At 41.1% G+C, this 100,517-nt stretch carries 81 protein-coding genes and 1 other RNA gene; 35 read left to right on the top strand and 47 right to left on the bottom strand.

What is annotated here, in order from left to right; genetic code table 11:
- Positions 1-239, top strand: a 239-nt coding sequence (locus tag IEY03_RS07440) for a hypothetical protein (protein WP_373290842.1), incomplete at its 5' end; no start/stop codon positions are given.
- A gap of 801 nt (positions 240-1,040) precedes the next feature.
- Here IEY03_RS07440 and fadJ read toward each other — a convergent pair.
- Complete coding sequence (gene fadJ, locus IEY03_RS07435; RefSeq protein WP_188840710.1) at positions 1,041-3,167, bottom strand: fatty acid oxidation complex subunit alpha FadJ; 2,127 nt, start codon at positions 3,165-3,167, stop codon at positions 1,041-1,043.
- A 5-nt stretch (positions 3,168-3,172) separates the two neighbouring features.
- Complete coding sequence (gene fadI, locus IEY03_RS07430; protein ID WP_188840709.1) at positions 3,173-4,483, bottom strand: acetyl-CoA C-acyltransferase FadI; 1,311 nt, start codon at positions 4,481-4,483, stop codon at positions 3,173-3,175.
- A gap of 544 nt (positions 4,484-5,027) precedes the next feature.
- Here fadI and IEY03_RS07425 point away from each other — a divergent pair.
- The 14 genes from IEY03_RS07425 (at position 5,028) to IEY03_RS07360 (ending at position 22,062) form a co-directional block, all read left to right on the top strand.
- Complete coding sequence (locus tag IEY03_RS07425; RefSeq protein ID WP_188840708.1) at positions 5,028-5,984, top strand: AAA family ATPase; 957 nt, start codon at positions 5,028-5,030, stop codon at positions 5,982-5,984.
- 3 nt (positions 5,985-5,987) lie between these two features.
- Complete coding sequence (locus IEY03_RS07420) at positions 5,988-6,923, top strand: DUF58 domain-containing protein (protein WP_188840707.1); 936 nt, start codon at positions 5,988-5,990, stop codon at positions 6,921-6,923.
- Positions 6,924-7,505: a DUF4381 domain-containing protein gene (locus tag IEY03_RS07415; protein ID WP_229778225.1), complete on the top strand. Its 582-nt coding sequence runs from the start codon at positions 6,924-6,926 to the stop codon at positions 7,503-7,505.
- Entirely contained in the window at positions 7,499-8,503 is a 1,005-nt protein-coding gene (locus IEY03_RS07410; RefSeq protein WP_188840706.1) for a vWA domain-containing protein, read from the top strand. The genes IEY03_RS07415 and IEY03_RS07410 overlap by 7 nt, the downstream gene beginning before the upstream one ends.
- Entirely contained in the window at positions 8,500-10,566 is a 2,067-nt protein-coding gene (locus IEY03_RS07405) for a vWA domain-containing protein (protein ID WP_188840705.1), read from the top strand. The genes IEY03_RS07410 and IEY03_RS07405 overlap by 4 nt, the downstream gene beginning before the upstream one ends.
- Positions 10,560-12,179 carry a BatD family protein gene (locus IEY03_RS07400; protein ID WP_188840704.1) on the top strand — a complete coding sequence of 540 codons (1,620 nt, stop codon included), beginning with the start codon at positions 10,560-10,562 and terminating at the stop codon, positions 12,177-12,179. The genes IEY03_RS07405 and IEY03_RS07400 overlap by 7 nt, the downstream gene beginning before the upstream one ends.
- Before the next feature lie 120 nt (positions 12,180-12,299).
- Positions 12,300-12,863 carry a sigma-70 family RNA polymerase sigma factor gene (locus IEY03_RS07395; protein WP_188840703.1) on the top strand — a complete coding sequence of 188 codons (564 nt, stop codon included), beginning with the start codon at positions 12,300-12,302 and terminating at the stop codon, positions 12,861-12,863.
- Complete coding sequence (locus IEY03_RS07390) at positions 12,856-13,563, top strand: DUF3379 domain-containing protein (RefSeq protein WP_188840702.1); 708 nt, start codon at positions 12,856-12,858, stop codon at positions 13,561-13,563. The genes IEY03_RS07395 and IEY03_RS07390 overlap by 8 nt, the downstream gene beginning before the upstream one ends.
- A 148-nt stretch (positions 13,564-13,711) precedes the next feature.
- Complete coding sequence (putP, locus tag IEY03_RS07385) at positions 13,712-15,175, top strand: sodium/proline symporter PutP (protein ID WP_188840701.1); 1,464 nt, start codon at positions 13,712-13,714, stop codon at positions 15,173-15,175.
- Positions 15,176-15,553: 378 nt separating this feature from the next.
- Positions 15,554-16,789 carry an OmpP1/FadL family transporter gene (locus IEY03_RS07380; protein WP_188840700.1) on the top strand — a complete coding sequence of 412 codons (1,236 nt, stop codon included), beginning with the start codon at positions 15,554-15,556 and terminating at the stop codon, positions 16,787-16,789.
- Positions 16,790-17,049: 260 nt separating this feature from the next.
- Positions 17,050-18,126 (top strand): efflux RND transporter periplasmic adaptor subunit, encoded by a 1,077-nt coding sequence (locus tag IEY03_RS07375; RefSeq protein WP_188840699.1) that lies wholly within the window; start codon positions 17,050-17,052, stop codon positions 18,124-18,126.
- Between the two features lie 15 nt (positions 18,127-18,141).
- A complete protein-coding gene (locus IEY03_RS07370) occupies positions 18,142-21,396 on the top strand; it encodes an efflux RND transporter permease subunit (protein ID WP_188840698.1) in 3,255 nt (1,084 codons plus the stop codon).
- Positions 21,397-21,418: 22 nt separating this feature from the next.
- Entirely contained in the window at positions 21,419-21,631 is a 213-nt protein-coding gene (locus IEY03_RS07365) for a YgaP family membrane protein (RefSeq protein WP_188840697.1), read from the top strand.
- A 47-nt stretch (positions 21,632-21,678) separates the two neighbouring features.
- On the top strand, positions 21,679-22,062 hold the full coding sequence (locus IEY03_RS07360; RefSeq protein ID WP_188840696.1) for a rhodanese-like domain-containing protein: 384 nt from the start codon (positions 21,679-21,681) through the stop codon (positions 22,060-22,062).
- Positions 22,063-22,119: 57 nt separating this feature from the next.
- On the opposite strand, the gene IEY03_RS07355 is transcribed toward IEY03_RS07360, so the two are convergent.
- Complete coding sequence (locus tag IEY03_RS07355; protein ID WP_229778224.1) at positions 22,120-22,506, bottom strand: GNAT family N-acetyltransferase; 387 nt, start codon at positions 22,504-22,506, stop codon at positions 22,120-22,122.
- A gap of 462 nt (positions 22,507-22,968) precedes the next feature.
- On the opposite strand from IEY03_RS07355, the gene IEY03_RS07350 reads away from it, so the two are divergent.
- Complete coding sequence (locus IEY03_RS07350) at positions 22,969-25,419, top strand: S8 family serine peptidase (RefSeq protein ID WP_188840695.1); 2,451 nt, start codon at positions 22,969-22,971, stop codon at positions 25,417-25,419.
- A gap of 100 nt (positions 25,420-25,519) precedes the next feature.
- On the opposite strand, the gene IEY03_RS07345 is transcribed toward IEY03_RS07350, so the two are convergent.
- The 9 genes from IEY03_RS07345 to rlmN form a co-directional block, all read right to left on the bottom strand.
- Positions 25,520-26,101, bottom strand: coding sequence for a CBS domain-containing protein (locus IEY03_RS07345; RefSeq protein ID WP_229778223.1), 582 nt, complete (start codon positions 26,099-26,101; stop codon positions 25,520-25,522).
- A 400-nt stretch (positions 26,102-26,501) separates the two neighbouring features.
- Positions 26,502-27,968: a ribosome biogenesis GTPase Der gene (gene der / locus IEY03_RS07340; protein ID WP_188840694.1), complete on the bottom strand. Its 1,467-nt coding sequence runs from the start codon at positions 27,966-27,968 to the stop codon at positions 26,502-26,504.
- A 101-nt stretch (positions 27,969-28,069) separates the two neighbouring features.
- The gene (bamB, locus tag IEY03_RS07335; protein ID WP_188840693.1) at positions 28,070-29,302 is read right to left on the bottom strand and encodes an outer membrane protein assembly factor BamB; all 1,233 of its coding nucleotides are present in this window, start codon (positions 29,300-29,302) and stop codon (positions 28,070-28,072) included.
- Positions 29,303-29,313: 11 nt separating this feature from the next.
- A complete protein-coding gene (locus tag IEY03_RS07330) occupies positions 29,314-29,934 on the bottom strand; it encodes a tetratricopeptide repeat protein (RefSeq protein WP_188840692.1) in 621 nt (206 codons plus the stop codon).
- A gap of 15 nt (positions 29,935-29,949) precedes the next feature.
- Positions 29,950-31,224, bottom strand: a complete 1,275-nt coding sequence (hisS, locus tag IEY03_RS07325) for a histidine--tRNA ligase (RefSeq protein ID WP_188840691.1) — start codon at positions 31,222-31,224, stop codon at positions 29,950-29,952.
- A 113-nt stretch (positions 31,225-31,337) separates the two neighbouring features.
- On the bottom strand, positions 31,338-32,453 hold the full coding sequence (gene ispG / locus IEY03_RS07320) for a flavodoxin-dependent (E)-4-hydroxy-3-methylbut-2-enyl-diphosphate synthase (protein ID WP_188840690.1): 1,116 nt from the start codon (positions 32,451-32,453) through the stop codon (positions 31,338-31,340).
- A gap of 84 nt (positions 32,454-32,537) precedes the next feature.
- Positions 32,538-33,581, bottom strand: coding sequence for a RodZ domain-containing protein (locus tag IEY03_RS07315; protein WP_188840689.1), 1,044 nt, complete (start codon positions 33,579-33,581; stop codon positions 32,538-32,540).
- Positions 33,582-34,367, bottom strand: a complete 786-nt coding sequence (gene pilW, locus IEY03_RS07310; RefSeq protein ID WP_188840688.1) for a type IV pilus biogenesis/stability protein PilW — start codon at positions 34,365-34,367, stop codon at positions 33,582-33,584.
- 31 nt (positions 34,368-34,398) lie between these two features.
- A complete protein-coding gene (gene rlmN / locus IEY03_RS07305) occupies positions 34,399-35,520 on the bottom strand; it encodes a dual-specificity RNA methyltransferase RlmN (RefSeq protein WP_188840687.1) in 1,122 nt (373 codons plus the stop codon).
- Between the two features lie 148 nt (positions 35,521-35,668).
- Here rlmN and IEY03_RS07300 point away from each other — a divergent pair, with 148 nt between their 5' ends.
- The 4 genes from IEY03_RS07300 (at position 35,669) to IEY03_RS07285 (ending at position 39,575) form a co-directional block, all read left to right on the top strand.
- Entirely contained in the window at positions 35,669-36,727 is a 1,059-nt protein-coding gene (locus IEY03_RS07300) for a CNNM domain-containing protein (RefSeq protein WP_188840730.1), read from the top strand.
- A 141-nt stretch (positions 36,728-36,868) separates the two neighbouring features.
- Positions 36,869-38,602, top strand: a complete 1,734-nt coding sequence (locus IEY03_RS07295; protein ID WP_188840686.1) for a bifunctional metallophosphatase/5'-nucleotidase — start codon at positions 36,869-36,871, stop codon at positions 38,600-38,602.
- Between the two features lie 79 nt (positions 38,603-38,681).
- Entirely contained in the window at positions 38,682-38,984 is a 303-nt protein-coding gene (locus IEY03_RS07290) for an NrfJ (protein ID WP_188840685.1), read from the top strand.
- Between the two features lie 105 nt (positions 38,985-39,089).
- Positions 39,090-39,575 carry a GNAT family N-acetyltransferase gene (locus IEY03_RS07285; RefSeq protein WP_188840684.1) on the top strand — a complete coding sequence of 162 codons (486 nt, stop codon included), beginning with the start codon at positions 39,090-39,092 and terminating at the stop codon, positions 39,573-39,575.
- Here IEY03_RS07285 and IEY03_RS07280 read toward each other — a convergent pair.
- Positions 39,554-39,787, bottom strand: coding sequence for a DUF3820 family protein (locus IEY03_RS07280; protein ID WP_188840683.1), 234 nt, complete (start codon positions 39,785-39,787; stop codon positions 39,554-39,556). The two genes, IEY03_RS07285 and IEY03_RS07280, sit on opposite strands and share 22 nt — an antisense overlap.
- 585 nt (positions 39,788-40,372) lie before the next feature.
- Between IEY03_RS07280 and IEY03_RS07275 the strand changes: the two genes are divergently transcribed.
- The 4 genes from IEY03_RS07275 to IEY03_RS07260 all read left to right on the top strand — a co-directional run bounded on the left by IEY03_RS07275 (position 40,373) and on the right by IEY03_RS07260 (position 43,229).
- Positions 40,373-41,119 (top strand): AAA family ATPase, encoded by a 747-nt coding sequence (locus tag IEY03_RS07275; protein WP_188840682.1) that lies wholly within the window; start codon positions 40,373-40,375, stop codon positions 41,117-41,119.
- Entirely contained in the window at positions 41,079-41,495 is a 417-nt protein-coding gene (locus IEY03_RS07270) for a CopG family transcriptional regulator (protein WP_188840681.1), read from the top strand. Before IEY03_RS07275 ends, IEY03_RS07270 begins: the two co-directional genes overlap by 41 nt.
- A 181-nt stretch (positions 41,496-41,676) precedes the next feature.
- Positions 41,677-42,501 (top strand): M90 family metallopeptidase, encoded by an 825-nt coding sequence (locus IEY03_RS07265; RefSeq protein WP_188840680.1) that lies wholly within the window; start codon positions 41,677-41,679, stop codon positions 42,499-42,501.
- A gap of 92 nt (positions 42,502-42,593) precedes the next feature.
- Complete coding sequence (locus IEY03_RS07260) at positions 42,594-43,229, top strand: nuclear transport factor 2 family protein (protein WP_188840679.1); 636 nt, start codon at positions 42,594-42,596, stop codon at positions 43,227-43,229.
- A 61-nt stretch (positions 43,230-43,290) separates the two neighbouring features.
- On the opposite strand, the gene IEY03_RS07255 is transcribed toward IEY03_RS07260, so the two are convergent.
- From IEY03_RS07255 to IEY03_RS07230, 6 genes are all read right to left on the bottom strand, one after another.
- Positions 43,291-44,748, bottom strand: coding sequence for an HDOD domain-containing protein (locus tag IEY03_RS07255; RefSeq protein WP_188840678.1), 1,458 nt, complete (start codon positions 44,746-44,748; stop codon positions 43,291-43,293).
- A gap of 311 nt (positions 44,749-45,059) precedes the next feature.
- Positions 45,060-46,382 (bottom strand): isocitrate lyase, encoded by a 1,323-nt coding sequence (aceA, locus tag IEY03_RS07250; protein ID WP_188840677.1) that lies wholly within the window; start codon positions 46,380-46,382, stop codon positions 45,060-45,062.
- Positions 46,383-46,476: 94 nt separating this feature from the next.
- On the bottom strand, positions 46,477-48,132 hold the full coding sequence (aceB, locus tag IEY03_RS07245; RefSeq protein ID WP_188840676.1) for a malate synthase A: 1,656 nt from the start codon (positions 48,130-48,132) through the stop codon (positions 46,477-46,479).
- A 1,682-nt stretch (positions 48,133-49,814) separates the two neighbouring features.
- Positions 49,815-51,524 (bottom strand): tetratricopeptide repeat-containing diguanylate cyclase, encoded by a 1,710-nt coding sequence (locus IEY03_RS07240; RefSeq protein WP_188840675.1) that lies wholly within the window; start codon positions 51,522-51,524, stop codon positions 49,815-49,817.
- A 36-nt stretch (positions 51,525-51,560) separates the two neighbouring features.
- Positions 51,561-51,776: a hypothetical protein gene (locus IEY03_RS07235; RefSeq protein ID WP_308424617.1), complete on the bottom strand. Its 216-nt coding sequence runs from the start codon at positions 51,774-51,776 to the stop codon at positions 51,561-51,563.
- 26 nt (positions 51,777-51,802) lie between these two features.
- Positions 51,803-52,657 carry an SAM-dependent methyltransferase gene (locus tag IEY03_RS07230; RefSeq protein ID WP_188840674.1) on the bottom strand — a complete coding sequence of 285 codons (855 nt, stop codon included), beginning with the start codon at positions 52,655-52,657 and terminating at the stop codon, positions 51,803-51,805.
- 257 nt (positions 52,658-52,914) lie between these two features.
- Here IEY03_RS07230 and IEY03_RS07225 point away from each other — a divergent pair, with 257 nt between their 5' ends.
- On the top strand, positions 52,915-53,400 hold the full coding sequence (locus tag IEY03_RS07225; RefSeq protein ID WP_188840673.1) for an outer membrane protein assembly factor BamE: 486 nt from the start codon (positions 52,915-52,917) through the stop codon (positions 53,398-53,400).
- A gap of 235 nt (positions 53,401-53,635) precedes the next feature.
- On the opposite strand, the gene IEY03_RS07220 is transcribed toward IEY03_RS07225, so the two are convergent.
- Together IEY03_RS07220 and IEY03_RS07215 are read right to left on the bottom strand one after the other, a co-directional pair.
- The gene (locus tag IEY03_RS07220; protein ID WP_188840672.1) at positions 53,636-53,971 is read right to left on the bottom strand and encodes an RnfH family protein; all 336 of its coding nucleotides are present in this window, start codon (positions 53,969-53,971) and stop codon (positions 53,636-53,638) included.
- Positions 53,961-54,398, bottom strand: a complete 438-nt coding sequence (locus IEY03_RS07215) for an SRPBCC family protein (protein WP_188840671.1) — start codon at positions 54,396-54,398, stop codon at positions 53,961-53,963. The genes IEY03_RS07220 and IEY03_RS07215 overlap by 11 nt, the downstream gene beginning before the upstream one ends.
- Positions 54,399-54,614: 216 nt before the next feature.
- Between IEY03_RS07215 and smpB the strand changes: the two genes are divergently transcribed.
- Positions 54,615-55,112: an SsrA-binding protein SmpB gene (smpB, locus tag IEY03_RS07210; RefSeq protein ID WP_188840670.1), complete on the top strand. Its 498-nt coding sequence runs from the start codon at positions 54,615-54,617 to the stop codon at positions 55,110-55,112.
- A 71-nt stretch (positions 55,113-55,183) separates the two neighbouring features.
- Positions 55,184-55,539: a transfer-messenger RNA gene (gene ssrA, locus IEY03_RS07205) on the top strand.
- A gap of 367 nt (positions 55,540-55,906) precedes the next feature.
- Here ssrA and IEY03_RS07200 read toward each other — a convergent pair.
- The 3 genes from IEY03_RS07200 to IEY03_RS07190 form a co-directional block, all read right to left on the bottom strand.
- Entirely contained in the window at positions 55,907-56,512 is a 606-nt protein-coding gene (locus IEY03_RS07200; protein ID WP_188840669.1) for a substrate-binding periplasmic protein, read from the bottom strand.
- A gap of 378 nt (positions 56,513-56,890) precedes the next feature.
- Entirely contained in the window at positions 56,891-57,235 is a 345-nt protein-coding gene (locus IEY03_RS07195; RefSeq protein ID WP_188840668.1) for a zinc ribbon domain-containing protein YjdM, read from the bottom strand.
- Positions 57,236-57,408: 173 nt separating this feature from the next.
- Positions 57,409-57,600, bottom strand: coding sequence for a ribbon-helix-helix protein (locus IEY03_RS07190; protein ID WP_188840667.1), 192 nt, complete (start codon positions 57,598-57,600; stop codon positions 57,409-57,411).
- A 344-nt stretch (positions 57,601-57,944) separates the two neighbouring features.
- On the opposite strand from IEY03_RS07190, the gene IEY03_RS07185 reads away from it, so the two are divergent.
- Positions 57,945-60,692 (top strand): EAL domain-containing protein, encoded by a 2,748-nt coding sequence (locus tag IEY03_RS07185; protein WP_188840666.1) that lies wholly within the window; start codon positions 57,945-57,947, stop codon positions 60,690-60,692.
- Here IEY03_RS07185 and IEY03_RS07180 read toward each other — a convergent pair.
- Both IEY03_RS07180 and IEY03_RS07175 read right to left on the bottom strand, forming a co-directional pair.
- A complete protein-coding gene (locus IEY03_RS07180; protein ID WP_188840665.1) occupies positions 60,683-62,023 on the bottom strand; it encodes a leucine-rich repeat-containing protein kinase family protein in 1,341 nt (446 codons plus the stop codon). The two genes, IEY03_RS07185 and IEY03_RS07180, sit on opposite strands and share 10 nt — an antisense overlap.
- A gap of 276 nt (positions 62,024-62,299) precedes the next feature.
- Positions 62,300-63,343: an alkene reductase gene (locus IEY03_RS07175; protein ID WP_188840664.1), complete on the bottom strand. Its 1,044-nt coding sequence runs from the start codon at positions 63,341-63,343 to the stop codon at positions 62,300-62,302.
- 148 nt (positions 63,344-63,491) lie between these two features.
- Between IEY03_RS07175 and IEY03_RS07170 the strand changes: the two genes are divergently transcribed.
- The gene (locus IEY03_RS07170; RefSeq protein ID WP_188840663.1) at positions 63,492-64,073 is read left to right on the top strand and encodes a TetR/AcrR family transcriptional regulator; all 582 of its coding nucleotides are present in this window, start codon (positions 63,492-63,494) and stop codon (positions 64,071-64,073) included.
- Between the two features lie 120 nt (positions 64,074-64,193).
- Here the strand turns inward: IEY03_RS07170 and IEY03_RS07165 are convergent, their stop codons facing one another.
- Positions 64,194-64,442: a TIGR02922 family protein gene (locus IEY03_RS07165; protein ID WP_188840662.1), complete on the bottom strand. Its 249-nt coding sequence runs from the start codon at positions 64,440-64,442 to the stop codon at positions 64,194-64,196.
- Positions 64,443-65,047: 605 nt separating this feature from the next.
- Between IEY03_RS07165 and IEY03_RS07160 the strand changes: the two genes are divergently transcribed.
- Positions 65,048-65,767, top strand: a complete 720-nt coding sequence (locus tag IEY03_RS07160; RefSeq protein ID WP_188840661.1) for a YebC/PmpR family DNA-binding transcriptional regulator — start codon at positions 65,048-65,050, stop codon at positions 65,765-65,767.
- 74 nt (positions 65,768-65,841) lie between these two features.
- Here IEY03_RS07160 and hpf read toward each other — a convergent pair whose 3' ends face one another.
- Positions 65,842-66,198, bottom strand: coding sequence for a ribosome hibernation-promoting factor, HPF/YfiA family (hpf, locus tag IEY03_RS07155; protein WP_188840660.1), 357 nt, complete (start codon positions 66,196-66,198; stop codon positions 65,842-65,844).
- A 394-nt stretch (positions 66,199-66,592) separates the two neighbouring features.
- On the opposite strand from hpf, the gene IEY03_RS07150 reads away from it, so the two are divergent.
- Positions 66,593-67,234 (top strand): DsbA family oxidoreductase, encoded by a 642-nt coding sequence (locus tag IEY03_RS07150; protein WP_188840659.1) that lies wholly within the window; start codon positions 66,593-66,595, stop codon positions 67,232-67,234.
- Positions 67,235-67,367: 133 nt separating this feature from the next.
- Here the strand turns inward: IEY03_RS07150 and pulA are convergent, their stop codons facing one another.
- The gene (pulA, locus tag IEY03_RS07145) at positions 67,368-71,702 is read right to left on the bottom strand and encodes a pullulanase-type alpha-1,6-glucosidase (RefSeq protein WP_188840658.1); all 4,335 of its coding nucleotides are present in this window, start codon (positions 71,700-71,702) and stop codon (positions 67,368-67,370) included.
- A gap of 87 nt (positions 71,703-71,789) precedes the next feature.
- Positions 71,790-74,750, bottom strand: coding sequence for a TonB-dependent receptor (locus tag IEY03_RS07140; RefSeq protein WP_188840657.1), 2,961 nt, complete (start codon positions 74,748-74,750; stop codon positions 71,790-71,792).
- 386 nt (positions 74,751-75,136) lie between these two features.
- Here IEY03_RS07140 and IEY03_RS07135 point away from each other — a divergent pair, with 386 nt between their 5' ends.
- Positions 75,137-75,574 (top strand): OsmC family protein, encoded by a 438-nt coding sequence (locus IEY03_RS07135; RefSeq protein ID WP_188840656.1) that lies wholly within the window; start codon positions 75,137-75,139, stop codon positions 75,572-75,574.
- Positions 75,575-75,638: 64 nt separating this feature from the next.
- Here IEY03_RS07135 and IEY03_RS07130 read toward each other — a convergent pair whose 3' ends face one another.
- Positions 75,639-76,220 carry a lipid-binding SYLF domain-containing protein gene (locus tag IEY03_RS07130; protein WP_188840655.1) on the bottom strand — a complete coding sequence of 194 codons (582 nt, stop codon included), beginning with the start codon at positions 76,218-76,220 and terminating at the stop codon, positions 75,639-75,641.
- Positions 76,221-76,466: 246 nt separating this feature from the next.
- On the opposite strand from IEY03_RS07130, the gene IEY03_RS07125 reads away from it, so the two are divergent.
- The gene (locus tag IEY03_RS07125; RefSeq protein WP_188840654.1) at positions 76,467-77,300 is read left to right on the top strand and encodes a M14 family metallopeptidase; all 834 of its coding nucleotides are present in this window, start codon (positions 76,467-76,469) and stop codon (positions 77,298-77,300) included.
- Between the two features lie 886 nt (positions 77,301-78,186).
- Here the strand turns inward: IEY03_RS07125 and IEY03_RS07120 are convergent.
- From IEY03_RS07120 to IEY03_RS07075, 10 genes are all read right to left on the bottom strand, one after another.
- The gene (locus tag IEY03_RS07120) at positions 78,187-79,791 is read right to left on the bottom strand and encodes a DUF2326 domain-containing protein (RefSeq protein WP_188840653.1); all 1,605 of its coding nucleotides are present in this window, start codon (positions 79,789-79,791) and stop codon (positions 78,187-78,189) included.
- Positions 79,784-80,005, bottom strand: a complete 222-nt coding sequence (locus IEY03_RS07115; RefSeq protein ID WP_188840652.1) for an ABC-three component system middle component 7 — start codon at positions 80,003-80,005, stop codon at positions 79,784-79,786. The genes IEY03_RS07120 and IEY03_RS07115 overlap by 8 nt, the downstream gene beginning before the upstream one ends.
- Positions 79,989-80,780 (bottom strand): ABC-three component system protein, encoded by a 792-nt coding sequence (locus tag IEY03_RS07110; RefSeq protein WP_188840651.1) that lies wholly within the window; start codon positions 80,778-80,780, stop codon positions 79,989-79,991. The genes IEY03_RS07115 and IEY03_RS07110 overlap by 17 nt, the downstream gene beginning before the upstream one ends.
- A 452-nt stretch (positions 80,781-81,232) precedes the next feature.
- Positions 81,233-81,604: a hypothetical protein gene (locus tag IEY03_RS07105; protein WP_188840650.1), complete on the bottom strand. Its 372-nt coding sequence runs from the start codon at positions 81,602-81,604 to the stop codon at positions 81,233-81,235.
- Positions 81,605-81,940: 336 nt separating this feature from the next.
- A complete protein-coding gene (locus IEY03_RS07100) occupies positions 81,941-85,204 on the bottom strand; it encodes a S41 family peptidase (RefSeq protein ID WP_188840649.1) in 3,264 nt (1,087 codons plus the stop codon).
- 191 nt (positions 85,205-85,395) lie between these two features.
- Entirely contained in the window at positions 85,396-86,196 is an 801-nt protein-coding gene (locus tag IEY03_RS07095) for a hypothetical protein (RefSeq protein WP_188840648.1), read from the bottom strand.
- A 2-nt stretch (positions 86,197-86,198) separates the two neighbouring features.
- Entirely contained in the window at positions 86,199-86,765 is a 567-nt protein-coding gene (locus IEY03_RS07090; protein WP_188840728.1) for a sigma-70 family RNA polymerase sigma factor, read from the bottom strand.
- A 94-nt stretch (positions 86,766-86,859) separates the two neighbouring features.
- The gene (locus IEY03_RS07085) at positions 86,860-88,710 is read right to left on the bottom strand and encodes a vWA domain-containing protein (RefSeq protein WP_188840647.1); all 1,851 of its coding nucleotides are present in this window, start codon (positions 88,708-88,710) and stop codon (positions 86,860-86,862) included.
- Positions 88,711-88,771: 61 nt separating this feature from the next.
- Positions 88,772-89,680 carry a hypothetical protein gene (locus IEY03_RS07080; RefSeq protein WP_188840646.1) on the bottom strand — a complete coding sequence of 303 codons (909 nt, stop codon included), beginning with the start codon at positions 89,678-89,680 and terminating at the stop codon, positions 88,772-88,774.
- A gap of 85 nt (positions 89,681-89,765) precedes the next feature.
- Positions 89,766-90,599 carry a hypothetical protein gene (locus IEY03_RS07075; protein WP_188840645.1) on the bottom strand — a complete coding sequence of 278 codons (834 nt, stop codon included), beginning with the start codon at positions 90,597-90,599 and terminating at the stop codon, positions 89,766-89,768.
- 402 nt (positions 90,600-91,001) lie between these two features.
- On the opposite strand from IEY03_RS07075, the gene purE reads away from it, so the two are divergent.
- Together purE and purK are read left to right on the top strand one after the other, a co-directional pair.
- Positions 91,002-91,493: a 5-(carboxyamino)imidazole ribonucleotide mutase gene (gene purE, locus IEY03_RS07070; RefSeq protein ID WP_188840644.1), complete on the top strand. Its 492-nt coding sequence runs from the start codon at positions 91,002-91,004 to the stop codon at positions 91,491-91,493.
- Complete coding sequence (purK, locus tag IEY03_RS07065; protein ID WP_188840643.1) at positions 91,493-92,575, top strand: 5-(carboxyamino)imidazole ribonucleotide synthase; 1,083 nt, start codon at positions 91,493-91,495, stop codon at positions 92,573-92,575. The genes purE and purK overlap by 1 nt, the downstream gene beginning before the upstream one ends.
- 100 nt (positions 92,576-92,675) lie before the next feature.
- Here purK and IEY03_RS07060 read toward each other — a convergent pair whose 3' ends face one another.
- The 6 genes from IEY03_RS07060 to IEY03_RS07035 form a co-directional block, all read right to left on the bottom strand.
- Entirely contained in the window at positions 92,676-93,854 is a 1,179-nt protein-coding gene (locus tag IEY03_RS07060) for a methyl-accepting chemotaxis protein (RefSeq protein WP_188840642.1), read from the bottom strand.
- A gap of 174 nt (positions 93,855-94,028) precedes the next feature.
- Positions 94,029-94,646: a transglycosylase SLT domain-containing protein gene (locus IEY03_RS07055; protein ID WP_188840641.1), complete on the bottom strand. Its 618-nt coding sequence runs from the start codon at positions 94,644-94,646 to the stop codon at positions 94,029-94,031.
- 62 nt (positions 94,647-94,708) lie between these two features.
- Positions 94,709-95,164, bottom strand: coding sequence for a hypothetical protein (locus IEY03_RS07050; protein ID WP_188840640.1), 456 nt, complete (start codon positions 95,162-95,164; stop codon positions 94,709-94,711).
- Positions 95,165-95,182: 18 nt separating this feature from the next.
- A complete protein-coding gene (gshA, locus tag IEY03_RS07045; protein ID WP_188840639.1) occupies positions 95,183-96,808 on the bottom strand; it encodes a glutamate--cysteine ligase in 1,626 nt (541 codons plus the stop codon).
- 186 nt (positions 96,809-96,994) lie between these two features.
- Positions 96,995-99,853 (bottom strand): M16 family metallopeptidase, encoded by a 2,859-nt coding sequence (locus IEY03_RS07040; RefSeq protein WP_188840638.1) that lies wholly within the window; start codon positions 99,851-99,853, stop codon positions 96,995-96,997.
- Between the two features lie 38 nt (positions 99,854-99,891).
- Positions 99,892-100,314 (bottom strand): YqaA family protein, encoded by a 423-nt coding sequence (locus tag IEY03_RS07035; RefSeq protein ID WP_188840637.1) that lies wholly within the window; start codon positions 100,312-100,314, stop codon positions 99,892-99,894.
- Positions 100,315-100,517 lie beyond the last annotated feature (203 nt).

Below are 100,517 nucleotides of genomic sequence, written 5' to 3'. Positions count from 1 at the left end.
CTGGCTTACCTGTTATTAAAGTTCTAGACACACAAACGGCTGGCTTACCTGTTATTAAAGTTCTAGATACACAAACGGCTGGCTTACCTGTTATTAAGGTTCTAGACGCACAAACGGCTGGCTTACCTGTTATTAAGGTTCTAGACACACAAACGGCTGGCTTACCTGTTATTAAGGTTCTAGACACACAAACGGCTGGCTTACCTGTTATTAAAGTCCTAGATACGCAAGTTGCTTAAGGAGTTAGACTATGTTTACTTCATTGAAAATTGCATTAGGTTTAGCCAAACCAGCACGTAAAAAAGTCAAGTTACCTGCAGGGTTAGAGCATTTAGAAGTCATTCAAGCTAAAGCTTGGTGGAAGTAACACTGCGATTCAAACAAAAAAGGAGCTAATAGCTCCTTTTTTGTTTGTTGAAATCTTGGGTTTTAAAGCCGTTAACGAAATTCACAGGTTAGTATGCAAATTTTGGTCGGTTTAAACTTTATTCACTATGTTAGTTCAAGACAGATCACAGACTTAATCGATGCGATTGAGCGCCCTCGACTTTGCGGTGGGCTAGATGTTTATGTGTTGTGAATAACGGATAGGCTATAGGCCCTAATAATGCGCCAACAAAGGCCCATCGCTTAACGGCTAGCCCAGCATGATATGCTGAAAATCCTAAAAACAATCCACTCACCAACAGCACTAATGATAATAAAAACCACTCGAATTGAAATATCACTGAAACCTCATCTTACACTCAGTTAACTACATTCCATGATGACAAATACTGATCATGCCGTTTGGCACTCCATTTCAGCACGAATAGTTGCCATAATTAAACCGTAACTCATTAACAATCGAAATTAAGGTTCAAGCATTATGCACTGTGGGACAATCCACTTAATACGAAACAACTAAAAATCGCTCGCATTATACCCTAAAGAGCGCTAATTTCGATTAAAAATAAGGCAAAAGTTTTCCGTAGCGGCAATAAAAAACGGCAATCAGTTGCCGTTTTTTTAATCTACTTTAGTTGACTAAGCCAAACTAACTAGTTTGTATGAAAGCTATCGCCTTCTGTTGCCATGCTTTTAAGCATTTCACAAGGAGCAAAACGATCACCATATAACTTTTGATAACGCGTTAACGTATCAACTAAGTTTTTAGCCCCTAGAGTATCTATGTATCTGAACGGTCCACCTAGGAATGGTGGGAAACCAATACCAAAAATAGCCCCGATATCACCATCTCTGGCATTTGCAATAATGCCCTCTTCTAAACAACGTACCGCTTCATTAAGCATTTGAATGGTACAACGCTCAGCAATCTCTTTTGCTTCTTTATCTGAAGCAGCTTTAATCCCTAACACGCCATATACGGATTCATCAACCAATTTAGCTTTCTTGGCTTTAGGGCCGTATTGATAAAAACCTTTACCGTTTTTACGACCTTTACGATCATCGGCAAGTAATTTGTCAAAAGCTGCAGGTGCAGAAAAACGGTCGCCAAGTTCTTTTTCTAAAATGGGTGAAATTTTGGCTCCCACATCAATGCCCACTTCATCAAGTAAAGTCATAGGGCCAACAGGGAAGCCAAACTTAACCAAGGCATTATCTAAATGTTCAACACGCTGACCTTCAAGTAATAATTGCGCCGCTTCATTCATATACAGTGCAAGAATTCGGTTTACATAGAATCCTGCGCCATCTTGAACAACAATCGGTGTTTTACCTTGCTTACGCGCAAAGGCTACTGTGGTTGCAATCGTTTCAGCTGAGGTGGTCTTATGGGCAATAACTTCAACTAACGGCATTTTTTCAACTGGTGAAAAATAATGCAGACCAATTACATTTTCAGGGCGTGTTGCTGCCTGTGCGATTTGACCAATTGGTAATGAAGAGGTATTGGATGCAAAGATAGTGTGTTCACCACATTCACGTTCAACATCCTTGACCATTTGATGCTTCAAAGCTAAATCTTCAAACACTGCCTCAACGACGATATCAGCATCTTTAATGCCTTTATAATCTGTTGTGGTCGTCATCAAAGACATGATGTTGTCACGAACAGCCGGTGTCATGTGACGACGTTTCACGCCTTTGTCTAACAATTTGTACGCATACGCTAAGGCGTTACTTAGCCCTTGCTCAGAAATATCTTTTACTCGTACGGGAATTTTGGCTTTAGTTGTCGTTACCGAAGCGATACCACCACCCATTAAACCACCACCTAACACCATGGCTTTTTTAACTTTACGAGGCTCAGCGCCAGCGGCGCCAGTTTCTTTTTTCATTTCGGTCGTAGCAAAGAAAATACTGCGTAAAGCCGCTGATTCTTTAGACATAACTAAATTGCTAAAATGAGTCGCCTCAACCTCTAGCCCTTTAACCATACCTTTATTCAGGCCCTGACGAACACAGTCGATAATCTTAGTTGGAGCAGGATAATTACCCGCTGTTTTCTTTTCTACTTGTTTACGCGCTTGATCGAACATGATGTCACGGGTAAATGAAGTTGACTCTAAAAACTGATTTAATCTCGATTTTTTAACCGGTTTAGCAGCATTTTTGCCTTTTTTAGCAAGCTCAATTGCAGTAGCAAGCAAAATAGAGTTGGGCACAACATCATTCACTAAACCCATTTTTAATGCTTGTTTCGGGCGCACTTGCTTACCGGTAAGCATTAAGTCTAAGGCTGTTGCCACCCCCACTAAACGCGGCAAACGCTGGGTTCCACCGCCACCTGGTAATAACCCTAACTGCACTTCAGGTACACCAAGTACTGTTTTATTGTCATCACTGCATACACGTAAGTGACATGCTAGAGCAAACTCTAATCCACCCCCTAAGCAAGCACCATTGATAGCTGCAACAACGGGAATATCCATACTTTCAAGTGCATTAAATACAACATGACCCTGCTGCGATAAATCTTTAGCATGTTGCTCGCTGGTACAAGCAGCTAACATACTGATATCTGCGCCTGCGATAAATGAGTCTTTTTTCCCTGAGACAACAACTAAGCCTTTAATGCTAGTGTCACCTTTTACTTCAGCGATGATTTGCGACACCTCAGGACCAAATTCAGACTTTAAGGTGTTCATGGTCTCACCAGGCACATCCATAGTCAGGATTGCTATGCCGTCTTCGCGACGTTGTAAGTTAAAAGTCTTTTCCATTGTAATTACTCCACTTCCACGATCATTGCTGCACCTAAACCACCTGCGGCACATGCTGTTGCTAAACCAGTACCACCGCCACGACGTTTAAGTTCTTGACACACTTGAGTAATTAAACGCGTACCTGTAGCAGCAAATGGATGACCATAGGCTAATGAGCCACCTAAAACGTTAAACTTACTCATGTCGATTTCACCAATAGCACGATTACGGCCTAGCTTTTCTTGTGCAAACTTTTTCGATCCAAACATTTGCATGTTAGCTAAGGTTTGTGCCGCAAATGCTTCATGCATTTCTACTAAGGTAAGATCTTCTAATTCCATACCAGCACGCTTCAGTGCCAATGGTGTGGCATAGGATGGGCCCATTAACATGTCTTGCCATACGTCAATCGCCGTAAAGGCGTAACTCTTAATGTAACCAATAGGCTGATAACCTAGTGCTTTCGCACGACCTTCACTCATTAAAATAATGGCCGATGCACCATCGGTTAAGGGTGTGCTGTTTGCAGCGGTTACCGTACCATGCTTGCGATCAAAAGCAGGGCGTAACTTGGCATAAGACTCTAGAACGGAATTTTCACGAATGTTGTTATCACGGTCGATAAACTGCTTATAGGGAGGAATGTGTGCCGCCATCACTTCTTGCTGTAACACACCTGAATTCCAGGTTTGGGTTGCAAGCGTGTGTGAACGATGCGCTAATGCATCCTGATCGGCACGGCTAATACCGTAGGTTTTAGCCATTTGTTCAGCGGTTTGCCCCATAGATAACCCCGTTGAATACTCAGCAACAGCTGGCGGAACAGGCATAAGGTCTTTTAAACCTAAACGACGCATAATCGCAAATTTCTGCTGGAATGTACGGGCTTTATTTAAATCAACCAATGCATGAGCTAGTTTTTTAGATACACCGATAGGTAATACCGATGAAGAGTCTGCACCACCAGCAATACCAATTTCAACATTGCCTGTCATGATTGATTCAGCAACGTTCACCGCTGATTGGAAAGATGTCGCACAAGCACGTGTCACACTGTAGGCATCGGTAGACACATCCATACCCGTCCCTAACACGATTTCACGGGCAATGTTCGGTGCCGCAGGCATCTGTACAACCTGTCCATAGACCAATTGTTCGATGGTTTTAGGGTCTAATTCTGAACGAGACAACAACTCATTCACCACCATTTTGCCCATATCTAGCGCTGATACGCCATGGAATGCTGTAGCCTGCTTTGCAAAAGGCGTTCTTAAACCTGCGACGATAGCTATACGCTCACCGCGGGCATTTGTTACTTGTTGTCTATCACTCATTTTTCACCCTCTTCTTATCGTTAACCTGGCGATACAAGCTCAAGTTGTAAATATCCGTTTCTGTCTAACTAGTGGTCAGACCATCAAAATGTGATCTGATTCTAACTTTTTATTTGCAGGTTTTAAACACCTGTTTAGATATATCTTTAAATGTGCCAATCAAGTGCTAAAACCTCTTAATAAAAGTACCTATAAATCAATCAGTTTAAGCGTATTTTTCAAAATATTAAATAGTGGGTATGCGAATACGCTTGTTAAAAAGAGAGACCCATAAATGAATCCAAAGCTGTTAATTTATTCCATTATACGGTCATAGGATAACCTGATAATTAAATCCATAATGGCCAATAATCTCTGGGTATTGTGAAAAAACTGAGCAAATTAGCTCATAAACTAGCATGACTGGATCTGCTAACGTATCCATAAAAAAGTTAATAGTTTCATTGAGGGTTAAAATCTGTTAATCCTACTAGCCAAATCCATAGAGAATTCATAACATAAGCGCCATTATGTTTATGTTATTAGCAAATTATTGAGTAACCGTATGCCTTTAAGCCGATTTCATTCTTTAAGAACTTATCTCGACACAGTCATTTTAGGCCAACCCGTATTGACTGAAAATCTATTAATTGCATTGGTCGCTGATGGTCACTTACTCGTTGAAGGACCACCAGGTTTAGCTAAAACTCGTGCTGTAAAAGCCTTATGTGATGGTGTTGAAGGTGAGTTTCATCGTATTCAATTTACCCCAGACTTGCTGCCAGCGGATTTAACTGGCACAGATATTTATCGTCAGCAAACGGGAACATTTGAATTTGAAGCTGGGCCAATATTTCATAATTTAATCTTAGCAGATGAGATTAACCGAGCTCCGGCCAAAGTGCAGTCAGCATTGCTAGAAGCCATGGCCGAAGGACAAGTCACAGTGGGTAAAACCAGTTACCCGCTACCGAAACTGTTTTTAGTCATGGCGACGCAAAACCCGTTAGAAAACGAAGGGACTTACCCGTTACCTGAAGCACAGTTAGACCGTTTTTTAATGCACTTGAATCTCGATTATCCAAGTGCTGAAACCGAATGCCTTATTTTGCGTCAGTCACGTAAAGAAGCGATTAGCCATCAATTACCGACGATTGAACCTGTTGCCCAATCAGATGTGTTTGCTGCTCGTGATGAGGCATTAGAAATTTATCTTGCTGAACCACTTGAGCAATATATTGTTGAAATCGTCATGGCAACGCGTCAACCCCAGCGTTACAGCCCAGAATTAGCCAAATGGCTAGAATATGGTGTCAGTCCCCGCGCAACAATTTCGTTGGAACGATGCGCACGAGCAAGAGCCTGGCTACAAGGCCGTGATTTTGTTTCTCCGGAAGATATTCAAGCTGTCGCGCCAAATGTGTTACGTCATCGATTGTTATTGAGTTACCAAGCACAGGCTGAAGGCGTTACAGCAGATCGCGTTATTAGCAGTATCTTATCCCAAGTCGCAGTACCTTAAACTATGAGCTTAGCAGCATTATCACTGCCATTATTTAGCGATGGCATGAACTTGAATGAGCAGGAGTTAATTGCCTGCCAAAGCTTGTCTCATGTTATTGCAGATAGAAAAACGCGAGCAAAAGCATCGATGTCCGGTCACAGGGCGAGCTTAGTGAAAGGCCGAGGTATGGAGTTTGCTGAAGTACGTCATTATCAAAATGGTGATGATGTGCGTTCTATTGACTGGCGAGTGACCGCAAGAACAGGTGTTGCCCACACCAAATTGTTTATCGAGGAACGCGAACGCCCTATTCTGCTATTAGTGGATTTGAGCCATAGTTTGTATTTTGGGTCGCAACTGTTATTACAAGCAGTGCAAGCCGCGCATGTTTGTGCCACCCTTGCCTGGAGCGCCGTGCAACATGGTGATAAAGTCGGGGCATTAATTGCAAGTGAAACTAATCACTTAGAATTAAAACCACGCAGTCGTAGACAAGGTATGCTGCAATTATCCTCAGGACTGATTGATGTTCATCAAAAACAACTAAATCAATTTGATAATCTCCCTCAAGATCCAGACCATATTTTCAAAGCCTGTCAGCGACTGCAGCGCATTGCTAAGCCAGGTTCATTGGTGTGGATCATTACCGATGGGCATCATTTTAATCCGCGTTGCTTAGCACCGTTAACCCAACTAAAACGCCATTGCGATATTGGCGCATTTGTTATCACAGATCCACTTAGACAGGGTACCTTAGCTTTGCCTAAGCAATTTACTTTTCCGGTAAGAGATGGCAAACAACAGCTGACATTAACCCGTGATAGTTACCAAAAATGGTTGGATGAACAACAGGCCTCACAAAATGAATTTAACCAATTAATGAAACAACTTAACGTACAGCCCAAATTCATTGATGCGGGTAAGCCTCTGTGTGATCAATTGGAATTATTACGCTAAATGTTATCTCTTTTACTTAACTCATTAATGGCATCAGCAACCTCAAGTGTGCCACTTCCAGAAGTTAATCAGGCTTCATCGCCTTTAGCACAAATGCATGACATCGCATTGCCAGAAAAAGTGTCATCTTTACCCATTGCACCAGGTTACTGGATTTTATTGCTGCTGCTAATATTATCGCTAAGCTGGATGGTAAAAACACTACTTAAAAAATACCGTTATCATGCACCGCGTAGAACCGCACTCGCCATGCTTAACGCCATGGACAGCAATGCAAATACCTTCGCATCGCAGGTGAATAGTCTATTAAAACGCACTGCCATGACATATTTACCAAGACAATCATTAGCCCATTTAAATGGTCAACCTTGGTTTGATTGGTTAGATAAACGGCTGCCAGCTAATCATCAGCGCAAGATAGGCACATTACTATTTAAACGCCATCAACAACAAGGCCTCACCATCGAAGATAATCAACAATTGCTTATCTTAGCGAAGCTGTGGCTTGCTAATTCGGCCCCTTTTGAGCAAGTGAATATTTCAAATACTGATCCACAAAATATATTGGAGGCGCAATGTTAAGCTTAACTTGGCCTTTAGTATTCGTTTTACTGCCGTTGCCACTCTTTTTTAGACAAACTAAAAATGTCGACCAAGGTGGCCATCTGCAGCTACCAGGTGTCAGTCATGCCATCAAAAATCAAACTCGACAAAACGTTAAACACTCCCGTAAATTATACTGGCTAATGTGGCTGTTTTTATTATGTGCCGTTGCCAGACCCCAATGGCTAGGTGAGCCTATTGAGTTACCGTCAAAAGGACGTGACTTAATGATGGCGGTAGACTTATCCGGCAGTATGCAAATTGAAGACATGGTGGTTGAAGGTAGAACCGTTGACCGGTTTACTCTGATCCAGCATGTGTTAGCTAATTTTATTGAACGTCGAAATGGCGATCGACTCGGATTAATTTTATTTGCCGATCATGCCTATTTACAAGCTCCGCTCACTCAAGATAGGCGCTCTGTTGCCAAGTTTTTGACCGATGCACAAATCGGCTTAGTGGGCAAACAAACAGCCATTGGTGAAGCCATTGCCCTAGCTGTAAAACGTTTTGACATGGTTGAAGAAAGTAACCGTGTACTGGTATTGCTGACCGATGGTTCGAATAACGCTGGTACTATTGAGCCTGAAACCGCTGCTGAAATTGCCGCAAAACGTAACATCACTATTTATACCGTGGGCGTTGGTGCTGAGCTACTCGAACGTCGCACCATTTTTGGTAAAGAGCGTATCAATCCATCGATGGATTTAGATGAAACACAATTACAAAAATTAGCCGATATGACCCATGGTCAATACTTTCGGGCTCGCAGTAGTGAAGACCTTGAACAAATTTATCAGACCATAGATAAATTAGAGCCAGTAACTCGCGATCAATTAAGCTATCGCCCTAAAAAAGAATTGTTTTATTGGCCTTTATTGATGTCTTTATTATTGAGCATGTTAATTAGCTGTAGACAACATTTTCAAGCTGGAATGGTGTTACCTTCATTCAAACGTGGAGCTAAAACACTATGATCCATTTTATTCGCCCAGAGTGGTTGTTAGGCTTGCTACCACTGATCCTATTAAGTGCCTTGTTTTGGCGTCGCCATCAGCAACAATCGGCCTGGAAACAATATATCGCGCCCCATTTAAGTCCCATGTTGATAAGTGACAGCGTAGAGCAAGGGCGTAAACCGAAATGGATGCTAGCATTTTGCTGGCTAATTGCCGTATTGGCGTTATCAGGACCTGCGATAACCAAGCAAAACCTGCCCGTTTTTGCCACTGAACAAGGACGTGTACTGGTGATGGATATGTCTTATTCCATGTACGCAACCGACCTTAGCCCTAACCGTTTATCACACGCGCGTTTTCGCGCAACTGACTTACTATCAGAAATTAAAGAAGGTGAAACAGGCCTTATCGCCTATGCTGGTGATGCATTTACCATCAGTCCCCTTACCCGTGATAACGCCACATTATTAAACTTATTACCTACATTAACCCCTGATATTATGCCATCAAGAGGCTCTAACTTATCCGCGGCAATCACCCTTGCAGAGCAGTTATTAGCCCAAGGAGGACATATAACAGGTGATATCATTTTAATGACAGATGGCGTTTCAGATGATCAATTTAATCAGGTGTATAGCCAACTTAAAAATAGCCGTTATCGATTATCCATTTTAGCGTTTGGGAGCCAAAATGGTGCCCCCATTAAGTTAGCCGACGGCCAGCTGATGCGTGACAGCAGCAATGAGGTAGTTGTCGCTAAAACAGATATTCGCTTATTGCAAAAACTTGCCAAACGTGGAGCGGGAATCGTTATTCCCACTCAGGCAGATGGCAGCGATATAAAGCAATTAAGCCAATGGCTAGCTGAGGATGGTCAAGCCAAAGCCACTGAACTTGAGGGGGAATCTTGGCAGGATTTAGGACCTTACTTAGCAATACTGTTGCTTTTACCTATGCTATTGAGCTTTAAACATGGAATATTGCCTAACATTGTATTGCCCACTGCATGGCTACCTTTGGCGGGATTGATTGGCTTACTCACTGTAGGCAGTGCTTACAGCCCCAGTGTTAGCGCCAGCGTATGGGATGATTTATGGCTGACCAAAGATCAGCAAGCTCAGCAAGCTTTTGAGCAAGGTGATTACCAACAGGCAGCTAAAAAGTTTAGTGCTTCAAATTGGCAAGCATCAGCCCATTATAAAGCGCAGGAATATCAAAAAGCCCTTGAAGGTTTTGAACTAGATGACACAGCTCAAGGACTATACAATCAAGCCAATAGTCTGATGCAACTCTCTAATTTACCTGAAGCGATAAAGCGGTATCAAAATGCCTTATCGTTGCAACCTGACTTTACTGAGGCTCAGGAAAACTTGGCGCTGGCTGAAGAGTTACTCAAACAACAGGCGCAAAATGATCAACAAAATGGTCAGCAAGGTGATCCGCAAAGTAATGAACAAAACAGCGAAGACCAACAAGCTCAGCAGCAGGATCAGCAACAATCCGGCTCAAATACTGATCCCAATGGCCAGCAAAGCAAGGATGAACAACAGCAAAGCCAGCAACAGAATGAACAATCACCTGAAAACGCTGAGCCAAATCAAAATCCTCAAACAGATGAACAGCAGCAAGGTGCTGATACCAACAAACAATCAGCCAATGATCAGCCATCATCTCAAGATGAACAAGATGGACAATCTCAACAACAATCAGATAAACAACAATCTGATGCCAGCTCTTCAGGTGACGCCAAAGATTTAGAGGAACAATCACCAGAGAATGAAGCTAGCATGCAAGCTAATACAGAATCGCAACAGCAAGAGGCTAGCGATAGCGAAAAGCAGCAAAACGTAGCGTCGCCAGCTTCTGAACCCACAGATAAACCAACGGAAGATCAAAATAAGCCAGTTGAACAAGCGATTAGTCCTACCAGCTTAGGTCAAGAACCATTGCCTGAAAATATGGAGCGAGCATTGCGCGCAATAAGTGAAGATCCACAGGTACTGATCCGCAATAAAATGCAATTGGAATACCAAAAACGACGTCAACAAAATCAACAGGTCAAGGAAACAGAGCAGTGGTAATTCGAATTTTATTAAGCCTTGTGCTGCTTATTATTGCCCCTTCGGTTATGGCGCTTAGCCAAGTTGAAGCCAGTATTGAAAAAAACCCCGTAATTGCGGGTGAATACTTTGTATTGAATATCACGGCCAATGATGATCTTAATACCGCAGCATTAGACACCTCAGCATTATTGGACAATTTTATTGTGGGTAGAACCAGTGTGGGCAGAAGCACTCAAATGGTCAACTTCAACACCACCAAAGAAACACGTTGGCAAATACTGTTAGCCGCAAAATCCAGTGGCAGTATTACGATTCCGCCCTTCACGATTGAGGGCATCAGTTCATCGCCAATTATTCTGCAAGTAGCCCCCAAAGGAAGTCAGCCACAAGAAGCGCAGAATTTATACATAGAGGCTAGCACCAATGTTGATGAAGCTTATGTTGGGCAATTGATTAACTATAAAGTTAAATTATATCTAGCCGTTGAGCTACAACGTGGTGTCCTCAGCGCACCTGTAGTGAAAGGCGCACAAATCAAACAAATTGGTGAAGACACCGACAGCACTGAAATCGTTAACGGCCGTCGTTTTCGAGTTATTGAGCGTAACTACGGTATTGTTGCGGGTTTACCAGGTGAAATCATCATCGACGGCGCCAATTTTTCAGGCGATGTGTTAGTTGAAGCGCAACGTCGCGGCGGTATGTTTGGCTTTAATGAAAGTATCCCTATGCAAACCGAAGCCGACCGTAAAGTAATTCAAATCAATAGCTACCCTCCTAGTTACCAAGGGGAATGGCTGGTCAGCGATTTAGTATCATTACGTGAAGTATGGCCCGATACTCAAACCACTTTTGAAGCGGGCAGCCCTATCACCCGAACCATTAGTTTAATCGCCATGAATGTGGATGAAAATAGTCTGCCAGAATTGACTATGCCGACGACCGAAGGCCTAAGAGTTTATCCAGAAAAACCACTGCGTCAAACCGGTATTCGTGATGGTCAGGTAATATCGCAATACAGTTTAACCGCCGCCATAGTACCTACCAAACCTGGCACCTATACTCTGCCGGAATTAAAAGTACCTTGGTGGAACACCCAATTAAAGCAGCAGGAATATGCCATTTTACCGGCTAAAACAATCACAGTTGTTCCTGGTCAAATGGGCGATAATGCATTAACTATCACGCCACAACAACCTGCCTATCAGTATGCGAGGTACTGGCCTTGGTTAACGGGTTTGTTTGCAACATTATGGTTAATAACACTGATATTATGGCGCAAAGCGGTTTCACAACAAAACCTTAATATTACAAGGAAAACCATTCAACGTCCTGTTGCGGATGTGGCCAGCCTAGCTACGATTACCGAAGCATGTGATCGTAATAATGTCAGCGATGTGATCAGTGGATTACAAAGATACTTTTCGGCAATATTACAGCGTCAAGTTACGTTAACTGAGATCAGTCAGTTGTCTGAGCCACTTAACCAAGCATTAAGCGATTTACAACAATCCCGTTATAGCAAGCACTCCACGACTATTAACAAATCGCAATTAATAAATGCGCTGAAGTCCTACCATCACAGCAAAAATACACCATCAGACTCTGTCATTGCCAAATTAAATCCCTAGTCTAGTTTTTGCTTCCTCCAGACGCTCACCTAACAAGCGTCTGGAGAACTGCACACTTTTGTGTTGCGGTATTCTCTTGAACAAGTAAGCTGTTGCTAACAATTCTAAGAAATTTTTAAAATGTTTGAAATTCTGCGAAAGAAAAAGACTGACACCACGGTCTTATCTGACATGGTAAATAAACAACGACGTTACGATAGCCTTGTCAGGGCACTTCATACCGACATTTTCCGCTATGCCTTTTGGTTATGCGGTGATAAACATGTGGCTGAAGATATCACTCAAGAAACCTTTTTACGGGCATGGCGGGCATTGGATTCTTTAAATGATGACAAAGCGGCTAAAGCATGGTTAATCACTATTTTGCGTAGAGAAAATGCACGCCGATTTGAGCGCAAGCAATTTGATTACAGTGATGTTGAGCAAGAACAACTTGAAGATGTGTTCTCAAGTAGCACTGAAGATGAAACCGAGCATTATTGGTTACGCAGGCAAATTGGTAAGCTTGATCTTGAGTACCGTGAACCTTTATTGCTCCAACTTATTGGTGGATTCAGCGGCGATGAAATTGCAGACATGTTGGACTTAAATAGAAACACGGTAATGACAAGATTATTTCGCGCCAGAAACCAGCTTAAAGACGCATTAGACATACCAGAAGTAAGAGGTCAATCAAATGGATGATCTACAATTTCGTCGCCAAGCCTATGGCGATCCCCATAATCAGTCAGATGACTTTTTGCAGCACATAGCAAGCCATCCTGATGATGCAAAATTGGTGAAAGATTTAAAGGCACTTGATAACCAATTAACTCAAGCGCTTAATATTTCGGTGCCAAACGATTTGGCGGAAAAGTTACTGTTACGCCAGCAATTGAGTCAGCACCAACAAACACAAAAACGTACACGCTATTTAATGGCAATGGCTGCTTCTATCGCTTTTATCGTAGGTGTCAGCTTCAGCATGTTGCGTTTTACCCCAATTGATTTATCTGAGCATGCATTGGCGCACGTTTACCATGAAACAAAAGCCCTTCAAATTGAGCAAGATATTGGTTTCAATGATGTAAACTTTAAGCTTGCCAGTATGTCAGGGTTACAACAATCTAAATTTATTCAACAACCTGGTCGGGTATTTTATACCGCCTTCTGTGATTTTCAGGGAGTGAAGTCGCTTCACCTGGTGATGCAAGATGAAAATGGCCAGAAAGTGACGCTGTTTATTGTGCCAGCCGAAGAGCGTTTAAAATTAGAAACCGCTTTTGCAGATGCAAAATATAAGGGCAAGGGTTTTCAATCTGCAGATGCTTATATGTTACTTGTCGGTGAACAAAACTCTGATCTTAATTACGTTAAACGCGAAATTGAGCAAACTTTTATTTAGACCTTCCCTACCGAGTTAACAACTGTTAATAACCAGCCATACTTTACAGTGTGGCTGAGTTTTTTTTAACCAAGCTCCCCTGCTAAAGTGTGAACCACCTCAAACTTCTGCTAGCATTGTCCCAGAATTATAATTAGACGGGATATTCATGGAAATTCAAGCACCAATTTTAATCACTTTTATTGGCTATCTGGCCGTAATGATGGGCATAGGTTTTTGGGCATATAAAAAGACCGACTCTGTTGATGATTATATTCTCGGCGGACGTAAAATGGGCCCTGCGGTTACCGCGCTCAGTGTTGGCGCATCCGACATGTCTGGATGGTTATTACTCGGTCTTCCAGGCGCTGTCTACTTAGGCGGGTTAGGTGAAGCTTGGATTGGCTTCGGACTCCTTTTTGGCGCCTGGCTTAATTGGCTTTTTGTTGCCAAGCGTTTACGTATTTATACTGAAATGGCTGATAACTCGCTGACACTACCTGACTTTTTTGAGCATAGATTTAATGATAATCATGGCTTATTAAAATTAGTTTCTGCCGTGACTATTTTGGTCTTTTTTACCTTCTATGCTTCATCAGGCATGGTGGGTGGCGCGATTCTGTTTGAAAAAGTTTTCGGCCTTGATTACACCTTAGCCTTGGTCATTGGCTCGGTGATTATTGTGTCTTATACCTTCGTTGGCGGCTTTTTTGCCGTAAGCTGGACAGACTTTTTTCAAGGCTGTTTAATGTTAATCGCCTTAATTATTGTACCGATTGCCATTTTTTATGACGCAGAAACACAGGCGAACATCAATACCCTAGATCCTGCCATGCTGACATTTATCGGCGAGAACACCACTGTAATAGGTTTGGTATCTCTGCTTGCATGGGGATTAGGTTATTTTGGTCAACCGCACATTTTGTCGCGCTTTATGGCCATAGGTAGCGCAAAAGACTTACGCTTATCACGTCGTATTGCTATGAGTTGGATGGTATTAGCATTAATTGGTGCATTAGCCACAGGTATTGCTGGCACCTTATATTTTGCTAAGGCGCCACTTGATAATCCTGAAACAGTATTTATTCACCTAGCCCATGCTGCGTTTAACCCTTGGGTAGGTGGTTTACTGATTGCCGCTATTTTATCAGCCATTATGAGTACCATTGATTCACAACTATTAGTGTGTTCCAGCGTGATTACCGAAGACTTCTATCGTAAATGGTTACGTCCTAAAGCAAGTAGCAAGGAGTTAATGCTTGTGGGTCGGATCGGCGTGATTGCCATTGCACTCATTGCTGGTGTGATTGCGCTTAATCCGCAAAGTAGCGTACTTGGTTTAGTCAGTTATGCATGGGCTGGATTTGGTGCTGCATTCGGCCCTGTGGTTATTTTATCTCTTTTTTGGCGTGGATATAGTCGCAATGGCGCAATCGCTACGATTGTTATTGGGGCTGTCACGGTTGTGGTATGGAAACAATTAAACGGCGGTCTATTTGATCTATATGAAATAGTACCAGGCTTCTTGTTTGCCACAATCGTTGGTGTAGTTTTCAGTAAGATATCCCCCCCAAGAACAGAAGTTAAAATGCAATTTAATGCGTTTGAACAAAACCTATTGAGCCAAAAATAATCACTCAATAAGTTAACCGTTCAACAACCAAAGTAGCGTAAAAAATCTACTTCAACAGCAAAAAGCGTACAAGTGTACGCTTTTTTACATTTTAAAATTCAAAAGCCCACCGTTTGAATACAACATCACATTAACAACGCGTCAACTCAAAAACCGCCTTAACCTCATAGTAAATAAGCATTTTTATAAAAAAACTTGTTTAACTCATCATAATGTAAAAAAACAGCCTTTTGAATTAACCCAATGTTAACAACAACTAACAGGTGGTCGGAGTTGTTGCATTCGCTCGGCTTACCTAAGATGCCTGCAAATTTAAAGCTGGAACAATGCCACGCTATTTTCGGCATTACAAAATAACAGCACATAATAGGCAAAAATATGATCCAATTTAACAAGACTCTTCTCGCTATCGCTGTCACCTTGGCAAGCACTCAAGCATCCGCTGCGGGTTTTCAACTTAATAGCCAATCAGCAACAGGCCTTGGCCGCGCAATGGCGGGTGATGCAATCATCGCTGACAATGCATCAGTATTAGCTCGTAACCCAGCAGCTATGGCATTGTTTGATGAAAAAACTTTATCCGCAAATATGACATATGCCGCGATTGATGTATCAATTGATGATGTGAGTGCTAACACCATTTTTGGCAAGCAAGACTTTGGCGGTTTAGACAGCGCAGCTGATGATAAAATTATTCCAAGCTTTTTTTATATCAACCCGGTCAATGATAAAATAGCCTTCGGTTTCGGTGCTTTTAGCAATTATGGTACAGGTACCGATCTAACTGAAATCGCTGAGAGAAGCCCATTAGCTCCGGTTGATTTACTGGGTAATACCGAAGTGACCACGGTTAACTTGAATGCCAGCATGTCATATCGTGTAAATGATGAATTTAGCTTCGGTGTCGGTATCGATGCCATTTATGGTTCAGGCTCATTAAGTCGTCATTCAAAAACGTTCGGCAACTTAGTCGATGTTGAAGCAGATGGTTGGGCTGTAGGCGCGATTGTTGGTTTTGCCTATGAAGTGAATGAAAATCATCGTTTCGGTTTAAGCTACCGCGCAAGTCCTGACATCACAGCTAAAGGTGATATTGCTTATCTTGGTCAAGACTATCAAGAACTGGCAGTGCCAATCGCTGATATCGCTCAATTTGCCGGTTTCCATCAATTAACGGATAAGTTTGCTGTTCACTACACCATCCAATGGACTGAGTGGAGCAGCTTTGACAAGTTAAAACTCAAAGATGGTAGCGTATCACCGCAAGCAACATTGAAAGAATATCACTGGAGTAATTCGTGGTTTACCAGTCTTGGCGCAACCTATAACGTTAATGAGTCATGGATTGTTCGTGCTGGTGTGGCAAGCGATCAGGGTGTAGTTGATGAAATATCATCATTATCTATCCCAGACTCAGACCGTATGTGGTATTCCGCTGGCTTTAGTTACATTCTGTCGCCTAAATCAACCATTGATTTTGGTGTAACCGCTGTAAGAGGTGAAGAAGTGCACGTGCTAGAGAAATCAGCACTGCCAATTTACACTAATGATATTTCAGCTTATACCCATTCAAACGCAATGTACTACTCGCTGCAATATAACTACACATTCTAATAGATTGTTTCAATAGTGTAATGATCCCTTAATCAAGCCATGCTTTTCATAGCATGGCTTTTTTGTGTCCGTCTAAATAAACCTATTGTGATCAAAAGAAAATTTCACTTTTGTGGATAAAACTTATACTCTTAAATCGCCTTTTCTTACTTTATATTCACGTTAAAAGCTCAAATACATTATATTTTTCTAATGAATTGATTGCAGTTTACACCCACATCCATTAGAATTTTCTTATGAACTTTATACAGGTGTATTATATGTATCCGACTCGTCAATTTGTTCTGGCCTCATTGAGCCCCAAAATCATTCTATTAACCACCTATTTAGTATCCGGTTTTTCGGTAGCAGCCAATATTCCCCTTGAGTTGATAACCGCGAAAAGCAGTTCTCAAACACTGTACTTGCAGCTTGACGCCAAAGTTGAGCCGATAAAGTCGGCAACAGTTGCAGCTCAAACTTCAGGCCGGGTATTAGCCATTCATTATGATGTAAATGATATGGTGCCAGAAGGTGCCCCTTTGCTAGAGATCACCAGCAAGGAACAAGGCGCGGGGCTTGCGGGCGCGGAAGCCGAACTGGCTAAAGCACAAGCTCAAAACATCGAAGCTCAAGCCCAATTTGAACGCTATAAAGCCTTATTCCCCCAAGGGGCGATATCTAAAGGTGCTATGGACGAGGCAACCTCTTACGCAAAATCAAGTAAACAGGCTGTCAGCGCAGCTAAAGCAAAACTCATCAGCGCAAAAGAAAATGTCAATTACACTATTGTGAGTGCGCCATTTACCGGCAGGGTTACGGGGAAATGGGTTGAGCAAGGTGAAACCATCAGTTATGGACAAGCCTTATTATCAGGCTATGACACTGATAAATTACGCGCCGTATTTTATGTACCGCAACAATATCGTCAACAGTTGGCCAGCCTTACCAGTATTACTTTGTCCGATGATGTCTCTACGTACCAAAGTGATGCCATTAATAAATTCAATTTCAGCACCCAAGCCGATCAAAGTATTGAAGTGCGTGTGCAACTGGATAATCAGCAACAAACATTACAAGCCGGTCAGTGGCTTAAAGCCGCACTTCCTTTGGCTAAGGTTGATGCAATTTATCTGCCTAAATCGGCTATTTTTCAAGTCGGCGAGCTGACAGCGGTTTATCGTAAGCAAGGTGACAAGTACCTGCAAACTCAAGTGCGTTTAGGTAAACACATTACTTCAGGTGCAATAACTCAAGTCGAGGTGTTATCAGGGGTTATGGATGGCGACAATATAGTCAATGATGCAGCCAATTATGTGTTGCTCCTTAATCAGACTCAAACTGGCAACTCAAAATAATAGGAGAGCAGTAAGATGAATAACTCACACTCTCCAGAATTAGGTTTATCTGGCAGAATTGCAAAAACCTTTCAGGCTAGCGCTATCACCCCTCTTCTTGCGCTTGTTGGTCTATTATTGGGTATTTTTGCGGTAATCATTACGCCAAAAGAAGAAGATCCACAAATAGATGTTACGTTTGCTGATGTATTTATTCCTTTTCCAGGAGCAACGCCAAGTGAAGTACAAAACTTAGTGACGCTTCCTGCCGAACAAATTATTTCTGAAATCAAAGGGGTTGACACTTTATATTCATTTTCTCAGCCTGATGGCGCATTGATCATCACCATTTTTGAGGTCGGTGTTCCCCGCGATGAAGCCGTAGTCAATATTTACAATCAACTGTTCTCTAACCGCGACAAATTCAATCAAGCGGCAGGCATTGGTGAGCCATTAATAAAACCAAGGGGCATCGACGATGTCCCTATTGTCAGCCTAACCTTATATTCTAAGTCAAACGAGACTGGCGCAGAAGAATTAACCCATGTTGCTGCCAATTTAGAAACTGAATTAAAGCGTATTCCTGGAACCAGAGAAATTTACACCCAAGGTCGTCATGACATGGTGCTAAATATAAGATTAGACAGCGCTAAAATGAATGCGTTTGGCGTTACGGTTGATCAAATAGAGCAGCGTTTACAGGATAATAACCAAGTCTCTATGCTGAATTCATGGGTACAGAACAACCAACAAATTAAAGTGCGTGCAGGACAATTTATCAATTCAATTGATGATGTAAAATCATTATTGATTAAGGTCATTCCTGCTCAATCGCAACCACAGCATAATATTATCCCTTTAGCCAAAGCGGTTTACCTGGCTGATGTTGCAGAAATTACCCTTAAAAGTGATATTCCCAATCAGCATGTACGCCATGTTGATCAAAATGGTGATTATCCAGCAGTGACAATCGCTATTGGCAAACAAGCTGGACAAAATGCGGTTGTTATCGCCGACAAAATTTTGAACCGCATAAATGAAGTCCAAAACGTATTGATCCCAGATAGTGTTAAAGTTGCGGTCTCACGTAATTATGGACAAACTGCGGGAGATAAAGCCAACACGTTAATATTTAAATTAATATTTGCTACCTCCGCTGTGGTTTTATTGGTGTTTTTCACCATGGGATTACGTGAATCTGCCGTAGTGGGTATTGCCATCATTATCACCTTGGCCATGACTCTGTTTGCTTCTTGGGCATGGGGATTTAGTCTAAATCGTATTTCATTATTTGCGCTTATCTTTTCCATCGGAATTTTAGTCGATGATGCCATTGTGGTAGTTGAGAACATCCATCGTCATATGGCATTAAGCAATAAACCTTTACTGGAGATTATTCCTATTGCCGTTGATGAAGTTGGCGGCCCCACCATTTTGGCAACATTTACTGTGATAGCGGCCCTCTTACCAATGGCATTTGTATCAGGGCTAATGGGACCTTATATGAGCCCAATCCCAATTAATGCCAGCATGGGAATGCTTTTATCGTTAGTGATTGCCTTTATGATGACCCCTTGGCTGTCAAATAAACTATTGCATCGTCATGTAAGTAAAAACGCTAACACTGGATCTCATTCCATTAATGACGATAACTCAAATGACAAGTTGAGTATTTTTTTCAATCACTTAATGACGCCATTTCTCATTGGAAATAAGGCAGGAAAAGCACGCAAAGGTTTAGCTGTCGGCATTGTAGGGCTGATTTTAATCGCGGTTGCTTTACCAGCAATGCAGGCGGTGGTACTGAAAATGCTCCCATTTGATAACAAATCTGAATTTCAGGTGATGGTTGACTTACCTGAAGGAACCCCAGTAGAGCAAACACAAAGAGTGTTACAGGAAATGAGCCAATACCTTGCTACTGTTGAAGAAATTGATCATCAACAATGGTATGCAGGAACGCATTCACCAATGAACTTTAACGGTTTAGTCCGCCATTATTTTTTACGTAGCAGTCAGGAACTGGGCGACATTCAGGTCAATCTTGTTGATAAATCTCATCGTCATCGCGATAGTCACGCCATTGCGTTAGCCGTTCGTGGCCCACTCAATGATATCGCTAAGCCCTATAACGCAAAGGTAAAAGTTGTTGAAGTACCGCCTGGACCACCGGTTTGGTCGCCCATAGTGGCGGAAGTATATGGTCCGACAACAGCACTAAGAGAACAAGCTGCGTTAGACCTTGAAACGCGCTTTAACCAAACTGAACATGTTGTAGATGTAGATATCTTTTTACCTCAATCTCAACAGCAATGGCAAGTCAGTATTGATCGCTCCAAAGCAAGCTTATTAGGCTTATCCTATGGCCAAATCATCAATACTATTTCCACTGCTGTGGGTGGTAAAGATATCAGCTATTTACATCTTGACTCAAACAAACAACCTACGCCAATACGTTTACAGGTTAATGAAGGTGAAAAGGTCAATTTAGCTCAAATTCTTAATCTTAAATTGACCAATAATCTTGGTGAACAAATCAGCCTAGCTGCAGTAACAAGCATAAAACAAGGTCATATCAATGCGTCCATAGTCCATAAAAATATGATCCCAATGATCATGGTTGTGGCTGATATGGCAGGTCCTACCGATAGTCCCTTATATGGTATGTTCGATATTGCCAGCCAACTAAATGATGCCAATATCAATAAGCAATTTCCCATTGCACAGCATTACGTTGAGCAACCTGATGGAATATCTGAAGTTGCCATACTTTGGGACGGTGAATGGAAAATCACCTATGAAACCTTTCGAGATATGGGTATTGCTTATGCGATTGGAATGATAGCCATCTATCTATTAGTGGTTGGTCAGTTTAAGTCTTATCTTGTGCCGTTAGTCATCATGGCACCCATACCGTTAACTGTTATTGGTGTCATGCCTGGGCATGCTATTTTAGGTGCACAATTTACCGCGACCTCAATGATCGGCATGATTGCCTTAGCAGGGATCATCGTCCGTAACTCAATACTACTCGTAGACTTTATTAATCAGCTTTTGGCTAGCGGTATGCCATTAGAAAAAGCAGTAATTAAATCGGCCGCAGTGCGCGCTAAACCTATTATGTTGACAGCGTTAGCTGCAATGATTGGTGCACTATTTATTATCGATGACCCGATTTTTAATGGCTTAGCAATCAGCTTAATTTTCGGTATTTTTATCTCAACCATTTTAACCCTACTTGTCATCCCTGTACTGTATTTCTCAGTGATGAAGAACCGACAAATAATTTAATCTCTTATTAAGGAGCTCCACTATGTCTATTGAACGTACAATTATGGCTTTTGCTGGTTTTATGGTGTTGTTATCTTTAGTTCTAACGGCAACAGTTAGCCATCATTTTATCTGGCTGACTGTGTTTGTTGGTGCTAATCTATTTCAAAGCGCCTTTACTGGTTTTTGTCCCGCTGCAATGGTGATGAAAAAACTAGGCTTAAAGTCAGAGGCTGAAATAGCCAAAGCTAAATAAGCCTTAAGTTTTGGTTAAAAAAATAATGATAAGGAATATAACGGTTTATGAAATCTTTAAAACGTACCATTAAACAACTTAGCTTGCTCAGTATTCTAGCGGCAAGCTTGATGTTGTTTAATCAGGTGAGTGTTGCCAAAGATGTTTCCACACAGCAAGCCTTGGAGATAATAGAGGCTGGCACCACTATTATTGATGTTCGCACCGCTGAAGAATTTGCCGCCGGTCATATTGCAGGGGCAATTAATATTCCGTTCGAGCAAATTGTAGCTGGCGTTGAAAAGATCGGTCTAAAAAATGATGCGAGTGTAGTGTTATATTGTCGCAGTGGACGTAGAAGTGGTATTGCCGACGAGGCCTTAACACAAGCTGGTTTTACACATTCAGTGAATGCCGGCGGCTATGATGCCCTTGCAGGATCAAAACCTTAATCATTCTGCGTTATCTACTCAGTAAAGTGCCTTTGTTCAATATTAACAAAGGCATTTTTATACCAGCTTTTTGGACATGATAATACAATCTAAATTAAACCCTCTTGGCGATTGGTAGACACTTATTTCATCTCCAATAAAGCCACATTTGCGGTAAAACTCAGCCGCATTTAAGGTAGACTCTAGTGTAAGCAAAGATAAACCAGCCTCTACAGCAAGTCGCTCAAGATAAGCTAACATCTCTTTCCCCATACCTAATCCCATGTGTTGCGGATTAACAAAAATAGCATCGATAAATCCATTACTTAAATCAATCATTCCTGTGGCGATTATCTGCCGATACTTTTTACCGTTCAGGTAAATATTAACTTCAGACACATAACCGTCTTTTGCCAACTTATCTATAAAGGACGCTGGCATCTCGCCATCAGTCCACTTAGACATGGCATCAATACCATAAAATTCAATACATTGCGCTAATATCGCTTGATTGCGAATATTAAAAGCACCTTGGGCATCTTGGCTAACCGCCCGTCTAATTGTAAATTTAATTATATGTTATTCCTTTTATGAATATGCGACTAAAGGCTTATACCCATCACAATGGATTTGCATAAAAAGTCAAAACCAGTGAATTTTAATTAACACAGAAAACCAAAAAAACTAATAAACCAATGACAAATATAAACATATCATCATAAAAGCCCCCTTATACACAGACAATCAATGTGAATATAAATTCAAAAAAACCATCCGCGAACAAATATTATACCAAACAGCCTGCGGTAACACCTTATTTACAAATGTAACTACGATGTTACATTTCGTGAAGTTAGACGTGTTTCACCCTTGAGTTTTCAGTGAGTCTGACACCTAAAAATAATATCAATAACATGGAAGATAAACATGCAAAATAAACGACCTTTAGTTTTATTAAGCCTCTCGGGTATTGCTTTAGCTGTATCATCAAGTTTATATGCTGCTCCACAAGCGTTAAATTTAACTGCACAAAACGGTATTTCTGCTGCAAGCCTAAATTCGGCTTCGCCTTTACCAAAACGCTATATTGTTAAATTTAGAAATGCTGCTGCACAATCTAATTTACAACAGTTCGATAATCAACAAGCGACTCAATCTGATTCAACAATGGATTATCAGCCACGTTCGCATGAAATTTTTTCGCATTTTAGAGCTTTAAACGGTGTTCAAGCGAAAGAAATGAAACGTATTGCTCGTGGTAACAGTTACTCGGTAAAGCTAGATCAACAATCATTAAAATCACTTCGCTTACGTGCTGATGTTGAATATGTTGAAGAAGATTTACCAAGAAAACTCATGGCAGAAACAACGCCATGGGGACAAACTTATGTTGGCGCCACCTCTTTAAGTGATAGTCAAACAGGTAACCGAACTATTTGTATTATTGACTCAGGTTACGACCGCAGTCACAACGATTTAAGTGGCAATAATGTCACAGGCACGAATAACTCAGGTACAGGTAACTGGTATCAACCAGGCAATAATAATGCCCATGGTACCCATGTAGCTGGCACAATTGCTGCCATTGCCAATAATGAAGGTGTAGTTGGTGTAATGCCAAACCAAAATGCCAACATTCATGTAGTTAAAGTATTTAATGAAGCTGGTTGGGGATATTCATCATCACTCGTTTCTGCCATTGACACCTGTGTGAGTAACGGCGCTAACGTAGTGACCATGAGCCTAGGTGGTAGCGGTTCAAGCACAACAGAACGCAACGCAATGACCGCACATCAAAATAATGGCATCTTATTAATTGCTGCTGCGGGTAATGCTGGCGATAGCACATACAGCTACCCAGCATCCTATGATGCGGTAATGTCTGTTGCTGCGGTTGATAGTAATCGTGATCATGCAGCATTCTCACAATATACTGATCAAGTTGAGATCTCAGGTCCTGGTGAAGCAATTTTATCAACTGTCACAGTTGGTGAAGGACGCCTTGCAGATATCACAATTAATGGCCAATCGTATTTTAACAATGGTGTTGTGCCACACAATCGTTTAACACCTTCTGGCACTAGTTATGCAGCTAACCCTATCAATGGGCAAACAACTGCAGTATTAGCTGAGTGTACCGTCAGTGGTACCAGCTTTAACTGTGGCAACATGAGCAACAAGGTATGTTTAGTTGAACGTGTTGGAAACCAAGGTTCTGGCTATCCTGAAATCAATGCAGTTAAAGCCTGTAAAACAGCTGGCGCAGTAGCGGCAATTGTTTACAGTAATACCGCATTACCAGGTTTACAAAATCCATTTTTAGTCGATGCTAATAGCGATATAACCATTCCATCAGTCTCTGTTGATAGAGCCACTGGTTTAGCTTTACGCAATCAACTAGGTGCTAGCACTACGGTTGCCAATCAAGGCAATAAAGATTACGCCTATTACAATGGCACTTCGATGGCTACACCGCATGTATCTGGCGTTGCAACCTTGGTGTGGAGTTACCACCCACAATGTACCGCAAATCAAATTCGCGCAGCATTAAATGCTACCGCAGATGATTTGAATGTCGCAGGGCGCGATAACAAGACAGGTTTTGGCATGATTAACGCAACAGCTGCCAAAGCTTATTTAGATGCATCATGTAATGGTCCAACTGATCCTGGTACCGGCACTGGAACTGGCGATTTAGTGCTGGTAAATGGGGTGGCTAAAACGGGTCTTGCAGGTGCAAAAAGCGATGAGCTTCATTTCTCACTAGACGTACCAGCGGGAGCGAAAGACTTAAGCTTCACTATGAGTGGCGGTACTGGCGATGCTGATCTATATGTTCAATATGGCGCAGCTCCATCTACATCAAGCTATGATTGTCGTCCATGGAAAGGCGGTAACAGCGAATCATGTGCTATTACTAATATCCAATCTGGTACTTACTACGTAATGCTTCAGGGTTATAGCGCATTTAGTGGTGTTAATCTGGTTGCTAACTTCACTGCAGGCAGTACTGGTGGTGGTAATACTGGCGGTCCAGCAAGTTACACTAATACAACTAACTTCAACATCCCTGATAACAACACCACTGGGATCACAAGCCCAATCAATGTGACTCGTACTGGCGATTCAGGCACAGTGTCAGTTAACCTAGGTGTTATCCACACTTACATTGGTGATTTAAAAGTTGAACTTATTAGCCCAACAGGCCAAAAAGTAACATTACACAACAACTCTGGTGGTGGTACAGACAATATCAACCAAACCTATAGTGCAAACTTTACAGGTGTTGAGTCTAGCGGTACTTGGTTACTAAAAGCTGTTGATAACGCACGACGTGATACAGGCTATATCGATACTTGGACATTAAGCTTTCAATAATTAGAAATGCTAAATAGCTAACGTAAAAGCCTCGCAACCCATTGACGGATTGCGAGGCTTTTTTATTCAGCAGATTAAGTCACTTTTTTAAATACACATATTAAGCAACTATTGAATGCGTCACTTTCGAGATAACTTCAAATATACTTGCAAAACTTGTGGGTGTGCTGACATCGATATCTAATTTTAAGCGTTTTGCGATATCGTTTGCCGATAACACCCCGCGTATAGTGTGATGCTCACGATCAACGACCAAACAGTGCTGCTGGCCGGCAGCTTTTAATGTCTCAATGATATCGCCTATTTTGGCATGTACAATATCAGCATAATCAATCGCTTTTAATTGCGATTTAGGGATCATAAAGTCACTGATTAACAGGTTATCTCGATGATGTCCATCAGCCTGTTTTTTGACAATCTCTTGATGGTTTAATGAATCAAAGCTAATCAAGCCAAGAAACTTTTCATGCTTATCTATAACTAGCTTTAGACGAACATGTGCTTTCTTCATTAAAAATTCAACGTCAGTGGCTTTGGTATTCGATTCAATAACCAGCGGCATAATATTTTTGAAATCAGTAAAAACATGTAACGCAGGTGAACGAAGTGTAAATTCTTGATAGTTTGCGGGCCAAGCCAATTCATCAATAGCTTCAACGGCATGTAGAGTTAATTTTTTCACAACAATATCCTTAGCTAATGAAAACCTAACACACTGATTTTCAAATACATATAAAAGAATAACAACGTAAAAACTAATTATGATTATCAATCTAAGGTTAGATTTACACAATATAGGTTTGAATTAAATTTCGTTCACCTTGGTAATTTTAAGGTTCAATTCATTATTAATGCTTGCTAGGAACATACTTAAACTTGTTGGGCTATGACTCAATATCAAAAACAAAATGACTGATACAAATCAGTTATTGGCTAACAGCACAAGAATTGAGTGTGGTTATCGGAGGAGTAAAATATTGTTGGGCAGGTAAAGTTTGTAATCACGCATAAAAAATGCCAGTAAACCTCATTTACTGGCATTTTTGCTTATTACTTAGAGCACATAGCTAATTAAGCAAAGTTTATTTCTTACGGTCACGTATATGGCTTGTTGCACGTTTGCGGCGACGCTCTTGGCTGAGGGTTAACTTCTCGCCGCGGCCTTCAAACGGGTTAGCACCTTCATGGAAACGTAATTGAATAGGCGTGCCTACTACATTTAATGAACGACGGAAGTAGTTCATCATATAACGTTTGTATGAATCAGGTAGCTTGGTTACCTGGTTACCATGTACAACCACGATTGGCGGATTATAACCACCGGCATGAGCATACTTAAGCTTAACGCGACGACCGTTTACCAATGGAGGCTGATGATCGTCTTGAGACATTTGCATAATTCGAGTCAGCATTGAGGTACTAACACGACGCGTAGCACTGTCGTAAGCTTCTTCGATTGATTCATACAAATGACCAACACCTGTACCGTGTAGTGCCGAAATAAAATGAATTCGAGCAAAATCGATAAAACCTAGACGGCGATCTAACTCACTCTTAACGCGGTCTTTGATATTTTGGTCTATACCGTCCCACTTGTTAACAGCAATCACTAATGCACGGCCAGCATTCAATGCAAAGCCCAATAAACCTAAATCTTGTTCAGCAATACCTTCTCGGGCATCAATAATCAACAAAACCACGTTCGAATCTTCAACCGCTTTAAGGGTTTTGATCACCGAAAACTTTTCAATCACTTCATGCACTTTGCTGCGACGACGAACCCCAGCGGTATCAATCAGAATATACTCACGACCTTCTCGTTCCATTGGAATATAAATGCTGTCGCGTGTTGTTCCAGGCTCGTCATAAACCACAACCCTTTCTTCACCTAAAATACGATTAGTCAGGGTTGATTTACCCACATTGGGTTTTCCAATAATCGCTAATTTAATTGGCAAGCTTTGTAAGCGAGCTTGTTCAGCTTCAGCTTCTTCTTCGGTATATTCGCGCTCGACTACATCGCCCTGTTCTTCTTCGTCACGCACAATCCCCATGGCTTCTGCGTAAGGCGTTAAAGCGTAATCGATCATGTTGGTTACGCCACGACCTTGAGCCGCTGCCATTTGATAGACTTCGCCCAAACCCAGTGACCAAAATTCAGCACATGCAGAATCAGCATCAATACCATCGACTTTGTTAGCAACAACAAAGGTGACTTTATCACGACTACGCAGATGCTGTGCTATCGCCAAATCAGCGGCAGTCAAACCAGCTCGGGCATCAGTTAAAAATAGCACCACATCTGCTTCTTCAATCGCAGCCAAAGACTGCTCAGCCATCTTGGTTTCGATCCCTTCTTCAGTGCCATCAATACCGCCAGTATCAACCACAATAAATTCATAGCCAGCCAGATAAGCGCGGCCATATTTACGGTCACGGGTCAATCCAGGAAAGTCAGCGACTAATGCATCACGGGTACGTGTTAGACGATTAAATAATGTCGATTTTCCGACATTGGGTCGCCCAACAAGGGCCACTACAGGGATCATGATTTTGCCTCTAAAATACGTCTCAATAAAAAGCCCCCGGAAAGCTTCCAGGGGCTCTAATAAGGTACATTATACCCTATTTGTTAGAAATTGCTTTGCTGTTATTCGTCAGCGGCGACTTCTTCGTTTGTTGCTACGCTACCATCACCATTTAGGGTAACAATAGCAAGCTTACCGCTTCGACCTTGAAGGTAAATTTTATCATCTACCACTAAAGGTTGGCCATATAAGCCATCACTATCAACTTCAACACGTCCAACAACAACGCCATCGTCGCGGTTTAACACATGTAAATAACCTTCAAAATCACCGACAACCAAATAGTCACCGATAGTAGCAGGAGAAGTTAAATCACGATTTTTAAGCGTGCTATTTGACCATAGCTCTAAGCCATTACGGCGATCAACCGAATAAATACGGCTGCGGTCATCAACTAAATATAAACTTAATCCCGCTGCGGCTAACTCATTAAAGCTAGAGTATTTACGCGACCAGACGATTCTGCCACTGCGAAGTTCCATTGATACTAAGTTACCATTGTAACTTGCCACAAATAGATTATCGCCCAGTATTAATGGGGTCATGTCTACATCGGCCATACGGGTAAACTCATTTCCCCCTGTAGGAGTATAGATGGATTGTTCCCATGCGACTTGACCGTTGTTTTTCACAACCACAGCAACTTTACCGTCAGCCGTACCTAAAAAGAAACCACCCGCTTCATAAGCTGCAGAACCTGTACCGCGAAGGGTCAAGTTGGGTAGTTGCATTTCATAGGTCCATAACTTTTTACCGTCATCAATATCGAAAGCTTCAAACAAACCTTTACTGGAATTAACCGTAACCACATCTTCAGCAACCGATGGTGCAGATAATAATTCGCCATTGCCTTGTGCTGACCAAAGTACATCACCTGTTGCTTCATCTAAGGCAGCCAACAAACCGGTTTCGCCACCTACAAACACTTTATTACGAGCCGCTGTGACACCTGCCGCTAGGCGAATACCTTTGGTTTTGATGTTCAGTTGTTCGCTAAACTCTTCATTAAAGTCTTTGCTCCATAGAAGCTCAAGCGTTTGCTGATCATAAGCTCGAACTTCACCGTCACGATCGGCAACAAAAATTTTACCGTAGCGCACAGTAGGACGTAATTGTGAATAATAATCACCTACGCCATTACCTATGCTTTTGCTCCAGCTGACCTCAGGAAATACCGAAGCTTGAATTTCAACTAATTCACTCACTGGCTCTTCTTCGACATCACTTGAAGAACAACCAGAAATAAGGGCCATACCTAAACCAGCCGCAAGTAGATTTTTATACCATAACTTCATTGGCTAATTCCTTATGCCTTGTTTAGGTTATCTAACTTTATCGTTAATGCTGGATTAGTTAATGCACCGCCATTATCAATTGCTGTTTGGTAGGCTTGCTTCGCAGAAACAAGATCACCTTGGCGAACTAAAAAGTCGCCTTTTAATTCTTCGCGTTGCGAAACAAATGCCGTATCAGTTACTGATTCTAATGTTTGCAGTGCAGTCCCCACGTTACCTTGCTCAGCTTGTAAACGCGCTAAACGAATAGTGGCTACCATATCGATACTCGCGCCAGGCTTAGCAACAATAATACGCTTATAGGCATCTTCAGCTTTAGTTAAATCACCTGCATCAACAGCGGCTTTAGCCGTCATCAACTCAAGCAATGCCTGATAGCCTTTTTGATCATGCTCTTTAACAAAATTACCCGCGCCTTCAATAAATACCGCTGGGTTAGTTGCATTATTTGCTAACTGTTCAAAAGACTCAGAAGCTTGTTCAGCAGACTTCACTTTCATGTCAGAATAAGTATTCCAACCAAATAAACCACCTAAACCTACTACAGCACCAATGGCAATTGATGATCCGTAATCTTTCCAGAACTGCTTGATAGCATCTACTTGTTGTTCTTCTGTGCTATAAATTTCCACGCGCACTTCCCCTTTCTAAATCAGTTCTGCAAGTTTAGCTACCAGCTCACTGCGGGTAACTAATTGTTGTTCGTTGTTATTTCTTAGTGGCTTGATGGCAACTTGATCATTAGCAATTTCGTTTTCACCAATAATTAAAGCAAACTGTGCACCGCTTTTGTCGGCACGCTTCATCTGCTTTTTAAAGTTTCCACCACCACAATGACTCATGACTTTAAGCGTTGGCAGTTGTTGACGCAACTCTTGTGCAACTTTAATTGCTTCAACCACACAGTTATCACCCATAGCAGTAACGTAAACGTCCACTTCTGAGGCGATATCATTATTAAGCTCTAAGGTTTCAAGTAGCAGTACAATACGCTCTAGTCCCATAGCAAAGCCAACTGCTGGGGTATCTTTACCACCAAGTTGACCAACTAGACCATCATAACGACCACCAGCAAGTACTGTTCCTTGGGATCCAAGGCTACTTGTCACCCACTCAAAAACAGTGCGATTGTAATAGTCTAATCCACGAACTAAACGAGGATTAATGGTGTATTGGATGCCAACCGCGTCTAAGAGTTCACACAAGGTTGAAAAATGTGTTTTCGACTCTTCGCCTAAATAGTCATTCAATGCTGGAGCATCAGTTAATAATGTCTGTACATTTTGATCTTTCGAGTCCAAAACACGCAAAGGATTACTATACATGCGACGCTTACTGTCTTCATCTAACTTATCTTTGTGTTGCTCTAAAAATGCAATTAAAGCCTCACGATAAGCTGCACGTTCAGCAGGATCGCCTAAGGTGTTCAACTCTAAAGAAACATGTTCTTCAATGCCGAGTTGTTGCCATAGACGTGCTGATAGCATTAATACTTCAGCATCAATATCTGCACTGCCAATACCATAAATTTCCACACCAAATTGGTGGAATTGACGGTAGCGACCTTTTTGAGGACGCTCATGACGGAACATAGGCCCCATGTACCATAAACGCTGCTCTTGATTGTATAGCAAACCATGTTCATTCCCCGCTCGAACAGTCGAAGCGGTTCCTTCTGGTCGCAGTGTTAAACTGTCGCCATTACGGTCTTCAAAGGTATACATTTCTTTTTCAACGATATCGGTGACTTCACCAATTGAACGTTTAAAAAGATCGGTACTCTCCACAATAGGAGTACGAATTTCGCTATAACCAAAAGCACTGACAGATGAGCGAATAATCGACTCTACCTTTTGCCATACTGGGCTTTGAGTTGGCAGAAGATCATTCATGCCGCGAATAGCTTGGATTTGTTTTGCCACAGATAACTCGTCCGTTAAATTGCTAGGCTAAACCAACAACCTTGGTTAACCAATAAACACATCGCCCATGCTTTTAGACCAGGTAATACCTGATAGATGGCACAGGCACAAAATTATTCAGTTGTATCGCTGATCTCAATGCGGTTTGCCATCATACTGGCTTTAGCGCGAATTTTTGCCTCTAGAGAATCCACGATATTGTCATTATCAAAACGTTCTTTTTGACGTTCACCATCATCGTAGTAACCACTTTTCCGGTGACCACCCGTCAGGCCAATATGGGAAACTAATGCTTCACCTGGACCATTAACAACACAGCCAATAATGGAAACATCCATTGCTGTAGTGACATCCTCAAGACGACGTTCTAACTCATTTACTGTTGAAATAACATCAAACTCTTGACGCGAGCATGATGGACAAGCAATAAAATTAATCCCGCGACTACGTATGCGTAGCGATTTTAAAATATCAAAACCGACTTTAATTTCTTCAACAGGATCCGCCGCCAACGAAATACGTAACGTATCACCAATACCTTCAGCCAATAACATACCGAGTCCCACAGCAGACTTTACTGAACCAGAACGCATACCGCCCGCTTCTGTAATGCCTAAATGCAATGGTTGTCTAATTTGTTTTGCCAGCAGACGATAAGACTCTACCGCCAAGAAAACATCAGAAGCTTTGACACTGACTTTAAACTGGTCAAAATTCAATCTATCTAATATATCCACATGACGCATTGCTGACTCAAGCAACGCCTCTGGAGTTGGCTCACGGTACTTGTCCATTAAATCTTTTTCTAATGAACCACCATTCACCCCTATTCGTATGGGGATATTTTTATCTCTAGCACATTCAACAACACTGCGAATACGTTCTTCATTGCCGATATTTCCAGGATTAATTCGTAAGCAGTCTGCGCCGTACTCAGCCACTTTTAATGCAATACGATAATCAAAATGTATATCTGCGACTAAAGGCACATTCACTTGTTGTTTAATTAATTTAAACGCTTCAGCAGCATCCATTGTAGGAACAGATACGCGGACAATATCGGCACCAACTTTTTCAAGTGCACGAATTTGAGCGACCGTAGCGGCAACATCATCCGTTTTGGTGTTGGTCATCGACTGCACGGCAATCGGCGCCCCGTCACCAATCGGAACGTTTCCAACATAAATGCGTGTCGAAGGTCGGCGGATAATTGGAGATTCGTTATACATGCAATGTTGCTCTACTAAAATTTATTAAAGTGGCGATTAAAACCATACCAATGAATTCGATAATAAACCTAAAAGTCTATATTTTTAATTAGGTTGGGTTAATGTGATACGAGCCACACGGCCATTATCATATTCCGATAAATCAACCTTATTACCATTAAGTGTTAACGACACAGCTTGGGGTGCGCCTAGAATCAATTTAAACGGAGCTTTACCAGACACATTCACTTCATGACCTGCTGTCTTGACGCCATCGACTAAGACTTTACCATTTACATCAACCAAATTAATCCAACAATCAGCAGATAACGACATTGCAACTACGGATAAACCATTGGCTGCTGCATCACTATTGTTGATTTCAGATTGGCTTGATGCAACGATTTGCGGTGTCGCTGGGGATACAGCGTCATTAGAAACCGCTGAACTATTGTTAGTTAAACCACTTGCGCTCACCTGGTTGCTGTTGGTTGCTACTTCTTCGGTATTAACAACATCAACAGGGACGATTGCTTGTTGTGAACCAATTGATGGTTGAGTTGCGGTATTAGCATCACTCAAAGCTGGGTCAACAAACTCAACGTCTGCACTGTTTGGTCTTTCTATTGGCGCCAATAAGTTAGCATAATTATCATCAAGCGTTACTGTCTCGGCTTGCATTTCCTCTACCGTGGGTAAAGCAAAGTTTGATTGGGTAATTAAATCTGACTTTTGTACCCACCATAAAACCAACATCGCAAGTAAAATAAACGCGATAGCATAAGTCACTAGATTTAAACGGCTATCTCTTGCTTCTCGGGATGTTTTTCGCGAAAAGCTTTGCATCGTGGGAGGAACATGCTCAGGTATCTGTTGATTCAAGCATGATTTGATAGCCTCAATATCGGCTTCGATAAAGCGGGCATAATTTTTGATATAACCACGAGCATAGGTATTGGAGGCAATATTATCAAAATTATCGGCTTCAATATCCATCAAAATGCGCGGGCGTAAATGCAATTGTAATGCAGCAGCCTCAATGGTAATGCCTTTGTTTTCACGTGCAGTTTTAAGAATTGCCCCGACGGTGGCAATGTCATTCACGGTTTCAACTGCTTCTGTGGTCTCGTCTAATTTTTCTATTGTCATTTAATGCAAGTTAGCTCTATATTCTTGTGCTTGAGGAGATGCAGGGAATTTAGCTATCAATAAGATGCCAAAACGCTTCATGGCGTTGATATCGCCAAGCCCTTGCTCTATTTTAATCCCTAACGCTAAACTTTCCGCAGTTTCATTCGCAACTTGGTGATATCGAGCCAAAGTGTCGCGAGCACTTGCATAGTCGGATGCTTCCATGTCCAACTCTGTTAATCCGATTAATGTGTTTCCACGGCGCGGATCATACTTTAATGCCATCATAAAATATTCACGCGCTTTGGTTAGCTTACCATCACTTCGGCTGCAAACACCTAAGTTTTCATAGCTTGATGCTGTTCGAGTATATTTAGGCGTTTCAATCGCCTCTAGAAACATTGTCTCTGCCCGGGCGTATTTTTTTTGCTGGCATAAGAATACCCCAAAGTTATTTTTTGCATCACCCGATGCATCACTCGCTTCGATAGCATCATTATAAGCACTTTCAGTGCGTGCTAAATCGCCAACGGTTTGATAGTAATATGCCATTGCAACATGCACTTCACTCATTTTCGGTGCAAATTCAACGGCTCTATCTAAATTATATTTTGCTTGCTCGCTATTTCCACGACGTAAATAGGTGAGTCCTAATTGCATCCGTTCGCGCGCTGCTGCCACTTTATCGATATCACGTTCAGCGACGGGAATATCTGTTCCACTGTAGGTTCGCTCGGTCACACATCCACCAAGGGACAAACCGAATAAACCTACTAACACTATTTTTTGCATTCTGAGCTTCATTGATAAGCCTATTTATTTTGCAAACAAAGAGTTAATCCATTGTGACTGAAATCTGGTTTTGTTGCATTTGTTTTTTTGCTAAACGTTTAGTGCGATCACGAATATCACCTGCAAGTTGTCCGCAAGCGGCATCAATATCATCCCCGCGAGTTTTACGTACTATAACAGTTAATCCATATTCCATAAGTACTTTAGAGAAACGGTCAATTCTTGAATTAGAAGAACGCCCGTATGGAGACCCTGGATAAGGGTTAAATGGAATTAAATTAATCTTACATGGCGTGTCTTTTATCACTTTAGCCAATTCATGCGCTTGGTCTGTACTGTCGTTAATATGGTCCAGCATAACGTATTCAACTGTAACTCGACCACGGTTTGCATTTGACTTGGCTAAATAACGACGAATACCCGCTAAAAACTCTTCGAGTGGATATTTTTTGTTGACTGGCACTAATACATCGCGAAGCTCATCGTTTGGTGCATGAATACTCACAGCTAGCGCAACATCAATAGCATCACCTAATTTATCAAGAGCAGGAACAATGCCTGATGTAGATAAAGTCACTCGGCGTTTTGATAAACTAAAACCAAAATCATCCAACATAATATCCATTGCGGGTATCACGTTGGCTAAATTGAGAAGTGGTTCACCCATGCCCATCATAACGACGTTAGAAATAGGACGATCGCCGGTATCTTTATGAAAACCTAAAAATTGCGATACCCGCCAAACTTGACCAACAATTTCTGAAACCGTTAAATTGCGATTAAAACCCTGCTGACCGGTTGAACAGAAGGTACATTCAAGTGCACAACCAACTTGAGATGACACGCACAAGGTTGCACGGTCTTCTTCTGGAATATACACAGTTTCAACTTCTTGGCCTTGTCCTACATCGATGGCAAACTTAATTGTGCCATCATTAGATTTTTGATAACTGGCAATTTCAGGTGCAACAATTTCACATTTAGCAGCAAGCTTAGCCCGCAATGCTTTGTTTATATTGTTCATTTCTTCGAAGTCGCTGACGCCAAAGTGATAAATCCACTTCATTAATTGATCGGCACGGAACGGTTTTTCACCCATTTCGCTGAACAACGCTCGCAGTCCTTTACGATCAAGATTTAATAAATTGATTTTCTTTTCACTCATTTGCCTAACCTCAAACACCTAAAACCTGTAACAGGGCGGCGAATTATACAGGCCATATCACGTTTTAGCCAGTATATCCGAGTTTGATAATATGATAATATCCTCGCGGGCAATAATGCCTGATACGAGGAAGTTTTTACTTACATTTATGTTAACTTTGTTTGTTATTGTGTTTGTTGCTATTGCAGTTTCTTTTTTGTGTAGCGTTTTTGAAGCTGTACTTTTATCGGTCACGCCAAGCTATATTGCCAACTTAAGAGAGTCCAATCCCCAAATTGCTGCCTTGCTGAATAAGCAAAAGCAAAATGTTGAATCGCCTTTAGTGTCTATTTTAACCCTAAACACGATTTCCCACACGGTCGGGGCTGCGGTAGCAGGCGCTCAAGCGGCGGTGGTTTTTGGCAGTGAAATGTTAGGTTTATTCTCAGCAGTACTGACATTCTTAATTTTATTCCTCTCAGAAATCATTCCTAAAACCTTAGGTGCTAATCACTGGCGAAAACTCGCGCCTACAGTTGCAATATGTTTGTTCTGGATGGAGAAGTTAACCGCACCGCTAATATGGATGTCGCAAAAGGTGACGAATCTACTGGGCAAAGGTGAAGAAGGTCAATACATTCGCCAGGAATTAAGTGCCATGACAAAAATGGGGAAAGACAGTGGCGAATTGGGTGAGCAAGAATCACAAATTTTGACTCAAATCTTATCTGTTAAAGACATGGTGGTAACCGACATAATGACCCCTAGAACGGTCATATTTAAATTGCCAACCGATATTAGCCACAATGATTTTATCGACAAACATTTATCAAGCCCGTTTACCCGAGTGCCAGTATATGAAGGTGAACGTGACAATGTAATTGGTTATGTCAATCGTAATGACATTCTATTGAATGTCCGTCAAACACCCGATGCGCAAATCAGTGATCATTTGAAAAGTTTATTTGTTATTCCATCATCGGTTAAAGTGTTGCCGCTTTTTCAAATGATGATTAAACGTAATGCGAAAATGGCATTGGTTGTAGATGAATATGGTTCAAGCGAGGGCATTGTCACTATTGAGGATATTATTGAAACATTAATTGGCTTAGAAATTGTTGACTCAAAAGATCTAGCGCCTGACATGCAAGCGCTTGCGAGAAAATTATGGCAACGCCGTGTAAAAAATAAAGGCCTAGTTTTATCTGACGATGGTGAAACCCATTAAGCTGTATTCTAGTAATACTCGCTCTAGTTTCTAATTCACTATGCTCAACTTGTATTGAACTTTGATACAAGTTGAGTCGTATAAATTAGTATATGCTTATTTTTAAATGCTAAGATAAATGGCATTCAGTTGAGGGAAAACATGCCTAATATTTATCGCCTATCTATTGCTCACATCAATGACACCCATTCTAACTTTGAACCTAGCCAGGTTAAATTTACCTTACAGCATCAGCAACAAAGCTACAGTTTAGCTGTCGATACGGGTGGCTATGCTCGCTTGGGATATCACATTCAACAAGCCCGCCAACGAGCCGAAGCTAACAAGCAGCCATTTTTGTTTTTGCATGGAGGAGATAGCTTTCAGGGAACATTGTATTTTCGTGAGTTTCAAGGTGCAGCTAATGCGCATCTTTTAAATTTGCTTAAACCTGATGCAATGGTGTTAGGCAATCATGAAATTGATGCAGGTAACAGCCCTGTTCAAGCGTTTTTAAATCGAATTGAATTTCCGCTAATGGCCGGCAATATGGATCTCAGCCAAGAAGATATCCATAAAGCAGGTAAACTGCGTGATCACCCACAATTATTAGATTATGACGTCAGCAAAGGTATCGCCAAGGTTTTGCTCAAACCATTTTATGATACTCACATTGCGATAGTCGGTATTACGCTAGATCAAATGCCGCTGATTGCTCGCCCAGATCCCGACACTCTGTTTGTTAACGCCATCGACACCACCAGACGCACAATTGAGGCTCTGCAGCAACAAAATATTAACCATGTGGTAATTTTAAGCCACCTTGGTATAGATCAAGACCGCGAACTGGCAAAACAAGTCAGTGGGATCAGCTTAATAATTGGTGGTCATTCTCATACGCTTCAGGGTGATTTCAGCAGCGTTGGCATGGCTAATATGCCTTATGGGGAAATCGTTAATCAAACCCCGATTTTCCATGCAGGAAAATATGCCGAAACCTTAGGCTTAGTTGATCTTTGTTTTGATGCTAGTGGTAAGGTCTGCCAGTTTGAAGGCGATAATTTCTTTATGCTTGGCAATGACATCGACATTAGTCAGAGCTCTGAACACCCCATTCCTGAGGATGTCCAACACTTATTAATCCAGCAATTACGTCAACATCCTAATATGCTTAATGGGGCGCAGGATGATCAAATTGATAATGTCATTCAAACACAATATCGCCCTGCACTTGCTGCCCTCGAGCAACAAATTCTCGCCCATATTCCGAAAGATTTTATTCATACTCGGTTACCCAGTAAGCACTTCCCCAATGGCAGTGAAATAGCGCCTTGGGTAAGCCGTAGCATGTTTAAAGCAACCCAATTAGTTGAGCCAAAGTTAGATTTTGCATTACACAATGCTGGCGGTGTTAGGCAATCGCTCAGTAAAGGACAACTTTCTGTAGCCGATGTATTCGGGCGCATCCTGCCCTTCGAGTTGCCTTTAGTCACATACCAAATTAAAGGCCAATACATCATTGAGGTGTTAGAGTCGACCATTAATGCCGCCACTAATAACGGCATAATCGGCACGGGTGCAGGTAGTTTTCCTTACCCATACGGCATTCGCTATAGTTATGATGGTAAAAAACCCTCTGGCGAACGTATAACATCCGTTGAAGTGTACCGTGATGAATTATGGCAACCTTTACTTAATGAAGCTTTGTATATCGGCGTATCTAGCTCATATACAGCATCAGGACGCGAAGGTTATGGCGCTATCCTTAAAGCGTTATGGCAACAGCCCGTAGACAATAAAACGCTTCCGGAAGCATTTATTGACTTCGTTTGCCAATATGGATACAAAATAGGCCAACAACAAATTGTAAATATAAATTACATTAGCCATCGATGATTTTAGGCGTTGATCACAGACGGCAACTGAGTTGCATGTTTTAATGACGCCATTACTGAGTAAAATCAAGGAAACATTAATGAAAACAAAACTAATAAAAATTCTTGCCGCGGCAACGCTTGCTTTGGGTGTTTCTTCAGCTTGGGCTCAAGGTGTTATCCATCAAGGTGAAGTTATTGACACCATGAATGGTGGTGGTTACACATATGTGCAAGTAAAAGAAGCAGACAAAACTTACTGGGCTGCAGGACCTCAAGTTGAAGTCGTTAAAGGCGATAATGTTGAAATGTCTGAGCAAATGTGGATGACTGATTTTAAAAGCTCTAGCTTAGATCGTACATTTGATGAAATTATGTTTGTTGGTCATATTATCAAAAAATAATACGCTAAAATTTGACCTACTAATATCGGTTAATCTCTACAGGTTTTAATGTCCTGATGGAGTTAGCCGATTTTTTCACCCCGCGTTGCTCAACAGATAAAACCTATGACTGCTTTTACTATCGTTGATTTTAATCCTTGTCATGCCGCAGCAATTAGCCTGTTGTATCATCAAGCCATACATGCAATTCAGCATCCAAGATACAATTCAGCCAAAAAGCTCGCATGGTCTCAGGCGCCGCGTTCGGCAAAACATTGGCAACTTAGGTATAAACGCAATAAAGCTTGGATAATACAAAATGCCCAACAACAAATTGTTGGTTTTATTGGTATTGAAACCCAGTTCCATCAACGCGGATACATTGATTGTCTCTATGTAGATCCACAATTTCAACAGCAAGGCATAGCCAGCCTATTAATTGAACATCTACAATGCTGGGCTAAGTCGCAACATTTCCATCAATTATCTGTTGATGCGTCCTACCTGTCTAAACCTCTATTTGAGCGGCACAAGTTTACACTCATCAAATCTAATTTAAGAGTCAAAAACAACCAAACATTGGCGGCCTTTTACTTAGAAAAAGTATTATGATTTGGTTTAACTAAGGGTTGAAGCATTTCTTCTAAGCCGTTCAGTTTCACTTCATACATCAGTGCCAGTTGCTGACCTAATTTCCCCTCAGGAAAGCCTTTAGCGTGAAACCACACCAAGTAAGGCTCAGGCAGATGTAACAACTTACGCCCAGCATATTTACCAAAAGGCATGGTTTGGTTAATCGCCTCTAATAAAGCTTGTTCATTCATTTAGCTTGTACTCATTTTTATTCAACCGCTAACGGCATCGAATGTATCCACTAACACAGCTGTTCACTTTGTTATAAGTTACCTGGGCATTAAAGCGTGCTTTGCCACAGGATGTCGACCATCGCTTTAGTATGACAACAAGGCCGATAGTTAATCGTGGCGTGATTCTACATAAAAAATTGATAGCAGAGTAAAAATAGATAACAAAAAATATGGCGTAGAGTTAGAAACGATGCATCCCCTCTCAGAGCAGCAATAGCATAGCAAAATCGCATATACCATTTAAGAATATAAAAGCAACAATAATGCAATAATGGTTATACAAAAACGAAATATTGATCGATGTGATTTTCATAACAACACCTAAAAATGCCTCATAATGCTGCCAAGTGATTCATTAAATTAACCTTTTATCAACATCCGCTTATCAATGATTAATCGTCAATTTTTTGCCGAATTTAATAATAGCGTCAACAAAAAAACACCGTGACAATATATAAAAAACGTCAAAAATCAGCTAATTGACTAAGTATTAACATCCAGACTACATTACAGCTATATCACTCAATAATGAGGTGTAGATAAATGATTATTTTAGTTGGTGGCGAAAAAGGCGGTAGTGGCAAAAGCTGTCTTGCACAAAATATCGCGGTGTTTCTAACAAAAGAAACTAAAGCCAGTGTCATCATGGTGGATTGCGACCCCCAAAGAACCACATCCGATTGGATCCAGGCGCGTAACAATAACCCGGACTTACCTGCGATCAATTGTGTGCAACTTTACGGCAAAATTCGCAATGATTTACTCAGTTTAGAGCAGCACTATGACTATGTTATCGTCGATTGTGGTGGCCAAGACAACCTTGCTCTGCGTGCAACCATGTCAGTTGCATCACATGTATTGATGCCGCTAAGGCCTAAACGTCGCGATCTTAAAACCGTTAGCCACATGGATGATATTGTGGCGACCTGTATGATGATTAACCCCAAAATGCGCGCCTCATTTGTTATTACCCAATGTCCTAACTTGCCCAATCAAGCTGGCAGAATATTGGAAGCAAAAGATGTTTGTCGCACCTACGATATTAATGTGCTGGATGCGGTGAATTTCAGTCGTAATATTTATGATGACAGTGAAGAGTCAGGCTTGTCGGTTATTGAAATCGAGCCAAATGGCAAAGCAGCTGACGAAATGCGTGCTATTGCGTGTGAATTACTGCAAGCAGAAAATGCTAAACAAATCATGGAGCAGCGTTTATCGCCGCGTAATGTCACCACACTAAGGGAAAATTATGGGACTGGCCGATCTCAAGAAAAACGCCTCGTCATGTAACGCTGCGTTTTCAAAAAAAATGTCGATTGAAGAGTTCATCGATAACGCAAGTCTCTATGCGTTAGGTAAAACTCATGAATTTGCTCAACACACGAATGTGGTTGATTTTTTACCGCGCCGAGACAATAAGCATGTAACCCAATCACTCAAGCTGGTAAACCAAACGCCCAAGGTCGAAAAACCTTTTCGACGCGCGACCTTTACGTTAAGTGAGCAAGCAATTAGTGATTTAACGGCGTTAAGTCAAGCCAGTAAAATGGCTAAGTCGAAATTAATTCGCCACTTAATTACAGAACATACCTCGTTATCTGAAGACGAAAAACAAGCTTTGTATGCAAAATTTGAACATGAAACTCAGCTGAAATCGATACCTTAAAAATAATAATTACCCAAGAAATTTATGTGTTAATTGCTCTCTTACACACGAATTTATTGGTTTAGTTTTTCTCCCCGCACTCTTTATCTGGCATCATTTATTGTTGCCAGTTTTTTTATCTGCTTGAAAAGTCACCATTCTTACCCCATATCTTCAGGACCTACTTTATTAGAGCCTGTTTATGATAGCTATTATAATTGTGTGCATTATCGCCATCTCAGCCATCTTTTGGATTGCCAGCGCTCAATTGAGACGTGAACATCATCGCCAACAAGTATGTTTGCAGGCTTTCCCTAAAACATGGCGCAGCATACTGCGACAACGTTTTCCCTATTTTCAAAGTATGCCAACCGACCTACAATTGCAGTTAAAAAAGCACATTCAAATATTCATTGATGAAAAGCAATTCGTTGGCTGTGATGGACTGGCTATCACTGATGAAATAAAGGTCACAGTTGCTGCTCAAGCCTGTTTGCTGCTGTTAAACCGTAAAACAGACTATTACCCTAATTTAAAACAGATCCTTATTTACCCACATGCATTTATCGTTGAGCAGCAGAAAGTCGACTTTGCGGGAGTTACATCGCATCATAGAAGTGTCTTATTAGGAGAATCTTGGGGGAATGGCAAAGTCATTTTGTCTTGGCAAAATACATTACATGGTGCAGCAGACCCCTTCGACGGCCAAAATGTGGTGATACATGAGTTTGCTCATCAATTAGATCAAGAGAATGGCCCAGCAAACGGTGCCCCAACGTTAAGACAAATTAAAGATTATGCCGATTGGTCATCGACCTTAGGTAAAGAATTTAAACAGTTACAGTATTGCGCATCTCAACAAATACCGTCATTATTCAACTATTACGGTGCCACTAATCCTGCGGAATTTTTTGCCGTAATAAGTGAAACATTTTTTGAAAAACCTAAGGCTTTTTCTCAACAGCATCCTGAGTTATATGATGAGTTAAGCCAATTTTATCAATTGAACCCAATACATTGGCATTAATCATAAAATCGCAAACAGATATCATCTTCAGTGCCAATACATTTCCACACAAAATAGTTGTCTTATTAAGTGCCAGCCAGCAAGGAAAAATTATGCAATCCATTATTCATCGATTAGGATTTATCGCAGTACTAATCACAACGGTTACTGCCTTTGAAATCAATGCTAACCCTTTACAGCATTTTGATAATGAAACCGCAGTGGCTGAACAAGCTGAAGAGAGCGCCAAGGCAGCCGTTGATAAGCAAGTGATTAGTAGCCAACAAAGTAGTGCTGAATCTGAAGCTGTGATCACTAATATTAATCAGACAGAACACACGATAGACAGTCAAGGATTAACTGAAGAAGATAGCCATCAAGTCAATGGCTTATTGAATCAGCTGCATGAAAGTGCTATTTCAGCTGACTGGGAAACATATTTTAATTTATATCACCAGGATGCGATTTTTATTGGTACTGATGCTACCGAGCGATGGAACATGGTGCAGTTTAGAGCCTATGCAAGCCCAACTAAAGGCTGGCGCTATGATCTACAAGCTCGTCATTTACTGCAAATTGGCGACATCATTGTATTTGATGAACAATTATTCAGTCCCGCCTATGGTATCAGCCGTGGAACTGGGGCGTTAATTCATACAGAACAAGGCTGGAAAATAGCGCAGTACCATTTAAGCTTCCCGATCCCAAATGATAAAGCAAAACGTATTACCACTTTGATCATGCAATAAACATTTAGCGAATTAACTAAATAAAAACGCCCTTAATATTGAACATATTGAGGGCGTTTTGCTATTTCATCGCGACACTAAAACAGACATTTGCAAGCTGTGAAAAATGCGTAAATGCATCAAAATCAGTCTGATCGAATCGTCTTAATGATGCATGCCTGTCGGCATAAAACACCCCTAATACTTTCGTATTTACCATTAATGGTGCAATTAAAAAACCTTCACGTGACAGATGATCTGCTGAGTTGGTTATTTTTGAGGATTCAAGGGTTTGAGCTTGTTGCACCCATTGTGGTTGTTTCAGCTCAATACATTGAGCAAAAATAGATTGGTGGTCGGTAAGTTCAATCACAAAAGTGGTTTTCATGGTTTCTGCATCATCGCCCATAACTACTCGAGGTTGGAGCATTTTTCGATTAGGTGTCAGTAATAATACGCCACATCTATCTACCCCTACGCCACTGAAAATCCCTTCCAAAGCCGTTTGCATTACCTGATTAAAATCCGTTTTATTGATCGCAAACCCAGTTAACTCACGCAGCTTGGTTAACTGGACACTTAAATTAGCTTCACGTAATAAGGTTTCAGGCTGTGGCGCGTCCAATTTTTCAAATACCTTTTCAGTATTTGGAATATAATCAACCAAAGCCTTAGCGCCATAATCAATCGCCAACTGATGGGTCACTTTATTACAACGGATTAAACGCTGATTAAATTCTTCAACCTTAATGCCAAGCATATCGGCACCTTGTTGTAAGCGCTTTTGAAAACCTTGCGGATCGAGTTGTGGTTGGGCTATCGATTCAGCCAATTTATCGGCTAAAAAAATACAGCGTATTTCTGGCATGCGCTCATCTGGATTATTGAGTGCTTTAAGCAAGGTATCACCTAAGCCCCAACTTCTGGCAATACCTTGGGTTAACTGATTAAAGGATGTGCCAAGTTCAGAACGAATTAGGTTTAATTGATCTACGCTGTTTTCAGTATTTAACAACTTTGCATCTAATGCATCGGCTAAATCCCCTCCCATGCTCCAAAAGGCACTTTCACCGATGCGATATAGTAAGGTGGCAATAAAAACTTCTTCGCGCAGGCTTTCATCACGGTCATTCAACATCATACGCGCAATCATGGCGGCATGAAACGATTGCCCCATAAGCTTAAGAAGACGCTGAAAGACGCTGTCAGATAGATTATGATTTTCAAGTAAACTGGATAATAAGCGCGCAGTAAGACAAATATTTCTAATCGTATCAAACCCAAGCACAACGGCCGCTCGGCTCACAGTAGAAACTTGATTAATGCCTTTATTATAAATAGCACTATTAGCTACCCGTAAGATACGTGACGTTAATGCATTGTCGTGCATCACACTGCGACCGAGTAACGATAAAGAGGACACGTCATCCTTGGCCAGCCTCTCTAGATCTCTCACAGTGGAACATAAGGCTGGCATTTCTTGATCACTAATGCGTTTGGTCCAGTATTCAACACCTTTATGAGATGGATTAGCTGTCATATTTGTTCTTTTTATTAAATTAATTTTGAATATTCACTAACAAGTATACCCAAGATGGCTAGTTCAGCGAGATATTATTGCGCTATGAAAAGACTATAGATAAAAAAATCGGCCCATAAAGGGCCGCAACACAAGCGAGTTGGTTAAAAACTTACGGGTAGGAAGTGCATCCAATGATAAGAATCAACATCAAAGCTTTGTCGGCTTTTGACCCATCAAATTGGATAAAAGTCCCGTGCGGCCTGTAGGAGAACCGCACGGGGTTACAACAGTCGCAATGCGACTAAACTGTAAAACGGTAAATCTAAATCTTAAAACTGTTCTTCTTCAGTAGAGCCGGTTAGGGCTGTAACTGAAGACTTACCACCTTGAATGCAGGTTGTCACTTGGTCAAAGTAACCTGTACCTACTTCTTGCTGGTGAGATACGAACGTATAACCTTTCTCAGCTGCAGCAAATTCAACTTCTTGAACTTTCTCAACATAGTGCTTCATACCTTCACCACGAGCATAGTCATAGGCTAAATCAAACATGTTGTACCACATGTTATGAATGCCCGCTAAAGTGATGAATTGGTACTTGTAACCCATGTTAGAAAGCTCTTGTTGGAATTTAGCAATCGTTGCATCGTCCAAGTTTTTCTTCCAGTTGAAAGAAGGTGAACAGTTATAGGCAAGCAACTGATCTGGGTATTGAGCATGAATTGCATCAGCAAATTTCTTCGCTTCTTCCAAACAAGGTTTAGCCGTTTCACACCAAATTAAATCAGCATATGGCGCATAAGCTAAGCCACGAGAAATAGCCTGATCAAGACCCGCTTTAACACGGTAGAAACCTTCGCTAGTACGCTCCCCTGTAACAAAGTCACGGTCGTAAGCATCACAATCTGATGTCATTAAATCTGCAGCGTTGGCATCTGTACGGGCAATCACTAATGTTTCAACACCGCTAACGTCTGCTGCTAAACGTGCTGCAACAAGTTTTTGAACTGCTTCTTGAGTTGGAACAAGAACTTTACCGCCCATGTGACCACATTTTTTAACTGACGCTAATTGGTCTTCAAAGTGAACACCAGCAGCACCGGCATCAATCATCGACTTCATTAATTCGAATGCGTTTAGTACGCCACCAAAGCCCGCTTCAGCATCGGCAACAATCGGTAAATAGTAGTCAGTGTAATTTTTGTCACCAGGATTAACTTCTTTGCTCCACTGAATTTGATCTGCGCGGCGGAAAGAGTTGTTAATACGGCTAACAACTGCCGGTACAGAGTTCGCAGGATAAAGTGATTGGTCCGGATACATAGTGCCCGCTAAGTTAGCGTCTGCAGCAACCTGCCAACCAGACAGATAAATGGCTTCGATACCTGCTTTAGCTTGTTGAACAGCTTGGCCACCTGTAAGTGCACCAAGTGAGTTAACATAACCCTTTTTAGCGCCGCCATTAACAAGATCCCATAATTTTGCAGCACCCAATTTAGCAATAGTATTTTCAGGAACGACTGAACCACGCAAGGCGACTACTTCTTCTGCTGTAAATGGACGTTTAACCCCTTTCCAACGTGGATTTTCAGCCCAATCTTTTTTGATTGCATCGATTTGTTGTTGACGAGTTAGTTGTGTTGCCTTAGTCATAATGTGACTCCTTCCTGTTTGACTGCTAGTCAGTTAACACGGCTGCACAATACAGCACGTGAGATTCTAATAATGAATAAAATAGTGTTTGCTATTAAGCGGTTAAAAGCTCGTAGCCAGGTAGTGTTAAAAAATCTACCAATTCATCTGATGTGGTAATTTGTTCAAGTAACTCTGCCGCTTTAGCAAACTGACCTGATTCGTAACGCACATCGCCTAACTCTTGCTGCACATTAATTAACTCTTCTGCCAGCATGGTTCTGAACAAATCCTTAGTGACTAATTTGTCGTTCGATAAGGTTTTACCGTGTTGGATCCACTGCCAGATTGAAGTACGCGATATTTCAGCTGTCGCGGCATCTTCCATTAGGCCGTAAATCGGCACACAACCGTTACCCTGGATCCACGCTTCAATGTATTGAACCGCAATGCGAATATTCAAACGCATACCAGATTCTGTTCGCTCACCATCGCATGGCATAAGCAGCTCTGAAGCTAAAATGGGCGCATCAACGTCGCGAGTGATATGCAATTGGTTGGTTCGATCACCGCCAATATAATCGTTGAAAATAGCCATTGCGGTATCCGCAAGCCCTGGATGAGCAACCCAAGTGCCGTCGTGGCCATTTCGTGCTTCAAGTTCTTTATCACCGCGAACCTTGGTTAACACTTGTAAATTAGTTGCTTCGTCTTTAGCCGGAATGAATGCCGCCATTCCTCCCATAGCTAATGCACCGCGCTTGTGACAGGTTTTAATTAATAAACGTGAGTAAGCACTTAAAAACTTAGTGTCCATTGTTACCGCTTGACGATCCGGTAATACTCTATCAGCATGGCGTTTAAGCGTTTTGATATAACTGAAAATGTAATCCCAACGTCCGCAATTCAGTGCCACGATATTTGAACGTAGCTCATATAAAATTTCGTCCATTTCAAATACGGCAGGCAATGTCTCAATTAAACAAGTACATTTAATCGTGCCAGGCTTTAAGCAAAAACGTTCTTCAACAAAAGCAAAAACCTTTGCCCACCAACGTGCTTCAATATGACTTTCAAGTTTAGGAATATAAAAATATGGGCCTGAATTTTTAGCCAATAACTGGTGGTAGTTATGGTAAAAATACAGCGCGAAATCCATCAAACCACCTGGGATAGCCTGGCCTCTGTATTCAACGTGCTTTTCTTTTAAATGCAGACCACGAACGCGAGCAATTAACACAGCAGGATCAGGATTCAACTTATACTGCTTGCCCGTTTCTGGCGCTGTGAACTCAATATCACCACGAACCGCATCACGTAAGTTGATTTGACCCTCAACCACTTTTTGCCAGCTTGGAGCCAATGAATCTTCAAAATCTGCCATAAACACTTTAACGTTGGCATTTAACGCGTTAATGATCATCTTGCGATCAACTGGACCGGTAATTTCAACACGACGATCAGTTAAATCTTGGGGTATGCCGCGAATAGACCAATCACCGTCACGAATAGCACGGGTTTCGGGTAAAAAGTCTGGTAATTCGCCACCATCAATACGAGCTTGTTTTTGCTTACGTTTTTCAAGTAACTGTGGTACTTCTGCGGCAAAACGGCTACATAAACTGTCAAGTAATGCTATCGCGCCAGAATTAAACACTTCGTCTTGTCCTGCTATTGCAGGGCCTACAATGACTAAATCTGAAGTGCTTACAGAAGTTGACTGTTCAGATGTTGTCTTACTGTACTGTGCTACTAATTGCTCTGCCGTCATAACCTGACTCCCTTGGTGCGACCTTCATTGTTTATGCATTGTGTTGATCATATTCACTCGTAAGCGTTTAAAAACGAAAGTTAAGCATTACAGATAAAAGACTCAGAATATTTAAAGTTGCTTGCTTAACATACTGCAAATGAATCCAAGCTATCTATCTAACCACTTCTACTTAACTCTCACGCTTGATCAAACATCAAATGTTCGTTTCGCATTAAAAACTACGCAAAAACAGTTGTATTTGCAACAGTCCAAAACTTACCAATCAGGTCAAAATACGCTTAAAAACACCCTTTAAAAATGGTAATACCAAGGCAATAAAATATACATAAACAATTAATATAAAACACAATTTAAAAACTTAACCTTGTGAAATTCACATTGTAAAATTAAAAGGTCTTACCTTATTACCACGCAAAACCAATGAAACTAACAAACGTAATTTAATTACAATTCGAAAACTTAACATTACACAACTTTAGTCGAGTTTCATATTTATGATGAATTAATCCTGTTTTGAACTCCCCTTGAGGTAATGTATTATTTCTCTTTAAATACAATAAATTAACAATTTTAAAACAAAACCCAACTTCAAACGACCGTTTTAACTTGACGTTTACGTAAAGGTAGCATTTAGCATTGATAGTTTGAGTTAAATTCAGATGCGCGTTATCAGATCATCAATCTAATTAAGAGTGGTATTTATGAAAAAAAAATTAATTTATTTGCATTTTTAATGATTTATTTGCATTTGGCGGGTAAAAAAGGCTTAAACAATCATTTATTGCACATTGAAGCCGTAGTTATCTAAATTAGGAACGATTTAAAATCAGGCTTTAACGCAACTTTTTACATTTTTATATCCACCTAAAAGCTCAGTGATATACATCAAACAACGCAAAAAGCTATTCGCCAATCATAAATACTACACAGCGAATTGCATGTTGGAGGTAACTATCCATTACACGGGATAATCTATGCGGCTCAAAAACGTTACCGTTACACTAACAGTATTCAACCTGATTACGGCTCAACGGCTATTGCCATGCAAATGCGTCTTGTCATCTGTGATGTATTCAAGTTTACCAATGACGGCCGTTATGTATGCCGTTGCAAGATGATTGATCCATAAACTAAGCAGACTTAAAATGACCTCTTAGTGATTATTATTAACAATAAAACCCGAATTCAGATAATCACTGCGACACTCTTAATTGAAGCATAGAAGAAGCCAACTGCTGAAAGTGGTAGGCTTTATCTCGCCAAAGAAAAAGAATATCACTATGAGTTATCAGCAATTGACTGAGGGAAGAACTAAATCGAACTGGAGTTGAACAACTTCAAATCGAAATAAAAAATGCCTAACAAGGCCACTTGGCAACGCTAGTGGTGTTTTGCCTTACACAAAATGGCTTACATTAAACGTGAAATGGAAAAGCCAACTCGCCTTATTATCAAAAAAGCCAGAATTCAACATTAAGCAATTGAATTTAAAATATAAATACCACTTATCCATTTGGTAACCTAAGTTAAATTTTAGATATACAAATAAAGGGAAGGTAGAGATTTGGGAAACATCAAGTGACAGCATTTGCCATCAATGACGGGTAAATCTCAGGTATTTGAATGAAGTGGATAAAGCAGTAGAAGTAATGTCATACATTTTCAAAACGAAACCGGGCTTATGCAAAGGCAGGTTGATAAATAAGGACTTTATTTCGACCTTGACGTTTACTCTCATATAACGCGATATCCGCGCGACTTAAAAGTGGATCAAGACTTAAATCATCTTCATCAAGTGAGCTGATACCAATACTAATGCTAATTGAAAAATTATGTCCCGAGTACTTGGTGTTAATGCTCTCTATTTCAGAACGAATACTTTCTGCCAATACAGATGCAGTCTGCTCATCGGTATTGGGTAGATACAACACAAACTCTTCGCCACCCATTCGACAAAAAATATCCGTTGGTCGAATAATATCTTGTATAACATGGGTTACTTTTTTCAGTGTCCAATCCCCTGTTGCATGGCCAAAACGATCATTAATTGATTTAAATAAGTCTAAATCTAAAATCATCACTGAGAACTGGTTGTGATTAGCCTGAACTTGTACAAGCTCATCTTCAGCTAAATCTTGACCTGTTTGGCGGTTATAAATCCCCGTTAACCCATCTCGCTGAGCTTGTCGCCTAAATTGGTTTCGCTGTAACCAAGCGGTTAATAGTAACAACAACAAACCAACACACACGCCAAAAAGCAATGTTGAAAACATCATTGATGAGCTTTTCTCTTTTAGCATAAGGTCTTTTTGCTGCATCATTAACATTCGCTCTTGCTGCAGACTTTTATTTTCTCTGTTGGCTTCAGCATTATTAAAGCGTGCCATCTGGTAAGCGTTTTGTTTGTTGGTTTTATCGTTTAAGTCTTGCAAATCTAACGTATGAGCTATCTGTTGATACTGATAGGCTTTTGCATAATCCCCATCTTTGTTCGCCAACATGGCTAAAACCTCATTAGCTCGCTTCTTTACATGCTGGTTTACTTTGTCTTCATTCAGTTTGCTGAGTTCATCCGCATATTCAGCGGCTTTGGCGTAATCCTGTTGATAAAAATAAATTTTACTCAAATAGGATTTCACATCATTGATTTCAGGTTGAAAACGAAATTTTTGATAACCTGTTAATGCAGTTTCAAACATAGGTTTGGCAATGGCTAATTGACCTAATTCGAAATAACTCTCTGCCTGGCCCTTAATTGACATAGTGCCGATCAAGGGCTGTTCATTAGTTTCACAATAAATTTGTGACTCTTTAAACAAATTGTTTGCTTGTTGATATTGCGCTAGCCTCAAAGTGGCCACAGCCAAATATAATTTTGCGTAACATTCATCCTTAGTGTTTTTACCTTGATTGAGATTAAGCACTAAACTGGCAGTATCTCGCATTTCGTCATATGCATTTAAATCTAAAAAAATATTCAGCAAACGAACATAAGAAGCCACTTTTAAACTGGTATCCTGATAGTTTTTTATTCTAGACAAGTTTATCTCTAGCATAGAAAAAGCCGCTTGATAGTTTCGTTGCATTAAATATATGGTGACTTTATAAAGATATATACGCGTCAATAACTCTTCAGAAGGATCAAATGACAAAGCTAGCTCAAGTGAGCTATTCGCTTTATCTAACTCGGATAAATATAAGTATTTGATACTGTATAAAGTATGGTACGTAGCTAATTGTGAACTAGTAAGTTGAGGTAATGAATGTTCTAACTCTGCAAACATTATTTCTGCTTGAGGTAAATCCGTTTGTAATAATTTATCGACTTTAGCCAAGTCTTCATCAAAATTTTGAGACGCGAAAACACCACTGGCAAAAACCAATTGCATCAAAAAACAGTAAATAAACCTTTTGAAGATCATTTATTACTCTGTAGGCGTCGCAATAACGATATAAGCCTGCATTAAGCTGTCACCTAATAGTGCTTTTAAGCCATCAATATCACCCGATAAAACCAATTCAATTTCTTGGTTAGTTAACCCATTTGCAAGCATAACCCCTTTAGGATCAGCTTTATAAGCTTCTAATAATGCGGCATCAGTTGAGAGCAATTGAGCAAAATGTTGTAATTGTGACATCATGTTATCCTATAAATTAAGGCTTACTACTAACCTATATTAGCCTCAGTAATCCCTAATTGTGCCAGTATTTGATGATTCAATGATAATGCCTCAGCTGGCGGTATCATCAAGGTGCTAATGGCATTAAGCTGTATATAAGGTAATTGAGCTAAGGTAATCGATTCTATTCTTGGTTGCTGAAAAGGCAAAGTCGCCGCTTCATACACAATTACAGAGTGCTCTAAGGAATACCATTGATTTAAATGCGCTACAAGTATCTCAAGCTTTTCTTGGGTAGTCGATAAATGGGTTAACGTATGCTCACCCGCTAAGGCAATCTGCCATAATAGTAAATGAGAGCGAGTATTAGGGAAATGGTTATAAAGCAAAAACTGCGTTGCCTCAAAACTCTGATGCCCCACACTTGCGGGATCTATCCCTAAATCGGCCCATAAACTCGCTTCAGCTGAAATACCAGGTAACATCTTGGTTTCAAACCCCTCATCACGGGCCAATTTTATCGCGCGATGCCCAACACTGGCAAATACTCCCGGATGCCCATAAAAGGCACACACAACTAATTTTCCATGACGAACTTGAGTTAAAATTTCATCAACCATCTGTTTATAAGTTTCACGACGATTTTTAAGCTCACCGACTTTTGCATAAAATGGTTGCAAAGACTGCACGTTGTCATTAAGTGAGGCTAGCCATCTCTGTGCAAAACCATCAGTGACTAAAGAAAACACCACATCAGCGATTTCAATATAGCTCTGACTTAAAACGCTTATTTGCCCCAACTGGATACCTGTACCCACACAAATTAAACGTCCTGGGAGTTTAACCGAAGTACTATCCTGCTCTGATGGGAAAACATCTTTTATCTTTGTGGCATTTTGCATTGAACAACTCATTTCTGTTTTTATAATTAACAATACCGTTGCATAGAACCCAATAACATTTACTTTACATTGTATTGAATGACAAATTAAATGTTATTCAGCAATTATTGCAATGCTTTTATGACTAAACCCCTATTAAAAGCTATGAACTTATATCCATAAAATGAATCAAATGACCTGCAAATCATATCCCCCCTTGTCAGGATAGGGCTTGCTTGGGTATGATGGCCGACAGAATTTGGGAAGTAGCACAGACAATGATTAACAAAAAACAAAGTCTTACTCTGTTAAGCGCAGTAGCATTATCTATCTCTTTAAGTGGTTGTGGTGTATTCGATTGGCTAATTTATAAGCCTGATGTTCCACAAGGCAACTATATGGAGTCACAGCAGGTCGATAAATTACGTGTCGATATGACCAAAGAACAAGCTGAATATATTTTAGGTCGTCCCGTTTTACGTGATAGCTTTGCCGATGATACTTGGTATTACGTGTATCATTTTAAAAGTGGCCGTGATGCAAGCATCATCCACAAAGAGTTAGTGATCCACTTTATTGATGGCAAAATTAGCCGTGTTGAAGGAGATTATGACCTCAGTGCTGATTTTAATACGCCATTGAATGAAAGTAAGTTGCCATCGATTAATGAGCCAGAAAATGAACCTCTCATTCCTGAATCTCGTCCTGATTCAAAGCCACTTGTTGAAGAGAAGCGTGGATTAAACACCTCTAACGTTGATTAGCCTAATAGTTAACTTAACTCTGCAGCCAATAAAAAAGCAGAGCGATACGCTCTGCTTTTTTAGAAGTAGAAAATGCGAATACCTAACCCATCTTGCTTACTAGTTACACAAGCTGTACAAAACAGATTCGGTGACAACATACGATAAAGCGCAAATAACCATTACTAAAATAAAAAATGGTTTTACTGAAACAGCAATTACCATTAAAAATAAAACTTAACCCAATTAAGCTACATTAACTAAGTTTTGCCCCAGTAATTTTATTAATTCGCCCTTCATCCTTAGCTTTTTCAGCTCGTTTACGGCGCACATCTTTAGGATCGGCGATCAGCGGGCGATAAATTTCGACTCTTTGTCCAGGCACGAGCACTTCATCGTGCTTAGCTTGTCGGCTGAATACACCCAGCTTAACCGTTGCTAAATCAATCTGTGGAAAAAAAGCACATATATCACTTTGCTTAACCGCTTCAATAAAGGTACAACCTGGCTTGACCATCACGGTAATTATTTTTTGCTGCTTAGGTAAAGCATAAATAACATCAACGGCAAAAGGCTCTTGTTCAATTGTCATGATAAATCACCTTTGCTCGATCTGTGAATGCCGTCACCATAGACGACATCAATTGTTTAAATACGCGCCCAAAAGCCAAATCAGAAAGTGGGTTAGAAAACTCAAAATCTAAATCAAACTCAACTTTACAGGCATCATCTGTCAATTCGGTAAATACCCATAAACCATTCAAACGTTTAAAAGGCCCATTTTCTAATGCTAAAGCAATACGTTTACCCACTTCTACTTGATTACGCGTGGTAAAAGTCTTTTTGATGCCAGCCTTGCTAACATCAACCGATGCAACCATGGTTTTTCCATCAAATTCAAGAACTTTCCCACCTACGCACCCAGGTAGGAAGGCGTGATAAGATTCTACATCGTTAACTAATTCATACATTTGCATGGCACTAAAGCGTACCAATACACTTTTGGAAATTTTAGGCATTCGTACTCACTTTTACGACATAATGATTGGATTTTATCACGATAAATAAAAAAGGCATCTGTTGCGGCACAACATAGACGTACACAAACCAATAAATTAGGTATAATCGTTGAATTATTAATACTCTCCCCCATATCTGTTAAAGGTAAGCCCTATAAACAGCGCTTTTCAAATGGGCAAATTGCAGGCGATATAACGCCTAGATGGTAAAAAAGCATGGTAAAAAAGAATTCAAAATCGGGAAAAAATCCCTCAGCAACCATCGCACGTAATAAACGTGCCACTTTTGAATACCGTATTGAAGACAAAATCGAAGCGGGTTTAGAGTTAATGGGATGGGAAGTTAAATCCATCCGTATGGGTAAAGTTAACTTATCGGATTGTTATGTTTATATCAAAAACGATGAAGCATTTATGCACGGTTGTACTATTCAGCCATTAAACACTGCTTCAACACATGTGGTATGTGACCCAATCAGAACCAAAAAGTTACTTCTAAAGCGAAGCGAAATCGATAAGCTTGCAGGACTCATTGAACGCCAAGGATATACCTTAATCCCACTTTCTATGTACTGGCGCAAAGGTGCGTGGGTAAAAGTAGAAATTGGTTTAGGTAAGGGTAAGAAAGATCACGATAAACGTGAAGACACTAAAGAAAGAGAATGGAAAGTTGAGCAGTCTCGGGTGATGAAAAAAGGCAGACTGAACGGATAATAACCAAACAATGATATTTTGTTAATCCTTGCTAGGTATTCACCAAACAACACGTTACACTATTACTAATTGGGGGCGATTCTGGATTCGACAGGATTCACGAAACCCAAGGAGCATGTCGAGGGGCGGTTGGCCTCGTAAAAAGCCGCACCGTTATAGTTGCAAACGACTCTAACTACTCTCTAGCAGCTTAGGCTAGCTAGCCATCAACCACACGTTTCGCACGTGGGCAGTGGATTTTGATGGTCATATTACAGTGTGCTAGCGAGGGAACTCCGTCCGGGGGTGAACCGCGAAACAGTACCGGACTCACCAAGTAGCATCCTGTCTTTCGGAGACTAATTGGTTAAATAAAAGAGAGACTAAACATGTAGTGCCGAGGATGTAGGCTTTCTGGACGCGGGTTCAAGTCCCGCCGCCTCCACCAATTTATAGAAGGGCTTAGCAGCAATGCTAAGCCCTTTTTGTTTGTCAAATGACGACAATAAAAGTTTATCTCGCATAAAAACAGCCCCAATATAGTGTATCGGTCAAATAAGACGTTGCGGATGGAGCTATTCTCTTGAAAAATCGACCTTTAGTCGCTACTTGCTCCATAATACCGCTCATAAAGCGCATTAAATTCCCCATTAGTTATCATTATTTGCAACGCTTGCTCTAGCTTCTTAGCATTGCTTGAGGAGTCAAGGTTCTCGGGATAATTAACGATAGATAAGGGCTGTTCTGGCAAGAAATCTGGATTGTGATTTAGTCTTATATGCGGGGATAGTTTTGAAAAACCCAAGTACATGTGGCTAGGTGTACCACAACATGGGCGCATAGCGATATCTACGGGATGTTTTTTTCAAGAAATACCTAATAGATTCAGTATTATAAATAAAGTAGTCACCTCTGCCTTTTTGCAGTAATTTGATAGCTCGAGCAATATCAAGGCCCTCAACTTCTCTGATAATTGCGCCATAATTATCAGCATTATGCAAAGGTCCGCCATGATGCAAAAGTAACACTTTATCCTTCAATACGGACATGTCATTCATTGGAGGGGTTGTAGGAGCTGACAGAGCAGTATAACTATCTGATAATCCGTTTTTAATAAAATACATATAGCTAGCCCGCTCTGTTGTAAAGGTAGAGCCGGGATAAAAATCAATGTATCCAGACTTTAGTTTATGCAGCAGACGTTGTTTGGGTTCACGTATTACTTTTAACGTACAGTTTATTTTTTCTAGGGCTTGTGTGTATAAATCGAAATATAGTCCTGAATTATCAGGATATTCCCCAATAAGCGGAGGCCTGTCATTTAAGCGATAGCCCATCGTCATTTCGCATGCATTAACAAATGATGAATATATAAGAATAATGAAAGGCGCTATCATGCAAAAACAGATTTTTTTCATCATCAAACTTTACTCACAATCCAGCGCTGAAAGCAATAATGTTAATATTCACATTATAGTCCAAAACTCATTATGTACTAAAATAGGCAATAAAAAATTGCATCTTAAGCCTCGTGACAACGAACAACTTATATAATTGAAAATAAAAGATTTTTATTAAGTTCCTTGTAAATTTAATCATATCAATGAATAGATTTCATTAGCGAAGTTCATTATTGGGAGTAACGCTTTAATATTAACCAGCACTATGATGAAAATACCCAATTAAAGTGTTGCCTTAATAGAGCTACGGCCATAAAAAAGCCCGATGAGATAAGTCTCTTCGGGCAATTTCATTTGGCATAGCCAGATAAATTTTCACTTTTGAATGCTGAATTGTGTCTAGTTTTGTTTTTTCACAAACTTCGATTTCAGCATCATTTGACCGTTACCATCCACTTTACAATCGATATCATGATCGCCAGCGACAAAACGATTAATCACAGCTTTGGTGCCTACTTTTAACACCAAAGAAGACCCTTTTACTTTGAGATCTTTAATTAAAGTAACTTTGTCACCTTCAGCAAGCAAATTGCCTACAGCATCGTTAAGAATGATGGCATCGGGATCAACAACCACTTCATTTGGGTTCCATTCATTCGCACACTCGGGGCAAATTAACAGGGTACCATCTGAATAGGCATAAGGTGACTCACATTTTGGACAGGGTGGAATAGTATCGCTCATCACAAATTCTCTTTAATTAACAAACTGTAACAGCCAGAACCTAAAATGCGATGAATACTCAATATCGAGATTAATGCGTGTAAGCGTGATTCTGACAAAAATGATAATAGTATTATAATAAAATTATCATACTTGAGCTAGAGAACATTGCTAGCATTAGGGTAAAAACCAGCTTAACTGTTAACTTTTGGGTTATTAGTCGGCTTTTGTTCACCATATGTCACATCATGCTGCTCAAGGTAACCTCGGATTAATTGACGAACAACTTGTGATGGAGTTAAGTCTTGGGAGGCGCAAAGTTGCTCAAAAGCCTGCTTCTTACTTGGGTCTAATAACACGGTAAAACGTGCTGTTTTGTTTTCCATTGTGATCACTCATCTAAATATTATCATTTGATTATAATACTTAAACTAACCCTATCTCTACATACATTTATCACTAAGATTTTATTATTACTTTTCTGTAGTATTTCTCATGCAACAGTCACTAAATGACCAATAGTATTGAAAATATGGTTTACCTAGTATGCGACTCTGATTAAATCGCTATTCAACTTACACGCGCCTTGACCTCATTTGATTTGCACCGCATATTATCTATAACAATTCACTAACACATTGGCGCATTTAATGTGTTGGACACCATCGGCATAAGGCTATTATGTGTTGATACGTAAATCACAACATCATTATAAAAGTGTATTCATGGCATGAGCTTAATTGCCCATTATCTGCATAAATGGAAATTCAGATTAGCCATTCTAATTGGCTTATTTTTGTTGTGGCCACTTCAAAGCCTAGTCATCCAGACATTAAAAGCCGATGCATTAGAACCTTATCTCATCAAATTACCCTTGAATTTAAATACTGAAATTCGAAGCCAATGGGAAATAAACTCTGATGCAGTTATCGAAAAAGTATTTGTTACTGGCGGCTTTAGTGACTGGCATATTGATGATCCTTATTACCAACTTAAGCCGCAGAAAGATGAATATGTTTATGAATTACCCGTCTATCCGGGTGATTTAGAATATAAATTAGTGCTTTTTATTAAAGATAAACTTGAACCTGTATGGATTTTAGACCCCAATAACCCCCAAACTTCAGCAAATCCATGGGGAGGAACAAACTCGATTCTACGTATCGCGGATTGGCCCAAAATAACCTTAATTAGTCAAATATTGACCCTTGCATTAATTGGCACATTTTTATTGTTTTGTATTCTAGAGCCTTTGCTGTATTGGCTTTTGCATCAAAAAATGCCTTTCCACCGTAAATTAGTGCTGAGTAATATTCTTATTTTGGTATGTGCTCAAGCACTGTTTTTAAGCTATCAGCTGCATTTAAATCGACAATTAATGAAGCAAGGTTTAATTGAGATAGTCCATGGTATGCACTTAGTCTTAAATGGTGAAGGTACCAATTTTGAACAACTTAACCTGCAAAAAAGATTAATTGATGATGCGCTAACAAAGTTTTTTTTACCCGCAACCACAAGGGTTGATAAAACCCAAAGTAGCCTGTTTCAAATAACCTTATCTGACTTTGCCGTATTAGATAAAAACGGACAATTAATTACTCTACGCCACCGAGCGCAAAATTTAGCGATTCAGCAATCACGCGCAACACAACTTGGGTTCGATAGTACAGCGGATTACTTTATTAATGGCATGTGGGTAAATCTAATTCCTCAAGCCCTTACACAGGCCAAACAGGGGCAAATAATAACCGCATCACGGCCATCAAAAGTAAAATGGGTTGAAACCCCAAGAACCCGTACAGCTGAGTTTTTACTTGGTTACAGCCAGTTTGTGCAACCTATTGTTTACCGTGGTCAAATAAAAGGGTTTTATGCGGGCTCAATTCAAGTAAAACTTTATGGTGATGAATTACTGAGAATGTTGTTATTTCAGGTGCTTCTGCTTGGTGGTGTGGTGTTATTATCAAGCTGGCTATTTACCCGTGTGGGTAAATTGGTGACTGAAGATATTTTAAAACTCACCAAGTGGACACAAAACATTGTAAAGGGCAATTTATCTCAGGTATTAACCATTAATAGCCAAGATGAAATTCAGCAATTAGCTGAAAACTTTAATCAAATGCGTCAATCATTACAAAACAGCTTTAATCACATCGAAATACAAAATAGTAAGTTATATCAAGAAGCTTATTTTAATTCCTTAACCTCATTGCCTAACCGTAAAAAGCTATATAGTGATTTAGCAGAGCAAACAATCACCGCCTTATTGGTAATTAACATCAATGATTTTGGCGAGTTTAATGATTTTTATGGTATTGATGTTGGAGACGCTGCACTGCTAGAAGTCGCACAACGTTTGTCGCCTAAAAGCCCGCATATCAACCTGTATAAGACAGGGCCAGATGAATTCGTTATCGCATTATCTAAACCAGAATCTCCGCTAGTGACTGACTCAACCCTTTCAGAATTGGCCCATTCTGTCTACAAGGATATCTGCCAAGCCCCATTGCTGATAGAGAATAGTGAATACTCTATTTCTGTCAGTATAGGAGGGGCAATACTTGCCAGCTGTGCCCATCAACCGCCTGATACAGGTGCAGAAAAACAGCTAACTTCATCGGCAAGCCAACTTCATCGTCAAGCTGATTTAGCAAGACGATTTGCCAAAAAACAACATATTGAATATTGCTGCTTTAATGTCGACATGGCTGATTCGGAAGCTTTTGAAGAAAACATGCGTCAAAGCCGAATGTTGGCAATGGCGGCACAAGAGCAGTGGGTAGTGCCTTATATCCAATTGATCCAACCTTTGATTGATGCGCCAGTAAAATTTGAATGTTTGATGCGAATTAAATTACCTACTGGTGAGATACTTGCCCCCTACCAGTTTATGCCAGCGGCAAGAAAATCACGGCTTTACCCTCAATTAATGCGTTGTATGCTGACAAAATCCATGGCGTTATTTAGAGATCAGCCATATGAGTTTTCAGTCAATATCACCTTAGACGATATTGCCATTCCCCAAAACCTAGAAGCGATTTTGGCATTACTTCACAACCAAGCTGATGCCTGCAAAAGATTAACGTTTGAATTATTAGAAAGCGAAGAAATTACGAATTATGAAGCAGTTGAGCATTTTATAAAATTAGTCAAACCGCTTGGCTGTAAAATTGCCATTGATGATTTTGGCGCGGGGTATTCCAATTTTGTCCACTTACTGAGTTTGGACATAGATATTATTAAAATTGATGGCTCATTAATTCGATATTTAGATACCGATCCTAAAGCGCAGTTATTAGTTGAAACCATCGCGACTTTTGCCCATAAAATGGGCACAAAAACCGTTGCGGAATTTGTCGAAAATCAACAGATTTTAGCCCTATTACATCAATATCATATTGATTATGCCCAGGGCTATTTACTGGGAAAACCTGCTGCGACTATCGAACATGCCTTAGCCATTTTTAATCAATCATAAACAGGTAATATGGTGTTTAATTGTTTAAGTAGGCAACTAAAGTCTGGGCGAGAAGCTGAGCTGTCTTGCATGCACTCAAATGCAAGTGCAGTTAATTGCTGATATTTTTCTGAGTGATACTCAGGATTTTCTGGCAGAATTAATCCAAGTAAATCCTCTAATAAACATCCTAATGCTCGTACTTCAATGCGATGCATTTTTTGACTTTGAGAGTTAGGTAAATTACTCAAATTGGATGCCGCGCCAAAATCCCCAAATAACACCTTAAAAGTATCATCTATCATAATATTATGGGCATAAATATCGCCATGACTGATCTGCTGTTGATGCATATGCTTTAAGGTATCAGCCATCTGCTTGGCAATATGTGTTATTGCATCAAGGGTAAACAAAGTCCCCGCGGCAAAAGTATCTCTGGTACAGGTGACTAGCGATGGAGGTAAACCTAGGTTTTGATAGCCACAAGGAATAAGCGACATCACCAACCCTAGTGTTTCACCATGATGTATTTGGCCTATCGCAGGAATCAAACTTTTATGCTTGCCCGTCGTTAAACAACAATCCAGTTCGTCTGCTGGATATCCATCACTGGTAATTGCCCCTTTAAATATTTTAACCGCCACGTCATCGGGTAAGTGTTGGTACAGCTGCGGTTTATTAACCCAATGAGCTTTATAAATAATCCCCGACGCTCCTTGGCCAAGTTGCTCGTTCAATTGCAAATTATCAGGGTGGATCATTGGCACACTGTCGTTCAAACATTCTTCTACATGACTAAAAGGATTCCCCGCAAACGCTAACCAACTCAACCGAGGTAAATCTAACAGCCATTCTGGAATATGGCGCAATTGATTGGCGGAAAGTCTGACTAACTCTAATGCCTGACAATGCGCCATCGACTCAGGTAAATCAACGAGTTGATTTCCTGCCAAAGCCAGCTTTCTAAGTTGCGTTAAGCGGCCAAATGATTCAGGTAAATGGCTTAGTTGGTTATCGGTTAAAATTAACCAACGGGTGTGATCAGGTAAAGCATCTTCTGCAATATAGCTAATTTGATTGGCTTTGAAACCGATCATCTCCAGTTTAGGACACTTGCCTAATATTGCTGGAATTTCAGTGAACTTATTTTGTGAAAGAAATAGAATTCGTAACTGGCTGAGTTGGTCAAAGTCATCCGGTAAACTCGATAATTGATTATCAGATAAATCGAGGATCTCCAAACTGTCAGCTAACGAAAAAATCGCCCGCGGAAACTCAGTTAACTCGGCAACAATTTGCAAGCGTGTTATGCCCTTTAGTTCACCCGACTCTAGTTGCTTTAACGTATACATTGTTCGACCCGCCAATGAGTAACCCAATAAAATGAACGCGGATTGTAAAGAAGCAAAAGCCTGATAGCAAATATCAGCAAAGTGGTTTGCAAATAAGTAGTAGGGCAAATAAAAAATTGGCTAAAAGTAAAATGATGGCAGCGATGACAGTAACAAAAAAAGACCACTGCATCTGCAGTGGCCAAATGGATACTAAAATGTCAATTTGGGGTTGATACTATTTAGTTTCGCAGCCTTTATTCAGGCTGCGATATCCAGTAAAAATCAAACAAAAACTTAAATTAACTCAGCCAACATCGCATCGTTGTACTCAACGACTGCTTCTCCTTGGCGCACTTTGGCAACATAATCAGGATTGGCAATAAAGGGACGTCCAATAGCCAGCAAATCGAACTTGTTCGCAGCAATAGCTTGTGCACCCGTTTGTGCTGTATAGCTTCCCACGCCGACTAATGTGCCGGTGTAGACTTGACGTAAGTAACTTGATACTCGACCGTCTAAATAATCAAATTCCATCGCATCATCAAATATTCCAGCATGCACGAATGCAATATCACGCTTTGCCACTTCAGGCAGTAAGTAATCAAATACTGCACGATCTCGTTTATCTGCTGCCATATTGAAGTAAGCACCTGGCGATAAACGCAATCCAGTGCGTTCGGCACCAATACGCGCCACAATCGCATCAAGTACTTCTAATGCAAAACGCGACATATTTTCAGGGGATTGGCCATATTCATCTTCACGGCGGTTACTGTCATGATGTAAAAACTGATCAATTAAATAGCCGTTTGCCCCATGAATTTCAACGCCATCAAAACCAGCATCAATCGCATTCGCAGCAGCTTGTGCATAATCTTTTACTAATTGCTCAATGTCTGCCTTGGTGGCCGCTTTAGGCGTTTGATAAGTGAGTTCACGCATTCTAGGCACACTGCCCTCTACCGCAATGGCGGATGCTGATAACACATCACCACCACCAAAAAAGTGTGGATGCGCTACGCGACCAGTATGCCATAACTGCGCAAATATCTTGCCGCCATTAGCATGAACGGCATCAGTGACAACTTTCCAACCTTGAATTTGTTCAGGGCTAAATAAACCTGGAGTATTAGGATAGCCTTGCCCATCAGGACGAATAATCGTGGCTTCACTGATAATTAATCCAGCTTCAGCACGACGTGCATAATAGTCAGCAATTTGTTGAGTGGGTACTAAGTTAGCATCGGCCATACAGCGCGTAAGTGGCGCCATTAAAATTTTGTTGGCTAACGTTAAGGTATTATTTAATGCATAAGGTTGAAATAAGTTGGCTGACATGTACGGCTCCTTTCTTGAATACGCATTCAAGATAATCTTATTTGAACGATCATTCAACTAGTTTTTGAATAAACATTCAAAATTAGTTAGAATCAGCAAACGTCACCAATAATCGATCACTAATAGCTCATAGCTAAAGAGAGCCAGTATGAGAAACGCAGAGTTTGATCGCCAAGCCGTACTTCGCGCGGCTATGCGAGCATTTTTGGTAAAAGGTTATGCCAAAACTAGCATGGCAGATTTAACCAAGGCAACGGGATTGCACCCAGGGTCAATTTATTGCGCTTTTGAAAACAAAAAAGGCCTGCTTTTAGCTGCAATTAGTCAGTATCATGATGATCGTAGTGTTCAATTCCAACATTTCTTCACTAACAGCAATAACCCATTGCATAATTTAAAAGCTTATTTGGATAACATAGTACAGGAGTGTTTAAGCTGTGATGCGACTCAAGCTTGCTTGTTAACAAAGGCGTTAAGTGAGGTGGGCGAACAGGATGAAGATATTCATCAGCTGATCCATCGTAACCTTCATGCGTGGCAAAAAGGAATTGAGCAAGTACTTGAAATGGCAAAATCACAGGGATTGATAGCTTCAGAGACTAGCAGCCAAGTGCAGGCACAATTTTTAATGATGGGAATATACGGCCTGCGTACTTTTGGCCACACAGAACCTAGTGCAGCCGTGTTACAACCTCTTGCGGATAAATTATTTACCAGCTTATTAAACTAATATTACCCAAAGTAAAAATGACGTAAATTGCGTCATTTAAGTGAATTTCATCATACAATATCAGTTCAGCAGTGGTTGGTATCAAGCCAGATTTAAATGCCTAAAACCTTTCTCCAAGTGCTATCCAAGTACCTTTTGCGAATAAACTCGCTCGCCTAATGAATTCAAAATTGTGCATTCACCTTCTAATACCGCAATGATTGATTTACCACGACGAAAGCTACTTGGGATCATAACACGACCAGTTTCACTAACCTCCAAGCCAGTTAATACAGCATTGTGCATCTCTAAGCCGACAGGTGCTTCGTAATACAACACGGTTACTGTTGCTGATTCACTTTTTGTATCTTGCTTCGTTTCAGATTTCATTTTCGACTCTCATACCAGCATGATTGTGGTTAAGTGAAAGATTAATTAGCCAACATTCCTTATCTAGTCTATCAATCATTGTTAAGTTAATTCACTATAGTCTGCAGTTCTCTCAAGAGAACACTGTTACATAAGATAATATGCTCTTTTATGTACGAATCCTATAGCAAATCGGTTTATTATCTCGAATTTGATATAATCCACCAGGGTAAAAATCCCTATACATCATCTATACCCAAACAACTTGAAGATTCGTGTTTCAGAGTTTCACCGTGTTTTCAATACTAGGCGCGTTAATGCGGTAATGTAGGTACCTTATAAATTAGCGCAACAACGTAGTGGGAACACGGTGAAACTCCCTGAGGGCAAGTTTTACACGCGTTTATGCTGCGTTATTGATTTTGAAAAGGGAATAACCATTACCCGCAATCAATGCCTTGCCTAAACGCGTGTAAATTCTTGCTGAAATCGAGCATCTTCAGGTTGTTTGGGTATAAATATAGATTATCTACACGTTTTTTAATAGCACACCTAAACAGCTTGGCAGATTCCTGCTAGAATCGGGAAAAATTTATAGTCTTATCATTTAAAAAAACGAGATTAAGATGGGCAGAGCATACCAAAACAAAAAAGAGTCCATGGCGAAAACCGCTGGCCAAAAGACACGTATTTACTCACGTTACGGTAAAGAAATTTACATTTGTGCCAAAGGTGGTGTTGACCCGGATGGCAACTTAGCACTGCGTAGCCTAATTGCCCGCGCAAAAAAGGATCAAGTACCAGCACATGTGATAGAACGTGCTATTGAGAAAGCCCGTGGCGGTGGTGGTGAAGATTATGATACTGCCCGTTATGAAGGTTTTGGCCCAGGTGGCTGTATGGTAATTGTCGATTGCTTGACGGATAACGGCAACCGTACTTTTACTCAAGTTCGCCAAGCGTTTGTTAAAAATGATGCCAAGCTAGGTAGTCCTGGTACTGTTGGGCATATGTTTGAACATCAAGCTGTATTTGTGTTTGATGGTGATGACGATGAAGCAATTTTAGAACTGTTAATGATGGCTGACGTTGATGTTACCGATGTAGAGCTAGAAGATGGCATTATCAGTGTATTTACACCAGTGTCTGAATTTAACAATGCTCGCACTGCGCTAACAGAAGCCTTCCCAGAAATTGACTTTAAAGTGGAAAATTTGGCTTTCGTGCCACAAACCATGACTGAAATCAGCGGCGAAGATATTGAAAGCTTTGATAAGTTTTTAGCGGCATTAGATGACTGTGATGACGTACAAAACGTATATCACAACGCTGAAATTAACGAATAAACTCATTATTGAGTCCATAAACAAAAACGCAGCCTAGGCTGCGTTTTTTATTAGTACTGAATTTATTAATTCAATTAACGTAAATCCATCTCTTGTACTTTTTCATAAGCAATTTCTGGTGCGGTAACTTCAGGTTTAGCATGCTTATCAGCTTTTAAATGACCTTTGCGATGCTTAAGAGCGGCATCTAACTTTTTAGCAGCACTGGCAATGGCTGGATACATAACGCCATCTACACCTTTGGCTGCAATACGTGAACCTTCATAATTAGTGCTAACTTCTACGTCGTATTCGCCATGTTCTTTAGCGATGATTACGTCTAATGAAATAAGAGTGGGGAAATGGCTCGCAAGCTTGCTGAATTTTTCTTCTACATGTTGTTTGACAGTGTCGGTAACATCTACATGGTGACCAGAAAGATTTATTTTCATAGAGTGTCCTTAACGTAATAACGTCTATTTTAATGCTAATTTAATTGCTGACTTAAAATAGAACTTGGGGCATGTACTGTGGATCTCAAGAGATTAAATCAACAATGTGTCAAAATGAGATTCAAGTCACATCTGTAATTTAATTCTGTATTGTTTGTTTAGGCGATGCATCACTAAAAGTCATGACACCAAATAAATCCGAACAACCTTGTTCTCAAAATTATTTAACACCACAATACACACTTAGTATAGACATAAACAAGTTACTTTGTTTACTACTTTAGTGGCCTTTACAAACCTTGCTCACAAAGCAGGCGAATAAGTGATATTTTCAGTTAAATTTTAATCACTTAATCCGAATAAATGAAAATTAATTAATTTAGAGGTTGATAACATGGCAGCTAAAACACTGCAAATAGACATAGTTTCAGATGTAATGTGCCCATGGTGCATCGTTGGCTACCAACGTTTGCAACAGGCTTTAGCCTCTTTTTCAAATATTGATGCACAAATTACCTGGCATCCCTTTGAGCTTAATCCTCAAATGGCTAAAGAAGGCCAACATCTTGGCGAACATTTAGCTGAAAAGTACGGTTCAACTCCACAGCAAAGCCAGCAAAACAGAGCGAATTTAATTGCCATAGGCAAAACCCTCGACATTGAATTTAACTTCACTGATCAATCGCGTATTTACAATACGTTCAACGCCCACCAGCTATTGCAATGGGCCAAATCATTTAACCAGCAAACCGCACTTAAATTGGCCTTATTTGAGGCTTACTTCAAACAACAGCAAAATATTGCTGATAACAATGTGCTATTAAATGTGGTTGAAGCGGTTGGATTAGATCGCCAGCAGGCTGAAATAGTTTTGGCATCGCAGCAATATGCTGACAGTGTCAGAGCCGAGCAAGCCCTGTGGCAAAGTCGCGGGATAAGCGCGGTACCCGCTATCGTATTTAACCAACAATATTTAATCTCGGGAGCCCAAAGTGCAGAGTACTTAGCTGAAGCGATAAAACAGCTGCAAGCATAAAGCGCTTTCCCCCTAGCTCATTCATTAATTTTGCTATTTTTTATCTGCCCCCATAAAAAAACCAGCTTACGCTGGTTTTTTAGGGGTTAAAGAACCCAATGACTTTGTATTGATTACGCTAACACTAAAAGTGTTAATTCAGCTTCATCACTTTTAATGTCGGTGAATCACTGCTTGGGCCAGTAACCGTAAATCGATAAGTGGCATTCGCAGTAACCGACAGCTTCATATTCGCCCCTTTCTTAGCAAGGGTTTTATTGCTGCCCTCTAGCACGACTTCATCGCCCGCGATGGCACCAAAGTCGACGGTAGACCAATCACCCGTTGCGATTTTAAACTCATACTCGCCTGTCGCTATGGTGATATCCGCGGTATAAACCGATGCCCCTTGGTAGGTAAAGGCATCAACTTCACCCCAACCATTCATGCCGCCACGAACATAGACTGTATTACCCGCAAACATCTCGGTTTTATTGACCGTTAATGTCGGCTCGTTACGATTGCTCATATCGAAGGTAAAGGTGTATTCGCTATCACTATCAAATGTCACCCTTAAGTTACTGCCTTTGACCGCCAGTAATTTCGGCTCAGCCAGTGTGACTAAAGTGTCAGTTTCACCACTACCGTAATCAACCGTAGACCAGTCTGCTGACGCTACTTTGAACTCATGGGTGCCAGCACTGACCATAATTTGAGTTTGATAAACACTGTCACCTAAGTAAACCAGTTCGTTCGCTTCCCCCCAACCATTCATGCCTCCGCGCACAAATACCGATGTACCAGCGAATGGCTCTTGGTTATAAACGGTTAACACTGGATTGGCTTTATCTGATGCGTCAAATGAGAACACATAGGTCGCGTCAGCGGTGGCACTGAATAGCATATTGGCGCCTTTGGCGGCCAATTGTTCAGCAACATCTTCATCAACAGCAGCGACATCACTTGATAGCGCACCAAAATCAACCGTGCTCCAATCAGCTGAGGCGATTTTAAACTCATAATCTCCAGCGGCAAGCGTAATGGCTACCCGGTATTCACCTGCACCAACATAAGTAAATGCATCAACTTCACCCCAGCCGTTCATGCCGCCACGAACAAATACCTGCGTGCTACCAAATGGCATAACATCTGGCGCTCCTGCAGTCGCATTCGCACTTAAGCCCATGCCCTGCGTGTCGCCTTGAACTTTAACAAACACCGCAGTGGTATAGGCGGGGACGTTAAAGGTTCCTTCACCCTCACCTTGATTGAAACTAGCACCTTGAACGGTTGCATCAATTGAGTTAACTAACGTTGGATGTAGGCTAAATCCGCTTGCTGTAGGTACGGTGTGCGACTGCGCTGAAGCGCTGCCATTAATCATTACCACCATGGCATCAACCATAGGATCAATATCCGCTAAATCGCTGCCATCATCTACGCTCATGACAATCACGCCTTGGGTTTGGCGTTTACCGATATTATGAAATCCTACGCGCTCGATAATATCTTGCTCAGTGGTTAAACGTAATAATGGGCTCGCTTTGCGAATAGCTAAAAACTCATTAAATACGTTTGAAGCAAACTCTATTTCAGACATTGATGCCGCTGAGTTTGGGTTACCCGATCTTTTGATAATTTGCGCCATCTTGGCAGCATTATCTTGCTTTAAGGGCAAGCCCACATTCCAGTTGTTGCTGTTTTTGGTAAAGTCGACCCAGTTGAACCAATCGCCGGAATCATAGGTATTTCGATCCATAGATTTTGAACGCAGCATGTCTCCGCCCATTTGCAAAAATGGAATCCCCTGACTCATTAACGGAATAGTTGCTGCGATATTTTGCACACGTACCCTTGATGCTAATGACAAGGTTTCATCATTTGAATACTGCAAGATATCCCAAAGGGTCTCGTTATCATGTTTTGAAACATAGTTAATGCTATCAGCTGGGTCTAACGCATAAGCCGTTGGCTGGCTATTCCAGCTAAAGCTACTGCCTTTGGCTGAATTACCGTTAAAGTCTTGTAGCACGTAGTTTTGTAAGTTACCTGCCATCGATAACCTTAGCGTGTCTTGATCACGTAAATAATCATCTTTTTGCTCAGAAGCAAACAAAGCGCCACCACGAACCGCTTCTCTAATACGGTCGTTAAAAGTTCCGACTTCGCTGCCCGCCATATTGGCTTGCACAGCTTGTTCAAACAAACGGTTATCGGCTACCTCACCAAAGTTCCAGCCTTCACCATAAAAGTAGTTGTCTGCATCAACGGCTTGCACCGCTGCACGCGCAGCTAAAATACTGCTTTTAGGCATATGCCCCATCACATCGAAGCGGAAGCTATCAAATCCGTACTCTTTGGCTAAAATAACCATCGAGTCAGTGACAAACTTATCCATCATCCTGTGCTCTGTTGCCGTGTTATCGCAACAGGTTGAGGATTCAATTTTACCGCTGATTTCGTTATATCTGTGGTAATAACCTGGCACCACTTTATCTAGCACTGAGTTATCCCATAGGCCTGAAGCACTGGTATGGTTATAGACCACATCAAGTACAACTCTAAGCCCTAGCTCATGCAAAGCTTGATTCATGGCGCGTAATTCAACAATACGCGCCACGCCATCAGCATCACTGGCATAACTGCCTTCTGGGGCGATAAAGTGCTGAGGATCGTATCCCCAGTTAAAGCTGTCATAACCGCGCATAGCATTCACTAAGTCTTGGCTGTCGAACGATCCCACGGCATTGTCCGCTAAAATTGATTCAATAGTGGCTGACTTATCTTGGGTTTTACATGCTGCTGCGCTGTTATCTATTTTGTTACACAAGGCACCTAAGGTATCAGTGATATCAATACGCTCGGCAGGATTTTCATTAATAGTGGCAATGTCATTTACCGGTAATAAGTGAAAATGAGTGACGCCTTTTTCCGCCAGTGTACGCAAATGCTCAACGGGTGCAGTGCCATCTTCAGTAAAGGCTAAATACTTACCTCTGTTTGCTGCTGAAGTGCTTTCATCACGGGCACTGAAATCCCGCACATGACCTTCATAAATCACTGCATCTTCTGGATTGGCGATAGTTGGGATAGCATGTCCATCCCACCCTTGTGGCTTTAAGTCATCATCAGTTAAATTAACAAACTGACTGAAACGGCCATTGGTTGACACGTTTAATGAGTAAGGATCTGTGGTCTCTAAAGTTTCGATTTTCTTCGATACGGGATGGTACACAGTTAATTCATAACGGTAATACTGGCGGTCAAGACTGTTATCCCCTGTAAATGACCAAATACCGGTTGCTGTATCTAAGCGCATCGCCTCGGTTTTCGTCAGCGTTTTAGCGCTGTCATAAACCTTTAAATTGACGCTTTGTGCGGTTGGTGCCCAAACTTTAGCGCTAATACCATTGTCATACTGTATGCCCAATGTCGCTTCATCGGCATCATTATCTCCAGCGGTATAAAGTGCATCTAACACCTTTGCGACTTGCACATGGGTCGCGGCTATTGGCTTGTTGTCACTATCATATGCCACCAGCACCAACTGCTCTTTTGCCATACTCTTAGCTTCATCAGCACTAAAGTTCGCTTCATATGCCGGCCAGCTGGCTAAATGCGGTACCAAAGCTTTGTGTGCATCACTTAATGCAGCTTCAGTTAACTCGACTTGCCCGCCACTAATGTTACCGTCGTTATCAGCCTCAATACCTGCAGTAGGCGAATGATGTAACACAAATTTAGCCACACCATCAGGGGATTCATTCCACACAAACGTGTTTTGATCTAGCCAATGGGCACTTGCCCCATCAATTGAAAATCCAACATCTAAAATAGGGTAATCATATACATCAGATTCGCCATGAATGGTAAAGTTAGCGCGATTAAACTGCGCCTCTGGGGCGGCATCATCCTCAAACGATTTAAGGTTCATCACCAAATCACTGTCACCTAATGCTTTTCCTGAGCCTTCGGTGCCGATGTGAATGATAAAGTTAGCGCAATCACTGTGGCCCTCTTTTAAATTAATTAGCCAGTAAGCCCCATAGTTAGGGTCAATACCATCAAATGAGTGGCCATTCGCCCAATCAGTTGAATCAAATGGCGGAGCATAGGCATCGCAGGTATCGTTATTCCAAGAATGAAGTTTGTAACCAGGATAATTAGGGTTAGCGTTTGAATTATCTTTGTCTTTAATTCGATTGTAATACAGCACCGCCTGATTAGGCCCTGCTAATACAGAAGGCAAAGGTAAATCGGGGTTATAACCGACAATACAGCTCTCATTTTTTGCATCCGGAAACTTAGGCGCAGGGCAGCTTAATGGCGGTGGCGGCACACAGTCGGTGCCCGCTGCATTGGGCACGTTAGGTACATTACAGGTTAATAACACTTTTCCAGGCTCGGCAGAATCACCACCACAGCCAATTAATGCTGTCATACTCAGTGCAAATACACTGAAGGTTGTTATTGTTGACTTGGTCATCATGACTGACTTCTCCCCATCACTTTTTGCAGTAACGCAATCTTGTGTTGTGTTTTGATTGTTATCTGACTATTTATTTTTGACTGCTGATTACATCGCATAAGTGAACCCCAAATAGAATTCGCGACCAAAGTATTGCAAGGTGCCGGTTTTGTTTTGTGTACCGAAGTAACTCTTGGTTGGCTCATCGGTAAGGTTATTCACCTGAAACAACACCCCAAGGCCATCGGTCACTTGATATGAAGCTTGATAATCGATAACGGTTTCAGCATCAAAGTTAACCACCTGCTCGTTAATCGCGACTTGCTCAGACACAAACTCATCGCGATAACGTGCACTCACCCGAGTTTCAAAGCCTTCGTAGGCGTAAAACAAGGTGGCACTGACCACGTTATTCGATAAACCAGGTAGATCCTGAGTTGTGGTGTCGCCACCAAGATTGGTAATTGATTGGACTTCTGATTCGGTATACGAATAGCTAGCATTAAACCCTAATCCAGACCAAGCATCTGGAAGCGAAGCAAACACCTGAGTATAGGCAAGCTCGAGTCCACGAATATATCCGCCTTCGGCGTTATTCACCGCTGTGGTATAGGTGCCATTGGTTGTGGCAATTTGCTCGCCGCTGATTTCATCAGTGATGTATTCAGGCACGTTAAAGCCGTTGCCTTTAAAATCGAAGTTACTGATGGCGATGGTATCGATAAATGAATCAATGTTTTTATAGAAAATCGCCGCGACAAAGGCGCCTTCATCAAAATATTGCTCAAAAGACAGATCATATTGATCCGCATAAAACGGCATCAAAAAAGGATTGTTAGTACTTGAGCCATTGATTTCACCGTCATCTGAAACCGAGGCACTGATGTCCCCCGCCAAACGGTTAATCGGTGGACGAGACATCACTTTGGCCGCGGCCACACGGATTTGAGAATCATCAGCCACTTTGAAATTCAAGTTAATAGAGGGGAGATAATCGGTGTAAGTGACGCCTTGAACAGTTTGCACGTAATTTTGATTCACTATGCCAATGCTGTCAGTAATGTTTTGAGCACCAAGGTCTACATTACCCTCAACATTTTGCAACATGGTTGCTGCTTGGTCGGTATCAACCATACGTAAACCAAAGTTACCCGTCACTGGAATACCGGCTATTTCTGAGTCGATATTAGCCATGACATAGGCCGCTAACACTTCTTCATAAACTTCACCGCTTTGCAGCATGGTCCATGAGTAGTTAGTGGTATAACCTTTAGGATCAATCACCCCACCCGCGTTACCCCAAGTTTGTACGGGTTGTGGCACGCCATTTGGGAACCAGGCATTTAATGCCGAGTCTAAATCTATGGCTAAATAAGAAGGGAAATAACTAAAATCCCCTTGCCAATCGACGACGGTTGTCATGTCGTCAGTTAATTTCAACGGCGGTTCTGATTTTGAAAATGCACCGTCATTACCATACTCAAATACCGAACGATCATTTGAATAGGTTCTATCTGAATAACGTGCGCCAAATTCAATGCTGCTAATCACATCGGTTTCTAGATCGTATTTAAAATCGACCCGGTAAGCTTTAACTTCATCTTCGTTTTCAAATGGGTAAATACCATATTTACTGACCATGACCCGATCAATATCAGAAAATGCTTGTGCTTGATTAAAACCCACATCAGGCAAGTCTAAGCCATTAAGTAGGTAGCTAATTGACACATTTTCATCAAAGATGGGCGTTTCAGCATTGGCATCTTCGGCCACATTTGACCATAACAAGCCATTGCGAAAATCACTTTTTGCCGATGATAATGACACATCGACATTCACATTTAATTTTTCGGTGACTTGCCAGTCCGCATTAATGCCATAGCTGTTTACTTCATCAAAATCTTGGTTATCATCATTGACAATTTCAACGCGGGTATAACTTTTAGATGTGCGGTTAAAGGTGCCACCTATCACGCTATTGCCATCAAATGTTGGATTAGCAACACTGGCATTGCGGCCACCTAATTTGACACGATAACCCCGAGCAAAGGCCTCACTGTCAAAGCGTGACATAAATGCATCACCCTTGAGCACAAAATTATCGACAGGTGCCCATTCGATGGCGCCCATATAGCCATTACGGGTTTCAACGCCGCCTAAATGTTGAATTTCAAATCCTTCACTGATGTATTCATAACTGGGATTATCTATTGGCCCATTAACATCGTTTGCTAACCCATCTAACTCTTTCGAATCGTTATAAGCTAAACCAATAAACTGGGTGGCTACACTGGGTTGTTCTAAACGTGCGTACCCCACAGCAACGCCTAATGTGTCTTCTAAAAACTTGCCTTGGTATGAAAAGCTTAATCGGCTGCCATACTCTTCTGCCCCATACACTTCACTGGCGCGATCGTTATGCATGCCTCGGGCATTAACCACAAAACTATGGTCTTTATCTGTACTTAAAGGGCTAATGGTTTGCAGCTCAACCGTGCCCGCGACTCCGCCTTCAATAAGCGATGCTTTAGGCGATTTATACACTGCAGCGGAACTAATTAACTCTGAAGGATACTGGTCAAATTCAATGCTGCGTGAGCCACTGGTAGAAACTTGTTCACGGCCATTTAAGGTTGAAAAAACAAAGCCGCCAGACATACCGCGAATGTTAATTTCAGCAGCCTGACCACCAGTACGTACAGCTGAAATACCCGGTAAGCGCGTTAATGCATCCGCCATCGACACATCGGGTAAAGCGCCTAGGTCATCGGCTGATAATTGCTCCGATACGGTATCGCTGTAACGTTTTGAGTTAAGTGAATCAATTAAACTGCGGCTATAGCCTTTAACTGAAATACGTTCGATAGGTTCATCGTTGTCAGTCAACAGGTCACGGCTCACATCTGTCTTGGCCGTGTCAGTTTCCTCTTTTGTAACAACTTCTGCCGACGATACCGGCTGTTCAACTGAAGTGACTTCATCAGCGGCCAATGCAGCATAAGGCATGAACATCACACTCATTCCTGCTGCAATAGCTAGCGATAGCACACTGGGTTTACTTTTGAGCATTGGTTTTCCCCTTCACCTTAAAGGTTTTATTGCGCCCAACACTCAGATAAACCACTTACACTATCTCGAATATCGAACAATTATTATGCCGATATACTAGGCTTTGCCCCCTTTTATAAACAACAGACTGCATACGTATTCATAACAATTGCGCAACATTTTTAAGCTAACCAAGCTGAGGTATTCTGGCAACGCGAATTTTTAGGTATAAAAAAGAATGTGTTATTAACACTTTGCATTTTTGTATTCATGCTGATAAAAAATTCATTTTTATGATGTGATCCAATGCATACAAAAAGCATGGACATTAACCGCAAGTTAGTGTTGAATCGTCATCGAATTACGCATTGCAGTAACAATGTGATCGCTCAAATTAGGAGTAGTAGATGGGTTTTAAAGTAACTGTTGATTGGCACACTTCACCAGCAGCAGAAGGCGAATTTAATCGCGATCATCAAGTCAAATATGGCAGTGGTCAATCGATTGAAGCTTCATCAGCACCTGAATACAAAGGCAACGAAGACAAAGTTAACCCTGAAGAAAACCTTTTAGCCGCGCTTTCTTCGTGTCACATGCTGACTTTTTTAGCGATAGCACACCTTAAACGTTTACCTGTTAGCACATACAGCGATAACGCTATTGCCGATTTAGGTAAAAATGATGCGGGTAAAATTGCTGTCGTGAAAATGACCTTAAATCCAGAGGTCGTTTTTGCTGAGGGTGTTGAAGTAAGCGATGAAACACTCGCCAAAATTCATGAAAAAGCACACGCTAATTGTTTTATTGCCAACTCATTAGCATGTGAAGTTGAAATTAAGCACTAAATCATGGGTTAGATAATAAAAAAGCCGCTACATGCGGCTTTTTTTATGGCTATTGAACAGCATATTACTCAGACTTTTGCATAAAATCTTCACTAAAATCTGTTTGCCAATATTTGTAACCTTGAACAGTGGCCTGAGCGGCTGCGCCCATTAAGTTGACTTGATAGGTTTTCACTCCATCAATATCAACCGACTGATTAGCCGAAGCTTGTTCGCCATTCTCTTCATATTTAGCACTGGCTTCTGCCTGAGCTTGGCCTTCATAGCCCGATTCTTTAAAACGGGTCAGTGCATCACGTTTAGTAAATGCCTGCACATAAGCCATTTGTTTCCAGCCTATCCCAGCGCCAACACCGCCAGTGGCAAAACGATAATAAGACGTTTGCCCGCCCTCTGTTAATACACATATTCCGCCGCCAGTTGAAAGCGCAAAGAGGTAACTATTACTACCGCTACACACAACATAACCCACAGACTGACCCACTGCAGTTCTTGCCGCGGGATGTTGTTTATAAATTTCCGTTAAGGCCTGTTGCGTTTCTTTACGAGCATTGGCTTTTTTGGCTTCAGGCGTGTTACCCGTGGCACAGGCTGATAAACCTAAAATGGCAGATAGTAAAACAATAAGTAATAAAGGCTTGGTCATATTTACTCCTAATTCTTCAGTTGTGAAGATAAGCACCTAGGCTGAAGATGCAAAGTAAATATCATTAAAAAAGGTAACTTTGCTTTAGATAACCAACCTCAAATGCACAAAAAATCAACATCATTTACTTTGCGTCAGCAGTTTTAGCAATTTTTTACACTCACACTATGTGAAGTAATAAGTTTTGATAGTTATTTTTTTCGCCGCTGCTTACTATATGAAAATGGTTCATTAACATTGATATGTATGACACAGTTATTTAAAAACTATCTCTGGCACAGTGAATTATTTAACTGCCAAAGTAATGATTTAACGCAATTTGAGCAGTATTTATCCGCTCAAGTTACCCGCCTCAATATGCAAGTGAAGCCGTTAGGTTTTATTGATGACCACCAGCAATATCCGCTGTCGCTATACCAAACCGTGCACGTCAATCCCGATAATCCATCAATTTTAGTCTGTGCCGGATTTCATGGCGAAGAATCGGCTGGGCCGTGGGGATTGATCAGCGCCTTAACGCAACTTGACCCACGTATTCTTGAAAAAATTAATTTGAGTATTTTGCCTTTGGTCAACCCAAGTGGATTTAGTATTGGCAACCGATTAAATCTGTTTCAGCAAAATCCCAATCGGGGTTTTGTATATCAATCGGGTCAAGTGGTATCAAACTCTCACACATCGGTTGAAGGGCTTATTTTACAGCAATCCATGGCTAGGTTACTGACAGCCTCTGAGCATGGCATATTAACCTGCCATGAAGATGTATTGCTGCATGACACTTATTTGTACGCATTAGAATCTCATGCGTTACCTAGCCCGCTAAGTTACCAGCTACGCGATAGTTTAGGACGCTATTTCCCTATTGCTGACGATGGTGAGATTGATGAATGCCCTGTTAAAGAGGGGATTATTTTTAATCATTTTGATAGTTCATTTGAAAGTGCCTTATTTCAAAGTGGTAGCCAAATTGCTATCTGCACTGAAACACCCGGTCAGCAAGCGTTTGATCAACGCGTGCTTGCCAATAGAGATGCGATTAGCTTGTTTATCAACCACTTTGTTAATAATCATCGTCAATAACCCCTTCTTGTGAGTATAAATGCTTATCAAGGACTAACACTTTTTTGCCGCCCAAATTAGATTAGCAATATGGAGCTTGGCGCATAGCAAAGAATGTATCTTGAGGTGTACTTTATAGGTTCAGCATGGCATTTTGCCCAAGAACAAGTTTCCCAAACTCCGTTTGGATTAACATCGCAGGATTCCATCCTGCACCGGCCAAAAGGGTATCAACAGCAATACCCTCTTGGATCACCCTGCCGCCCCTAACGAAAAATGCTGAAAAGCGCATATTTTCGATGGGGATCGATCCAGCTTTAAACCTCATTTGCTGCCCGCTTCGGCCATTGTCAAAAAGCTCTAACGCTTCCGATAGGCCATCCTTGGCCTAACGAAAGCTAGCTTGGCATCCATGCCAAGCTCACGGCCTTTTCTCGATGACCTCAATTCATATTGAATCTGAAAGTTTTAACTTGTAGCGTGTCACGCTCATACTTGCACATAGGCCTGCGGCAGGTAATTGATTAGATTGAAGTCAAGGACTCACTTAACCTACCCAGTATAACTTTCATTAAAACATTGAATTAAAGCTATAAAGTAGATTAAAGTATGTAAAATTAAGGACAAAGTTGGGTAACCTCGAATGTATTCATCGAGTGCGCCATTTAGGGAAGAAAAATCCATTCAATAACATGTGCCTATCAACTTTTTATAAAGTTTACTCTGACCCCACTAAATTCCTGGACCTTACGAAAGTCCTCGGTAGCAAGTCCTGCGGATTAGTCATGCCCCATTGTGAGTTGACCAAAATGAAAGAGCAGATCTCAATGTGAGACTTTCGCAATACTTAAATTAATGGGAAGACAAAAATAAGACCCGACCCATTTGTTCTCATTTAAACGCCGATTTAACTATCAGATTCGGTTTTCCATTTCTCACCAAAAGCGACTCGATCTTTATTTAGTTCAATGAACTTAGATTTTTTGATCAGCGCTTTAGTAGCATCCTTGTATTTAGATACCTCATCTATAGATATGAAAATCTGTTTATCAAAACTTGCATAAGTTGAGATGAGATTTTCAACTGATGTCACATCCATGTTTTTAAACAATAGGCTGTCATGGATAATGTTAGGTAAACAAGTTTTCTCCAATAGCGTAAGGTCTAGTGAAATCATGTTTGCAAACCCCTTACCTGTGCCTCTATCATCACCTCTATCAAATTTATAGTCGTTATCTAACATGTGAAGCTCAGGGCAGATTGGTTTACCTAAGTAAATCTTACTGATGTACTCGCCCAACCCTTGATTGATTGACTTTTGAATAGTATCAATAGAGCCTACAAGCGTATCCTTGATTTTAGCTTTGATATCTTTGATTTTTTGTGTAACTTGCACTTCTTTCTCACAAAAATCATTTTGCTGGAATAGTTGCTTTTCAAGGCGATCTAGCTCAATCAGCTTTTCAAGCAGATACACAGACTCTTCTTTTGAGTTTACGATTTTTAGGAGCTCATTATCTATTTTCTCAATCTCAGTATCTAGTTCGCTGATATCTTGAGTTAATGCAAGCTTCTCCTCATTTAGCTGCCCCCTCATTATTTTGCTGATACCACAGTGAAAGGCATCAACTTGAGAAAGTCTCTCTTTGTTAATGTCAGGAAAAAACTCGACTAACTCGTTAAAGCTTCGGCTATTTTTGAGCTTTGTTTTTGAAAGACTGTCTTCTATTCTATTGAGGCTAGTTTCTAACTTGAACTTTAGATTAATTAGCGAATCTTTGTTGCGTTTTAGCTCTGCATTTTCACTACTGATTATTGACTTTATATCAGTGACATTAGTTTCCAATGCGGATTTTATGGAAGATATCTGCTCACGAATAACTTGAAGTTCATTTTCGTTCTTTTTAAAGGTTGTTTTATTTATTTTGGTTATAACACCAGTATTGAAAGCGCCTTTGATGTCATTCTTATTGTCAGTTTCAGTCTTTTTTTCTTGTTCTAATTTTGCGATGGCACCGTATTCATCAAATAACTTTAAAACTCTTTTTCGAATAGACGTCCAAGGCTCTTTGGGGAAGTTATCTAGAGGTCGGTTATCTTTATAGTTATCTCTCTGATAGATTCTGTAAAAAGCACTAACACATTCGCGAAAACTCAGATCAAACTTGTCGACACCGTACATTTTTCTCAGGAAATCACGATAATCCTCAACAGTTAAAACCTCTTTATTTTCAATGTAGTATATGCTATCGCTTGTACTGGTATTACGGACGAAGGAGTATATTTTATCAAATTCAAAGGTCACAGCTAAGTCAAAATCTTCAACGTTTTTAATTACATCATCACATTTGTTAGGGAAATCATCCCCTCCAAAAGCAAAATCAATCAACATCAAAATAGATGACTTACCAATTGAGTTGTGAGCGTCATCAGCACCTACAACAGAGTTTAAGCCACTTTGAAAAATTAATGTTGTCTCTACGAGCTTTTCGCAACTTATTGTTTTAAGCAACTTTTATTACTCCGTTGTTTATATTTAGTTCTATTTTATTTAGTGCAAATAAAACATCTAGCGCTTCAATAAACTCAGGTATATCTACAAATAGTCTTTTGTTTTTTGAATACAATGTTGTAACTTGAGTAATACCATCGATCTTAGGCAGAATTTTTGCTGCTTTATAAATAACACTTTCATCAATTGATATGATTTTATTCGGTACTATCATCTGAGAATATCTCGCAGTGTTGAATGAAGTAGGAAACTAATACTTCAGCCTTTGTTCTTTCGTTAATGCCAGTGTTTACCATGAACCAATTACACATTTGCTCAAAAATGTCGCTTTGATTGAAGCCTTGGTATAACAACATGCTGTAGTAGCTTCTTACTTGATTGCATATAACTAAAGAACTGGCTTTTCTTTCCATTTCAAGTCTTTTGAGCGATTCTTTAATGTTGGTAAAGTAATTAATAACAAACATGCTTACTTTCATTTCATTTAATTGACCAAAAGTATCGTCAGTTTTATCGGATACTTTTAGAGCATCATATGAGAGTTTACTATTTTGTAGTTTTTTGGCATCGAATTGGTCAATACGCTCTGCGACTAAAGCAATGTCCCCATGGAGTGTTTGATTATCCCAAGTTTCGGTTAGTGCTCTTATCTTGTTGATAGTCTTTTTTACTTCAACAAGTAGCCGATACTCCTCAACAGTTTTTTGAGTGTCGTACATCTTGTGACACTCTTTACACAGAGTGATGAAGTTCCCTTCAGAGTCTATGTCATCGCATAGTATTTCTTCATCTTCCAGCAACTCTAACTCTCGCTCGGTAGCATTGAGTGGGTATATGTGTGCCACATCAAACACCCGAACAGGAACGTTGTTTGATACTTTTCTCTTGATAAGATTTTTCCGGCATAGGGGACACTTCCCCTGAACTTCTGCAAGTAGGCTCATTTTAACGGTGTCGGTAACCTGTGCACGCCTTAACTTTTCTGCCAATCTAGTAACACTCCCCAGAGATATTTGATAGGTTGCAGCATGGATAGAATAACATGAGTAATACTCCATATTTCTGTATTTTACCTTACATCAAAAAAACATACAAAACAATATGTTATAGAGTATGCATATTTAGAGTTGATGACTCTGACACTGCCTAAATCCGTTCCATTCTGACAACTGAAACGTTGGCAATTCCAGGCTCTGTTAATCAACGAAATTGATGGGTTTGTAGCGGCATAGTGAATTTGGCCATTTGATTCGAGGTTTGCAATACCTGAAGTTATTCGTTTAATACTAATTTAGAGAACTAGCTGACACGTTTATGTCCAAAAGTGAGTTAACACCAGATCTGATTTAGCTTTTGCTACAGCCACCAATGACGCTTAATCGAAGAAACAAACATTCAGGTGCTGATGAGCCAGCGAGTATCCAAAACATGGATGTTTTGGTTAAGCCCACACGGAGGTGCTTGCGGCGTCTCGCTGGATCATTTGCACTTGAAGCCAATTGTAATCAATTTGACGTCTTTGAATATTTAATTGGGTCTGCTTATTCTTTGATAAAAAGACACATTCTGAGCCAATTTTGTCCAGTTCCGAGTTAGCTCTTGTGTTGTTACAGCCACCAATGAAGCTTAATCGAAGAAGCAAAAATTCAGGTACAGATGAGCCAGCAAGTATCCAAAACAGGGATGTTTTGGTTAAGCCCACACGGAGGTGCTTGCGGCGTCTCGCGGGATCATTTGCACTTGAAGTCACCTTTCTACCAAATACTGTCCAAAAATCAGTTAACTCTTGTTCTGATTTATTAGCTTTTACCACAGCCCTCAATGAAGCTTAATCGAAGAAACATAAATTCAGGTGCTGATGAACCAGCGAGTATCCCAAACAGGGCGAAGTTTCAATCAGTGAAACATTTTTGAGCGAGAGGCATGGATGCCGAGCTGGCTGTTTAACAAGGAGGTTATTGGTTTGAGCTAATCCCACATGGATGCTGACTTTAAAACTCAGAGTCGGCGCCTCGCTGGATCATTTGCACTTGAAATCTATCTAACACCAATGAAAATTTAATTGAGTTTAGGTTAAATAAAAAAGCCCCATCATTAATGGGGCTGTAATTGATTAAATCTACATTAACTGACTGTGTAAATAGGCAGATTAATTAGCGTGAATATCATCGGCCTTACCTGTTTTAGGTAATGGCAGCGCTTTTAATGGTTGATAAGGGCTTTGCACTAGCTGTTCTTTTAAATAGCTGATGGCTTTTTCTAATTGGGCATCCTTACCTTGATAAGTGGCATGGGGCAAGTTACTTACCTCGATGTCAGGCTCAACACCATGTCCTTCAAGCACCCAGCGGCCATCCATCGCATATTGTGGATATTCCGCCACACGGGCCATGCCGTTGTCGGTGACACTGTTACGCCCCGATAACCACACCCCTGCCCCAGCCGTTTGTTTACCAATTAATGGCGCAATACCTAGGGCTTTAATCCCTGCCGAGAAAGTCTCGCCGTCGGAGTAAGTCATTTGATCGGCTAAGACCACCAGTTTGCCGCGGAAGGTTTGCTGCATATTGGTATTGGCACTGCCATGGGTTGGTTGCCAAAATGCCCACGCTTTGCGCAACAGCTTTTCAATAATCCAGCTATCAATGTTGCCACCGCGATTACGTCTTACATCAATAATCAATCCTGGCTTGTCATAGTTGGTGTAAAACTCACGGGCAAAGCTTTCAATATCGCCTGCGCCCATGGCATACAAATGCAAATAGCCAAATTCACCTTTTGACGCCTGACTCACCTTGGCTTGATTATGTTGTACCCAGTCTAAATAACGTAACTTGGCATCGGTTGCGGTGTCGGTTGGCAATACCACGGTTTGATGCTGTTCACGGCCACGTTCTAAGGTTAACAACACCTGCTTATTAGCTTGATTACGCAATAGCTGAGTCACATCTCCCAAATGGCTAACCGGTTTACCATTAATTGCTTTGATAATGTCTCCGACGTTGACATCTGCATCGATACGCGCCAGCGGTGATGCTTGACTGGGTAACTCAGGGTCGTTTTGATAAATATGGGCGATTTCCACCCCTTTTGCTGTCAGGTTCAAGCGCCCACCTAATGAAGCGGACTTAGCCGCATCGGCATCCTGTGGTATATCGCCACCCCGTACTTGCGAATGAAGCGAGTCGAGCTCGCCCATCATTTGCTCAAAAATGTCGTTGAGTTCATTTCTATCGGTTAAGCGTTGCAGCAAGGGTTGATACTTAGCTTTGGTTGCTTGCCAATCAAGTCCGCGCATTTGGGTATCAAAAAATTGACCTCGGTGCATTAACCAAGCATCTTCAAAAATTTGCTGCCACTCTTGCATTGGGGATATCTGCAGTTGCCATTGCTCGGTTTTCACTTTCGCTTGGCTAACATCCGCAGGAATTTTATCTCCCGCAGCCACTATCAATAATTCTTTAGGGTTGCTTTGCTTACGCAGCATGATGGTGGCGTTATCATTTGCAAGGGTAAAATCTGCAATATCATCAGCAAAAACATCGACTTTAGGGGCGACGTTATCAAATTTAATCCATTTTAATGCGCTTTTATCATTCACGCTGTCAACCACATACAAGCCAGTGGGAGATTGTTGCAAGCGATTATAATTGCCGGCTTCAACAGGCACTTGCCATAAACGTTGCGCTAAACCTTGCCAATCGAGCTTGGTTTTGGCTTTTTCTACCTTGTCGTCTGGGTTGGCTACAGCGGTTAATTCTGTGGTTTTAGCAAACGGAAATTGTGCTTTGCTATTGAGTGCTAACGCAAAAATCTGCGTGCGTTTATCAAATACTGGCCCCATATTTCGGTCGCCCCAAGGCGAACTTGGAGTGGCTTTAAAGTCGCGGTTCGATAAGAAGTATAACCAATCACCATCGTGGCTGAAGCTGGGCGAAAATGACTCATATTTATCTGAAGTTAAGGTTTGCGCTTTTGCCTGCGTCACTGAATACAACACAATTTGCGGACGCTGCTTACCAATTTCGGCTTTGGTTAGGGCAATAAATTTGCTGTCTGGAGACCAAACGATATCCTGATACGGGCCTAATCCCTCGCCATCGGCGGCTATTTTGAGATTTTTATTGGTGGTTAAATCAAGCAGCCACACATTCCCCATATAATCGTCATGCGCTAAATAGCGACCATTAGGTGACTGACTTAAACTGGTGCGCAGTGTTTTACCGTCTTTGGTCAGCTGTTTAGCGCCTTCGGTACCGTCGGCTGGAAATTGCCAAATCTCCTGCTCTCCCGATGCATCACTAATACCATACACCCACTGACCATCAGTGCTTAATATGGCATCACGCACACGCGTTTCTGCGGCCGAAGCGATTTGAATCAAACGGCGATCATCTTTATTGGCAATGGCAACATGGCTGCGCGCGGTGATCACCACTTGATCGCCTTTTGGACTTAAGCGCGTTGAGGTGGCAAACGCCATCGGGTCGTTAACCCAATGTTCACGGCGATGCGGAAAATCACTACTTAAATCAACATCAACAACTGACTCTTGATTGCTAGCAAGGTCGAACAGTTTGATATCTGCCCCTTGCTGAAATACCACTTTACCTTGATGTAATTTAGCATCTCTAATTTGCCAATCGGTATATTGACTGTGCTGCTTAATATCTTCGCCGGTTAATGACATCGACCAGATGTTGTCATTGCCTGAGGCATCACTGATAAAAAACACCCTTTGTTGCCATAGCATTGGCTGACGTACTGAGCCAGGATGTTGCAAGGTTAACTGTTCGGCTTCTTTATCGCTGCCTAGTTGATAACGCCAAATTTCACCTTTGGCGCCGCCACGATACACTTTGGCATTGTCGCCACTGGCTTGAAGACCAAATTGGGTAAAGTAAACATATTCACCTTTGGCATCAATGCTGCCCTCTATCGCGTCGGCAAGGGGTAAATCGGTTACGACTAATGTGTCTGGGTTAATGGTTTTAAGTACCCAATAATTAGCAGGACCAAACGCATTATCGGTGGAGTAAAGGATGTCTCCCGTTGCCGTCCAGCCCTGTAAACGCACGCGGGAGTTTTCAAAACTAACTCGTTTAGCCACCCCGCCCGCCATAGGCATAACATAGACTTCTGTCGCGCCTTCATAATTGGCGGTATAAGCGAGGCGCTGACCATCGTGCGAAATACTCGCCTCGATTTCTTCTGCCGCTTGGGTTGTTAAACGGCTAGCCACTTTGCTGTTAAGCTGCGTTTTCCACAAATCCCCTTCAGCGGTAAACACTAACGTGTTGTCATGTAATGCTGGAGCGCGGTAATAACCATTACTGGCGTAGGTAGCCGTTGAAAATGCACTAACACAACCCAGTGCAACCATGTAGCTTAATACTGAACGACGAAGTTTCATAACGAGCCATTTTCCCTTTTATGTTGTTATTGGCAGTCAAGTTACCAGAATGGGATATTTTTGAAAGCGCCAAAGTGTAACCAATAACAACGATTATGTTGCTCTTCTTGATATTATGACGGCGACAACCCGTTAACTGCCAAGTAAAAGACCAAGCCGAGGCTTGGTCTTTTTAAAACGCAAATCATGATTTAACGTGCAGTAAGTTGCTGTTTAATTGACTGGTAATCGATATGTAACGGGTGTTTGGGGCTATTAAGCTCGGGAAACCTTTGCTCCATCGTTAACAGATAACGCTCGGCTTGTGGCCATTGCTGCGTGGCGACTAACTGCTTGAGTGTTTCCATGGCTTTTTCTGCCGTATCAAGGGTTATCAATTCGACTTGCTTTGAAAAGTGTTGTTCCGACTCAAAGGCCATGTTGTCACGGCTTGATGGTTTCAAATCTGACAGCAAAGATGTTGACTTTGCATTATCACTTGATGGCTTTTGCTGCTCCACCTCAAGCGCGGCATTGCTTTGAACACTTTGCACTGACATTGCAACGCCTTGTATCTCAGACTGATTTATAGCCTTAGCTGCGCCATGCTGAACATCGGCCTGAATGACGTCATCATCGCTAACCTCGCTTGCTGCAGGCAATGGCGCTTGCATCAAAGACATAGGCGCATGCTCTGCATCGGGTATGCCCATTTGCGCTGGGTCAGAATTTTGCTGCATTGGCATCATCATAAATAAACCGGCCACGATAACAACGGATGCCGCCGTTGATAATTGCCAGCGATACCGCTGCCAAGTTTTAAGTTCTACCACCTTATTGCTATCAGTATCAGCTTGGGTATTTTCCATTTTTCCGCGTTGCAGTTCAGCTTGTGCCATGGCTAAAACAGCCTCATCTAATTGTGCCGATGGTTGCTCTTTAACACCATGATGGTAGAGGCTGGCTATCTCATCCTGCAGGGCTAAAAAAGTGTCATCATTATCTTTAACCATCTTTATGCCCCTTGAGTTTTTTGAGTGACACATAACTTAATGCTTTGGTAGGCATATCGAATACGACTTTTTGTCGCTTCTAATGTCACGTTGGCAATATCACTAATGACTGCTGCGGTTAAGCCTAACTCGACATTCAGCAAAAAAGCTTCTTTTTGTACCGCGGGTAATAAATCAATACATCCTTGCAGCAGCTTGGCTTGTTGCTGTTGCTGCAACTGCTGTTCAGGCTCAACGTCAATGACGGCATTAAAGCTGTCCATGGTTTGATCTTCACCTAAAGCTTGAGTGTCATCTAATGGCTTTACCGCGCGAATATGATCTATGATCAGGTTATGGGCAATTTTGTATAACCAGGTGGTGAATTTTGCACTCACTTGATAACTTGCCACCGCCTTAATCACTTTGCCCCAAACCTCTTGGTATAAGTCTTCTGCTAATGTGTTGTCTCGCAATTGGCGAACAAAGTAGCGATATAACGGGCCTTTGTGCTTTTTGTATAACTGTTCAAAAGCACTGATATTACCCGCTTGATAAGCCAACATTAACTGCTCATCGGTTACCGACATACTTTGATCTATTTCAGTTTCAGCCGCGGCACTTGTATTCGGTTGTCGTGTCATGCACTTTCCCTTTAAATCAGTGTATTGAATTAGGTGGCAATCATTGCCGCTCGCCAGGCGTTAGCGGTTTCGGCATAGGATAAGCTTCTGTAGTCGCGTTGCGGGGATATTGAGGCTCATCTACATCATCATAAAATCCACCACTTGGTACGGCTCCTTGTGCAACTAATAATTGAGTCGTGCGCATTAATTGTAAAAATTCATGCCGATATCCAAAAGGATCGTTTGCCATTGCCCCCGCCGCTAAGCTAATTAACTTATCATAATCAATATCATGTACATAATGATTATGATTAACTAGTTGACCAAAACCTGCTACTGCTGCGGCAAATCGAAAATCATCACTTGTCTGCTGTAAATTTTTATACTCAGTATTGGCTAAAATCATCTGGCTGATGAGCAGGCTTTTCGAGGCGGCTAATTGCCCACCATGAAAAGGCTTGTAGCGAAGAGACAGTAAAGCTACTTCATCGCCATCAAACTGCTGACGATGAGATAAAGCCCCTGGCTGTTTGCCAACGCCACTCGATTTATCGCCAGATGGCGAGTTCATTAATTGAGTGCTTTGGTTATACCGCAGTTCATATAACGCCGTCACACTTTGACCGGCGCCAATTTCTGCCGCATCAACCTTGTCATTGTGAAAATCTTGGCGATGTAGTTGACGACTTTCATATCCAATTAAGCGATATTCCGACACAATAGCAGGATTAAATTCGATTTGAATTTTTACATCGGCGGCAATGATATCCAAAGTTTGCGACAATTGATCATGAAGTACTTTTCGGGCTTCGTTAAGCGTATCAATATAGGCATACTGGCCGTTGGCTTTGGCTGCAAGTTGTTCAAGTAAGCCATCATTAAATTGTGCCGTTGCAGCCCCTAGCCCAAAACCGAGTGTGGTTAACCCAACACCACTTAGCCTTTGCTGAACCACATAATCGACCAATTCAGTTTGATTACTCATGCCAAGGTTAAAATCACCATCGGTTGCCAACAACACCTGATTAACGCCATGCTCAATAAAATGTTTTTGGGCTAACTCATAGGCTAACGCAAGCCCTTTACCACCATCGGTTCCGCCACCAGCTTCAAGACTATTTAATCCTTGCTTTATTTGCTGCAAGGCATTGCCGTTCACCCCGTCTAATACTTGGCGTAAACCATCGGCATAAACCACTATCGATACTTTATCTTGGGCATTTAATCCTGAACTCAGCAGCATTAGCGCTTGTTTTAAGAGCGGTAATTTGTCGGCAGATGACATAGAGCCAGACACATCAATCAAAAACACCAAATTTCGGGCTTTGATTTGCTCAGGCATTAACTTATAGCCTTGCACACCGATACGAAGCAGTTTTGTATCTTGATTATAGGGTGATGGCGCTAACTCAGTGTGAATACTAAAGGGCGCGTCATTGATGTTCGGTAGCGGGTAATCGTAATCGAAGTAGTTCACTAACTCTTCTACGCGAAGACTATTTTTCTGCGGTAAAAGACCCAGGTTGATTTGCTGCCTAAGCGTGACATAACTTGCTGTATCCACATCAATAGAAAAAGTAGATACCGGGGTTTCAGCCGTAACCATATTGCCATTTTGGACATAAGGGATAAATCGTCCAGGGCTTTGAGCCCTAGCATAGGTTGTTATCATCGCGTGAGTTAAGCCATGTTTTGATAATGGCTGTGCTAATAAAGCGGCCGCATCAACTTGAAAATCTGCTGGCGGGAGGCTTTCAACGGTTTCACTGGCAGATAAACGTGTATTGTCAGCATCTTCTGTGCTGGTGTGATGATTACACGCTGCCACAACCAAAGCGATAAAAACCAACCCGAGACGGCGATTGACATTTACCATCACCGCTTGCGTTAAAGCATGAAAGTCATCCATATATAACCCTTAAATTGAATGCGTTTTAGCTTACAAACGATTTCAATTTTAAAAAGGGTTATTACTGTGGCAATGAGGGTTCTGATTTAAGTAATTTATCAAATTCAGGTTTAATTAACGCCTTTTCATCCTCATCAAAATTACGATTATGCTCGTCGATAAAAGCCTGAATAAAGCTAGGTTGACTCATAACGGTATCAATACTGTCCACTAATTGCCTACCCATTGGCGTTTTAGAGCACGCAATATAACCATAATTAGGTTGTAGTACGCCTTTAATTGGAATGGCGTAATGCTCGAATGCCATACCTATTTTGTGTTTAATAAACCCGACTTCAGCTGAATACTCCAAAATACCTACAACCCTTTCTTTGGCTAACATCTCCAACAGTTTATTGGTTGAGTTCATCCCACTACGAAAGTAAAAATACTCAGGATGCTCGGCAATAATAGGATTTAGATTGTCACCATATGAGCGAGCGGTTACTACACCAACATTGCCTTTCATACTTGGAGGAAGATTTTTAAAATCAATGATATCTGGGAATAAATGGAGGTTTTTCTTTAAAATGATAAACCTTAATGGCGGGTACACGGTAATAGGTTTTTGGCTAAAGTATGACACTTGCTCACGTTCTGCGGATTTGAACTTGTTATACATACAAGCATTGCCTAGCTTGTTTAAATCACTCCATGAACGGCTATAGCTAGCCTGTTGCTGAGTAAAGTTGAAGCGCTCTTCTCTATGATCTAGCAGTACTGCAAACATACCTAACGGCTGTGCTTTAGTTAAATCACTTTGATTGCTATCGGTCTCAGCCAATAGAATTCCCTCTAAGGGAGCTGATTTTACAGGTAAAGATAGAATAAAAAATGCCAGTAAGACTGAAGGAAAAGTGCGTGTTACTAGATGTAATTTTATCACCTTTAAACCTGAAATAATGGCTATTTTAGCCTCAGAATAGATCACAGAATACCTCTACTTAAAACAGTAATACCTATCCTTTTATTTAATCAATTATTCCGTTAAATGAAGCCATACATTTAAATTTAGCTTAGTTTGCTTCCTCAAAAATCTGAATTAACTCATCCCCTAATAATGATTTGTCTTCCACTGACGCAAATTCTTGATGGATGCTGATCAATGCCTGTTGAAAAGACTTTTTACTCATTGCTTTATCGATGGCGTTGATCAATTTCTGACCGTAGTCAGTTTTTGAACAAACAATATAGCCGGGTGAGGGTTTGCTAACCCCTTTAATCGGAACACTGCTAACGTTTAAACCGGCTTTATGTTCAAGGATGTAAGCATTCACTGTATCGGCATATTCAATGAAGCCATCTATTCGATTCAGTGAAAGCATTTCGAGCAATTTTTCAATCGAATTAGGGCCATCACGGAAAAACAGCCATTGCTTTTTATGTTCAATTTGCGCGTCAAGCACTCCATAGGAGCGATTTTTAGCGAGTGCATAGCGCATTTGCTGTGAGGCTTGAATGGAAGAAACATCAAACTCACTCAAATAAAGGCTTTCATCCTCACTGCGAACAATTAATCTTAATGGAGGGTATAAGGTAATAGGATATTGACTGAAATACCCCACCTTTTGCCGCTCAGGGGTTTTGACCTTGTTATACATACATGCGTTTTCAAGCTTTGGCATTTCCATCCAACCACGGGTCATGCTCATCTCTTGAAAGGTAAAGGTTAGGTCTTGCTGACTATTTTGCGCTAACAGGTCAAGTACAGCCATCGGCTTCATTTGGGTGACATCAATCGCGTTGTTCGTGAATTCACCTAATAATACAGCCTCAAGATCTGCGCAATTTGCCATAACGGGCAAAATTGACAACATTCCTCCAATAATAAGACTGTTTAATTTGGTCATTTTTACTAAGCCTTTATCTACACATTCATTTTTAGTTAGTTATGCATTTAATCATAGTCTATTCACTCAAATCGCACACATAATTGCACCAGTGAATAAAGCTTTCAGAATAACGTACCGTTAACAAGGTGATAATGCACTAATTTTATATCTTATAACTAAATAAAAGCACAATTGGTTAACAATATGGTGGTAAGTGGTTAATTATCAGCCAATTCAGTATCCGAATTTCTAAACTAAGTGTTAGCCTCACAAAACACTAAAGCGCAGCGTAACCCCCTCCAACATGATATTATCTGTCACCTTTTTATCGCCTTATTATTGATGCTATTTCCCCTGTGCCATGTTGCATAGAAAATAGGCTAAATATACGAATTGAATAAGTACATTAAGGAGTAAACCATGCAAGCTCTTGTTGCTGTTGTTATGGGTTCTAAAAGTGATTGGCCAACAATGGAAGCCGCGGCAGAAATTATGGACAAACTGCAAGTGCCTTATCACGTTGAAGTGGTTTCAGCTCATCGCACTCCAGATAAACTAATGGACTTTGCTAGCACCGCTGCCGACAAAGGCTATAAAGTGATTATTGGTGGCGCGGGTGGCGCAGCTCATTTGCCTGGCATGATAGCTTCTAAAACACGCTTACCTGTTTTAGGTGTCCCAGTGCAAAGCAAAGCGTTATCAGGCATGGATAGCTTATTGTCGATAGTTCAAATGCCTAAAGGTATTGCTGTTGGGACTTTGGCTATTGGTACTGCAGGTGCATTTAACGCCGGTTTACTTGCAAGTCAGATTTTAGCAACAACAGATACTCAATTAGCGGCTCGAATTGACGCTTTTCGTGACGAGCAAACTCGTTCAATTTTAGATAATCCAGATCCGAGAGAAGACTAATGAGCCAGCAACATACGGTTTGGGTATTGGGTAATGGTCAATTAGGTGCCATGCTCAGCCACGCAGGGCAACCTTTAGCCATTGATGTCCGTCCTGTCGATATCATGAACCCAAACGGCGATATTTTACCGATTGAAAGTTCACATGTGATCACCGCCGAACGTGAACAGTGGCCAGAATCCAGCACTAGCTTACAACTTAGCCAGCATCCTCACTTTATTAATGGCCCAGTATTTGGTCGCCTAGCCGATCGCTTCACTCAAAAAAGCCTACTCGATGAATTGTCGGTTGCGACAGCGCCTTGGCAATTAGTCACTGAGTCTGTTAGCACTGATGAACTCCATCAAGCGTATGGTGAACGCGTATTGCTAAAACGCCGCACCGGTGGTTATGACGGTAAAGGCCAGCATTGGCTAAAACAAGCGCAATCGACCTGTATTCCAAATGATTGGCGTAACGAGGCCATTGCTGAGCAAGCCATAAATTTTGATGAAGAAGTCTCATTGGTGGGAGTGCGGACCCTAGATGGTCGCTGTTTATTCTACCCTTTGACGCTTAACTTACATCAAGATGGCATTTTAATGGCTTCTATTGCGCCATTAAGCCGCTTAAGCCATCTTCAAGCTGAAGCAGAAGCCATGCTTGCGACCATTATGAATGGTCTTGAATATGTTGGTGTAATGGCAATGGAATGTTTCCGCGTTGGCGAACATCTTTTGGTCAATGAACTCGCCCCGCGCGTTCATAACTCTGGCCATTGGACCCAAGCCGGATGTCATATTAATCAGTTTGAATTACATTTACGCGCGTTATGTAATCTGCCAATTCACACACCACAAGTGAACTTTCAATGTGTTATGGTGAACTTAATTGGTGTAGAAAAAGATGACCGTTGGTTAAGCCTGCAAAATGCGGAATTGTTTTGGTATAACAAAGAAGTGCTCCCAGGCCGTAAAGTGGGTCATTTAAATCTATCGGTACAGGATACAGACGCATTAAATGCCACCATCAAACAATTAAAACCTTGGATGCCAATTCAATACCAAGCTCCGCTTGATTGGATTTTAGCTGAGTTTGCTTAAATATTTCAGCTAACACCTCTGGTGTCGCAATCTATAAAAAAGGAGCCTTAGGCTCCTTTTTTATAGATGCAAAACTCATCGAATCAAATGCTTGATTTCACTAAACACAAATTCGTCCAAGTACACGTTCGAGTTTATCAGAGGTTTTACTTTGCTCATTTGCACCTTGGGCTGCCACTTTCAAGCCATGGGAAACATCTTGGCTTAAACGAGAGATTTCATTCGCTCTATGATTAATGCTTTCTGTCGATGCTTGTTGTCCCTGAATGCTGAGAGTCATATTACTGGCAACATTGTCGAGTAAACTGTATGCCTCTTCAATATCTTTAAATGCCTTAGTGACCCGTTGACATTGCTCAACACTTTGCTGACTAATGCGTTGACTCTCACCAATCCCTGTCACTGCATTTTGGGCTTTATTTTGCAGTTGTTGAACAATGTTTTGGATCTCTACCGTAGATTCTTGGGTACGATGTGCCAGCGCTCTGACTTCATCGGCAACCACCGCAAAACCTCTGCCTTGCTCCCCTGCACGCGCCGCTTCAATCGCAGCGTTAAGGGCGAGTAAATTAGTTTGCTCGGCAATACTTTTAATCACGTCCAACACATTACCAATTTTTAAACTGTCATTGTTAAGCAGGCTTAAATCATTAACCATGCTTTCTATTCCGTTAGCAAAATCTGTCATAGCGGTTTGATTATCGATAGCATCTTTATTACCAATTTTAAGTAATTGATGCACTTCCGCCGAGGTAGATTTTAACTCGTCGGCATTACTGGATAACTCATATGCAGTATGGGTAATTTCTTGCAACGACAAGGTAATGTGCCCATTTTCTTGGACACTTTTATCAACTGATATTTCAGCATGATGCATTTGCTCTGTTAATACCTTCGCTTCTTGTTTAAAGGTTTTTGCATCGAGACGGATTTCATCAAGGATGACTTTCAACCCTTCAATAAACTGACTTAATTCGTTGGTAATTGTGGCAAGTTCATCGGTTTGATGATCTTTGAGCGGCGATTCTGGGGCTTTTTCGGTATTAACAACCAACTGCAAATATTGATGTAATCTAGCTAGGCGAGACTGTAAATAATGTTGGATACTCCACAAGCCCAACAACCACTGACAAATAGCTAGGCCGATGATTAATCCAATCACAGTGGTTTTACTGATATTGGCATCCAACAAACTAATTAATATTAGCAAGGGGATAAATATAATTAAAATAGGGGCTAATAATTTACGGTGAATCGATTTTTCGAAAGAAGTTTGCATAATAATTTCCGATCATTTTTTTATTATTGTTGAATTCGAAATGCATTGAAAAACATTTTACAAATTAGTTACATTGTATCGGCAAAATACTGATAATTTAAAGCAATAAAAATCGATTCAAAAAAATACCACCTTATCGGGTGGTATTATGGGGGTAATGACACAGTATTGGCGCTAGCCAAAAAATAAGCGCCATAACCAAGATGAATCAAGATCATCTTTGCAGGTATTATATTGCTGAGCATAACGTTTAGCACGACTATCTACTTTTTGAGCCACAGGCACTAACCATTTTTTGGCTTTATATGAACCGCGCTTGTAACCTCCCCAGCCTTCGTGATAGTTCAAATACTGATTTTTCGCATCCCATTTAGACACGCCATTTACTTTGTTGGTTTTGTAAATAAACCAGCCCATAAAATCCATAGCGTCATCAAAATCACTGCGGCTGGACCACGAGTTACCCGTTTCTCTTACATAATCATCCCATGTTTGCGTTTTAGCTTGAGCATACCCATAGGCATCGCTTGCGCGGCCGGTGGGAATAAAGCCTAAAAAATATTCCATTGGCGGCGCAGCATTATGCTTAAAAGAACTTTCTTGATACATCATAGCTAACGGCACATGAACAGGAACGCCCCACTTTTCTCGGGTATTTACTGCAGCTTGATACCATGAACGGTTTTCTTGGAAGATAGAGCAAAGGTTTTCGGGCTCAGCTGGCGGAGAGGTTGCACAACCGGACAAAACAATGGCGCAGCATAAACTCATAATGTACCGAAACGATTTCATAACACCTCAATAGCCAATAAAAACAAAAGGTCAGTGTCACATCAATAAATACATAATGCAATTTAAGGTATAGGATCGATTTCACATTGATGTGATTCTTGTTGAAAAACCACTGGCTGCCAAAAATCACTGTTACGCCCAACATAGATTTTGTCGGTAAACATTTGCGCGGCAATATGGTAGCGCTGATCGGCTTCAACATTGACTGTCAGTATTTTTGTGCCGCGCGCTGCAAGTGAGACTTTCAATTCTGGGGAGTTAATTAACTCAACTACCGTGAACTCATGTACGCCCACTGGTAATACGTAATTAGGTCTAGAAATAACCGGAATACCGTCAAGGTGAGTCACAAGTGTACGGTAAAGGTATTGCCCAGTATCAGGCTTAATATAAGCCGATACTGTGCCACACTTATTAGCATTGTCCGATGATGCACAACCTGACAATAAGCTAATCATTGCGATAAAGCTAAGCAATATCTTTGCTGAACAAGTATTAGCTAAGGTTATGTCATTCATTCAACGGACTGCCATCAATTAGGCTTTGCAGCCACTGTATAATTCAGGAGAAGCGACTTCTTTGAAGTATTCTTGTAAAAACACATCAAAATTTGGCATTGATTCCATTTCAATCTGATGTTGTTTGTTAAGTGATAACTCAGCTTCATCTTTGTATTGCTGTTCGGTTTCTTGACTTAAAGGGTATGTGGTTAAAAACTCATGGTAGTTATTCGCCAGCTGGCTTACCCATACGCCATGATCAACGCCTTTGGTAATAATTTCATTCAACACTCGGCCTGATAATGTCAGACTTGGGTCATCAATAGCCGCAGCCCAATGGTTTAAGGCATTTTGATAACCATGTTCATGTTCGCCATCTAACAATATCGCTAACCGCGACAAGTCTGCAAACATGTGTTTAAGCCATGCTTGTAAACTGATGTCATTACCATTTTGTTTTAACATTAATCCCGGTTTACGCCCTTCAAGCACAACCGATTTTAAGTTAGCGGCAATTTCTTTCTCACCTTGTTCATCTGTCAGTGCCGATGGCGATAACAAACAGTAAAGTAAAAACAAATCTAAAAATCGCACTTGCGTCGCATCAATACCAACAGGGCTGAATGGGTTAACATCTAAAGCGCGAACTTCTATGTATTCCACTCCAGCTCTCATCAAGGCTTGCGAAGGTTTCTCACCAGCTTTAGTGACACGTTTGGCACGGATTGGCGAGTAAAACTCATTTTCAATCTGCAAAATATTGTTATTTAACTGACGATATTCACCATCGACTTTTACGCCAATCTGTTCAAACTTTTTAGATGGCATTCTAATCGCAGCTTGAACGCCCTCTAGGTATTCAGGCAAAGAGTTATAGCTGATATTGAGTGTATCCTGCTCTTTATTGGTATAGCCCAAATCACTCATACGCAATGAAGTGGCGTAGGGTAAATATAGGGTGCCTTTACCGGTTTTTTCAAAGTTAAAATCAACCGCTTGATCTTTTACAAACGAAGAGCATAACGCAGGTGATGAGCCGAACAAATAAGGCAGCACCCAGACTAAACGGCGGTAATTACGAATAAGTCCGAAGTAAGATTCGGAGATAAATTCACAGCGGCTTAATGAGTCTGAACGCATATGCGGATTGTTGGATAATTTACTATCAAACAAGCGTTGCCATAACTCAGATGAGACTGAAAAATTAAAATGTACCCCAGAAATAATTTGCATCAATGCACCATAACGGTGGGTTAAGCCTTTTCGATAAAGGGTTTTCATCAAACCGTTATTGGAGATGCCATATTGTGCTAGCGGAATATTTTTCACATCGCCGACATAGCAAGGCATACTCACTGGCCAAAGTTTTTGGCCGTTTAAGTTGCGAACTGTGTAAGCATGGGTTTGGGTTAAGCCTTCTAGCAAAGTATCAATGTTGTTATTTACTGGAGTAATAAACTCGAGAAGTGCTTCGCTGTAATCGGTAGTGATCCTTGAATGTGTTAATGCTGAGCCTAACGCTTGAGGATGTAAATCTTGCGCAAGCTGGCCATTATCATCAATACGCAGGGCTTCACGCTCTATGCCACGTAACATACCAAGTAAGGCGCTACGCCCTTCATTGTCGCCTAGTTGGTCGACGATTTCATTGAAAGATTTCAATATACTATTCTCTACTGATGGATTCGCATGATTAACAGCTAGACCCGATAATACCCGAGATTATTACCAAATTGGCAAAAAAACTATAAACAAAAACGGCAACAGAGATTCTGCCACCGTTTTAACTCACTTCTTGATACTGATATTGGGCTAAATAGGTTCAATTCAACCCAATGATTTAATGAATTAATTTATTACTTGAATTGGATATCCTAATGGCGCCAATTGTTTTTGGATAACGTCTTTATCACCCACGACCAATATCACCATAGTATTGATATCCAATAATGATTTGGCAAGTGAGTTTAATTCAGTCGTGGTAATAGCATTAATTATCTGAGTTTGCTGTTGAGTAAATTGAGGATCTAATTGGTAGCGCTGAATTCTGCGAATGAATCCTGCTTTTTGATACGGAGTTTCAAAATCCAATGCTTGGCCTTGAGTAATAGAGTTACGTAAAAATGCTAACTCTTTATCATTCATTCCCGTTTGTTGATAGGTTTGAATTTCTTTAATAAACTCAGAGATAGCCGCCCCCGTCACATCGGTTCTGACACTCGCTGAGGCAATAAACTCACCCGTGTCTTCTTGACCACTAAACTGGGTTCTGGCGCCATAGGTATAACCTTTATCTTCACGTAAATTTAGGTTTATGCGGCTATTAAATGCACCACCTAGAGGATAGTTCATCAAATTAGCCTTAAAGTACTCACCTGTACCATCGTAGGACAAAGCTCGTTTACCGATATTAATTTCCGACTGCGCCGCATCCGGTTTATCAATAATGTAAATGGTGGCAGGTGCCGCATAAAGGCGTTTGTTGATAGGGGTTAACGTCGTGGCCTTTCCGCTCCACTGACTCAATCCGCTGAGCATTGATATTACGTTATCTTTGGCTAAATCAGATACCATTACCATCTGCGCACTGCCTGCCGTATATTGCTGCTGATAAAAGGCTTTAACATCTTCAAGGGTTAACGCAGAAAGGGATTCAACCGTCCCTAACTGACTATTGCCCATGACGGTATTTTTACCGTACAACAAGGCTGAAAAACCATTACTCGCCATATAACTCGGGTTGGTCATTGCCTGTTGTAAGCTTTGTATTTGTTGCTGCTTTACCCGTTCAAAATCAGCACGATTAAAGCCTGGGTTAAATAAGCGTTCCTCTAAAATAGCCAATGTTGCAGCAAGGTTTTTTGACAAACTGGAGACTTGTACATATGACTGCGAGATCCCTGCACCAAAACTGATACTAGAACCTAACATCTCAAGCTTATGGGCTAACTCTTCCGTGGTGTGTTGGGTGCTAGATTCGCCCATCATTGCCGCAGTTAGCTGAGCGAGACCGGCTTTTTCAACAGGCACTGCACGATGTCCGCCCTCAAGATAAATCACTAATTCAGCAGTAGGCGTTTCTTCACTCTCAGTGCCCATGACCTCGATGCCATTACTCAATGATGACGTCCAAAGGCTTGGTACAGTTAGCACTGGGGCTTTACCGACTTGTGGCATGGTGGCGCGATCAAAACTTGAAACAACTGGCTTGATATCTGTCAAACCTGTGACGGCCTCAGCTGCTACTGGTAAAGCTGTAGGGGTAAAGTTATCAGCCTTAGCCACCAGTTGTGATTGCCCCTCAGGAACCACACTCATCACCACTTTAGGTTTGTCTTTGATGTACTGGTTAAACACCCGCATCACATCCTGTTTAGTCACACTTTGATAGCGAGCTAAATCCTGTGCCACCATATTAGGATTAGCATAAAATGTTTGATTAGCCGCTAGAGTAGACACTTTCCCTCTGACACTTTGTAAACCAAAAATAGTGTCGGCTTCAAACTGAACTTTCACTTTCTGAAGATCTTCGTCAGTGACACCGCGTTGTTCAAACTCAGCAATGGACTGATCAATTTTCTCCTCAAGTAATGCTAGCTTGCCGCCTGTTGCCGGATTAGCCAGTGCATATAAAGTAAATTGACACGCCAATTCCTGACAGGGATGCCCTACTGATGCCTGAACCGCATAGCCTTCTTTTACTAGGTTTTTATATAACAGCGAGGTTGGTCCCCCGCCAATAATATTCGCCAGTAAATCGAGAGCCGCTTCATCTGGATGACCAGCATAAACTGTCGGCATACCGACATATAACAAAGGTAAATGCACTTTGTCTTCCATTGATATGTAGCGAGTTTTATCAAGTGTCACTGGCGTTTTAGTAGCAGATTCAACTTGAGGGCCTGATGGGATCTCGCCAAAATACTTATTCACCCATGACAATGTTTGCGCCTCATCAAAGTCCCCCCCTATGGTTAAGGTGGCGTTATTCGGGCCATACCATCGTTCAAAAAAGTGTTTAACATCGTCTAAGGTTGCTCGGTCAAGATCTTCAGGCCAACCGATAACCGGCCATGAATACGGATGTCCCTCGGGATAAACTGCCTGTGCAAAGCGTTCGCCTAAACGGCCATACGGACGATTATCTATCCGTTGAGCTCGTTCATTTTTAACCGTTTCACGTTGTACTTCAAATTTTTCAGAGGTTAATGCCGGTAAAAAGAAGCCCATTCTGTCTGATTCTAACCACAACATTTTCTCTAACTGATTGCTGGGTACAGTTTCAAAATAATTGGTTCTATCTGAGTTTGTTGTGCCATTTAATGTGCCACCCGCTTCGGTGACCACTTTAAAATGTTGTTCATCACCGACATGCTGCGAGCCTTGAAACATCATATGTTCAAATAAGTGAGCAAAACCACTTCGCCCCGCAAGCTCACGTGCTGAACCTACATGATAAGTCACATCAACGTGCACTAATGGATCTGAGGTATCTTGATGCAAAATGACTGTGAGGCCATTGGCTAGACGATATTTTTTATACGCTATGCCTATTTCACTGTCGGTCAGTGAAACCGTTTCAACTAAACTCACACCCGCGGGCAAATTTGCTTGAGCCGTTGTAACGTCAATAGCATTATTTGCGCTTTGTATTGCACACCCTGATATTGCCGCACTGATTGCGACCGCAAGAATCCACTTTTTCAAAACACTCTCCTTGAGTTTATAAATAAGATGATGAGTGATTACACCGTGGCCATGAAAGCCAACACTATCAGACTATAGCGCACGGTTTTACCCACTAAAATAATCAATGTTGCAGGTACAAGCGGTAATTTAAGCCAGCCGGCAATTAAGCACAGAATATCACCAACAAGAGGTAACCAAGATAGTAATAATGCCCACACCCCAAAGCGTTCAAACCAGCGTAGTGAACGTTGATAATGCGTGTTATGAAAATCTTCAGGCGATTTAGCAAACCGTCCGATTCGGCCTAAATAATAACTGGTTAAGGCGCCAAGTGTATTACCAATACTTGCTACGACCAGTAAAGCTAACCAAGGTTCACTGTTGTGTTGTAATAAACCGATAAGTAAAACTTCTGATCCACCCGGTAACAAGGTTGCAGCTAAAAAAGCTCCAGAAAACATCACCCACAATTCAGACAAAATTTATCCTTATGATTTAAATATGTTTTTATTCAACTCATACCATTATGAATTAAGTAACCATTTAGTGAATATTTATTATTATATTAACATCGGTATATATAATTATAAGTTATATCAAATTAGCGTTGTTTGTCTTTAGTAGCCTATCTAGAATGCCATTAAATTTGCTTCATCTATCGAAATAAACTAGTTTGCACAAA

It is taken from the genome of Shewanella aestuarii (assembly GCF_014647215.1).
Taxonomy (GTDB): domain Bacteria; phylum Pseudomonadota; class Gammaproteobacteria; order Enterobacterales; family Shewanellaceae; genus Shewanella; species Shewanella aestuarii.
The sequence above is the reverse complement of the archived record's forward strand: the minus strand, read 5'-3'. Positions and strand labels throughout refer to the sequence as shown.

What these genes read in the sequence shown, in the direction of transcription:
- fadJ (WP_188840710.1), bottom strand. Translation starts at nt 3,167, where the DNA reads ATGGAAAAGACTTTTAACTTACAACGTCGCGAAGACGGCATAGCAATC.
- fadI (WP_188840709.1), bottom strand. Translation starts at nt 4,483, where the DNA reads ATGAGTGATAGACAACAAGTAACAAATGCCCGCGGTGAGCGTATAGCT.
- IEY03_RS07425 (WP_188840708.1), top strand. Translation starts at nt 5,028, where the DNA reads ATGCCTTTAAGCCGATTTCATTCTTTAAGAACTTATCTCGACACAGTC.
- IEY03_RS07420 (WP_188840707.1), top strand. Translation starts at nt 5,988, where the DNA reads ATGAGCTTAGCAGCATTATCACTGCCATTATTTAGCGATGGCATGAAC.
- IEY03_RS07415 (WP_229778225.1), top strand. Translation starts at nt 6,924, where the DNA reads ATGTTATCTCTTTTACTTAACTCATTAATGGCATCAGCAACCTCAAGT.
- IEY03_RS07410 (WP_188840706.1), top strand. Translation starts at nt 7,499, where the DNA reads ATGTTAAGCTTAACTTGGCCTTTAGTATTCGTTTTACTGCCGTTGCCA.
- IEY03_RS07405 (WP_188840705.1), top strand. Translation starts at nt 8,500, where the DNA reads ATGATCCATTTTATTCGCCCAGAGTGGTTGTTAGGCTTGCTACCACTG.
- IEY03_RS07395 (WP_188840703.1), top strand. Translation starts at nt 12,300, where the DNA reads ATGTTTGAAATTCTGCGAAAGAAAAAGACTGACACCACGGTCTTATCT.
- IEY03_RS07390 (WP_188840702.1), top strand. Translation starts at nt 12,856, where the DNA reads ATGGATGATCTACAATTTCGTCGCCAAGCCTATGGCGATCCCCATAAT.
- putP (WP_188840701.1), top strand. Translation starts at nt 13,712, where the DNA reads ATGGAAATTCAAGCACCAATTTTAATCACTTTTATTGGCTATCTGGCC.
- IEY03_RS07380 (WP_188840700.1), top strand. Translation starts at nt 15,554, where the DNA reads ATGATCCAATTTAACAAGACTCTTCTCGCTATCGCTGTCACCTTGGCA.
- IEY03_RS07375 (WP_188840699.1), top strand. Translation starts at nt 17,050, where the DNA reads ATGTATCCGACTCGTCAATTTGTTCTGGCCTCATTGAGCCCCAAAATC.
- IEY03_RS07370 (WP_188840698.1), top strand. Translation starts at nt 18,142, where the DNA reads ATGAATAACTCACACTCTCCAGAATTAGGTTTATCTGGCAGAATTGCA.
- IEY03_RS07365 (WP_188840697.1), top strand. Translation starts at nt 21,419, where the DNA reads ATGTCTATTGAACGTACAATTATGGCTTTTGCTGGTTTTATGGTGTTG.
- IEY03_RS07360 (WP_188840696.1), top strand. Translation starts at nt 21,679, where the DNA reads ATGAAATCTTTAAAACGTACCATTAAACAACTTAGCTTGCTCAGTATT.
- IEY03_RS07355 (WP_229778224.1), bottom strand. Translation starts at nt 22,506, where the DNA reads ATGTCTAAGTGGACTGATGGCGAGATGCCAGCGTCCTTTATAGATAAG.
- IEY03_RS07350 (WP_188840695.1), top strand. Translation starts at nt 22,969, where the DNA reads ATGCAAAATAAACGACCTTTAGTTTTATTAAGCCTCTCGGGTATTGCT.
- der (WP_188840694.1), bottom strand. Translation starts at nt 27,968, where the DNA reads ATGATCCCTGTAGTGGCCCTTGTTGGGCGACCCAATGTCGGAAAATCG.
- bamB (WP_188840693.1), bottom strand. Translation starts at nt 29,302, where the DNA reads ATGAAGTTATGGTATAAAAATCTACTTGCGGCTGGTTTAGGTATGGCC.
- ispG (WP_188840690.1), bottom strand. Translation starts at nt 32,453, where the DNA reads ATGTATAACGAATCTCCAATTATCCGCCGACCTTCGACACGCATTTAT.
- IEY03_RS07315 (WP_188840689.1), bottom strand. Translation starts at nt 33,581, where the DNA reads ATGACAATAGAAAAATTAGACGAGACCACAGAAGCAGTTGAAACCGTG.
- pilW (WP_188840688.1), bottom strand. Translation starts at nt 34,367, where the DNA reads ATGAAGCTCAGAATGCAAAAAATAGTGTTAGTAGGTTTATTCGGTTTG.
- rlmN (WP_188840687.1), bottom strand. Translation starts at nt 35,520, where the DNA reads ATGAGTGAAAAGAAAATCAATTTATTAAATCTTGATCGTAAAGGACTG.
- IEY03_RS07300 (WP_188840730.1), top strand. Translation starts at nt 35,669, where the DNA reads ATGTTAACTTTGTTTGTTATTGTGTTTGTTGCTATTGCAGTTTCTTTT.
- IEY03_RS07295 (WP_188840686.1), top strand. Translation starts at nt 36,869, where the DNA reads ATGCCTAATATTTATCGCCTATCTATTGCTCACATCAATGACACCCAT.
- IEY03_RS07290 (WP_188840685.1), top strand. Translation starts at nt 38,682, where the DNA reads ATGAAAACAAAACTAATAAAAATTCTTGCCGCGGCAACGCTTGCTTTG.
- IEY03_RS07285 (WP_188840684.1), top strand. Translation starts at nt 39,090, where the DNA reads ATGACTGCTTTTACTATCGTTGATTTTAATCCTTGTCATGCCGCAGCA.
- IEY03_RS07280 (WP_188840683.1), bottom strand. Translation starts at nt 39,787, where the DNA reads ATGAATGAACAAGCTTTATTAGAGGCGATTAACCAAACCATGCCTTTT.
- IEY03_RS07275 (WP_188840682.1), top strand. Translation starts at nt 40,373, where the DNA reads ATGATTATTTTAGTTGGTGGCGAAAAAGGCGGTAGTGGCAAAAGCTGT.
- IEY03_RS07270 (WP_188840681.1), top strand. Translation starts at nt 41,079, where the DNA reads ATGGGACTGGCCGATCTCAAGAAAAACGCCTCGTCATGTAACGCTGCG.
- IEY03_RS07265 (WP_188840680.1), top strand. Translation starts at nt 41,677, where the DNA reads ATGATAGCTATTATAATTGTGTGCATTATCGCCATCTCAGCCATCTTT.
- IEY03_RS07260 (WP_188840679.1), top strand. Translation starts at nt 42,594, where the DNA reads ATGCAATCCATTATTCATCGATTAGGATTTATCGCAGTACTAATCACA.
- IEY03_RS07255 (WP_188840678.1), bottom strand. Translation starts at nt 44,748, where the DNA reads ATGACAGCTAATCCATCTCATAAAGGTGTTGAATACTGGACCAAACGC.
- aceA (WP_188840677.1), bottom strand. Translation starts at nt 46,382, where the DNA reads ATGACTAAGGCAACACAACTAACTCGTCAACAACAAATCGATGCAATC.
- aceB (WP_188840676.1), bottom strand. Translation starts at nt 48,132, where the DNA reads ATGACGGCAGAGCAATTAGTAGCACAGTACAGTAAGACAACATCTGAA.
- IEY03_RS07240 (WP_188840675.1), bottom strand. Translation starts at nt 51,524, where the DNA reads ATGCAATTGGTTTTTGCCAGTGGTGTTTTCGCGTCTCAAAATTTTGAT.
- IEY03_RS07235 (WP_308424617.1), bottom strand. Translation starts at nt 51,776, where the DNA reads ATGATGTCACAATTACAACATTTTGCTCAATTGCTCTCAACTGATGCC.
- IEY03_RS07230 (WP_188840674.1), bottom strand. Translation starts at nt 52,657, where the DNA reads ATGCAAAATGCCACAAAGATAAAAGATGTTTTCCCATCAGAGCAGGAT.
- IEY03_RS07225 (WP_188840673.1), top strand. Translation starts at nt 52,915, where the DNA reads ATGATTAACAAAAAACAAAGTCTTACTCTGTTAAGCGCAGTAGCATTA.
- IEY03_RS07220 (WP_188840672.1), bottom strand. Translation starts at nt 53,971, where the DNA reads ATGACAATTGAACAAGAGCCTTTTGCCGTTGATGTTATTTATGCTTTA.
- IEY03_RS07215 (WP_188840671.1), bottom strand. Translation starts at nt 54,398, where the DNA reads ATGCCTAAAATTTCCAAAAGTGTATTGGTACGCTTTAGTGCCATGCAA.
- smpB (WP_188840670.1), top strand. Translation starts at nt 54,615, where the DNA reads ATGGTAAAAAAGAATTCAAAATCGGGAAAAAATCCCTCAGCAACCATC.
- IEY03_RS07200 (WP_188840669.1), bottom strand. Translation starts at nt 56,512, where the DNA reads ATGATGAAAAAAATCTGTTTTTGCATGATAGCGCCTTTCATTATTCTT.
- IEY03_RS07195 (WP_188840668.1), bottom strand. Translation starts at nt 57,235, where the DNA reads ATGAGCGATACTATTCCACCCTGTCCAAAATGTGAGTCACCTTATGCC.
- IEY03_RS07190 (WP_188840667.1), bottom strand. Translation starts at nt 57,600, where the DNA reads ATGGAAAACAAAACAGCACGTTTTACCGTGTTATTAGACCCAAGTAAG.
- IEY03_RS07185 (WP_188840666.1), top strand. Translation starts at nt 57,945, where the DNA reads ATGAGCTTAATTGCCCATTATCTGCATAAATGGAAATTCAGATTAGCC.
- IEY03_RS07180 (WP_188840665.1), bottom strand. Translation starts at nt 62,023, where the DNA reads ATGTATACGTTAAAGCAACTAGAGTCGGGTGAACTAAAGGGCATAACA.
- IEY03_RS07175 (WP_188840664.1), bottom strand. Translation starts at nt 63,343, where the DNA reads ATGTCAGCCAACTTATTTCAACCTTATGCATTAAATAATACCTTAACG.
- IEY03_RS07170 (WP_188840663.1), top strand. Translation starts at nt 63,492, where the DNA reads ATGAGAAACGCAGAGTTTGATCGCCAAGCCGTACTTCGCGCGGCTATG.
- IEY03_RS07165 (WP_188840662.1), bottom strand. Translation starts at nt 64,442, where the DNA reads ATGAAATCTGAAACGAAGCAAGATACAAAAAGTGAATCAGCAACAGTA.
- IEY03_RS07160 (WP_188840661.1), top strand. Translation starts at nt 65,048, where the DNA reads ATGGGCAGAGCATACCAAAACAAAAAAGAGTCCATGGCGAAAACCGCT.
- hpf (WP_188840660.1), bottom strand. Translation starts at nt 66,198, where the DNA reads ATGAAAATAAATCTTTCTGGTCACCATGTAGATGTTACCGACACTGTC.
- IEY03_RS07150 (WP_188840659.1), top strand. Translation starts at nt 66,593, where the DNA reads ATGGCAGCTAAAACACTGCAAATAGACATAGTTTCAGATGTAATGTGC.
- pulA (WP_188840658.1), bottom strand. Translation starts at nt 71,702, where the DNA reads ATGATGACCAAGTCAACAATAACAACCTTCAGTGTATTTGCACTGAGT.
- IEY03_RS07140 (WP_188840657.1), bottom strand. Translation starts at nt 74,750, where the DNA reads ATGCTCAAAAGTAAACCCAGTGTGCTATCGCTAGCTATTGCAGCAGGA.
- IEY03_RS07135 (WP_188840656.1), top strand. Translation starts at nt 75,137, where the DNA reads ATGGGTTTTAAAGTAACTGTTGATTGGCACACTTCACCAGCAGCAGAA.
- IEY03_RS07130 (WP_188840655.1), bottom strand. Translation starts at nt 76,220, where the DNA reads ATGACCAAGCCTTTATTACTTATTGTTTTACTATCTGCCATTTTAGGT.
- IEY03_RS07125 (WP_188840654.1), top strand. Translation starts at nt 76,467, where the DNA reads ATGACACAGTTATTTAAAAACTATCTCTGGCACAGTGAATTATTTAAC.
- IEY03_RS07115 (WP_188840652.1), bottom strand. Translation starts at nt 80,005, where the DNA reads ATGATAGTACCGAATAAAATCATATCAATTGATGAAAGTGTTATTTAT.
- IEY03_RS07100 (WP_188840649.1), bottom strand. Translation starts at nt 85,204, where the DNA reads ATGAAACTTCGTCGTTCAGTATTAAGCTACATGGTTGCACTGGGTTGT.
- IEY03_RS07095 (WP_188840648.1), bottom strand. Translation starts at nt 86,196, where the DNA reads ATGGTTAAAGATAATGATGACACTTTTTTAGCCCTGCAGGATGAGATA.
- IEY03_RS07090 (WP_188840728.1), bottom strand. Translation starts at nt 86,765, where the DNA reads ATGTCGGTAACCGATGAGCAGTTAATGTTGGCTTATCAAGCGGGTAAT.
- IEY03_RS07085 (WP_188840647.1), bottom strand. Translation starts at nt 88,710, where the DNA reads ATGGATGACTTTCATGCTTTAACGCAAGCGGTGATGGTAAATGTCAAT.
- IEY03_RS07075 (WP_188840645.1), bottom strand. Translation starts at nt 90,599, where the DNA reads ATGACCAAATTAAACAGTCTTATTATTGGAGGAATGTTGTCAATTTTG.
- purE (WP_188840644.1), top strand. Translation starts at nt 91,002, where the DNA reads ATGCAAGCTCTTGTTGCTGTTGTTATGGGTTCTAAAAGTGATTGGCCA.
- purK (WP_188840643.1), top strand. Translation starts at nt 91,493, where the DNA reads ATGAGCCAGCAACATACGGTTTGGGTATTGGGTAATGGTCAATTAGGT.
- IEY03_RS07060 (WP_188840642.1), bottom strand. Translation starts at nt 93,854, where the DNA reads ATGCAAACTTCTTTCGAAAAATCGATTCACCGTAAATTATTAGCCCCT.
- IEY03_RS07055 (WP_188840641.1), bottom strand. Translation starts at nt 94,646, where the DNA reads ATGAAATCGTTTCGGTACATTATGAGTTTATGCTGCGCCATTGTTTTG.
- IEY03_RS07050 (WP_188840640.1), bottom strand. Translation starts at nt 95,164, where the DNA reads ATGAATGACATAACCTTAGCTAATACTTGTTCAGCAAAGATATTGCTT.